Origin of the sequence: Paenibacillus sp. BSR1-1, from assembly GCF_030403775.1 — a bacterium.
Taxonomy (GTDB): domain Bacteria; phylum Bacillota; class Bacilli; order Bacillales; family Cytobacillaceae; genus Neobacillus.
Genome location: NZ_JAQMWQ010000012.1, coordinates 1 through 115,343 on the forward strand (window position 1 = coordinate 1; position 115,343 = coordinate 115,343).

112 protein-coding genes, 1 rRNA gene and 2 riboswitches are annotated in these 115,343 nt (G+C 41.6%); of the genes, 34 read left to right on the plus strand and 79 right to left on the minus strand.

The annotated features are described in order from the left end of the window. Positions 1–61: ribosomal RNA gene (locus PH210_RS16765) — 16S ribosomal RNA — on the minus strand; the annotation flags it as partial. A gap of 462 nt (positions 62–523) precedes the next feature. On the opposite strand from PH210_RS16765, the gene PH210_RS16770 reads away from it, so the two are divergent. Further along, positions 524–799: a hypothetical protein gene (locus PH210_RS16770; RefSeq protein ID WP_289987109.1), complete on the plus strand. Its 276-nt coding sequence runs from the start codon at positions 524–526 to the stop codon at positions 797–799. 62 nt (positions 800–861) lie between these two features. Continuing rightward, positions 862–993 (plus strand): hypothetical protein, encoded by a 132-nt coding sequence (locus PH210_RS16775; protein ID WP_289987111.1) that lies wholly within the window; start codon positions 862–864, stop codon positions 991–993. 33 nt (positions 994–1,026) lie between these two features. On the opposite strand, the gene PH210_RS16780 is transcribed toward PH210_RS16775, so the two are convergent. Then, positions 1,027–1,740, minus strand: a complete 714-nt coding sequence (locus PH210_RS16780) for a glycosyltransferase (protein WP_289987113.1) — start codon at positions 1,738–1,740, stop codon at positions 1,027–1,029. A 163-nt stretch (positions 1,741–1,903) separates the two neighbouring features. On the opposite strand from PH210_RS16780, the gene PH210_RS16785 reads away from it, so the two are divergent. Continuing rightward, positions 1,904–2,863 (plus strand): NAD-dependent epimerase/dehydratase family protein, encoded by a 960-nt coding sequence (locus PH210_RS16785; RefSeq protein WP_289987114.1) that lies wholly within the window; start codon positions 1,904–1,906, stop codon positions 2,861–2,863. Between the two features lie 96 nt (positions 2,864–2,959). On the opposite strand, the gene PH210_RS16790 is transcribed toward PH210_RS16785, so the two are convergent. Then, positions 2,960–3,955, minus strand: a complete 996-nt coding sequence (locus PH210_RS16790) for a glycosyltransferase family 2 protein (protein WP_289987116.1) — start codon at positions 3,953–3,955, stop codon at positions 2,960–2,962. Between the two features lie 65 nt (positions 3,956–4,020). Further along, the gene (locus PH210_RS16795; RefSeq protein ID WP_289987119.1) at positions 4,021–5,055 is read right to left on the minus strand and encodes a glycosyltransferase family 2 protein; all 1,035 of its coding nucleotides are present in this window, start codon (positions 5,053–5,055) and stop codon (positions 4,021–4,023) included. A 224-nt stretch (positions 5,056–5,279) separates the two neighbouring features. Between PH210_RS16795 and PH210_RS16800 the strand changes: the two genes are divergently transcribed. Next, entirely contained in the window at positions 5,280–6,347 is a 1,068-nt protein-coding gene (locus PH210_RS16800) for a glycosyltransferase family 61 protein (protein ID WP_289987121.1), read from the plus strand. A gap of 15 nt (positions 6,348–6,362) precedes the next feature. On the opposite strand, the gene galE (PH210_RS16805) is transcribed toward PH210_RS16800, so the two are convergent. The 8 genes from galE (PH210_RS16805) to PH210_RS16840 all read right to left on the minus strand — a co-directional run bounded on the left by galE (PH210_RS16805) (position 6,363) and on the right by PH210_RS16840 (position 13,669). Further along, entirely contained in the window at positions 6,363–7,373 is a 1,011-nt protein-coding gene (gene galE, locus PH210_RS16805; RefSeq protein WP_289987124.1) for a UDP-glucose 4-epimerase GalE, read from the minus strand. Between the two features lie 19 nt (positions 7,374–7,392). Next, entirely contained in the window at positions 7,393–8,667 is a 1,275-nt protein-coding gene (locus PH210_RS16810) for a UDP-glucose dehydrogenase family protein (RefSeq protein WP_289987126.1), read from the minus strand. After that, the gene (locus tag PH210_RS16815; RefSeq protein ID WP_289987127.1) at positions 8,664–9,485 is read right to left on the minus strand and encodes a UTP--glucose-1-phosphate uridylyltransferase; all 822 of its coding nucleotides are present in this window, start codon (positions 9,483–9,485) and stop codon (positions 8,664–8,666) included. Before PH210_RS16815 ends, PH210_RS16810 begins: the two co-directional genes overlap by 4 nt. Before the next feature lie 191 nt (positions 9,486–9,676). Continuing rightward, a complete protein-coding gene (locus PH210_RS16820; protein ID WP_289987320.1) occupies positions 9,677–10,279 on the minus strand; it encodes a response regulator transcription factor in 603 nt (200 codons plus the stop codon). Continuing rightward, positions 10,276–11,412, minus strand: a complete 1,137-nt coding sequence (locus tag PH210_RS16825; protein WP_289987128.1) for a sensor histidine kinase — start codon at positions 11,410–11,412, stop codon at positions 10,276–10,278. Before PH210_RS16825 ends, PH210_RS16820 begins: the two co-directional genes overlap by 4 nt. 6 nt (positions 11,413–11,418) lie before the next feature. Next, a complete protein-coding gene (locus PH210_RS16830; protein ID WP_289987129.1) occupies positions 11,419–12,156 on the minus strand; it encodes an ABC transporter permease in 738 nt (245 codons plus the stop codon). Position 12,157: 1 nt separating this feature from the next. Then, a complete protein-coding gene (locus PH210_RS16835) occupies positions 12,158–13,060 on the minus strand; it encodes an ABC transporter ATP-binding protein (protein ID WP_289987130.1) in 903 nt (300 codons plus the stop codon). 471 nt (positions 13,061–13,531) lie between these two features. Continuing rightward, positions 13,532–13,669 carry a hypothetical protein gene (locus PH210_RS16840; RefSeq protein WP_289987132.1) on the minus strand — a complete coding sequence of 46 codons (138 nt, stop codon included), beginning with the start codon at positions 13,667–13,669 and terminating at the stop codon, positions 13,532–13,534. Between the two features lie 157 nt (positions 13,670–13,826). Between PH210_RS16840 and PH210_RS16845 the strand changes: the two genes are divergently transcribed. After that, positions 13,827–13,994 (plus strand): acyltransferase, encoded by a 168-nt coding sequence (locus PH210_RS16845; protein ID WP_289987133.1) that lies wholly within the window; start codon positions 13,827–13,829, stop codon positions 13,992–13,994. 36 nt (positions 13,995–14,030) lie between these two features. Here PH210_RS16845 and PH210_RS16850 read toward each other — a convergent pair whose 3' ends face one another. Beyond that, positions 14,031–14,195 (minus strand): hypothetical protein, encoded by a 165-nt coding sequence (locus tag PH210_RS16850; RefSeq protein WP_223594270.1) that lies wholly within the window; start codon positions 14,193–14,195, stop codon positions 14,031–14,033. A gap of 49 nt (positions 14,196–14,244) precedes the next feature. Beyond that, positions 14,245–14,329, minus strand: a riboswitch (cyclic di-GMP riboswitch). A 188-nt stretch (positions 14,330–14,517) separates the two neighbouring features. Here PH210_RS16850 and PH210_RS16855 point away from each other — a divergent pair. Beyond that, positions 14,518–15,273, plus strand: a complete 756-nt coding sequence (locus PH210_RS16855) for a M15 family metallopeptidase (RefSeq protein WP_289987136.1) — start codon at positions 14,518–14,520, stop codon at positions 15,271–15,273. A gap of 31 nt (positions 15,274–15,304) precedes the next feature. Here the strand turns inward: PH210_RS16855 and PH210_RS16860 are convergent, their stop codons facing one another. Beyond that, entirely contained in the window at positions 15,305–16,483 is a 1,179-nt protein-coding gene (locus tag PH210_RS16860) for a toxic anion resistance protein (protein ID WP_289987137.1), read from the minus strand. Next, positions 16,480–17,136: a 5-bromo-4-chloroindolyl phosphate hydrolysis family protein gene (locus tag PH210_RS16865; protein WP_289987139.1), complete on the minus strand. Its 657-nt coding sequence runs from the start codon at positions 17,134–17,136 to the stop codon at positions 16,480–16,482. Before PH210_RS16865 ends, PH210_RS16860 begins: the two co-directional genes overlap by 4 nt. Positions 17,137–17,435: 299 nt before the next feature. On the opposite strand from PH210_RS16865, the gene PH210_RS16870 reads away from it, so the two are divergent. Continuing rightward, on the plus strand, positions 17,436–17,855 hold the full coding sequence (locus tag PH210_RS16870; protein WP_289987142.1) for a hypothetical protein: 420 nt from the start codon (positions 17,436–17,438) through the stop codon (positions 17,853–17,855). Positions 17,856–18,035: 180 nt separating this feature from the next. On the opposite strand, the gene gloA2 is transcribed toward PH210_RS16870, so the two are convergent. Both gloA2 and wecB read right to left on the minus strand, forming a co-directional pair. Then, positions 18,036–18,422, minus strand: coding sequence for an SMU1112c/YaeR family gloxylase I-like metalloprotein (gene gloA2, locus PH210_RS16875; RefSeq protein WP_289987143.1), 387 nt, complete (start codon positions 18,420–18,422; stop codon positions 18,036–18,038). Between the two features lie 112 nt (positions 18,423–18,534). Continuing rightward, complete coding sequence (wecB, locus tag PH210_RS16880; RefSeq protein WP_289987146.1) at positions 18,535–19,677, minus strand: non-hydrolyzing UDP-N-acetylglucosamine 2-epimerase; 1,143 nt, start codon at positions 19,675–19,677, stop codon at positions 18,535–18,537. 233 nt (positions 19,678–19,910) lie between these two features. Here wecB and PH210_RS16885 point away from each other — a divergent pair, with 233 nt between their 5' ends. Together PH210_RS16885 and tagU are read left to right on the plus strand one after the other, a co-directional pair. Continuing rightward, positions 19,911–21,074, plus strand: a complete 1,164-nt coding sequence (locus tag PH210_RS16885) for an N-acetylmuramoyl-L-alanine amidase (RefSeq protein WP_289987147.1) — start codon at positions 19,911–19,913, stop codon at positions 21,072–21,074. Between the two features lie 502 nt (positions 21,075–21,576). After that, positions 21,577–22,509 (plus strand): polyisoprenyl-teichoic acid--peptidoglycan teichoic acid transferase TagU, encoded by a 933-nt coding sequence (tagU, locus tag PH210_RS16890; protein WP_289987149.1) that lies wholly within the window; start codon positions 21,577–21,579, stop codon positions 22,507–22,509. A gap of 84 nt (positions 22,510–22,593) precedes the next feature. Here tagU and rbsK read toward each other — a convergent pair whose 3' ends face one another. Then, entirely contained in the window at positions 22,594–23,526 is a 933-nt protein-coding gene (gene rbsK, locus PH210_RS16895; RefSeq protein WP_289987150.1) for a ribokinase, read from the minus strand. Between the two features lie 185 nt (positions 23,527–23,711). On the opposite strand from rbsK, the gene PH210_RS16900 reads away from it, so the two are divergent. Continuing rightward, positions 23,712–24,272, plus strand: coding sequence for a glycerol-3-phosphate acyltransferase (locus PH210_RS16900; protein ID WP_289987151.1), 561 nt, complete (start codon positions 23,712–23,714; stop codon positions 24,270–24,272). A gap of 6 nt (positions 24,273–24,278) precedes the next feature. On the opposite strand, the gene PH210_RS16905 is transcribed toward PH210_RS16900, so the two are convergent. After that, positions 24,279–24,530 carry a magnesium chelatase subunit ChlI family protein gene (locus tag PH210_RS16905; RefSeq protein ID WP_289987152.1) on the minus strand — a complete coding sequence of 84 codons (252 nt, stop codon included), beginning with the start codon at positions 24,528–24,530 and terminating at the stop codon, positions 24,279–24,281. Between PH210_RS16905 and PH210_RS16910 the strand changes: the two genes are divergently transcribed. Further along, positions 24,493–24,741 carry a magnesium chelatase domain-containing protein gene (locus PH210_RS16910; RefSeq protein ID WP_289987153.1) on the plus strand — a complete coding sequence of 83 codons (249 nt, stop codon included), beginning with the start codon at positions 24,493–24,495 and terminating at the stop codon, positions 24,739–24,741. The genes PH210_RS16905 and PH210_RS16910 overlap by 38 nt on opposite strands. Before the next feature lie 39 nt (positions 24,742–24,780). Here the strand turns inward: PH210_RS16910 and PH210_RS16915 are convergent, their stop codons facing one another. Together PH210_RS16915 and PH210_RS16920 are read right to left on the minus strand one after the other, a co-directional pair. Beyond that, positions 24,781–24,906 carry a hypothetical protein gene (locus PH210_RS16915; RefSeq protein ID WP_289987154.1) on the minus strand — a complete coding sequence of 42 codons (126 nt, stop codon included), beginning with the start codon at positions 24,904–24,906 and terminating at the stop codon, positions 24,781–24,783. Beyond that, positions 24,906–25,499, minus strand: coding sequence for a transposase (locus tag PH210_RS16920; protein WP_289987156.1), 594 nt, complete (start codon positions 25,497–25,499; stop codon positions 24,906–24,908). The genes PH210_RS16915 and PH210_RS16920 overlap by 1 nt, the downstream gene beginning before the upstream one ends. Before the next feature lie 228 nt (positions 25,500–25,727). On the opposite strand from PH210_RS16920, the gene PH210_RS16925 reads away from it, so the two are divergent. Then, positions 25,728–25,931 carry a hypothetical protein gene (locus tag PH210_RS16925; protein ID WP_289987157.1) on the plus strand — a complete coding sequence of 68 codons (204 nt, stop codon included), beginning with the start codon at positions 25,728–25,730 and terminating at the stop codon, positions 25,929–25,931. 41 nt (positions 25,932–25,972) lie between these two features. On the opposite strand, the gene PH210_RS16930 is transcribed toward PH210_RS16925, so the two are convergent. Continuing rightward, positions 25,973–26,413 carry a ferritin-like domain-containing protein gene (locus PH210_RS16930; protein ID WP_289987159.1) on the minus strand — a complete coding sequence of 147 codons (441 nt, stop codon included), beginning with the start codon at positions 26,411–26,413 and terminating at the stop codon, positions 25,973–25,975. Between the two features lie 526 nt (positions 26,414–26,939). On the opposite strand from PH210_RS16930, the gene PH210_RS16935 reads away from it, so the two are divergent. Both PH210_RS16935 and PH210_RS16940 read left to right on the plus strand, forming a co-directional pair. After that, positions 26,940–28,682: an N-acetylmuramoyl-L-alanine amidase gene (locus tag PH210_RS16935; RefSeq protein ID WP_289987161.1), complete on the plus strand. Its 1,743-nt coding sequence runs from the start codon at positions 26,940–26,942 to the stop codon at positions 28,680–28,682. Positions 28,683–28,911: 229 nt separating this feature from the next. Further along, positions 28,912–29,358 (plus strand): DUF6376 family protein, encoded by a 447-nt coding sequence (locus tag PH210_RS16940; RefSeq protein WP_289987162.1) that lies wholly within the window; start codon positions 28,912–28,914, stop codon positions 29,356–29,358. Positions 29,359–29,440: 82 nt separating this feature from the next. Here PH210_RS16940 and PH210_RS16945 read toward each other — a convergent pair whose 3' ends face one another. The 5 genes from PH210_RS16945 to PH210_RS16965 all read right to left on the minus strand — a co-directional run bounded on the left by PH210_RS16945 (position 29,441) and on the right by PH210_RS16965 (position 34,191). Further along, positions 29,441–30,772 (minus strand): sensor histidine kinase, encoded by a 1,332-nt coding sequence (locus PH210_RS16945; protein ID WP_289987163.1) that lies wholly within the window; start codon positions 30,770–30,772, stop codon positions 29,441–29,443. Further along, entirely contained in the window at positions 30,765–31,442 is a 678-nt protein-coding gene (locus PH210_RS16950; protein ID WP_289987165.1) for a response regulator transcription factor, read from the minus strand. The genes PH210_RS16945 and PH210_RS16950 overlap by 8 nt, the downstream gene beginning before the upstream one ends. A 69-nt stretch (positions 31,443–31,511) precedes the next feature. Further along, positions 31,512–32,024 (minus strand): hypothetical protein, encoded by a 513-nt coding sequence (locus PH210_RS16955; RefSeq protein ID WP_289987167.1) that lies wholly within the window; start codon positions 32,022–32,024, stop codon positions 31,512–31,514. Positions 32,025–32,176: 152 nt separating this feature from the next. After that, the gene (locus PH210_RS16960; protein ID WP_289987169.1) at positions 32,177–33,685 is read right to left on the minus strand and encodes a S8 family serine peptidase; all 1,509 of its coding nucleotides are present in this window, start codon (positions 33,683–33,685) and stop codon (positions 32,177–32,179) included. 227 nt (positions 33,686–33,912) lie between these two features. After that, entirely contained in the window at positions 33,913–34,191 is a 279-nt protein-coding gene (locus PH210_RS16965) for a SemiSWEET transporter (protein WP_289987170.1), read from the minus strand. A gap of 139 nt (positions 34,192–34,330) precedes the next feature. Between PH210_RS16965 and PH210_RS16970 the strand changes: the two genes are divergently transcribed. Continuing rightward, positions 34,331–36,361, plus strand: a complete 2,031-nt coding sequence (locus PH210_RS16970) for a molybdopterin-containing oxidoreductase family protein (RefSeq protein ID WP_289987171.1) — start codon at positions 34,331–34,333, stop codon at positions 36,359–36,361. A gap of 48 nt (positions 36,362–36,409) precedes the next feature. Here the strand turns inward: PH210_RS16970 and PH210_RS16975 are convergent, their stop codons facing one another. Together PH210_RS16975 and galE (PH210_RS16980) are read right to left on the minus strand one after the other, a co-directional pair. Continuing rightward, on the minus strand, positions 36,410–37,243 hold the full coding sequence (locus PH210_RS16975; RefSeq protein WP_289987172.1) for a YitT family protein: 834 nt from the start codon (positions 37,241–37,243) through the stop codon (positions 36,410–36,412). Between the two features lie 262 nt (positions 37,244–37,505). Next, positions 37,506–38,477, minus strand: a complete 972-nt coding sequence (gene galE / locus PH210_RS16980) for a UDP-glucose 4-epimerase GalE (RefSeq protein WP_289987173.1) — start codon at positions 38,475–38,477, stop codon at positions 37,506–37,508. A 191-nt stretch (positions 38,478–38,668) separates the two neighbouring features. On the opposite strand from galE (PH210_RS16980), the gene PH210_RS16985 reads away from it, so the two are divergent. Next, positions 38,669–39,172 (plus strand): Lrp/AsnC family transcriptional regulator, encoded by a 504-nt coding sequence (locus tag PH210_RS16985; protein ID WP_289987174.1) that lies wholly within the window; start codon positions 38,669–38,671, stop codon positions 39,170–39,172. Beyond that, the gene (locus PH210_RS16990) at positions 39,169–40,374 is read left to right on the plus strand and encodes an aminotransferase (protein ID WP_289987176.1); all 1,206 of its coding nucleotides are present in this window, start codon (positions 39,169–39,171) and stop codon (positions 40,372–40,374) included. Before PH210_RS16985 ends, PH210_RS16990 begins: the two co-directional genes overlap by 4 nt. A gap of 102 nt (positions 40,375–40,476) precedes the next feature. Here PH210_RS16990 and PH210_RS16995 read toward each other — a convergent pair whose 3' ends face one another. Continuing rightward, the gene (locus tag PH210_RS16995; RefSeq protein ID WP_289987177.1) at positions 40,477–40,785 is read right to left on the minus strand and encodes a coiled-coil domain-containing protein; all 309 of its coding nucleotides are present in this window, start codon (positions 40,783–40,785) and stop codon (positions 40,477–40,479) included. 170 nt (positions 40,786–40,955) lie between these two features. Between PH210_RS16995 and PH210_RS17000 the strand changes: the two genes are divergently transcribed. Both PH210_RS17000 and PH210_RS17005 read left to right on the plus strand, forming a co-directional pair. After that, the gene (locus tag PH210_RS17000; protein WP_289987178.1) at positions 40,956–42,257 is read left to right on the plus strand and encodes an NCS2 family permease; all 1,302 of its coding nucleotides are present in this window, start codon (positions 40,956–40,958) and stop codon (positions 42,255–42,257) included. 245 nt (positions 42,258–42,502) lie between these two features. Further along, positions 42,503–43,855: an N-acetylmuramoyl-L-alanine amidase gene (locus PH210_RS17005; protein WP_289987179.1), complete on the plus strand. Its 1,353-nt coding sequence runs from the start codon at positions 42,503–42,505 to the stop codon at positions 43,853–43,855. A 162-nt stretch (positions 43,856–44,017) separates the two neighbouring features. On the opposite strand, the gene PH210_RS17010 is transcribed toward PH210_RS17005, so the two are convergent. From PH210_RS17010 to PH210_RS17050, 9 genes are all read right to left on the minus strand, one after another. Then, complete coding sequence (locus tag PH210_RS17010; RefSeq protein ID WP_289987181.1) at positions 44,018–46,297, minus strand: M30 family zinc metallopeptidase; 2,280 nt, start codon at positions 46,295–46,297, stop codon at positions 44,018–44,020. 205 nt (positions 46,298–46,502) lie between these two features. Next, positions 46,503–47,510, minus strand: coding sequence for an SIS domain-containing protein (locus PH210_RS17015; protein WP_289987183.1), 1,008 nt, complete (start codon positions 47,508–47,510; stop codon positions 46,503–46,505). 12 nt (positions 47,511–47,522) lie between these two features. Next, on the minus strand, positions 47,523–48,536 hold the full coding sequence (locus PH210_RS17020; protein ID WP_289987185.1) for an SIS domain-containing protein: 1,014 nt from the start codon (positions 48,534–48,536) through the stop codon (positions 47,523–47,525). 165 nt (positions 48,537–48,701) lie between these two features. Continuing rightward, positions 48,702–49,679 carry an SIS domain-containing protein gene (locus PH210_RS17025; protein ID WP_289987322.1) on the minus strand — a complete coding sequence of 326 codons (978 nt, stop codon included), beginning with the start codon at positions 49,677–49,679 and terminating at the stop codon, positions 48,702–48,704. Positions 49,680–49,764: 85 nt separating this feature from the next. Beyond that, the gene (locus tag PH210_RS17030) at positions 49,765–50,589 is read right to left on the minus strand and encodes a carbohydrate ABC transporter permease (RefSeq protein ID WP_289987186.1); all 825 of its coding nucleotides are present in this window, start codon (positions 50,587–50,589) and stop codon (positions 49,765–49,767) included. Between the two features lie 68 nt (positions 50,590–50,657). Continuing rightward, positions 50,658–51,545 carry a carbohydrate ABC transporter permease gene (locus PH210_RS17035; protein ID WP_289987188.1) on the minus strand — a complete coding sequence of 296 codons (888 nt, stop codon included), beginning with the start codon at positions 51,543–51,545 and terminating at the stop codon, positions 50,658–50,660. Between the two features lie 59 nt (positions 51,546–51,604). Beyond that, on the minus strand, positions 51,605–52,894 hold the full coding sequence (locus PH210_RS17040) for an ABC transporter substrate-binding protein (protein ID WP_289987190.1): 1,290 nt from the start codon (positions 52,892–52,894) through the stop codon (positions 51,605–51,607). A 30-nt stretch (positions 52,895–52,924) separates the two neighbouring features. Continuing rightward, entirely contained in the window at positions 52,925–53,737 is an 813-nt protein-coding gene (locus PH210_RS17045) for a fructoselysine 6-kinase (RefSeq protein ID WP_289987191.1), read from the minus strand. A 50-nt stretch (positions 53,738–53,787) separates the two neighbouring features. After that, positions 53,788–54,528 carry a GntR family transcriptional regulator gene (locus PH210_RS17050; RefSeq protein WP_289987192.1) on the minus strand — a complete coding sequence of 247 codons (741 nt, stop codon included), beginning with the start codon at positions 54,526–54,528 and terminating at the stop codon, positions 53,788–53,790. A gap of 449 nt (positions 54,529–54,977) precedes the next feature. Between PH210_RS17050 and PH210_RS17055 the strand changes: the two genes are divergently transcribed. Together PH210_RS17055 and PH210_RS17060 are read left to right on the plus strand one after the other, a co-directional pair. Further along, a complete protein-coding gene (locus tag PH210_RS17055) occupies positions 54,978–55,472 on the plus strand; it encodes a sigma-70 family RNA polymerase sigma factor (RefSeq protein WP_289987193.1) in 495 nt (164 codons plus the stop codon). A 422-nt stretch (positions 55,473–55,894) separates the two neighbouring features. Next, positions 55,895–57,316 carry a sensor domain-containing diguanylate cyclase gene (locus PH210_RS17060; RefSeq protein ID WP_289987194.1) on the plus strand — a complete coding sequence of 474 codons (1,422 nt, stop codon included), beginning with the start codon at positions 55,895–55,897 and terminating at the stop codon, positions 57,314–57,316. Positions 57,317–57,377: 61 nt separating this feature from the next. Here PH210_RS17060 and PH210_RS17065 read toward each other — a convergent pair whose 3' ends face one another. From PH210_RS17065 to PH210_RS17095, 7 genes are all read right to left on the minus strand, one after another. Beyond that, positions 57,378–58,688, minus strand: a complete 1,311-nt coding sequence (locus tag PH210_RS17065; RefSeq protein ID WP_289987196.1) for an ammonium transporter — start codon at positions 58,686–58,688, stop codon at positions 57,378–57,380. Further along, complete coding sequence (locus tag PH210_RS17070; protein ID WP_289987197.1) at positions 58,688–59,053, minus strand: P-II family nitrogen regulator; 366 nt, start codon at positions 59,051–59,053, stop codon at positions 58,688–58,690. Before PH210_RS17070 ends, PH210_RS17065 begins: the two co-directional genes overlap by 1 nt. A gap of 174 nt (positions 59,054–59,227) precedes the next feature. Continuing rightward, a complete protein-coding gene (locus tag PH210_RS17075) occupies positions 59,228–59,452 on the minus strand; it encodes a hypothetical protein (RefSeq protein WP_289987199.1) in 225 nt (74 codons plus the stop codon). Then, the gene (locus PH210_RS17080) at positions 59,449–60,663 is read right to left on the minus strand and encodes a Ger(x)C family spore germination protein (protein WP_289987200.1); all 1,215 of its coding nucleotides are present in this window, start codon (positions 60,661–60,663) and stop codon (positions 59,449–59,451) included. Before PH210_RS17080 ends, PH210_RS17075 begins: the two co-directional genes overlap by 4 nt. Beyond that, positions 60,660–61,769, minus strand: coding sequence for a GerAB/ArcD/ProY family transporter (locus PH210_RS17085; RefSeq protein WP_289987202.1), 1,110 nt, complete (start codon positions 61,767–61,769; stop codon positions 60,660–60,662). Before PH210_RS17085 ends, PH210_RS17080 begins: the two co-directional genes overlap by 4 nt. A 14-nt stretch (positions 61,770–61,783) precedes the next feature. Further along, entirely contained in the window at positions 61,784–63,271 is a 1,488-nt protein-coding gene (locus PH210_RS17090) for a spore germination protein (protein WP_289987203.1), read from the minus strand. 173 nt (positions 63,272–63,444) lie between these two features. Then, positions 63,445–65,088, minus strand: a complete 1,644-nt coding sequence (locus PH210_RS17095) for a polysaccharide deacetylase family protein (RefSeq protein ID WP_289987205.1) — start codon at positions 65,086–65,088, stop codon at positions 63,445–63,447. A gap of 183 nt (positions 65,089–65,271) precedes the next feature. Here PH210_RS17095 and PH210_RS17100 point away from each other — a divergent pair, with 183 nt between their 5' ends. Together PH210_RS17100 and PH210_RS17105 are read left to right on the plus strand one after the other, a co-directional pair. Further along, complete coding sequence (locus PH210_RS17100; RefSeq protein WP_289987207.1) at positions 65,272–66,063, plus strand: hypothetical protein; 792 nt, start codon at positions 65,272–65,274, stop codon at positions 66,061–66,063. Continuing rightward, complete coding sequence (locus PH210_RS17105; RefSeq protein ID WP_289987209.1) at positions 66,060–67,286, plus strand: glycosyltransferase family 2 protein; 1,227 nt, start codon at positions 66,060–66,062, stop codon at positions 67,284–67,286. Before PH210_RS17100 ends, PH210_RS17105 begins: the two co-directional genes overlap by 4 nt. A 166-nt stretch (positions 67,287–67,452) precedes the next feature. On the opposite strand, the gene PH210_RS17110 is transcribed toward PH210_RS17105, so the two are convergent. From PH210_RS17110 to PH210_RS17140, 7 genes are all read right to left on the minus strand, one after another. Continuing rightward, the gene (locus PH210_RS17110; RefSeq protein WP_289987211.1) at positions 67,453–68,175 is read right to left on the minus strand and encodes an amino acid ABC transporter ATP-binding protein; all 723 of its coding nucleotides are present in this window, start codon (positions 68,173–68,175) and stop codon (positions 67,453–67,455) included. After that, positions 68,172–68,828: an amino acid ABC transporter permease gene (locus tag PH210_RS17115; protein ID WP_289987213.1), complete on the minus strand. Its 657-nt coding sequence runs from the start codon at positions 68,826–68,828 to the stop codon at positions 68,172–68,174. The genes PH210_RS17110 and PH210_RS17115 overlap by 4 nt, the downstream gene beginning before the upstream one ends. Positions 68,829–68,910: 82 nt before the next feature. Beyond that, the gene (locus PH210_RS17120) at positions 68,911–69,717 is read right to left on the minus strand and encodes a basic amino acid ABC transporter substrate-binding protein (RefSeq protein ID WP_289987216.1); all 807 of its coding nucleotides are present in this window, start codon (positions 69,715–69,717) and stop codon (positions 68,911–68,913) included. A gap of 89 nt (positions 69,718–69,806) precedes the next feature. Next, positions 69,807–71,327, minus strand: a complete 1,521-nt coding sequence (gene hutH / locus PH210_RS17125; RefSeq protein WP_289987217.1) for a histidine ammonia-lyase — start codon at positions 71,325–71,327, stop codon at positions 69,807–69,809. Positions 71,328–71,474: 147 nt separating this feature from the next. Next, positions 71,475–72,644, minus strand: a complete 1,170-nt coding sequence (locus PH210_RS17130; RefSeq protein WP_289987218.1) for a M20/M25/M40 family metallo-hydrolase — start codon at positions 72,642–72,644, stop codon at positions 71,475–71,477. Positions 72,645–72,665: 21 nt separating this feature from the next. Next, positions 72,666–73,907 carry an imidazolonepropionase gene (gene hutI / locus PH210_RS17135; protein WP_289987219.1) on the minus strand — a complete coding sequence of 414 codons (1,242 nt, stop codon included), beginning with the start codon at positions 73,905–73,907 and terminating at the stop codon, positions 72,666–72,668. A gap of 212 nt (positions 73,908–74,119) precedes the next feature. Then, positions 74,120–75,841 carry an N-tau-methylurocanate hydratase gene (locus tag PH210_RS17140; RefSeq protein ID WP_289987222.1) on the minus strand — a complete coding sequence of 574 codons (1,722 nt, stop codon included), beginning with the start codon at positions 75,839–75,841 and terminating at the stop codon, positions 74,120–74,122. A gap of 308 nt (positions 75,842–76,149) precedes the next feature. Here PH210_RS17140 and PH210_RS17145 point away from each other — a divergent pair, with 308 nt between their 5' ends. Then, positions 76,150–77,871 carry a sigma-54 interaction domain-containing protein gene (locus PH210_RS17145; RefSeq protein WP_289987224.1) on the plus strand — a complete coding sequence of 574 codons (1,722 nt, stop codon included), beginning with the start codon at positions 76,150–76,152 and terminating at the stop codon, positions 77,869–77,871. 29 nt (positions 77,872–77,900) lie between these two features. Here the strand turns inward: PH210_RS17145 and PH210_RS17150 are convergent, their stop codons facing one another. The 5 genes from PH210_RS17150 to PH210_RS17170 all read right to left on the minus strand — a co-directional run bounded on the left by PH210_RS17150 (position 77,901) and on the right by PH210_RS17170 (position 83,759). Next, on the minus strand, positions 77,901–79,274 hold the full coding sequence (locus tag PH210_RS17150) for a UDP-glucose dehydrogenase family protein (protein ID WP_289987226.1): 1,374 nt from the start codon (positions 79,272–79,274) through the stop codon (positions 77,901–77,903). Between the two features lie 200 nt (positions 79,275–79,474). Beyond that, positions 79,475–79,993: a YfiT family bacillithiol transferase gene (locus tag PH210_RS17155; protein ID WP_483312123.1), complete on the minus strand. Its 519-nt coding sequence runs from the start codon at positions 79,991–79,993 to the stop codon at positions 79,475–79,477. Between the two features lie 170 nt (positions 79,994–80,163). Beyond that, positions 80,164–81,108: a peptide-methionine (S)-S-oxide reductase MsrA gene (gene msrA / locus PH210_RS17160; RefSeq protein WP_289987229.1), complete on the minus strand. Its 945-nt coding sequence runs from the start codon at positions 81,106–81,108 to the stop codon at positions 80,164–80,166. Positions 81,109–81,213: 105 nt separating this feature from the next. After that, positions 81,214–82,863, minus strand: a complete 1,650-nt coding sequence (locus PH210_RS17165; protein WP_289987231.1) for a hypothetical protein — start codon at positions 82,861–82,863, stop codon at positions 81,214–81,216. Between the two features lie 41 nt (positions 82,864–82,904). Beyond that, positions 82,905–83,759 carry a hypothetical protein gene (locus tag PH210_RS17170; RefSeq protein ID WP_289987233.1) on the minus strand — a complete coding sequence of 285 codons (855 nt, stop codon included), beginning with the start codon at positions 83,757–83,759 and terminating at the stop codon, positions 82,905–82,907. 336 nt (positions 83,760–84,095) lie between these two features. On the opposite strand from PH210_RS17170, the gene PH210_RS17175 reads away from it, so the two are divergent. Both PH210_RS17175 and PH210_RS17180 read left to right on the plus strand, forming a co-directional pair. After that, a complete protein-coding gene (locus PH210_RS17175; protein WP_289987235.1) occupies positions 84,096–84,518 on the plus strand; it encodes an organic hydroperoxide resistance protein in 423 nt (140 codons plus the stop codon). Between the two features lie 137 nt (positions 84,519–84,655). Further along, on the plus strand, positions 84,656–85,606 hold the full coding sequence (locus PH210_RS17180) for an isopenicillin N synthase family dioxygenase (protein WP_289987236.1): 951 nt from the start codon (positions 84,656–84,658) through the stop codon (positions 85,604–85,606). Between the two features lie 64 nt (positions 85,607–85,670). Here PH210_RS17180 and PH210_RS17185 read toward each other — a convergent pair whose 3' ends face one another. The 7 genes from PH210_RS17185 to PH210_RS17210 form a co-directional block, all read right to left on the minus strand. After that, the gene (locus PH210_RS17185; protein WP_289987238.1) at positions 85,671–86,150 is read right to left on the minus strand and encodes a DUF2231 domain-containing protein; all 480 of its coding nucleotides are present in this window, start codon (positions 86,148–86,150) and stop codon (positions 85,671–85,673) included. A gap of 14 nt (positions 86,151–86,164) precedes the next feature. Continuing rightward, complete coding sequence (locus PH210_RS17190) at positions 86,165–86,503, minus strand: hypothetical protein (RefSeq protein ID WP_289987239.1); 339 nt, start codon at positions 86,501–86,503, stop codon at positions 86,165–86,167. 358 nt (positions 86,504–86,861) lie between these two features. After that, a riboswitch (cyclic di-GMP riboswitch) is annotated at positions 86,862–86,946 on the plus strand. 108 nt (positions 86,947–87,054) lie between these two features. Next, positions 87,055–87,159, minus strand: a complete 105-nt coding sequence (locus tag PH210_RS29970) for a hypothetical protein (protein WP_502306728.1) — start codon at positions 87,157–87,159, stop codon at positions 87,055–87,057. 162 nt (positions 87,160–87,321) lie between these two features. Then, entirely contained in the window at positions 87,322–88,134 is an 813-nt protein-coding gene (gene larE, locus PH210_RS17195; RefSeq protein ID WP_289987240.1) for an ATP-dependent sacrificial sulfur transferase LarE, read from the minus strand. Positions 88,135–88,265: 131 nt separating this feature from the next. After that, on the minus strand, positions 88,266–89,528 hold the full coding sequence (larA, locus tag PH210_RS17200; protein ID WP_289987241.1) for a nickel-dependent lactate racemase: 1,263 nt from the start codon (positions 89,526–89,528) through the stop codon (positions 88,266–88,268). Positions 89,529–89,691: 163 nt separating this feature from the next. After that, positions 89,692–90,660: a 2-keto-3-deoxygluconate permease gene (locus PH210_RS17205; RefSeq protein ID WP_289987243.1), complete on the minus strand. Its 969-nt coding sequence runs from the start codon at positions 90,658–90,660 to the stop codon at positions 89,692–89,694. A gap of 84 nt (positions 90,661–90,744) precedes the next feature. Continuing rightward, complete coding sequence (locus PH210_RS17210; protein WP_289987244.1) at positions 90,745–91,902, minus strand: glycerate kinase; 1,158 nt, start codon at positions 91,900–91,902, stop codon at positions 90,745–90,747. A 144-nt stretch (positions 91,903–92,046) separates the two neighbouring features. Here PH210_RS17210 and PH210_RS17215 point away from each other — a divergent pair, with 144 nt between their 5' ends. The 3 genes from PH210_RS17215 to PH210_RS17225 all read left to right on the plus strand — a co-directional run bounded on the left by PH210_RS17215 (position 92,047) and on the right by PH210_RS17225 (position 95,140). Further along, positions 92,047–93,153 carry a CdaR family transcriptional regulator gene (locus tag PH210_RS17215; RefSeq protein ID WP_289987245.1) on the plus strand — a complete coding sequence of 369 codons (1,107 nt, stop codon included), beginning with the start codon at positions 92,047–92,049 and terminating at the stop codon, positions 93,151–93,153. Between the two features lie 444 nt (positions 93,154–93,597). Then, positions 93,598–94,497, plus strand: a complete 900-nt coding sequence (locus PH210_RS17220; protein WP_289987246.1) for an SDR family NAD(P)-dependent oxidoreductase — start codon at positions 93,598–93,600, stop codon at positions 94,495–94,497. Between the two features lie 49 nt (positions 94,498–94,546). Continuing rightward, positions 94,547–95,140 carry a TetR/AcrR family transcriptional regulator gene (locus PH210_RS17225; protein WP_289987248.1) on the plus strand — a complete coding sequence of 198 codons (594 nt, stop codon included), beginning with the start codon at positions 94,547–94,549 and terminating at the stop codon, positions 95,138–95,140. A 209-nt stretch (positions 95,141–95,349) separates the two neighbouring features. Here PH210_RS17225 and hxlB (PH210_RS17230) read toward each other — a convergent pair whose 3' ends face one another. From hxlB (PH210_RS17230) to guaD, 11 genes are all read right to left on the minus strand, one after another. Continuing rightward, the gene (hxlB, locus tag PH210_RS17230) at positions 95,350–95,904 is read right to left on the minus strand and encodes a 6-phospho-3-hexuloisomerase (RefSeq protein ID WP_289987249.1); all 555 of its coding nucleotides are present in this window, start codon (positions 95,902–95,904) and stop codon (positions 95,350–95,352) included. A gap of 15 nt (positions 95,905–95,919) precedes the next feature. Next, on the minus strand, positions 95,920–96,672 hold the full coding sequence (locus tag PH210_RS17235) for an SDR family NAD(P)-dependent oxidoreductase (protein WP_289987251.1): 753 nt from the start codon (positions 96,670–96,672) through the stop codon (positions 95,920–95,922). Positions 96,673–96,694: 22 nt separating this feature from the next. After that, complete coding sequence (gene rpe / locus PH210_RS17240) at positions 96,695–97,336, minus strand: ribulose-phosphate 3-epimerase (protein WP_289987253.1); 642 nt, start codon at positions 97,334–97,336, stop codon at positions 96,695–96,697. 22 nt (positions 97,337–97,358) lie between these two features. Continuing rightward, the gene (locus PH210_RS17245; protein WP_289987254.1) at positions 97,359–98,609 is read right to left on the minus strand and encodes a PTS transporter subunit IIC; all 1,251 of its coding nucleotides are present in this window, start codon (positions 98,607–98,609) and stop codon (positions 97,359–97,361) included. A gap of 17 nt (positions 98,610–98,626) precedes the next feature. Beyond that, positions 98,627–98,926, minus strand: coding sequence for a PTS sugar transporter subunit IIB (locus PH210_RS17250; RefSeq protein WP_289987255.1), 300 nt, complete (start codon positions 98,924–98,926; stop codon positions 98,627–98,629). A gap of 71 nt (positions 98,927–98,997) precedes the next feature. Then, positions 98,998–99,435, minus strand: coding sequence for a PTS sugar transporter subunit IIA (locus PH210_RS17255; RefSeq protein WP_289987256.1), 438 nt, complete (start codon positions 99,433–99,435; stop codon positions 98,998–99,000). Positions 99,436–99,479: 44 nt separating this feature from the next. After that, positions 99,480–101,585: a BglG family transcription antiterminator gene (locus tag PH210_RS17260; RefSeq protein ID WP_289987257.1), complete on the minus strand. Its 2,106-nt coding sequence runs from the start codon at positions 101,583–101,585 to the stop codon at positions 99,480–99,482. Positions 101,586–101,820: 235 nt separating this feature from the next. Then, the gene (locus PH210_RS17265; RefSeq protein WP_289987258.1) at positions 101,821–102,597 is read right to left on the minus strand and encodes a Cof-type HAD-IIB family hydrolase; all 777 of its coding nucleotides are present in this window, start codon (positions 102,595–102,597) and stop codon (positions 101,821–101,823) included. A gap of 207 nt (positions 102,598–102,804) precedes the next feature. Further along, positions 102,805–103,644: a hypothetical protein gene (locus tag PH210_RS29790; RefSeq protein ID WP_354669999.1), complete on the minus strand. Its 840-nt coding sequence runs from the start codon at positions 103,642–103,644 to the stop codon at positions 102,805–102,807. An 80-nt stretch (positions 103,645–103,724) separates the two neighbouring features. Further along, complete coding sequence (locus PH210_RS17280) at positions 103,725–103,865, minus strand: hypothetical protein (RefSeq protein ID WP_289987259.1); 141 nt, start codon at positions 103,863–103,865, stop codon at positions 103,725–103,727. A gap of 389 nt (positions 103,866–104,254) precedes the next feature. Next, positions 104,255–105,628, minus strand: a complete 1,374-nt coding sequence (gene guaD, locus PH210_RS17285; RefSeq protein ID WP_289987261.1) for a guanine deaminase — start codon at positions 105,626–105,628, stop codon at positions 104,255–104,257. 250 nt (positions 105,629–105,878) lie between these two features. On the opposite strand from guaD, the gene PH210_RS17290 reads away from it, so the two are divergent. The 5 genes from PH210_RS17290 to PH210_RS17310 all read left to right on the plus strand — a co-directional run bounded on the left by PH210_RS17290 (position 105,879) and on the right by PH210_RS17310 (position 112,543). Further along, a complete protein-coding gene (locus PH210_RS17290; protein WP_289987262.1) occupies positions 105,879–107,132 on the plus strand; it encodes a dicarboxylate/amino acid:cation symporter in 1,254 nt (417 codons plus the stop codon). A 110-nt stretch (positions 107,133–107,242) separates the two neighbouring features. Further along, a complete protein-coding gene (locus tag PH210_RS17295; protein WP_289987263.1) occupies positions 107,243–107,920 on the plus strand; it encodes a response regulator in 678 nt (225 codons plus the stop codon). Between the two features lie 14 nt (positions 107,921–107,934). Further along, a complete protein-coding gene (dcuS, locus tag PH210_RS17300) occupies positions 107,935–109,542 on the plus strand; it encodes a DcuS/MalK family sensor histidine kinase (RefSeq protein WP_289987264.1) in 1,608 nt (535 codons plus the stop codon). 25 nt (positions 109,543–109,567) lie between these two features. Further along, entirely contained in the window at positions 109,568–110,983 is a 1,416-nt protein-coding gene (locus PH210_RS17305; protein WP_289987265.1) for an NAD-dependent malic enzyme, read from the plus strand. A gap of 642 nt (positions 110,984–111,625) precedes the next feature. After that, on the plus strand, positions 111,626–112,543 hold the full coding sequence (locus tag PH210_RS17310) for an aldo/keto reductase (protein ID WP_289987267.1): 918 nt from the start codon (positions 111,626–111,628) through the stop codon (positions 112,541–112,543). A 475-nt stretch (positions 112,544–113,018) separates the two neighbouring features. Here the strand turns inward: PH210_RS17310 and hxlB (PH210_RS17315) are convergent, their stop codons facing one another. From hxlB (PH210_RS17315) to PH210_RS17325, 3 genes are all read right to left on the minus strand, one after another. Next, on the minus strand, positions 113,019–113,567 hold the full coding sequence (hxlB, locus tag PH210_RS17315) for a 6-phospho-3-hexuloisomerase (RefSeq protein WP_289987269.1): 549 nt from the start codon (positions 113,565–113,567) through the stop codon (positions 113,019–113,021). A 2-nt stretch (positions 113,568–113,569) separates the two neighbouring features. After that, positions 113,570–114,205, minus strand: coding sequence for a 3-hexulose-6-phosphate synthase (hxlA, locus tag PH210_RS17320; protein ID WP_289987271.1), 636 nt, complete (start codon positions 114,203–114,205; stop codon positions 113,570–113,572). Between the two features lie 64 nt (positions 114,206–114,269). Further along, complete coding sequence (locus tag PH210_RS17325) at positions 114,270–115,247, minus strand: LacI family DNA-binding transcriptional regulator (protein WP_289987273.1); 978 nt, start codon at positions 115,245–115,247, stop codon at positions 114,270–114,272. Positions 115,248–115,343: the final 96 nt, after the last annotated feature.

The window sequence follows — 115,343 nt, forward strand, 5'->3', positions numbered from 1 at the left end:
CTTGCATGTATTAGGCACGCCGCCAGCGTTCGTCCTGAGCCAGGATCAAACTCTCCAAGAAAGTTGATTAGCTCATAAAATAAAACGTTGGCTTCGTTTCAATAAGAAACGAATATTATTGTTTGTTGACGTTTTTGTTTGTTTAGTTTTCAAAGAGCAAGCTGTCGTTCAAAGACGACTTTATTAATATAACATTTCAAGTTGTCAAAGTCAACAACTTTTTTTATTTATCTTTCATCGCCTCGCTGACGACTTTTCCTATATTACAGGAGATTAATAGATTGGTCAATACCTTTTCAAAAAAAAATAAACTAATAATCTTTAAGAGGAAGACTTGAAGATGTGTTTAATGATATCCCTTGTGATATTCAAAATGAAATAGCCTATGCCGCTACCTAAGGATAAACAGCTGAATATGGGCGATAAAAATCATTCTCCGCCCTTAACTTTCCATTTTTTAATGAATATATTAATTTGAAATGACCAATTTGGAAGGGGCGTGAAGAAATGGGGAAAAAGGGACATGACAGTTCCGGACATAGCAGTTCCGGACATAGCAGTTCCAGGCATAGCAGTTCCGGACATGACAGTTCCGGACATAGCAGTTCCGGGCATAGCAGTTCCGGACATGACAGTTCCGGACATAGCAGTTCCGGGCATAGCAGTTCCGGACATAGCAGTTCCAGGCATAGCAGTTCCGGGCATAGCAGTTCCGGGCATAGCAGTTCCGGGCATAGCAGTTCCGGACATAGCCGCTGTAAAAACGACTGTAAGTGTGACTGTCTATGCCAGATTCTAAAGAATTTCATGCATAGTGAGGTAACCATTAGAACTACATCCGGAGACATTATAACTGGGGAATTGGAGAAAGTTACAAAGGACTGCTGCGTGAAAATTATTGAACCAGCAACTGTGTCACCTATTATTAGCGAGAGATTGACCGTCATCCGTTGTAAAGACATTGAAAGCTTCTCTGTTGATTTGCTTGCTTAATAAAATCAGCTTTTTCAGCAAGGCCGCGCTTTTTTATTCGCTGCCTTGCTTTTTATTTTGAAAAAACCTTTCAATTGATGAGGTGCTGCCAGCGAACAGGCTTCTTCTTCTTAAATGCGGCTCTTTTGCATCAGAATGATGGTGATTTTGTGCAGGGTATCGAACATATGCATAATGGTCCTTAGATAAAGAGTACATTTTCAGTCCATCTTCATAGCAAACCCGCTGAAAGCCGCTGTCTTCACCCAGATTTACCTTAGGAAAGCAGACTTTGTTAAAAATAGACTTCTTCCAAGCAAGTGTAGCCCCGTGTAAAAAATAGGAAGATTTATAAGGCCCTGCGTTTACAATCCATTTATTTTCATAATTAGGGTTATACAAGCGGACCTCATGGTTCTTTTTAAAATAGATATAAAAAGTACCTTTTCCAACGAGATCTGCCCCTGTAAGAACAAGCATCTCATACGCTTCCTTCAAATAATCGGCTCCATAATAATCATCATCATCCATCTTGGCAATATAATCATATTTCGCCACTTTAACACCTCTGTTTAAACACTCTCCTAAACTCATATCATCTGGAAAACATAGAATTTTCATCTGCTCATCAGGAACTGGATCTGCATGCAGGTCCAAGGAATTTAGGATCAAAATAAGCTCCTTATGGGCCAGAGTTTGTTTTTGGAAATTTTCAATTATAAGTTGTACAAATTCCTGCCGATTGGTGCAGGCTATAACGGATATCACAGTCTCTTTCCCCCCCTCAAAATTTTGCCGCTGGAAATTATCTATTTCCCAATATGTTCCCTTATGGTATACATCAAAACCGTGACCAATTCGCCCCCACCTACCCATACCAATCTTTATTTACCTCATAATATGTTAAAGACAGGAGAAATAGAGGTGAATCATGGAAAAGAAAGTGTTAATTACCGGCGTTGCAGGATTTTTAGGATCACACCTTGCGAAGGATTTACTCGCTGAAGGCTGTCTAGTTATAGGCATAGATAATCTTTATTCTGGAAAAATCACGAATATTATTGACCTGCCATATGACAGGTTCATATATAAAGAAATGGATGTGTGTTCGCAGAAGCTAATAACCGACCCTGACTTCAAGAACGTCCAAGAAATTTATCACCTGGCCTCCCCTGCTTCTCCCAAATATTATCAAGCTGCACCCTTCGAAACGATAAATGCAAACACAGTTGGTACGAAGAATATGCTGGAATTAGCGAAAAGACATCAAGCCAAATTGGTCTATACGAGCACAAGCGAGGCATATGGTGATCCTGAGGTCAATCCGCAGCCGGAAAGCTACCGAGGCAATGTGAATACATGGGGGCCAAGGGCTTGTTATGATGAAGCAAAACGTATGGGAGAGGTCCTGTGCTACTTGTATTTCAAGGAGTATCAGACAAAGGTAAAGGTGGCCCGCCTTTTCAATACGTATTCGGCGGGACTGGCCAATGATGATGGCCGGGTGATCTCGAACTTTGTTACCCAGGCATTAAAAGGGGAGGACATTACCGTTTATGGCAATGGGACACAAACCCGGTCGTTTTGCTATGTAACAGATACAATCCGCGGTTTGAAGCTTTTAATGGAAAAGGACGCTGCAAATGGGGAGATCATTAATATCGGTAACCCAGTTGAATATTCAATCCTGGAATTGGCCGAACGGGTCAAAAAGCTAACAGGTTCTGAAAGCACGATTACATTCCACCCGCTTCCCGAGGATGATCCCAATGTTAGAAGACCTGATATCCAAAAAGCGAAAAAAATATTAGGATGGGAACCAGTGACAGCATTAGAAGATGGGCTGAAGTTAACAGTTATGGAATATCAGAAAAAATTGAGTATATACTAGATGATTTGAAAAAATGAAGCATGGAGTCTCTGATCTCCATGCCTTTTTCATTTGATTTTTTCATTTCAATATGCAGTTTTTAAAGATAAACGTTTATTATAACGTATTCAGTAAAATATAATAATCTTTATTATATTTTAAATATCGGCTTCCAAAGCTCCTAATTATTTTGGTTGTATTATCATTATCTAGTATGATAATGGCATCTATCTTCCCATTTCTTATTTTTCGAATTGCAGAAGAAAGGTTACTGCTATTTTTATCAATGATACCAGTTACCTCTAATCCACTTAATGGGGCGACTTTTTGAATATAATTTTCACAGCTTCCCAGTTCCCCTATTACCATAACCTTGGGCGAATGTTGTTTTTGTTTACTTTTCATTCGATACACAGCCTTTGAAGCAGCTACTTGTATTTCATGAATCGTTTCAAAACCATTTTTGTGTGACAGTGAATTCTTCTGTATGCGATAATCCAGTAAAACCTTCGGAACTTTCTCCAAATCGCCTAGTTCTAATAGTTTTAGCCATAAATCATAATCATAAGCAATTTTATAGCCGGGATCGTATCCTCCCACTTCCGCAAAGGCACTTTTAGAGAACATAACAGAACTATGTGTTAAAGGGCAGCCCCAAAAAATAATTTTCCTGATTTCCTTTTTTGAAACATGATAATTTCTGCTTAATGTATATTCTTCATAGACATAATCTGGGACATCATCATCCCCGGAAATACATCTTACGAACGTTGCCACACCTACTAAATGCGGGTTTTCCTTAATGAATTTTACTTGTTCCTCTATTCTTGTTGGGTAACTATTGTCATCGGCATCCTGGATAGCAATCCATTGGCCGCTTGCTTCCTTAATCCCTAAGTTTAAGGCATTGGCCGCACCGCCATTTTGGTCTAAATGGATTACCTTAACTCTCTGGTCTTGGATCTCATCTAATATCTGTTTTGTTCTATCAGAAGAACCATCATTCACTATAATGAATTCCATTTCAGTATAAGTTTGAGCCAAAGCGTGATGGATTGCCTCTTGAAGAAATTTCTCTCCATTATGAACAGCCATTACCATAGAAACAAGCATATTTTCGGTCTCCATCCTTCCAATTAAATGCTCTTATTTAAAACACATGTATTGTTTAAAGCAGCCTATAATATTTTTTGACAGCCTTTTTTAAGAAGGTACTTCAGCTGCTCTACATTGTGATCACCGGTATTTTCTCTAAATAAACGAACCATGTTTTTATAAATCGGAATATCTTTCCATAAATCATCCGAGGAATTCCAAATGCTTAATAGAAAAATCTCAGGATCTTCCTTTCCAAACTTTTCAGCCAACAGACTGCTAAATGACACTAGGGTTTTGTAGGGCTTTCGATACTCATTAGGATGTTCTTGATGATAGCCGATTTCCTTTTCAATGATGACAAATTGGTAACCGCTTTGATATAACCGATATCCAAGCTCCCAATCTTCACCAGAACCTCTAATTAACCTTTCATCAAATTGTCCAATTTTTTCAAATGCTGATTTTTCCACGGAAACATTACGTGTAATAAATAATAACCATGGTGCAACGGTTAAATCATAAAATTCTTTTCTTAACGAATCATCCATTCCATCATATATGGACAAGATTTTATATACTTTGTCAAAATTATTTCTAATGTCCTCCTGTGTTAGGACGGAGGTGATCTCGTCTGCTTTATTATAGGAGTTCTTCCACAGCCCTGTTCTTTTAAGCGATTGTTTCATAATAGAAGATTCCCAATTGGAAAAACTCGGAAAACATTGACTATATATGCCTTTATAGCAATACGGAGTTCCTGATACAACTGCATTTTCGTGTTTTAAGTGTAATTGGTAATGCGTCTCAATAAAATTAGGAAGAACTAAATAATCTGCATCACAAAAAATGATATACTTCCCCGTTGCTTTTTGAATTCCGGCATTTCTAGCTGCCCCTGGTCCTTTTCTATTCTCTAATGACACGAAGGAAAATGGATAGGACGCTTCTGCTGAATAATGTTTCAAAACTTCAACAGTTTTATCGGTTGAAGCATCATTTATGACTATTACCTCGAAAGGGAGTGGATTGATTTGTTTTTCAAAAGAGGTCAAGGTAAGAAGTAATTGCTCAGCCCTGTTATACACAGGAATGACTACGCTAAACAATAATTCCATGAATCTCACATCCTTGGATTTACTTAAAATGTTCAACTGTCCAAGACAGTATATGATAGAAGGAATTAACCGGTGTAAGACCTAAAAGAAATGAAAATCGTAATAGGTTTATGTTATGGTCCACTTTAAAAAATCAGTATTGATTCAGTAACATGTTCTTTCAAATAGGAATAGTTAATATGTACGGAAACGTGAAAGCAAAAAAATAAAATGAGGGGAATTTTTTGAGCAATATACTGCCGCCTATTGGAATCTATAACTCAGTAAAGGAATGGATTCAAGCGAATCCCGGTTCTTTTTCTCAGGGAGTGATTTTTAAGGAAATTTATCAAGCATCCTCTTTTTCAAGGCGAATTAAATATCCTCCGATACGCTATCCAATCAAATTAGAAGGAGGATCAGTCGGAGTGATACCCGGAGGCCGTGTGTGCGGGCTGAATGGAGCGATTTTAACCCCTGATAATCATCTGATTTGGGATGTTTCATTAGAATTTGTACATCCACGCTCCAATCATTCGATTTTTAAAGAGAAAGAATTGCCGCCGATTTCTCAACATGTTGAAAAGGCTGTAGATCTAACCCATATAGTGGGAGGGAATTATTATCATTGGATGTATGAGACACTTCCCCGTATTCACTTGCTGAAACAGAGCGGAATCAATGCTGATTTGTTTATTGTGAAGCCGGAACCCCGTGTTTTTCCTTTTCAGATTGAGACACTAAATGAATTAGGTATAACTGCGGACCAGCTGATCAAAACACATAGCACGTTTCATATTGAAGCGGAAAATTTGATTGTTCCTTCCCAGCCATCATTTGCAACAAAGTGGGCATATGATTTTTTAAGGTGTACTTTTTTAAAAGATAGCAGTGCGACGCCATATGATCAAAAAAGAATCTATATTACCAGAAGATGGTCAAGAAAAATTTTAAACGAAGACCACTTGATGGAGGTACTGACGAAATACGGCTTTATTAAAATCGAACTGGAAACCCTCTCAGTCGCTGAACAGGCGAAGCTTTTTTCAACTGCTGAAGCGATTGTTGCACCACATGGAGCAGGATTGGTCAATTTGACCTTTTGCCAGCCAGATACAAAGGTGGTTGAAATTTTTCCGCCAACCTATATAACTCCCCTATATTGGGCAATCAGTTCATTTGGAAACCTGAACTATCGTTCTTTTATTGGTCTTAAAGATCCTGAAAAGTCACCTCATGGTTGGAATGGCCTTGATAATATAACAATAAACATTCCAAAATTCACAGCTCTCTTGAGAAACATAAAATTATAATAAAAACAATCCGCCTTATTGGTGCGGATTGTTTTTTTCTTTATATCCGTTGGGATGCTTTTGATACCAGTTCCAGGCTGTCTCGATGGTTGTCTTGATATCGTATTTCGCAGACCAGCCCAGCATGTCTTTTATTTTTCTTGAGGAGGCCACTAAGCGGGGAGGATCACCTATTCTCCGCGGTTGCATTTTCACATAGGCTTTGACTCCAGTTACTTGCTCACAGAGTTTTATCATTTCTAGAACGGAGACGCCTCTTTCATTTCCTAAATTGAAGGTTTCAGCAATCTTTTGACTGCTGCTTTGCAGTAAATATTCAAGTGCTAAAATATGCCCCTCCGATAAATCGGTAACGTGAATATAGTCGCGGATGCATGTGCCATCCGGCGTCGGGTAATCATCTCCAAAAATTTCAATATATGGCGTTTTCCCCTGTAAATGCCCTAATATATTCGGAATTAAATGAGACTCAGGATTATGGTCTTCACCGATTTCACCGGTGTGATGTGCTCCAGCGACATTAAAATACCTGAGCGTGATATATTGAAAATCATATATTTCTGAGATACTGTTTAATATGGTTTCTATCATTAACTTTGACTTTCCATAAGGATTAATGGGGTTGGGAGTCAAGAATTCAGTGATTGTTTCTTGATTAGGGATTCCGTATGTTGCACACGTCGAAGAAAAAATAAAACTCCTTATCTTGTGTTCAATCATTTTATGAAGTAATTGGACTGTGTTTGAAACATTATTATGATAGTATTTAAGTGGAAAATTAACGGATTCCCCCACGAGACAGCTGCCCGCAAAATGCATGACTGCCTTTATAGGATAAGCTGCAAAGATCTCTTCGAGCACCCCCCGATCTCCCATATCTCCCCGAATAAATATTGCCCTTTCGTCAACGCTCTCCACATGTCCAGTTGATAAATTATCAAGCACTAAAACAGAGTACCCTTTATCCGCCAGGTCGCGGACGACATGACTGCCGATATAACCGGCTCCCCCTGTGATGAGAATCATGTTCTCCCCGCCTCTTTTTTCAATAGTTGGCAATACCTATATAATAAAATCCTAAGTTCTCCATTTGAACTTTTTCAAGCATATTCCTGCCGTCAAATATATATGGCTGCTTCATTAAAGGCTTGAGGTTTCCCCAATTGATGCGCTTATATTCCTCCCAATCGGTGCAGATAACAATCGCATCGGCGCCACTGATTGTATTTTCTACTGTTCGGCATTGGTGAGGCCATAAATTTACGATAGGGTCATGTACCTTGATATTTGCCTGCTCCTCTAGCAATCTATCAATCAGGGTGATGCTTGGCGACTCCCTTGTATCATCGGTATTCGCTTTAAACGCTAAGCCAAGCACGGCAATCGTTTTATTTTTCAACTCGCCACCCAAGGCATCCTTTATTTTGTCGATAAAATACAGCGGCTGCTCTTCGTTCACTTTCACCACTCTCTCGAGTATTGTCATGGGCCGGCCCTTTTCGTTTGCAATCTGAATTAACGCATTCACGTCTTTTGGAAAACAAGAGCCCCCATAACCCATACCAGCACGGAGGAACTGTGGTCCAATCCGCGGGTCAAGTCCAATTCCCTGAGAGACATCATTCACATTAATACCTAATTCATCACACAATCGAGACAGCTCATTGATATAGGAAATTTTCAAGGCGAGGAAGGAATTTGAGGCATACTTGATCATTTCGGAGGCTTTCGGGTTGGTTTCGACGATAGGACAATGGAAGTTTTTATATAATTCTTTCATGATCGTTCTGGCTGCTTCGCTTTCTGTGCCGATGACAATTCGATCCGGGTTTAGTGCATCCTGAAGGGCGGAGCCTTCGCGGAGAAATTCAGGATTTGAGACAACATCGAATGGAATCTGAGCCGTTTGCTTGGATTGGATCCACCCCGTCACCAATTCCACCGTCCCGACGGGCACAGTGCTTTTCGTTACTATGACTTTATAGGTGTTAATATTTTGACCGATGGATTCAGCAGCTTTTCTGACAAAGGTTAAATCAGCGTTTCCGTCTGTTCCTTTTGGAGTTCCTACGCAAATGAAGATTACATCATTTTCCTTAATGGCCTTTTCTGTCTGATTGGTGAATGCAATATTTTGGGCTTGGATATGCTTTTTTAGAAGCTCCTCAAGACCAGGTTCATAGAAATATAGATTCCCTTCTTGCAAGGAGCGTATTTTGTGTTCATCAAGATCCAGTCCGGTTACCTTGTGGCCCATCTCGCAAAAAATCAGCCCTGTAGTCGTCCCCACATATCCTGTTCCGACTATTAAAATGTTCACAGATCCTTATCCTCCCTTAGTCCGCAAATATGATTAATCAGCGCAACGTACTCTGAACTTTTAGCGATATCAAAGCACATGCCGTCAATTTCAAGTCCATAGCTTGGATAATCATTCGCCATCGCTTTAATCGCATCTGTTAATTGGATCTCCCCGGCAACACCGGGCTTTACATTCTCAAGATAGCGAAAGATTTCAGAGTCAAAAATATACCTTCCGATAACCGCCAAATTCGAAGGCGGAGATTCCTGCGGCTTTTCGACAATGTCCTTGATGATATATTGGTTATCCTTTAATGTTTCCGGCTGAATCACTCCATAGTTTTTCAGCTCCGGAGCAGATATTTTTTTCACACCAATGACATTCCTCTTATATACGCTGAACAAATCGATTAACTGTTTTAACGGTTCACTTTTTTCTGAAAGAATAATCTCATCCGGCAGCAAGACCGCAAATGGTTCCTTACCAACGAAGTGCTTCCCTAACAAAACGGCATCACCCAGCCCGCGGGGATACTGCTGTCGAACATATTGAAAATGCACATCAGGAAGACTGATTTCCTTCAATAGATGCGTTTTATCTTTTTGTTCTAAGTAGGTTTCCAATTCTACCGATCGATCGTAGTAATCCAGAATCATGTTCTTAGACCTGGATACAACGACTAAAATCTGCTCAATCCCTGATTTGATGGCTTCTTCAACCAGGAAATCAATGGCGGGTCGTCCACAAATCGGCAACATCTCTTTTGGCAATACCTTTGTAATTGGCAAGGTTCTGGTTCCATACCCTGCTGCAGGAATAATGGCCTTTCTAATCATGACACCCCTTCCCTCCTTACGAACTAGTATTACTATATTCCTGAGTAGATTTGGAGGAAGGTTGTCCAACATAGAAAGGGCGATAAAATAGGTAGTGTACAAGGTACTGCAGACTGAATTTGCGAGTTGATAATTAGGTTGCCGCCTCAAAAAATAGGGGCCTATTAACAGGCCCCTTCTGATATTAGAATTTAGATCCACCCTTTATTCTGGGCGATGGCGGCTGCTTCAGTTCGGTTTTTGGCGTCGAGTTTGTGGATAATTTCGGAGATGTAGTTGCGGACGGTGCCAGATGATAAATAGAGTTCGGATGTGATTTCTTTTGTTGTTTTCCCTAAAGCTGCTAATCTAAGAATCTCTTGTTCTTTGGGAGTGAGCGGGTTTTCCTCACGGATGACGGTAAAGGTGAGCTCCGGGCTGAATACGCGTTTTCCCGCTGTCACCTGACGGATCGAATCCGCCAGCTCTTCTATCTCCCCGTCCTTAAGCAAATAACCGTGAACACCAATTTTTACGGCTCTTTCAAAATAGCCTGGGCGGGCGAAGGTGGTGAGAATGATGACTTTACTAGGGGCAGCCAGCCGTGCCAGTTCCTCCGCTACCTCGAGCCCATTCATTACAGGCATTTCAATATCCATTAAACAAACATCCGGCTTAAGCTCAAGGATAGAAGCAAGTGCTTTTTCCCCATTCATCGCCTGGCCGACTACCTTCATATCCTTCTCTAAATCTAGTAACGACCCGAGTGCTCCTAGGAGCATTCGTTGGTCCTCCGCGATAAATAAGCGAATCAGACCGCAGCACCTCCTGCCTTTTTAATAATTGGAACGATCATTTCTAAAACAGCGCCATTATGATTCGATAGGTTTAGTGAGCCCTCGATAAGGGCGAGCCGCTCTACCATCCCGTTCAAGCCATTACCGTACTGGTTGTTTTTCCCTGAGACCCCCATCCCATCGTCATGAATCACGACCTTCATTTTTTCAGATGATAGATTGATGGAAACGGAACAATGGGTTGCCCGGCTGTGTTTTACGACATTTGTCGCTGCTTCCCGTACACACATCCCGACGATATTTTGTGTAAATGGGGGGATTTTTGAAAAGTCATGATCTCCAGCGTATTGATAGGTAATTCCCACCGCCCGCAAAATTTGCTGGATTTGGATGAGTTCTTCCGCAATGGTCGCTGCCCGCATGTCCGTTACAAGCTCGCGCACCTGCTTAAGCGCTGCCCTTGATGTCGTTTCCATTTCCTTTGCTTCAAGTCGTGCCCTTTCTGGATCAACAGCGGTCAGCCGCTGCACAAGCTGGCTTTTCAGGGTCAGCAAGGACAACGTATGACCAAGCGTATCATGAAGGTCACGGGCAATCCGCACCCGCTCCTCCCGCTTCACCAATTCTTCGATTTGCTTATTGGCTTTATCGAGCTCCTTTTCCAGTTCCATCCTCCGGTTCATCGAGCGGATGCCAAATGGCGAAATCAGCATGATGATGAGAAATGGAACAAAATAAATGAGCTCAGCAAACGTGAAAAATGTATTTGTCTTTATTACCTGAAAAGCAAACGGGAATATTTCCACGTATGTGAGGCAGATAAGACCTCGGTAGAAAACTCGTTTATCTCGATACCAGCCGATAAAATTCGCCGGGAAAAATCCTAGAAACATATAGTTTAAATGATAAAATAACGTCAAAATAAAAACGATTCCCATTTGCAAAGCAAGCCAGTAGGTGAACCTTCTTTTTCCCATTGAAAAATAAAGCTGGCGGTACGTCACCAAAAATAGCAGCACCATCCCAAACCCAAGCAGCTGCTTCACCCCTGCCTCCTTCGTCAGATAGTAAATCGGAAATCCGATATAAATGAGGAAGATATAGGGGAAGAAGCCGAATTGCCGAGGGAATAGGCTAAACGACTTTTTCATCCTTCATCACACCGCTTCTTGTTTTCTTCTAATATACTTTGATAGTAGCATGAACAAGACTAAATAGGCGATCAAAACCAGAATATTTTTCCAATCCGGCATGTTGCCGCGAACAATCTCCCACGCGCCATTGCCAAAATTATAGGATGGCAGCCACTTCCCAATGGCCTGCATCATTTTCGGCATAATCTCAAGCGGCATCCATAGCCCGCCTGTAATCGCGAGCACCATATAAAGGACATTGCTGACACCTGCTGCTGTTTCTACTTTTTTCATCATTCCGACGAGAGTTCCAATTGCCAGAAATGGCAGCGAGCCGAGCAAAATCCAGGCACCGCTCATGACCCATTCAGCAGCGGTAAGGGAAACATCATTGATTAAAGCCCCGGCGATAAAAATAATCGTGATCGAAAAGGCATGAATGACGCTTTGCCCGACCATTTGCGCGGCAAAATAAACGCCGTCTGATAAGGGGGTAATTCGAATAAATGTTGACCAGCCTTGAGAACGCTCCTGCACCATCCGGATTCCGAGCGTCATCATCGATGAGCCCATCACACTGAACACCGTCATCGACATGAGGTAATGTGCCTGCCACTCTGCTAGATCCGGTGCATTCTTATTGACAACATTCGTGAAAATATAATAGAAAAGAATCGGCATCACTAGTGACCAAAACACGAAATAGCGATTCCTTAACACACGAATAATCTCTGTTTTACATTGCATTTGAAATACTTTCATCTTATATAGCCTCCTTGTCGTTACCCGTTAATTGTTCAAATGCTTCCTCCAGCTTGCCGCGTTCAATTTGGATATCCCGCGCACCGATTTTTTCTTGAAAAATTAATTCAAGAACTCGGTCCGTATTCGTCGACTGCACGTAAACCCGGTTATCTTTTCGATAAATATCATCGATTTCACTGTGAAGATACAACTTTTCTAAAGATAGTTCCGGATCGACAATAAAGGACACTGACTGCTTGGAAATTCTCGCTTTGATTTGCTGCGGTGTTCCGTCCGCCACGATGCTGCCGTCTTTAAAAAGGAAAATCCGATCGGCTGCGTCATCGGCTTCCTGGAGGTAATGGGTTGAAAAAATAATGGTTTTGCCTTGTTCAGTCAAAGCCCGAACCGTGTGCCAAAAGCGGTTTCTTGAAGTAATATCCATCCCGACGGTCGGTTCATCGAAAATAATCAATTCTGGATTTCCTGCCAGAGCAAGTGCAAAACTAAGACGGCGTTTTTGTCCGCCTGATAATTTTTCCGCCCGGGTTTTAAGGTCCTGTTCTGTAAGTCCCGTTAAATTGATGAGTTCCTCCAGGTCGAGCGGTTTTGGATAATAGCTTCTGATTAATTGAAGAATTTCCCGAACCTTTAGGCCCGTCATCACACTGACCTCCTGCAGCATCGTCCCTATTTTTTCGCGGACTTGCTTTTCATGAGGTTCGAGGTTAAACAGACGAATCTCCCCGGCAGTTGGTTTGAGGAGCCCTAAGATCATCGAAATCGTCGTCGTTTTCCCAGCACCATTCGGACCAAGTATCGCCACGACTTCTCCTTGGCCAATTGAAAAAGATACATTATTTACAGCTGTTTTATGTTGAAAGGACTTTGTCACATTTGTTAAGGTTAAAATTGCGTTCATGTTTCGAACACCTCCTGCTTTCTTGATTTCATTGTACGTTGGAGGGGTGGGGAATTTTAGTAAGCAGTGTCATTAAAATGAGGTGACATTTGTCATATTGTTTTATGGGGTTTACGCAAACATAATCCATACCAGTGGTTTGGCATTTGGATGATAGTGACTGAATAGGCAAAAAGTCTTGCTGGTTTATTCACAGGTTTTAAGGCAGTTACCAACAGTTATAGGCTTGCTATCCACACATCACCGCAAAATATCCACACTTTTCAGACTTTTATACACAAATAATGTGCATAACTATAATTATCCGATCAATATCCACTGATGTATCCACAATCTTGTTAGACTTATCCACTTTTTCCAGCGGTTTATCCACAAAATCCGTTGGACTATCCACATTCTCACGTTTATTTGTCCACAATACGCAAAAAAAAGACCCAGAACGTTGTCTAGGTCTTTGGGCTAATCTGATGATTATGTGGTGGAAGAGTTATTTTCGCTGGAATCGTTTTGGTCGACAATTTCCTCTAGCTCGCCCGTATCGCCTTTTGCATTGATGATTTCAAATATTTGATTTAAGCCATCGCTAATTTTATCCTCATCTTTTTTCATTTTAACAGCCCTCCTCTTTTATTTTTTAGGATGGCCAAAAGAATAGGAAACTATGACAAATAATGTCGATAACATTCAGAAACCACTTGACAATATTCGTCTTTTTTCACGGCTATCATTTGCTATCTTTAAAGAAATACTAGTAGGGGGCAAGAGGATGGAGTTTGAGATTTTGTTAGATGCCATTTTAGGAGAACGACGAATTTTTCACATAATTGAATGCCCTGTTTGCGGATTAGAAGAAATTTATTATGAACATCATGTAACGAAAAGACTGCTTGGACGAGCCTGTTCCTGCTGTAACTTTGTACAAAGATTTTCATAAAAAAAGCCTGGAGTCCCAGGCTTTTTTTGACAACGATTACATTTTTGCTCCTAGCTCCACGGCTTTGCTATTATGGTAGCTTGATTTCACCCGTAACTTCATTCTTAATTCCTCATCAAGGCAATCCTGCTGCAGGATTTCATTGTGGCGGTACTGGATTAAATGATAAAAATATTTGCCTCGAATAAACATTTTCAACACATGATAACCCCCCAATTGTGGTTTACATAAATCGCAGGAGTACGTCGTGTTCGGTAACTGGCTAGCATTGTCGTTAGACATTAGCCCCTGTAGTTTTGCGTCACCACTTTTCAATGGCTTTGCCGTTTCGTACGATTTATGTGTTTATCAAAAATATATCCAACAAATTTATAAATGAAAAGTGTCTTAGGACCCAACAGGTGGGTATTTTTCTATTTTCCGCCAGGATGATTGTTTCTAAATAAGACTTGTGAGGTTTTAAGTCTATTAATAGTGTCCATGATGATAACAGGATTTAATTTTTAAAAAAAGGAAGTTATTCATGTTAAAATTATGGTCCCTTACTTTTTGTCTTGTACTGACGGCTCTCCTGTTAGCAGGCTGCATGGAAAAATTGCATTTTGCGCAGGAAGAGGAAAAAATCGCTTTGAACAAACCATCATCATCTACGAACAAGACCCGCTCACAATCCTTGGATAGCATCTCTGTTGTCGCCAATCCAGAAAGTATCCCCGTTCTTGTCAATAAACAGAATAAATTGCCGGAAAATTATTTGCCGGAGGATTTAGTGGATGCGAATATCCCGTTTATTTTTAAAGAAAAATCCGAGAAGCGAAAAATGCGTGAGGCAGCAGCGTCCTCGATTGAAAAACTTTTCATTGGTGCTAAAAAACAAGGGGTAAATCTTTTAGGAGTTTCGGCTTATCGTTCACACCATGCTCAAACGGCTTTGTTCAATAGCTATGTAAAGCAAGATGGCTTTGAAAAAGCATCAACCTATAGTGCGGTTCCCGGTACAAGCGAACATGAAACTGGGCTTGCCATTGATGTGACCGGCGGGGATGGCAAGTGTGCGGCGGAGGAATGCTTTGGAGGAACAAAAGAGGCAATATGGCTTCAGAAGCATGCTGCTGATTACGGCTTTATTATCCGCTATCCGAAAGGAAAGAGTGCAATCACCGGCTATACCTACGAGCCTTGGCATCTTCGCTATGTCGGAAAAACGATGGCTAAAAAAATCATGTCGCGTGACATTACCCTGGAGGAGTACTATCACACTGTGCCGGTTAATAATTAAAAGAGGTCTCCATCTGGAGACCTCTTTTGTGTTATTTTCCTTTTATCTCTAATAATTTTATTTTTAGGTCGTTTTCCATTGTGGCAAGTTCTTGTTCAGCAGCTCGGCGTTTGTGGCGGCCTTCCTCTTGAATTCGCAAAGTTTCTTCGAGTGTGGAGATGAGGTTTTCCTGGGTCTTCTTAAGTGTTTCAATGTCAACAAGGCCGCGCTCGTTTTCTTTCGCTGTTTCAATCGTATTTGTTTTTAACATTTCAGCATTTTTTAACAGCAGTTCATTCGTTGTTTTGGAGACCTGCTTTTGTGCCTCTACCGCATGACGCTGGCGGATTAATGTTAAGGCAATGGCCACTTGGTTTTTCCAAAGAGGAATCGCGGTCATGATCGACGATTGAATTTTTTCCACTAATGCCTGGTTCGTGTTTTGAATCAGGCGGATTTGCGGTGCACTTTGAATTGTAATTTCCCGGCTCAGCTTCAAATCATGAAGCCGTTTATCCAAGCGGTCGGCAAATTGAATCATATCGTTGACCTCTTGAAACTTCATCTGATCATTGGATGCCTGTGCAGCCTGCCTTAACTGCGGGATAATTTTTTCATTCATTTCCTCAAGCTTGATTTCCCCAGCCGCAATATAGACATTCAAGGCATGAAAATATTCTTTATTCGTTTCATATAACTGCTCAAGCAGCTTGATATCAGACAATAGGACATTTTTGCTGCGGTCAAGCTTCACACTGATTCGATCAATTTGCGCCCCAGTTTTTTGATATTTGGAGAGAACCTCCTGTATGGAACCGGAAATTTTTCCAAACATACGTGCAAACAAGGATGGCTTCCCATCCTTTAGATCATCCGGATTCACTTCATTCAGGCGCTTCATTAAGTCGCTGATAATGTCTCCGATTTCGCCGACATCCTTTTTCTGAACGTGCTCGAGCATCGTGTGCGAAAAACTGAGGAGCTTGCCCTGGGCCTGTGTGCCGTATTGAATCATCGCCTGATGGTTGGCGGGATCAATTTGCTCGGCAATCTGATAGGCTTTTGCCCGGTGCTCCTCTGGAATGACGTCAATTAACTTGACCGGCTTTGGTTCCCCTGTCTGCGGAACCGGACTTTTTGACGGCGTGAGTCCGTCGCCAAAGGGATCAGCAAGGATATCATCTAATAAGCTGCCCGATGTATTGGGTTGAATTGAGTTGTTTTCGCTCATTTTAGCCACCTATTCTCTTCAGGAAATTTAGAGTCCTTTTGTTTTTTGATTGTATGCTTTGCGACATCTATTTCGAAATTTAAAGTATCGATATCATCCGATATGACGTGGTATAAATCCTCTTCCAAGACCCTTGTCATTTCATTTAAGGTTCGGCGTGTTTCAAGTAAGGACTGGTCCAGCTCCATGCTTTTTTTCGGCTGAGTGGAAAGGAAATTATATTTTTCAGTCAGTTCCACCACGGAATCCAAATGAGAAAAATAAAAAGGCTCCGCCTGGTAAAAACGCTTCGGCTCTTTTAGGGTCATCTTGTGTATTTTTTTGGTGATTCTTAGGATATCGATTCTCTGCTTTACAGATGAAATATCGCGGATCGTGAAAAGGTTTTTATTCAAGCGATGGATTTTTTGCTTGGCTTCCTTTAGATTTTTCTTAATGTAGCGATATTCCTTGCTTGAAAGCTGATGCTTTTTTAAAAAGTTCTTGTTCATGAACAGCCCAAGTATTAGGTGGCTTAAAACACCGCCAGCAATCGCATAGCCCAGGGATGGCAGGAAGTGCTGATCAAGCGCTAAATAGCTAATTAACCCGGTTAAAACGGTAACAGGGACAGCCACAAATGAACGAATGATTAATGAAAGGATAGGGTTCATAAAAATCGACTCCTGACTAGGTTTCCTTTATATTAATACGAATAAAATCAATAGAATGTTTCACATTCTTGTAATTTGTACCAAAAGAAATGATTTCCATCTACTACTTCCACAATACATGAAAAAACTCCTGCCCGCCATAGACCTCAAACGGAAAGAAAACTAGGACTTGAGACGTATTTTGGACATTCTTTCAAAGGGAGAAGAATTCACCATTTTCTAATAATATGGGCTCCAATCCAAGAATTATCTAAAAAGGTACATAGGCTAATTACGATTATGAGGAGAAAGGAGATCGTATGAATTATCCTTATAGAATGCCCGTAGAGAGTTATCATGGAAATCATCACTATGCACAACATCATCATGGAGACCATCAATATGGACACCATCATGGGGGCCATCAATATGGACCCCAAACCAATTCCCATTTCGGTCTTGGTCAAGTTGGTAAAGGGCTCCTGGGTCTTGGTTTAGGATATTTAGGCTCCGGACTGCTAGGAGGAATTGGGACTGGTGGATTTGGCGGTTATGGCGGCTTCCCAGGTTACGCCCCTGGGCCGGGTGGTGGAATTTATGGCTATGCCCCAGGTGCTGGCGGAGGTTTTCCCGGTCTAGGAAATATCGGTTACCCAGGATATGCACCGAATATTAACCCCTACACATTAAGCAGCTACGGCACCTGGTCCCCACAAGAATACGGCCTGCCGAGATACTAGGTTTTTAATAGTGACGTTCTTTTAATGGTGTCATTTAATGTCTTTCAATGGTGTCATCAATGGTGTCAGGCACCGCTCGTGGACAGTTAGGCTAAATTATCCATCCCACGCGGACAAATAAAAAAAGAAGGGCATGTTGACCGATTGGATATGGTGCCGGTCTGCTGCTCTTCTTTTTGTTTATTTCTCATAGAGTTCGATTGGCAGTCCGTCTGGGTCGGGGAAGAAGGTGAATTTCTTGTTGGTCACAGGGTCGATTCGGATCGCCTCAACATTTATTTGGTGTTTTTTAAAGTAGGCTGCTGCCTCTTCTATATCGTCCACTTCAAAGGCAATATGTCTTAAACCGGCGGCTTCGGGGTAGCCTGGCCGTGCTGGCGGGTTTGGAAATGAAAACAGTTCAATCTGATACTGTCCATTTATTTCTAAATCCAGCTTATAGGAATCTCTGTCCCCTCGATAAACCTCGTTTATTGGGTTCATCCCTAAAATCCGTACATAAAAATCCTTCGACTTTTCATAATTAGTACAAATGATTGCAATGTGATGAATTTTATTAAACTTCATGAATGGCCACCTCTTTTCTTCAGAATTCGATAAATAAACAGCCCACCTGTCTTGTCTTCTAAACAAGACAGGTGGGCTGATAAACCTTACATAATACTAGTACTTTCCCAGCTTACGCCATGTCGGCAGGTCGTTGTTCGCTTCTTCCGAAGTGATAAAGAATCGCTTCGACAATTCGTTTGGAGGCGAATCCGTCTCCGTATGGATTGGAGGCTTTCGCCATTTGGTCATGGGCAGACTTATTAGACAATAATTCATCTGCCAGCCCAAAGATGGTTTCTTCATCTGTACCTGCCAGCTTCAATGTCCCCGCTGCAATTCCTTCAGGCCGCTCGGTTGTATCGCGTAAAACAAGAACAGGAACCCCCAAAGATGGCGCCTCTTCCTGAACCCCGCCGGAATCAGTCAAAATTAAATAGGCCCGTGAAGCAAAGTTATGGAAATCAATTACATCCAACGGCTCAATCAGCTGAATTCGATCGTTTTCTCCCAATACCCGATTAGCAATTTCACGAACCACCGGGTTCATGTGCACTGGATAAACGACTTGTACATCAGCATGTTTATCCACTACTCTGCGAATCGCACGGAACATGTTTTCCATCGGTTCACCGGTGTTTTCTCTTCGGTGGGCCGTCATTAAAATTAATCGATCATCCCCAAGCTTATCCAAAACAGGATGGGAGTAATTCGTTTTAACCGTTGTTTTTAAGGCATCGATCGCGGTATTTCCTGTTATAAAAATAGCTTCTTCTTTTTTATTTTCTACTAAAAGATTTTGCTTTGATTGTACTGTTGGCGAAAAATGAAGATCAGCTAATACACCTGTCAGCTGGCGGTTCATTTCCTCTGGGTATGGTGAATATTTGTTATGTGTGCGTAGTCCTGCTTCCACATGACCTATCGGAATTTGATTATAAAAAGCCGCTAAACTCGCCACAAATGTTGTCGTTGTGTCACCATGAACGAGAACGATATCGGGTTTTACCTTCGCCATTACATCATTAAGCCCCTCTAAGCTTCGAGTGGTCACATCAATCAAGGATTGGCGTTCCTTCATTACATTTAAATCATAGTCAGGTGTAATTTCAAAAATATTTAAGACCTGATCCAGCATTTGGCGGTGCTGGGCTGTTACCGTTACAATCGATTGAATTTGATCAGGATGTTTTTCTAATTCTTTGACAAGCGGAGCCATTTTAATTGCCTCCGGTCTTGTTCCAAATACGGTCATTACCTTCAATTGATTTGTCATAAAAACCTCCAAAGAATATATGTACTATCATTATACAACTCACTATTAATATTTAAAAATTGACAGTCAAATATAGCCCAACTATCATGATATCAAATTTCACTAGCTGGCAAAAGCAATAACAAATCGAAAGCGGTTTCTAGGGTATTTTTAATAAAAAAATTCACCTCAGCCGAAGCCCTGTCCAAATACTCCTCTTTTGCATATATAAATAATAAAGGAGAGGACAAGCCATGAATATTATTCAACGACTCATTCCTGCCTCCAATACCGAAACCCGTCCTGGGTTAAAAATGGATCCAAAATACATTACTATTCATGAAACTGATAATACGAGTATAGGGGCGGATGCGGAGGCACATGCGAGATTACAAGAACGCGGGAATACCCGTACCGCGTCCTGGCATTTGCAGGTTGATGACCATGAAATCATTCAGTCCATTCCCTTCGATGAAGTGGCCTGGGCTGCCGGAGATGGACGGGATGGGCCTGGGAATCGAACATCCATCCATATCGAAATGTGTGTGAATGCGGACGGAAATTATGAACAAACCGTTACGAATACAGTCGAAGTTGTTAAATACTTAATGAACCTATTTAATATAGCAATCGATCACGTTGTCCCTCATAAGCATTGGACGGGTAAGAACTGCCCAAGAAATCTATTGCCTCGATGGGATGACTTTATTAAACGATGCCAAATAGCTGATGGCTGGGTAAAACCAGGTGCACAGTGGTTTTTTTATAAAAATGGCCAAAAACAAACTGGCTGGATAAAGGACAAGAGTAAATGGTATTTTCTCGATACCAATAGTGTTATGCAAATCGGCTGGGTGAACGTAGATAGTAAGTGGTATTTTCTAGATGAAAATGGGGTCATGCAGACAGGCTGGAAAAAGGTGAAGAATAAATGGTATTACATGGCCAATGATGGATCGATGCAAACCGGCTGGATTAAATTAGATTCTAAATGGTATTTCCTAAAACCAAACGGTGAAATGGCTATTGGCTGGATTCAGGATGATAATAAGTGGTATTACATGGCCAATGATGGATCGATGCAAACCGGCTGGATTAAATTAGATTCTAAATGGTATTTCCTAAAACCAAACGGTGAAATGGCTATTGGCTGGATTCAGGATGATAATAAGTGGTATTATCTTGATTATCCTAATGGGGTTATGATTACAGGTACCCATGTAATTAGTGGTGTCGAATATACTTTTGGGACAGATGGGGCTTTAATTGAAAAGGAAGAAACCCAGGAGCCTCCTCCAAACGGTGGAGTTGCAGAAACATCTGCTACAACAAATCAAACAGGCGATACCTCAAGCGAATTAGATATTCCATTCGGCAGTCAAAATACTAACACAACGAATGAAGAGCCTGCTCCTTAGGAGTTTGGCTTTTTTATTATGGCTATTTTCGCATAAATTGTTGTTTTTCGTATAAGTTTCTCAACCCGTATAACTAGTAGCTTCGGGGCATCTTTTCGTTAGAACATTTGCGAAAATTGCCCAGAAACTTAGTAAATGGACCACATTAGTTTCAAAAACAACAAAGTTTACGAAAAGAGCCTTATTTATTAAACTCATTGAATTTTAATAAAAGAACAATGGGAATTAATTACTATAGATGATAAAATAAATGAAAACTTCATAGTATAATTAGAATATATTTTATATAACTCCTATACTCGAATTCACTAGATTCCTTTTTTTAACGAGACTAAACAACAATACCTCTAAGACACAGCGTATTTCACCAAGAACCATACCTACGATCATCCGTACATATTACCTATCACGATTGTCCACTCAGGGCGGACAAATTCACCAAAGTGTCCACGAACGGTGCCTGACACCATTTGGCATCATATTATTATGGGGGTTTAATTATATGAGATCTCAGGAGAAGAGAAGTAGAAAGTGGTTAAAGGTGACGGGGATTATTTTATTACTAATCTTTGTTGCTGTGGGTGTTTATAGTTACACGGTTTATAAATCTTTAAAAACTGCGGTAGTAACGATGCACCAGCCGATTGAGCGAATCCAGCCGGAAAAGCGGGAATTGCCGGTAGCATTGGAAAAAAAGGTGCCCTTCTCCGTCTTAATGCTGGGTGTTGATGAACGAAAGGGTGACAAAGGGCGTTCTGATACAATTATTGTGCTCGCCGTGAATCCCAATAATAACTCAGTAAAAATGCTAAGTATCCCGCGAGATACTCGTACGGAGATAGTCGGAAAGGGGAAAGAGGATAAAATAAACCATGCTTATGCTTTCGGCGGGGTTCCCATGTCTATGGCTACCGTTGAAAATTTCCTCGATATCCCAATTGATTATTATATGAAGATTAATATGGAAGGTTTTAAGGACCTTGTCGATGCGGTTGGCGGGGTAAACGTCCAAAATGATTTTGAATTCGATCAGTATGGTTTTCATTTTGGAAAAGGAGATATTACCCTAGACGGTGAACAGGCTTTAATATTTTCTAGAATGCGATATGAGGATCCGCGCGGGGACTTTGGCCGTCAATCAAGGCAGCGGGAAATCATTAAAGCGGTCATTAATGAGGGGGTAAGCGTATCAAGCTTAACGAATTTTTCTGATATATTTACAGCCCTTGGAAAAAATATTAAGACAAATCTGACCTTTGATCAAATGGTTGATATCCAGAAAAACTATCGAGAAGCCGGAAAGAACATTCAACAGATGGAAATAAAGGAAACAGGCACAATGATCAACAAAATCTATTATGGCATAGTAACAGCTGCAGAAAAACAAAGAATCCAAACCGAACTAAAGATGCAATTAGAATTAGAAGCGAAATAAGATAATTGAAAGGGATAACAAAAAAAGTATTAAAACACTTTTAAAGTCATCCCTTTTTTATTTTGGATGGAAGATTTTGTTTTATTATTTTTCAACATCTTCCTGCTTTAATATTTCCTCAACTTCGTGTTTATATGGCATAGCAGGTGCTGTACCAATTTTTGTCACGGAGAGGGCGGCAACTGCATTGGCGAAGGTCATCGCTTCACGGACAGAGTACCCAGTGCAGAGCGCGTGAGCAAATCCCCCATTAAATGCATCGCCAGCCCCTGTTGTATCAACAGCCTTTACTTTGAGACCCGGAACCAAATCACCCTTCTCACCGCCAGTATAAAGGAATGCCCCCTTCGATCCAAGGGTGATAATCACCGTCTCAACACCCAATCCATGAATTTTCCTCGCAGCCACTAAAGCTGATTCTTCATCTTTTACTTCCACCCCGCTTAGCTCAAATGCTTCTGTTTCATTTGGAGTAATATAGGTCACAGCCGAAAGAATCTCTCTAGGAAACTCCTGGTATGGGGCGGGATTTAAAATGACCGGAACATTATATCTTTTTGCTAGTTTCATCGTAGTTACCACTGCTTCAATACTTGTTTCCAACTGAAGCAGGACGATGTCTGCAGTTTTGAACCTTTCCTCCGCTGCGACTACTTCCTCTTCTGTAATAGTTCCGCAGGCACCCAGGGCGACAACAATGCTGTTTTCACTTTTATCATCCACGGCGATCAATGCAGCCCCAGTTGACTGGCTTGGATCGACAATAATATATTGAGTATTGATATTTTCTGATTCAAAGTGTTTTAATGCCTCTTGACCAAAAAGATCGTCGCCCACTTTGGTAATAAACGTAACTTCTGAGCCGCACCTTGACGCTGCGGTCGCCTGATTTCCACCTTTTCCTCCCGGCCCCATCTGAAACGGTCCCCCTAGAACCGTCTCCCCCGGCTTTGGAAGATGTGGTGCCCGGCTCATTAAATCTACTACATAACTACCAATTACAAGCACATTAGACATAAATGCCCTCCAAATAATGACCTAAATTCTCTCTACACAATAAACAGCATATAGTATTTGAAGATATTAGCCTTCTCCTTCAAATTGAAAAGTGGTGGATGTATTTTCCATCTTACTTTTATTATATATAATTCATCTTGTTACAGCCTACCAAAATTGCACATAACCAGAAAGGTGTGATTCGAGTGATTTGGCTTTATTTTGCCTGTTCTTATTTCATTGGGTGCATTATGTTTGGATATCTAATTACAAAATTGCTCTTTCATCAGGATATCCGCAGACAGGGGAGCGGAAATGTCGGGGCGCGGAATGCCGGGCGCCTGTATGGCAAAAAAGCCTTTGTTATCACGTTTCTTGGGGACGCTTTAAAGGGCATTCTGATCATTCTAATTGGCCGGTACCTCGGTTTTTCTGAATCTATTCAATTACTTGGCCTCGCTTTTGCCATCATTGGCCATTTAAAGCCCGTTACGCTTAAATTTAAGGGCGGGAAGGGCATTTCAACGTTCATTGGCGGGATGGTTGCCTTCGAGCCCTTCCTTGCACCTGTATTTATCCTGGCATTCCTTGTCACATATCCCTTCACCAAAAGCTTTACCTTTTCAGGATTAGGAGCATTCCTTGTCATTCCAGTGTTTTTGTTTATCCAGCATGATAATTGGGAAACCGGTGTACTGGCAATCATAATCTTAGCTTTAATACTCCTTGCACACTCAGAAAATATTAAAGTCCGATTGAAAAAGTAATTCCTATCAAGCTCCCCCATTCCACTTGACTGCTGCCCAAATACTTTGGTCGGTGATGCGGGAGCACCCTTGCAAATCGGAAATCGTCCGGGCGAGGCGGATGATTTTAATTTGCGTTCGATTGCTCAGCCCTTTTTTAAAAGATAACTTTTGTAAATCCACCTGCTGCCCCGCAGGCAATGGGCTTGTCCTTAAAAGCACCTCATACGGAACCCGGGCATTGCAAATTTCCTGCCCATGTAAAAAAATTACAATCAATCTGTCGCCTGCCGATCAAAAGAAATTTGGCCCGATGTTTGATCTGCAGATGGCGATTAGTCAATTGTTGAGTTTGCATGAATTAGATTTGGTCATTCCAGAAGGGACCGGTTTTTTGGGAGCCCTGTCATTGGATGGTTCGATTCAGTTGGTTGAAGGAATGCTGCCGGCTGCACTTGCTGCGAAAAGGCTTGGTATTAAATGGATCTAAATGAGCGAAGGGCCGCAATAATACGCTCCTCGGCTTCCTTCACCGCAGCATCGGGAAGCCCGAAAATTTTAAACGAATCAGTGTCCCAATATAGGTGCTAACCTCGACATTGACCCGGTACCCTTCCATTCCTTTTAGGCCAATGCTCAACACACGCGCCCACATTATAGCATCACCTTTTCGCCCATATAGAGCTTACCATCTTCCCAGAAAAATTTATCATCCCAGCGGGATTTCATATATTGCTGATAATGCTGTGTCTGTGGGTGAGGAAAGTAGGAAAGAATCGGCTGGGGTTCAATTAAAGGAATACCCTTCAAGTCGATGTAAGCTCGATAGCTGCTCCATGGATACTCCTCAGGCAGGTTCACCATCCCGGCGCTGACAGGATTTAAGTGAATATATTTACTGACATCGATTTCATATTCAGGGGAATTGAGCAGTTCAGCGCCATAGCGCTTTTCAAATACATGCCCCGAATAATCGTACTTTTTATTAAAAAATTTCGCGTATTTCGTATTGAGGTTTTTCATTATGATGCTGAGCGGAGATTCAAGTGTTTCAATCTGGAGATGGGTATGATTGGTCATCAAACAAAACGAATGGAGGATGAAAGGGTATTGCTTCCTTGTTTCTTCTACTAAATTGAGGTATTTTTCATAATCTTCATCATCATAAAAAAGCGAATTTCTTCTGATTCCCCGACTGGTCACATGATATTTCGCACCGGCAAACCACAATCTTGCGCTGCGTACCAATGTAAATCACTCCCTTTGCATTATCTACTTTTTATTATACTGGAATCAGTCTTTTCGATTAGCAATATTCACAATATTTAACAAAATGTTCAAAGCTGAAAACGACCAAGCTGTCGAATGTATAAAAAGTCCTGCCTGCTAATATTTATTTACTATAACATTTTACATCTAGGGGGTAAGTCTCTGAAAACAATAAGATTCCTCCAATGGCTGATCGGTATTCTCCTATTGGTGTACGGCATTTATCTTATTTTCGGAACTCAGGAATTTTTCGGTACCATCTTAATTATTGGGGCCTTTTTAATTTTTCCGACTTTAAAAAGAAAAGCACAATCCAATGATTATTACGATAATAATGATGTTTCTAAAGATGACCATATTTATGCTGGCGGGGATAGTGATGGCGGCAGCGGGGACTCAGGAGGAGATTAATTAATTTATCTAAAAAATGTCCCCGACTTTGGGGACATTTTTTACTGTATCTTTGAAAAAAAGTACAAAAACCACACGGCATGATTTTGTTCATCAGCTGCCGCTCTTCGAAAAATACTTCTTATTGCTGGATCTGTCGCTTCATCAGCGATTTCTTGATAAAAATCAACGGTATGCTGTTCATCCTGCAGGGCAAATTCTAATCCTTTTTTATAAACATTTGGACAATCTTCCGTGATTTTTGGCTGGGGCTGTCTGCCTGTTAAACGGCTATAAAGCTGGACAAACTGCTGATAATGCTTAACTTCATCCTTACAAATTTCAAGAATTTGCTTCCGTTCCTTTTCATTCGCCGCTAGCTGGGCTAATTGGTCATAGCAATTTATCGCACTATATTCCCCATTAATTGCTTTTTCAAGATCAGTAATCATTTTATGAGGCTGCCTGTTTATCGCATCGTAGTAATTTGTATAAGGATACATAACGTGACCTCCGTTTTCATTACTATTTGTATATCTTACGGCCACAGAAGTGTAAAGTGCAGATTATAAAATTTTGTCGACCAATTCTTTTACACGAGATTACTCATTCCCCGGGAAACATTCATTATTCGACGTCATTCCCCTCCCTATATCCAAAAATGGTAGAAGAATGTCGAATTTCCCTTCACATAATAAAAAAATCAGTTTAATATAAAAAGGAAGCAAAAACGGAAACTTTTGGTAACATTATTCGATAAGGGAGCGTGAGAGTCTAGTAGAGAAGCCATACAACCTTTCAACTCGGGGTTGTACCGACTCTTTAGAGTTAAATAAAGGCTCTTTTCGTAAACTTTGTTGCTGTTGGAACTTATTAAGGGGCATTTACAAAGTTTCTAGGCAATTTTCGCAAATGTTCTTACGAAAAGATGCCACGAAGAATCTGGGATATACGTGTTGATGAACTTATACGAAAAACAACAACCTTTGCGAAAATAGCCTAAATAAAAGATTAAAGGGGTACTATGCTTTGAAACAAAAACTATTAATCTTCTCAATTTTCGTCCTGTTATTCGCGGGATTGGGGATCGGAACTAGCCATACGTATGCCGCCAGTTCGGGCTGGAAGCAGGAAAGTGGCAAATGGTATTACTACAATAATGATATGGCGGTAAAAGGCTGGTTATACATAGGGAATAAGTGGTATTACATGGATAAAACCGGCACAATGCAGACCGGTTGGATTAACGTGGATAACAAATGGTATTACCTTCAATCAAGCGGCGAGATGAAAACGGGATGGCTGCTGCTTGGTTCCAGCTGGTATTATCTTAAGTCTAGCGGCGAAAGAAGCACCGGACTACTAACCATCAATTCAAAATTGTACTATTTTAATAGTTCAGGTGTCATGGAGTCGAATCTATGGAAGGAAATAGAAGGCAAAAAATATTATTTTACTACCGATGGTGCCGCAGCCAAAGGCATCACTGGTATTCTGGGAATAAAATATCTTTTTAACACAGATGGTACACTTGTCTATGGTTGGGGCAAATTGGATGGGAAATGGTATTTTTCCAATAATGAAGGTGTAATTCAAACCGGATGGATTACCTACAAGGATAAAAAATATTTGTTAGACCAAAGCGGCATCATGCAGACGGGATGGTATCAAGAGCAAGGGAAAACCTACTTTTTCGATAATAGCGGGGCTTTCAAAACAGGCTTAACCATCTTGGATGGGAAGGGATATTATTTCGGTAACGATGGTTCCCTATATAGCGGCTGCTGGTTTACTGCCGAAGCGAAAAAATATTACGCAAATAAAGCAGGTCAGCTTCAAAAGGGATGGCTGCTTTTGAGTAACATTTGGTATTACCTTGGTGACGATTTTGCTATGAAATCAGGCTGGATACTTGACGGTGGAAAATGGTACTTTTTAAATGGCCAAGGCGAAATGCAATCAGGGTGGCTGGATAATAACGGCGGGCGATATTACTTAAATTCAGGCGGGGCCATGCAAACTGGCTGGATAAATCTAAGCGGCAAATGGTTTTACTTTAATCAGTCCGGGCTGCTGAAAACAGGGTGGTTCCAGGATAAAGGAAACTGGTATTACGCCGACAATAATGGCATCATGCAGACTGGCTGGATTACGGTTAATGGCACGGATTTCTTTTTAGAGTCCAGTGGTGTTTGGGTCCCTGTTTCCCGGGATTTAGAAGGGAAAGTAATTGTTCTCGATCCCGGTCATGGAGGTTATGACGGAGGGGCGAGTGCAGCAGGTGTTCTTGAAAAAACCATTAACCTGCAGGTCAGCTTGAAATTCGCCGACATGTTAAAACGGCACGGGGCTACGGTTTATTTGACCAGGAGCACGGATGAATTTATTTCATTAGATGGAAGGGTCGAATTTTCAAATTCCATTAATCCAGATGCGTTTATCAGTATTCACGTTAACTCGGCAGGAAGCAGTTCTAGCTCCGCCCAGGGAATTGAAACCTATTTTAATTCTGTCGACGGGGTGATGCCTGAGGAAAGCAAGCAGCTTGCTGCTTACCTTCAGAATGAAGTCATTAAAGCAACCGGCGCCGTCACAAGGGGCGTAAAGGATGAGAGCTTCCGTGTAATAAGAGGAAATAACGCACCTGCAGTCTTAATGGAAATCGGCTTCATCACCAATAACGGGGAACGGGCCAATCTTATCAGCGACAGCTACCAAAACAAACTATGTAATGGATTAATAAACGGATTACTGAAATTTTTCAATCAATAAAGAGAAAAAAAGCATTGACAATAGGGATGCAAAATCCGTATAGTCAATGCTTTTTTTGGTGAAAAAGAAACTAACATGATTAACAAACGTATAATAGTACAATTGGGTGTCAGGCACCCTCTGCGCACATTTGTACGCCCAGGGGTGGACCATCGGAGTTTTCAGCTGATCTATTGTAGTTTTCTATTGCATGCACCATCCACTGTAATATAAAAAGGAGGGTTTCATAATGAAAAAATCGTTAATGATTTTATTTACCGGCTTTTTGCTGATGCTTAGCGGCTGCTCTCTGCTGAATGATGCAAAGAATACAGTCACGTATATAAACGAGGCAACTAGTTATTTAGACAAGGCAACTGCTTTTGCTAATGACGCCCCTTCTCTTGCCCAACAAGCTGTAGGAAATCAGCAGGCGGCTAAAGAGCTTGAAACAATTCTACAGCAGATGAAACAAGAAATACAATCCTTTAATCAACTCCAAGCACCGGATATAGCTGTTGATTTGCACCAGCAAATAATAGACCAAAACAACAAACTATTGGATGGAATTAACCTCTATTTAAATAATTTTAATAACGACTTACTAGACCCAACCGTTTTACAAAACACCGAACTCTTTCAAACCGTTCAGGACATTACCAGCATAATTAATCAGATCAAACAGCTTGGGCGATAATGACCCTTCAAAATCACATACGGAAGTGTCCACCACACGCGGACAAAACTAAAAATTGTCCACGTGTGGTGCCTGACACTAATCATAACTTCCTTAACCAAATTTGAAATACCGCACCTCCCTGCACACCGTTCAGCGCTTTAATTGTTCCGCCATGTGCTTCAATGATGGCTTTGGTGATGGCAAGTCCGATTCCCGAACCACCCTCTTCACCGCTATAGAATCGCTGGAACACCTTGTCCACTTCTCCCGGCGCGAATCCTATTCCATTGTCCATTACTTCTATTAAAAACGTCTTCCCATCCCATATGCTGCTTTTCACGATGACCGCTGATTTTGCATAGCGAATAGCATTCCCAAGCAAATTGATAAAGGCCCGCTTCATTTTTTCACGGTCAACCATAAGCGGCTCGGAGATAGCCCGTTCGACAACAATTTCAATTTCACGCTGATCGGCTAACGCCGCCACACTTTCCACCGCCTCTTGAAGGATAGTTTCTAATGACTCCCGCTTAAACACAAAGCTTTCCTCGACACTTTCAAGCTTTGCTAAATAGGTGATACCTTCGACAATCCGCTTCAGCCGCTGACTTTCGGCAATAATGACGTTTAAGCTTTTATTCACATCTGCTCCGGTTACGATACCATCTAATATTCCTTCAGCGTTACCTTGAATTGCCATCAACGGCGTTTTCAATTCATGCGAAGCATTTTGAAAAAATACCTTTTGGTCCTCATCATACTGCTTCAGCCTCCGAGATAAAGCATTGAAGCTTTCAGCAAGTTCGCCAATTTCGTCCTTCGTCGTTAGACGGATTTCCCTGTTCGCCCCTTTCAACGAATAATTTTTCATATGTTCACTAAGGTTGCGAATGGGTCGCGTTATCCCTTTTTTGAAAAATAACCCTAAAACCACAGCAATCATTGCCGACAGCACCAAACTAATCAGCTGCGACCTCCGCATCAATCGATTCAGTTCCTGAACCTCATCCAGTCTGGCTACTAAGGTTACATATCCTCGCGTCTTCCCATTTTTTGCATGGATCGGCACCGTTTCCGATACAAAATTTCTTCTTGGCCTCTGCCTAAATTCTTCTAAGACAGCTTCTTTTAAATCCGTATAAACGATCTCCTGCCGCGCCGTCCAGATAATCATTTTGGAAGACAATAACCGCTCTGTAACAGCCAGCGCCTTTCGATTCATGAGCTTTTCCTCAATTACCGGTCTGGAGAGAGACGACTTGCCAAGTAATTGACTCATCACCGTGGCTTCCTTATGTAATTGCTGTTCCGTTTCGTGAATCAAATATCGCTGCGAAATAAAGCGAAAGGATACGCTTGTAATGATGAATATAATGATAATCAATAAAAAATAAGTGAATAAGAGCTTCGTTCCTAATTTCAACCTACTCATCCAATCTGTACCCATATCCCCAAATCGTCGACACCGCCACCGTTGACTGGTGCTGCTCCAATTTTTTCCGGACCCGCTTCACCAAATCATCAATCAGCCGCCCATCGCCAGCGAACTCATACCCCCAAATAAACTCAAGCAGTTCATCTCTTGTAAAAGGCTTCCCTTTGTTTTGCGCTAAAAAGCTAAACAAATCGTACTCCTTGGTCGTCATTTTGATTTCCTGGCCGTCTTTTTCTATGTACCGCCGCTCCGAATCAATATTTACATCCCTTATATTCAGGATTTGCGTCCCACTAGCGTTCGTTTTCCCAAGCCGCTTAAATATATTTTTAATTCGAACCATCAGTTCACGAGGGCTGAATGGCTTCGTCAAATAATCGTCCCCGCCAAGCTCCAAGCCCAAAATCCGATCAAATTCACCGTCTCGTGCGGAGACAAAAATAATCGGAATATCGCTCACCCGGCGAATCTCTTTGCAAAGCTCAAGTCCATCGAGATGAGGCATCATGATGTCGATGATCAATAAATCCGGTCTAAGCCGCAGCATTTCCTGAAAAACGTGTCTTCCGTCAGAAAAAAGTGTCACTTTGTAGCCTTCATTTTCGATATATTTTTGCAAAATATCCCTAATATTCTTCTCATCATCCACAACAAAAATATGCTTCATCAACGGTTCACCTCGGTTCCATTATATAATAAAGAAGAGATAGCACTGAACACTATCTCTTCCCCGACTCTATTTTAAAATCTCAATCATCTTATCCAGTTCTGCCAGCTTTTCTTTCATTTTTTCATTAATCTTTTGCTGTGTCGCAATCAGCTTGGAGAACTGTTCACTGCCTTCGCCTTTTTTCAGGTCTTCTTTCAGTGTCTTCCGCTTATCGCGTCCCTCTTGGATAAGCGTCTTCATATCGCTGTTTAACGTCTTCAATTGCTGCTTTACTTCTTTTGCCTGCTTTATGTCCTCTTTGTTGCCGCTTTGTTTGGCAGCCACTACTAAATCGAGGAGCTGGTCCCTTTTTTCAATCATTTGTTTCTTCAGGTCAAGGCGGTCTTCACGAAGCAGATTTACTTGATGAATTTGATCTTTAAATTGGCTAAGCACCTCAAGCCGTTTGCCGGTTTGTCCTGCTTTTGCTTCTACTTTTGCCGGCGGATTTTCCGCAGCGGAAACACTTTGGATTTTATAAACGCCCCCTAACAGCATCAAGGCGCCTACCCCTACAATCAGTCCTTTTTTTAGATCCATTTCCATCACTCCTTTCCTCTTCAGTATAGACAAAGAGTGTGGCAGAACTTCGGGATAAATGTGTGAAAAGTGTGTGAAAATGGGCTGAGAGTTGAAGCTGTAAAAATAAAAGCCCTGCCTGGAAAGGAATCATTCCAGCAAGGCTTTTAATATTATTTACCCGTTAAGGCAGTATAGGCATTTGCTTCGCCAGAACCGAATAATTCATCGTGACCCTTTTTGCCATAATCTAAGGCTGTCTTTTCGATTAAGGCCTTCACTTGTGCTGGAGTATAATTTGGGTGAGCCGCCTTAATGACACCGGCGATTCCAGCTACTTTTGGTGAGGCCATGGATGTTCCGTGTAGGTAGGCGTAGCCTTTATTATCGACCATAGTAGCATATCTGCCCAAGCCTCTTGGCCAAGTTGACAGTGCCCGATAAGTAAAATCACGCTTACTTAAATAGTCACCAGCAGGGTCTTGTCGGAAAAAGCCATCATAAACAGGACCGTTGTCACCACCAGGAGCTGCTACATCAATATAACCATTTCCATAATTGGAATAGAAGGCTAGGTTATCTGTAGACCACTCATTCGAAGAAGAGACAGTTATGACACCAGGAAGACCACCAGGTGTATTAATGGCAACACCTTTATAAACTAGGTTGTCGCCCCCATAATTAACATTCATATAATCCGTCAGTGATTTTTTATCTGCAAAATCCAGCGAACTATTTCCCGCTGATGCAACAACGGTAACATTTTTGTTCACAGCATATCTGATGGCCCGTTTCCAAAGAAGGACATCAGCAATATCACTAAAACGAGTACCATCAAGGTAATACTTCAAATTATCGAACCCGCCAATTGACATGTTTATTACATCGACGCTATCGTTAGCTGCTTGGACGATCGCCTCTACAATTGGAGAGGTTGGAGCACTTCCAGATGCATCGAAAATTCGGTAAGCACGGATTCCAAGGTCTGGTCCGACCCCTTTAATTTTTCCATTCCCGGCTATGGAACCGGCCACATGTGTTCCGTGTCCATTTGTATCTGTTACATCACTTGTTTTGCCTTTTTCTTCTGGAACTCCACCAAAATAGCCACCGGCTGGAACAAAGTTCATTCCACCGATAAAGTTTGCAATTAAATCAGGGTGTCCTGCATCAATCCCCGAGTCAATTACACCGACAACAGCCTTATGAGTAACTTTCCCGCTCGCTGTTTTAGCTCCACCAGACTCTATGGCAAATGATTTCCCTTTGTTAGTTAAATGACGGATATCCCATTGGGAGCTCCAATATGTACCGTCAGCATCTGGAGTAATATCAACTCTCTTACCATCTGCTCCTTCAGGGGTACCATCCTCTAATTTGTAAACCCTTTCAGAATTAGCCGCAACAATAGTTGCACTCGACTTCAACTGACTAAGGAAATTAGGATTTGAGGATCGAACCTCCAACCCGCCAACCTCTGGCATAGCCCTTAATACTTCCCCACCAGCGTTCTTAATTTCCGCTAGATAGTTCTTCGGTAAAGACTGACTATAAGCAATTAGATAGTTTTTGCTTACAGTCTGCACACTTGCAGATGTGTGAACACTAGTTGAAAAGCCTAATAGAGACATTGCTAAAACACTGCTGGCGACGATCGCCATTCCTCTTTGTTTCTTCTTCACAAGCAAGACCTCCTCTATATTTGTCCCAACGCTCTTAATTTTAAAACTATTAATTCCCCTTTGAAAACAAATACTTCTCGATAAAGAATGACACCAGACGCAGAACTTGCCTAAGCTTGTCTTTATTTAAAATTTTCTAGTAAACCGGCAAAACTCCATATCTCGTCAAAATTCTTTTTTTCATCAAAAAGACCTCTCTGCACAGGCGGAGAGGTCCTACAAATTATTTATTTTATTTTTGTTCCTCTACCACTATATTTCATCTTCAAAAATAATATCGTTAACGCTAAAATCAAGGTAATTAAATTGGCTACAATGATGGGGATATCTTTTATAAACAGTCCGTAAATCAGCCATAACAGTACTCCCGCGGTGAACATGCCGTACATGATAAATGAAATGCCTTCCGTGTTCTTTTCTCTGATCGTTTTAATTGCCTGCGGAAGAAATGAAAGCGTTGTTAAAATTGCAGCCAAATAACCAAAAATGGATACAATGTCCTCCATCGACCTGCCCCCTAGTAACTTATATAAACCAAAAACCTCGTCTCTGGCACCTAAGCACCTCTTCCATTATACTAATATACAACCCTGCATATCTATTAATGAAGAGATGGCAGCCATCCTTTTTGAGAGGAGATTTTTCATGGAGCGAAACGGTATTTTTCATTCAGTTTGCCCGCTTGACTGCCCGGATCAGTGCGGATTGCTTTTACATAAAAAAGACGGGAAAATCGTCAAGGTCGAGGGTGACCCCGAGCATCCGGTAACGAAGGGGCATATTTGCAACAAGGTACGGAATATGACGGAACGGATATATGATGAGAATCGATTGAAATACCCGTTGAAACGTATAGGACCCAAAGGCGAGGGAAAGTTCACGAGAATCAGCTGGGAAGAAGCCTTGAGAACGATTACGGCGCACTGGTCGGAACTTATTCATTCAGATGGTCCGGAAAGCATCCTCCCCTACAGTTTTTATGGGAACATGGGGAGGCTCAGCGCGGAAGGAATAGACCGCCGTTTCTTCCACCGCCTCGGTGCTTCCAGACTCGATCAAACAATTTGCTCTTCAGCCGGCTCCGTTGGCTATAAATATACGATGGGCGGAAGCCTAGGAATCGACCCGGAAGATACGATCCATTCGAAGCTGATTTTCTTTTGGGGCATCAATGCTGCCAGCACCAATATGCATCAAGTCGCCCTTGCTCAAAAAGCCCGAAAGCAGAACGGTGCTAAAATCATCGTCATCGATGTTCATAAGAACCAAACAGGCCGATTAGCGGATTGGTTTATTCCGATTTTACCCGGCACAGACAGCGCACTCGCCCTTGGGCTCATGCAAATTATGTTTGCCGAAAATATGGTGGACCAGGACTTTCTCCAAACCTATACCGTTGGTCACGAAGAGCTCCGGGAACATGTTATGCAGTACAATCCAGAGACGGTTTCCGCCATCACTGGAGTTCCAGTTGCGGACATTTACAAACTCGCACGAATGTATGGAGAAACGTCTCCATCGTTTATTCGAATTGGAAATGGGCCGCAGCATCACGACAATGGCGGGATGTTCGTCCGTACCGTTGCATGTCTGCCTGCCCTGACCGGCCAATGGCTTGTCAAAGGCGGCGGTGCGATTAAAGGAAATTCGGGGTACCTGGCACTGAATACGGAATACCTGCAGCGCCCTAACCTTTTGAAAAATAAAAATACTCGTATCGTGAACATGAACTTGCTCGGTGAAGCATTGCTGTCCCTTGACCCGCCTATTAAGTCCCTCTATGTTTACGGCTCAAACCCGGCAGTTGTTGCTCCGTCCAGTCATAAAGTAAGAAAAGGCCTTGCCCGAGAAGATTTATTTACCGTCGTTCACGATTTATTTTTAACCGAAACGGCTAAGTATGCCGATATTGTCTTGCCAGCAACGTCTTCCTTTGAAAATACGGATATTTATACGTCCTACTGGCACCACTATACCCAGCTTCAGCAGCCGGTTATTGAACCATTTGGTGAAGCTAAATCAAATGTCGAAGTGTTCCGCTTGCTGGCGCATACCATGGGATTCGGTGATGAAGCAGCCTTTAAAGAAACTGAGGCAGAGATGATTGAAGGTACGCTGAATAACCCAAGGAATCCATATTTGGCAGGAATTAATTTTGAAGGGTTAGCCGAGTCGAATTATCTGAAAGCCAAGGTGAAACCGTTGTTTCCTGGAAAACTTCCAACGCCTAGCGGAAAAATAGAATTATATTCTGAGAGGATGAAGCAAGACGGACACCCGCCGCTTCCAACCTATATTCCTCTTCTGAACGATGGGGATCATCCATATCAATTTGTGCCTGGGCCAAATCATAATTTCTTAAATTCTACTTTTTCTAACAACCAGAAGCATGTTGACCTGGAAAAAGAACCTCGATTGCATATGAATAAGAAGGATGCCCTGGCAGCTGGCATTCAAGATGGCGAAATGGTGCGGGTCTGGAATGACCGCGGGGAATGTACGCTGAAGGTTTCAATTGGTGAGAGCGTCCTCCCAGGAGTCGTCGTCAGCCAGGGACTTTGGGCCGACGAAAATGGAACGAAACAGTTGGTTAACGTCCTCACCCCGGATCGGATTGCCGACATGGGCGGCGGCGCCACCTTCTTTTCGGGCCGTGTCAGCATAGAAAAAAATTAATTTTTACAAACAAAAGCTCCCTGGGTTCTCTTACCAAGGAGCTTTTGTTCAGCTTGCTTTGTAACCTTTGCCCATCATTTCGTGGACGTTGTGGACGGTGACGTAGGCCATTTCGTCGATTGATTTTATAATATTTTTCAACTGGATGATTTCCTGTTTATTGATGACGATATAGAGGACTTCCTTGTTCTGACCGGTGTAGCCGCCGCGTCCGTCTAAAACAGTCAAGCCGCGTGACATTTTATTCGTAATCCCTTCGAGCACCTGCTCTGGCGTGTTCGAGATAATCAAGACGGCGACCCGCTCATCAAGCCCTTCAACGATGAAATCAATCGCCTTCGCCCCGACATACACAATCAAAAGTGTATACATCGCCTTTTCCAAACCAATAATCGGAATCGACCCTGCCACCACAATAATATCAATAATGAGCACAGATTTGCCAAGGCTCCAGCCGAAAAATTGTGTCGCCAGCCTAGCTATAATGGTTGTTCCGCCTGACGTTCCGCCCGCACGAAATATAAATCCAATCCCGCCATTCACTAATAATCCCGCAAAAAGGGAAGCAAGCAGGGTATCCTCCGTTATCCGTTTGCTGACATCCTCTGTTATAAATAAAAACCCTGAGCAGGCCGCAATCGAAATCAGCGTATAAATAAACGCTCTTTTTTCAAAAAATTTATAGCCGACCACGATCAGCACAGCATTTAAAACAAAGTTCACGACCCCAGGTGACCAATTCCACAAATAGTGCAAAATGATGGTAATACCTAAAAGTCCGCCTTCGGAAAGATGATTGGGAATCGTGAAAAAATTAACTCCGACCGCAAAAATAAACGCACCCAGTATAATGAAAAGCATATCTTTAAACAGTTTCCTCATTAAAATGCCATCCTTCTATTATGCCGCTCCATTTAGAGCTCACAAAATCATTTCTTCCAATAATGATACAACAAAATGACGGACACTAGTAACCTAAATTGAGGAGGCATAAAAAAAAGAACAGAGACATCCGTCTCTGCCCTTCCATAAAAATCGTGGTTTCAAACATCGCCAATCCGTCCACTACATAAGGACATTTGTCCACGAATGGTGCCTGACACCACAATGACACTGCAATGACACTACAATGACACCACACTCTTTAGTATTTCTGCTCCTTGTGCCATCTCCAGGCATCGCCGATGATTTGTTCAAGGTTTCGCTGGGCTTTCCAGCCTAGTTCATTAAGGATTTTAGCGGAAGAAGCGACGAGTCTGGCCGGGTCGCCAGCACGGCGGTCGGCCATTTCGACATTGGCTTTTACCCCAGTTACTTTTTCACAGGTCTCGATAACTTCCTTCACAGAATAGCCCAGTCCATTTCCTAAATTGTAAACCTCAGCAGACTTCTTCCCACTCAAAAGCGCCTCAAGTGCAAGAATATGAGCGGCAGCCAAATCAGTAACATGGATATAATCGCGGATACATGTGCCATCCGGAGTGTCATAATCATCCCCAAACACAGACACCTTTTCCCGAGAACCTAATAATTGCTGCAACACAATCGGGATTAAATGCGTCTCCGGATCATGACTTTCGCCAATCACCGCGGAGTCATGCGCTCCTGCTGCATTAAAGTAACGAAGCACCACATAATTTAAACCATAGGACTTGGAAAAATCAGCCAGAACCTGCTCGACCATCAGCTTAGAATGACCATATGGGTTAATTGGTGCAGTCATTGTTGATTCATCTATGATTTCCACATTCGGTATGCCATAGGTTGCCGCTGTAGAAGAGAAAATAAAGTTTTTTACTTGAAATTTCATCATGACCTTCAACAATGTTAAAGTAGAGGCCACATTATTTTGATAATATTTTAAAGGATCAACAACAGACTCTCCAACCAGGCTATTGGCCGCAAAGTGCATGACCGCCTTGATGGGATAGCTTCTAAAGATCATTTGCAAATCCTCTTCATTGCCAAGGTCTCCCTTAACAAAAATAGCCCGGCTATCAACGGCCTCGCGGTGACCCGTAGTCAGGTTATCCAATACAACGACCTCTTCTTTTTCGACTAAATCCTTCACAAGATGGCTGCCAATGTAACCAGCGCCGCCGACAACGAGAATCATAGTTCATTTCCCCTTAAATTAAATTCTATACCGTAAGTATTATAGCACTTTTAGCCAACTACCGCTTGTCAGGTGTATTTGCTAATAATTCCCTAATAAAATCTCATGGTGACAGGCATCTTTTTTCATTGTATTTTCCTACTTCGACTATTAAAATCAACAATAAGATTTAATTTTTAGGAGGCCCCACCATGAAACTGAGCAGTGAAGAAATTGAGATATTAAAAATCATCGAAGAAGACCATAAGCTTTCCGTTGAAACGATTGCATCCATGGTACTTAGCAGCGAAGAAAAAGTTAAAGCGGCGATTGAAAAATTAGAGCAGGAAAAAATCATTATCAGTTACCCGACCTTAATCGATTGGAGCAAAGTCGAAGGCCAGGAAAACATCATTGCAATGATTGATGTAAAAGTAACTCCGAAGCGCGGGGTCGGCTTTGATGAGGTAGCAGAGCGAATTTATCGTTTCCCGGAAGTGACTTCCCTCTATCTTATGAGCGGTGCTTACGATTTGTCGATAACTGTTGAAGGTAAAACGATGACACAAATTGCCACGTTCGTATCGGAAAAATTATCAACGATTGATAATGTCATTTCCACCACCACCCATTTCATGCTGAAAAAATATAAGCATGACGGGGTCATCTTTGGCGGCGGTGATGAGAAAGATAAACGAATGGTGGTTTCACCATGAAACAGGATTACGCCCATTATCTTTCCAAAACAGCAAAAGAGCTTCAGCCGTCCGGCATAAGGAAATTTTTCGATTTGGCCGCCAGTATGAAGGACGTGATTTCGCTGGGAGTCGGTGAACCTGACTTTATCACTCCCTGGAACATTCGCGAAGCAGCGATTTTATCCTTAGAACAGGGCGAAACCGCCTATACGGCGAATCCGGGGCTGCTGGAGCTTCGGCAAGAAATCACCAACTATCTGGGAACCAGGTTTGGGGTCGAGTACGATCCTAAAAATCAAATTATTGTGACAATCGGAGCCAGTCAGGCCATCGACCTCGCCTTCCGGGCGATTTTAAACCAAGGTGATGAGGTCTTGATTGTGGAACCAGCCTTTGTTTCCTATGCCCCATTAGTATCGATTGCCGGAGGCACACCTGTTGCTCTTTCAACTTCGCCTGAGAATGGGTTCAAATTGACACCTGAGCAGCTCGAAAATGCCATCACGGAAAAAACAAAAGCAATTTTGCTTTGTTTTCCGAACAATCCAACTGGCACCTCCTTAAACAAGGAGGAACTGACGGAAATCGCCAGAATCGTCGAGAAACATGATCTAATTGTGGTATCAGACGAAATATACGCGGAATTAACCTATGATGAAGTCTTTACGAGCTTCTCGGCCCTTGAGGGCATGTATGACCGAACCATATTAATCAACGGGTTCTCCAAAGGTTTTGCAATGACCGGCTGGCGCTTAGGTTTACTTGCGGCTCCAGCACCTTTTGTGGAAGTTATGCTGAAAATTTTCCAATATACAACGATGTGTGCACCGACGATGCTGCAGCATGGTGCAATTGAGGCCCTCCGGAACAGTTTTCATGATGTGGAAACGATGAAACGAAGCTATCGCAGAAGGCGGAACTTTGTCGTCCAGACGTTGAATAAGATCGGTTTGGATTGCCACATTCCCGGCGGCGCCTTTTATGTGTTTCCATCCATTAAAGCAACCGGCCTTACCTCGGAACAATTTGCGGAAGAGCTGCTGATGCAGGAACGAGTCGCAGTAGTCCCTGGCCATGTGTTTGGTGAAAGCGGAGAAGGGTATGTACGTTGTTCTTATGCTACCTCGATGGCCCAGCTTCAAGAAGCGCTCAAGAGAATGCAGCGTTTTTTGGAATCGAAGGGTGTCTATGGGGAAAATACGGTGGAAATATTGAAATAAACGTGGAAAGCCCAATTCTGTGTGAGGAATTGGGCTTTACTAAATTATAATGGGAATTTTTATTTTTTGAAGATCAATAGAAGCATTTATTTGGAAGTTAAATTATAACTGAAGGTGAAATTTAAGTTTAGCTAACTCTCTTTCATTTCGAGCTGATTTTTCCCAGATATGTTCTTGTTCTGCCCTAATGTCAGTCACGATATTAAGTATTTCAGTAATTTTCGCCTCATTTTTGCTATCCATGGCGGCTAGTTCCTTCCTCATTCCCTGCTGGTCATTCTTCATTTTATGCTGTTCTTTCTTCATTACCTGCTGCTCGATCTTCATTTCCTGCAGTTGCTGATTAATATTTCCTACTATCGAAATGATGCTAGATAACATCTCTTCCATCCTATCTAGTTTCTTTTCCAAGTATGTCACCTCCTATTTTAACCATTATTATACACCAATTTTTCATCCTACTATCGACATCATCCGATATATTTCCATTTTTACTCAAAAAATAATGATTGAAAATCTCGCAGAAAACGAATAATATATTAAAGTATTTCAAAAATGTTCGTGTTTTCGGAGGAACCTTAATGTTTAAACTAAATGAAAATCATACAAATGCCAAAACAGAGCTACTTGCGGGGATTACGACCTTCTTTACGATGGTCTATATCGTGGTGGTCAATCCCGTTATTCTTGCTGATGCTGGCGTGCCGTTCCAGCAGGTTTTCACGGCAACCATCATCGCTGCGGTGGTCGGGACTCTTTGGATGGGGCTTTTCGCCAACTATCCAATCGCCATCGCTCCGGGGATGGGGCTTAACGCGTATTTTGCCTATTCTGTCGTCGGCGGCCACCAGGGTATCACCTATCAAACAGCCTTTGCCGCTGTCTTTATTGCCGGTCTTATTTTTGTCATCTTATCGTTAACTCCTTTACGGGAAAAATTAATCGATGCCATTCCGGATAATCTTAAACATGGGATTACCGCTGGAATCGGCTTATTCATAGCTTTTATAGGACTTCGCCTGACAAAAATTATTACGGCACATCCGACAAATCTTGTTGGGCTGGGCGATCTCCATGCCCCATCGGCGATATTAACGCTTGTCGGACTCGCTGTGACCCTTGTATTAATGGTGCTGCGCGTAAATGGAGCATTATTTTTTGGAATGATTGTGACTGGTCTCATCGCTTTTTTCACAGGTCAGCTTTCCTTTAAAAATGGATTTATGGCCCTCCCTTCTCTGCCAGAAGGGCTTATGATTGGGAATCCTATCACCGCATTTGGTGATGTGGTTCAGCACAGTCTTTATGCCGTTGTATTTTCTTTCATTCTTGTAACGATTTTTGATACGACCGGAACGATGATCGGTGTCGCCAACCAAGCAGGCTTGATGAAAAACGGAAAATTTCCGCGGGCGCGTCAGGCATTGCTGTCTGATTCCATTGCGACGGCAATCGGCGCCATGTTTGGGACGAGCCCGACCACTGCTTATATTGAATCATCATCAGGCGTCGCAGCCGGAGGACGGACAGGCTTAACTTCACTTACTGTCGCTGCCCTGTTTATCCTGTCTGCATTCTTCGGCCCGCTCGTCAGCGCCGTTTCAGGAATTTCCGCCATTACAGCACCTGCACTTATTATTGTCGGAAGTCTAATGATGGGAAGTATTGCGAAAGTCCGCTGGGACGAGCTTGACGAAGCTTTCCCTGCCTTCCTGACGATTCTTTCCATGCCATTAACATCAAGTATTGCAACAGGAATCGCACTTGGATTCATCAGCTATCCGCTATTAAAATTAGTCAAAGGCAAATGGCATGATGTACATCCATTGTTATACGTGTTTGCTGTGTTGTTCTTTTATCAGCTTGCATTTTTACAGCATTAAATAAGAAAAGCGAAAGCGCCTCGGTCAGCCCCGACAAGAAACCTCGAGGGGCTAGGCGCTGAAGCTGGACAATTCTCAAAGTCGAATTTTGTTATCCTATAACAAAAGTCCAATTCGTATCAGAATTGGACTTTTGTTTTGCCTCTAAAAAAATTCCGAGTTAAAACAGGACAAGCACCCTCACGTATACTATCACTCCTCATACCATATAGATGTACCACTATATAAAAAAGTGAGGAGATTAAATGAAACTATATTTAGATCCAGGACACGGCGGCACTGACCCAGGAGCCCAGGGAAATGGTCTAAACGAGAAAGATATAACATTAGATATTGCGCTAAAAATCCGTACTATCTTACTAAATAATTATGAAAATATTGAAGTGATGATGAGCCGCACTGGCGATATTACAAAAAGCTTAAGCCAGCGGACGAATGAGGCAAATGCTTGGAAGGCTGATTATTATTTGTCTATTCACATCAATGCCGACAGCGGCACTGCCACAGGATACGAGGATTATATTCACAGCAATTTGTCGGACACATCAACAACAGCAAAATATCGGGATATTATCCATGCCGAAGTCATCAAGCTGAATCAACTTAGGGACCGCGGTAAGAAAAAGGCTAATTTCCATGTCCTTCGTGAATCGAAGATGCCAGCCATGCTATCCGAAAACGGCTTCATTGACAACTCCCAAGATGCCGCCCTCATGAAGCAGACTTCCTGGCGTCAAAATGTCGCTCAAGGTCATGCCAACGGAATTGCACTAGCATTTAACCTGCAGCCAAAATCCACTGCTCCCGCCGGAACCATCTACAAAGTCATTGCCGGTTCCTTCAAGCTGAGAGACAATGCAGACAAGCGCGTTGCCTTCCTGCACTCAGTGGGCATTGAATCCTTTGTTGTGACCACAACGATTTCTGGTGAAACCCGGTATCGTGTTCAGGCTGGCTCCTTTTCTAGCCGTACAAATGCCGAAACCCGCCTGCAGGAGGTCAAAAACGCCGGAATTACAGATGCCTTCATTGAGGCCGAAGCTCCAAGTACAAGCCCTACACCTGCAGCCCCAACAGGCTATTCGATCCTTGGCCCGACTTATCTCTCCCCAGAACACATGAATTTGTTCGTAAAATCAGTCAACCCGAACGCAATTGAGATTGGCAAATATTATTTAACCTTCGGTGAATATTATGGAATCAGAGGTGACATCGCCTTCGCTCAAGCCTTGCACGAAACCGACTTTTTCCGCTTTACCGGTGTGGTCCAGCCTGAACAAAACAACTATGCCGGAATTGGCGCTACAGGACCAAGTAATCCAGGTGCTGCCTTTAAAACCCAGGAAGAAGGAGTACTCGCCCACCTTCAGCACCTATTCGCTTACGCTTCTACTGAGCCATTGCCAAATCAATATCCATTAGTTGATCCCCGCTTCAATCTCGTAACAAGAGGTTCTGCTCCAACTTGGACATCCTTAAATGGGAAATGGGCTGTCCCAGGCACCACTTACGGACAATCCATATTGGACCTCTACAAACGAATGATTAACTTCGCGAAACTTAATCTAGATACTGTCCTCAATGACATCAACAAATAATAATGGCGGTTTGAGCAGAGCTTACCTTAACCAGTCCATAAAGTGTTAATAAATATTACAATAAAAACTGGTTTGCAAATGCACTATTGCGACGCCCCGCCCCTTTACCACAAAAGGCCGGATCCTTGCAGAATCCGGCCTTTTCCTCATTTTATAAAAATCCTACTTTACCCAAACACCGCTAGTATTAAAATAATACCATTTACCGCTGATCATTACCCAGCCGGTTTTCATCACACCGCTGCTGTCCAGGTAGTACCATTTGGTTCCTTCCTTCAGCCAGCCCGTCCGCATCGTACCGCTCGCATCCAGATAGTACCACTTAGCTCCATCCTTCAGCCAGCCCGTCCGCATTGTACCGCTCACATCCAGATAGTACCACTTAGCTCCATCCTTCAGCCAGCCCGTCTTCATCACGCCGCTTCCAGCCAGATAGTACCATTTACCCCCATCCCTTAACCAGCCCGTCTTCATCACGCCGCTCGCATCAAGGTAGTACCATTTGCCGCTGTCCAACAGCCAGCCGGTCCGCATCTCACTGGTTTTCAAATCATAATAATACCACTTGCCATTTGCTAAAACCCAGCCGAACCGCAGTGGAACCCCATTATTTTCTTGTCCTTTTTTAAAAAAGGTATAACTTACATTATTACCTTTAGCAGCGGGCTGGACAAATCCATCCTTCGAATTATAAGTTGTCACAACCGCGCCGCCGCCGTGCAAATTCACAGAGCTGCCGGTAAAAATTTTCTCGTTCAGCGTATTAAAGAAAGGATCACCCTTGAATCCGTACGGACCGGATCCTTCTTTTAATAAAAGCGCAATTCGGAAATTGGTCATTAATTTTCCAAACGTCATATCTGGACTGATATACTTTTTCGCAACATCCTCAATCGCCTTATAATTATTATTCGGATCTGCTAAAATTTCTTTAAAAATCCGATTTCCCTGCCCGGTTTGAATTTTTAGATACTGACCGAACAAATAAGACAGCGAATAATTGGCAAGCGTATCTCCGTAATAATCCCAATACAACAGAGAATGTCCATTTCTGATGGACGAAGAAAGGTTATAATACTCAACCCGGTCGGAAAGGCCGTGACCCAAATAGATTTGTTCGGCCGCCATCGACAAAGCTTCATCCAGCCATGTATCCATGCCCTCACTATTTCCTTCAATCAACGCATTTTGATTGAAGTTCACCATATGCTGAAACTCGTGGGCAAGTGTCTCATACGCGCCAGTGACATCCTTTTCCGAACCGATGCCCATTGTCGGGTACGTATCCATATAAAAAATCTCAGACTGATTGGAATGATCGACATTGTATAAATCCCCGGAATAAAAATATCCTGCGATATAGCCGCCGTCACTCGTATCCGAATATCCATCCTGAATGTCATAGCATAAAATATTTATTTTTCCATCATGGTCCACATCTGATTCCGGCCCAAAATTAGTGGTCACAGAGGAATAAATCTTATTGTCAAATTCCGTCCCCAATTTTTCAGCATCAGAATCAGTAATTTGGTTATCATAAACCCATACATTCGCTTTGGCTCCGCTGTAAGCTAAGCGGGCATTAATTTGCGAATCTGTATTCGTCGTTAGATCGGACACCCAAAATAGCTTTTGATCACCGATTTTATATGCCGGCATCAAAGACCGGGCACTTTTTCGAACCAGTTTGCCTTTATAAGCTGCATGGTCAAATGGTTTATTATAGTCAATCTTATACGCATCACGATTCAAACTAGCATTGGTCGTGACCTTCATTTTTTTCACATTAAAAGCCCCGGAGGCCTGAATGGCCTCTCCATCAACAGACTCATTACTAATTACCGCATATCGATCGTCCGGTCCAATGTCCCTTGGCGCAGCATAAAACGGATTTGCCACCTTAAAAGTAAGCACATCAGCATAGTAAGGATCATCACTAGATTTCGAAATTCCTATTCTCATATAAATATAAGGCTGATCGCTGAAATCACTTTTGGCCAGTTCCGTATTTAAATAAACGCCATTATACCCAGTCATATCATAATCCGCACTGCCTAAGAATTCCAAAGAACCCGCCGCTTCTTTATAAAGTTCGAGGGTCAAAAGACTATCCTTTTCCGTAGATGTATCTGACTCGTAGGTCAATTTCACATTCATCAGTTCTGAACTAACAGAAGTCACATCATCAAAATAAATATAATGATAACTGCCAACACTATCATATAAATCATCAACAAAATCGCCCTTCGCAATTAAAGGATAATCCTGCGGATCCATAAAATCCGCTTTCTTTACCGACTGCTTCGGTGCTTTTTCCGAAGATAATTTCTGGCTCATCGTCTTCTCAGGCGCGGCCGCCGCCGAATCCATCCCCTCGGCAAACCCCACCGAAGGCACCAGCACTAGCTGAAGCGCAAGTAATACCGCTGCAAATCTCCGCAATTCCTAAAACCCCATTTCCATTAAAAGTCTATTAGTATTCTACTATTAAACTCTCGTAATTTCATTCCCATTTTATTTCCAAAAGCAACCCTATGTAGTGATTGAACCAGTTTAGCGCTAATATCTAGTGATGCAGATTTCTGCCAAATTTTTGAACCGGATGCAAATTGAAAGAAGCCTCCACAAAATGTGAAGACTCCGATCATTAAAATGGAACTTTTTTGTAATACCGTCTCGTCGTCAGCGGATGGTTCCTTTGCGCTTCTAAATGGCAGCTGACCCTCTCGAGAAGACTCGCAAACACGATCGGTGAGATTAAACCCCTTAATTCCTCCGAAATCCCCTCTAACTGATAATCCTTCGTATCAAAAACGGTTACCTCTCTGGAGTAATGCTCAGCAAACCGCTCTACTCTCTCTATCAAAGGGCGGGTGCGATTCTCGCCTTTGAGCAGAATTAAACTCGTATCCTTCTCCACCAGCTCTAACGTGCCGTGAAAGAAATCGGAGGCATGGACAGGACGGGTTTTGATCCATTGCATTTCTTCTAAAATACACATCCCGTAGTAATAGGTTTGCCCCCAATCTACGCCTGCACCGGAAAGAATATGGTAAGACGTTCTCTTATGATTTTGGGCAAATGCGGAAGCCCGCTGCTCGGCTGCTTCCTTTACTTTTAAAAGTGCGTCTGGCAGCAGTTTCATTTCATCAATGTATTGATGGTACTGCGGGAATTCCTTTCGTTTATACATGAGGCGGAACGCTATCAAATAGGACTGGATGTAAAACGACTCACATGAGGTATCGTCCTTCGCAAAATTAACAAAGGTGTAATCCGTTAATTTCGCTAACGGTGTATCGGCATGGCCAACCAGGCTGATGGTCGTCGCCCCTTTTTCACGGGCAAATTGCGCCGCTGCCACCGTTTCTTTGGTGGTACCGGATAAGGAAGGCATAATCACTAAGGAATGTTTGTTTAAGTGTTGATGCTGCATCACCATTAATTCCGATGAGATTTCCGTAAAAACAGGCAGGGTAGAATACGTTTTTAAGATGTATTCAGCAGGATACATGAGAATCGCGGCGCCGCCTGTACCTACAAAAAATATATTTTTTATTTCTGACATGGAATCAATGGCCGCATCCAGCTCATCCTTAAGAGACAACGCTCCCTTTTGAATTCTTAAATACCGTTCCGAGTCGAAATTGAACATCACATTCCCCCCTTAATACTCCATTTTCCGGTAATAGCGTCTCAGCTCCAACGGATGATTTCGTTCCCGCTCCAGATACACACTGATTCGTCCGGTTAAGGCCCAGTTCACGTTAATGGCCAAATGTTTCCTGAACTCCTCACTGATTCCATCCAAGGCATAATCCTTTGTATCCAGAATGAATAGCTCTTTTGTAATTTTTTCAGCAAATCGCTCGACCCGCTCCACCAACGGACGGGTTTCATCTTCTCCTTTAAAGAGGATAACGCTTGTATCTTCCTCGACAAGCTCGAGCGTCCCGTGAAAAAACTCCGCGGCATGGATCGATTTAGACTTGATCCACTGCATTTCCTCTAATATGCACATCGCATAGGAATAAGTGTTGCCCCAAAGATTGCCCGCCCCGACCAGCATGTGGTACCCAGTATCCTTGTGCTTGATGGCGAATTTCTCCGCCCGTTCGTCAAAGGCTTCGAGCGCCTTGACCATGCCTTGCGGGAGAAGGTCCAATTCTTTTGCAAATTGATTATATTGCGGGAATTCGTCGTTGTTATGGATGAGACGGAAGGTCAAGAGCTGCAAATATAGAAAGAAGGTATCAAATGAATGCTTTTCATCAGGAGCCAAAATGCAATAATCGACTGCTTCAGCGAGCGGGGTGCCTGCCTTCGCTACCAGACCAATCGTCGTCGCCCCTTTATCCTTGCAGAACTGGGCGGCGGCTACCGTTTCTTTCGTAGTACCGGTGACAGAAGCAAATACACAAACAGAGTCTTTTGTCAGATGACGGTTGTTCATGACAAGCAGCTCCGCTGCAATCTCTGTATGAACTTCTAGAGAAGAATTTGATTTCAAAATATATTCAAATGGGTACATCATTGCAATTGTCCCGCCGGATCCGATAAGGAAAATATTCTTAAACCCCTTCGTGGCGATTTCATCCACCACCCGCTCAATCTCCGGCCTTTGTGCCAGCGCTTCCTGTCCTAAAATCTTTAAAAATAACTCAGCATCAAACTTTAACATGGTTATACCTCCAAAATTTATTTTAGTTGGTTGGCGCCAAGGCCATTAATGGACATTCGTACGCCTACAGTGTACATCCTTACCTAAAAGAGAAATGTCCTCCCACCACGGACAAAATGGTGAAAATGTCTTTCTTTGGTGCCTGACACCAATTTAACTTTCCTTTTAATACGGGACCTTCCACATGTATCGTCTGGTACTTAGCGGGTGGTTGCGGGCTTCGGCCAGCTCTTCAGCGTATTGGCGGAGCACGGTTTGTAATACAAGTGGGGCAATATAGCCTTTAACACTGTCGGCCACGGCCGTTAAGTCGAATTCCTTTGCATCAAGGACAACGACTCTTTCACCGTACCGTTGGGTGAATTCTAAGGAACGCTCTTCTAGCGGACGAGTTTCATCCAAACCTAACAACTGAATGACTGGAACGTCTTTATCTAGCACTTCAAATGGTCCATGGAAGTATTCGCCGGCATGGAGGGCATGGGAATGGATCCACTGCATTTCCATTAGCAGGCATATCGCAAACCAGTAGGCAATCCCGTAGTTAGCGCCGCTGCCCATTGTGTAAATAACCTTGTCATCCTTATAGGACTCCGCAAACGCCTTTGCCCGTGATAAAAATTTCGCCTTTTCTTTTTCTAAAATTGGCCCTAGGTTTTCTAATGAAGAAACAACATCATTGAATCTTTCATTACCTTCTTTAGCTGCAAGGAGTCCGAAAACAAGCTCAAGCATAATCGCAGGTGATTCGTTCACTTCTTTGCCATCTTCATAAACAATGACATATTCAGACTCTTGGGCCAGCGGTGCATCAGCATCAAAGGTTAATGAAACGGTTAATCCCCCTTTTTCGCGTGCAAAGCGGGCCGCTTCCACGGTTTCTGGTGTTTTTCCGTAGTGAGAGCACAATATCACCAATGATTTTTCATTGAGCTTTCGCGGGTTACGGTGAATGAATTCATTGGGGCTGTATAAATCAGAATCGATTGTTGCACTCTCACGATCTAATACATATTTACTGGCATACATCAGGGAGGAAGATCCCCCGCATGCGACGAAATAAACTCGGTCAATTTCACGTTTTTTGAAAACCTCTAAGGCATTTTTAACGTCTGCTAACAATTTTTTGTCCTCCTTTTTTATCTGTTTGGCATAAAAAGAACCCTACATTGATTTGGTATATACCATTTAAACCAATCAGGCTGAAATAGGGAAGCATTCCCCCTAATCACCCCTTCACACTGCCAGCCGACAGCCCGCGCACAAATTGTTTTTGAAAGAGAATATAGGCAATAATCATCGGAAGCGCAGAAATCGCTAAGCCGGCCAATTGGATTCCAAAATTAGTATTCAATTGACTGCGCAAATTCATTAGACCAACTGGAATCGTTCGAAGCGCAGAATCCTCCACGAATACCAGCGCGAACATAAATTCATTCCAGACATTCATCCCCGCCAGCAACGCGCAGGAAGCAATAATCGGCTTCCCCATCGGGATGATAATGTGCCAATACACCTTCCAGCTATTACACCCATCGATAATTGCAGACTCCTCAAGCTCTCGCGGGATGGATAAAAAATAAGATCTCATTAAGAAAATCGCAAACGGCAATTGAAACGCCACATACGGAAGAATTAACGCCCAATACGTATTGTAAAGCCCCAGCCCCTGCAGCAATTTAAACAAAGGAATCAAGCTGACCTGTGGTGCCAGCATTAGACCGCTTAAAATCAGAACAAGCACCAGATTCTGACCTTTAAAATGGAAACGGCTCAAGCCAAAAGCCGCCATCGACCCGAGCAGCAGCACCGCCATCACTGAAACAAGCGTCACGAGCACACTATTTAAAAAGAATTTGCCGATACCCGCGTCCCAGGCAGCTTTATAATTGCTCCACAGCCATTCCTTTGGCAGCGACCACGTATTCAGGAAAAAATCACTATTCGATTTCAGTCCGCTTAAGGCAAGCCAGATAATCGGGTAAATGATCAATAAAGCGAAGACACTAAACCAGATGAACACCACAAATTGAAACAATCTATTTTTGACCAAGGTCAAGTTAACCCGCGAACTGCGAAACTCCGCCACTTTTTCCGTATTCACCAAAGGTTCCATACCCGCTACACCTCCTGTCCCGATTTCCCTAATTTCAACTGAACCAAAGACAGGGTCAGCGTTATCACAAAAATCACCGTTCCGATTGTTGAGGCATAGCCCATTTCATCATTTCGGAAAGCCGCCCGGTACAGCATCGTCCCCAGCACTTCCGTCGAACGGCCCGGCCCCCCGTTAGTCATAATGTACACTTCATCAAACACCTTAAACGCGCCAATCACGGTGATCACCGTGCCAACTAGAATCATTTCCTTAATCTGCGGCAAGGTAATAAACAGGAACGTTTTAATTTTAGAAGCGCCATCAATCATCGACGCTTCATAGTATTCATACGGAATTTTTTGCATCGCTAAAATGAACAGCATCGCCATATATCCGGTATACTGCCATTGTGACACGGCGACGACCGCGTAAATGGCCACTTCACTATCACCAAGCCAGGAGCGTGCCCATTCCGACTGTCCAATCGCCTTCATGGCACCATTAACCAAGCCGACTTCCGGATTATAAAGGAGCTGCCAGAGCAATCCGACAACCGCAATCGATACAACAGACGGAATAAAAAACACCGTCCGGAAAAAGGGCTGGAACCTTCGAATCAATTTATCTTCTAAAATAGCAGCAATAACCAAACCACCGCCGACTTGAAACAGTAACGAAATGACCGCGTATAAGGAATTATTTTTCAAAGCCGTAAAAAAGATCGGGTCTTTAAAAAGCCTCCCGTAATACTCTAAGCCAACAAATGCTCTCCCCACCTCGAACGAATTCCACCTAAATAAGCTATTGTAGAGATTTAAGACAATCGGCAGAAACACAAACATGAGAATGAGAAGGAGTGCCGGCAAAATAAATAGTAAGGCCGTACGGCTATTGCGAAAGGTTCTTGTCATATCTTCTCCCTCCAGGAAGGGGCAGGCAAATCGCAAGCAACTGCCTGCCCTTCTCATTCTTATTCCACTTCACTTTGGACTTGCTTCGCTACCTTTTGAACTTCCTTAATAATTTGTTCCGGTGTTTTCGAGCCATCGAGCAAGAGCTGGATATTAGATAAATACACATCCGCCACTTTTGCGTGAACATCAGTATCAAGCCACTCCGCCATGCCTTCTGCTTTCTTCATCGCCTCAACACCTTCAGCCACTTCCTTCAAAGCTGTGTCTGGGTTTGTGGCTCCGTCAATCGGGCTTGGCCAACCGATTTCTTTGACCAGTTTCAAAGAATTTTCTTTGCTTGTTAAGAATTTCAGGAACTGGATTGCTTCTTTAGGATGCTTGGTTTTCGAAGAAACGATAAAGCCATCTGGTGCGCCGGTGATGAAATTCTGGTTTCCTTTTCCATCGGCAATCGACGGCATCGGGAAGAAGCCCCAATTGCCCTTCATGTTTTTATCCATATCGGCAAATTCCTCTAGTTCCACATACATAATCGCGCCCTTGCCGGCGAAGAATAATTGCTTCGCCATATCATGTGAGCTGGAGTTGACATTTTTCATAAAATAACCCTTTTTATTCAAATCTGCTAACAGTTCCATCGCTTTGACATAGCCTGGGTCAGTGAATTCGCCTGAACCTGGATTATAGTCTTTCATTCTTACATCCTGAGAAACTTCTTTTTGGTTTAATCCTGTTAAGTAATGAATCGCGGCCCATGGATCTTGATTTCCAAGAATGAGCGGAGTTTCACCGCCCTTTTTCAACGTATCGAGAGTCTGTAAAAATTCATCCCAGGTCGCGGGCTCCTGCAGGTTATATTTTTCAAAAATTTTCTTGTTGTAAACAAAGAATTTACCATTGAATCTAAGCGGGATACCGTAGTTTTTTCCGTCAGAGGTGAAAGGCTGCAGGGATGCTGGAATAAAGCTGTTCTTCCAAGCTGTATCTTCATTTAGATACGGGGTCAAATCTAGGGCTGCATTAGCGCGGACGAACTTGCGGGCAAATTCGCCGGACCAGGAGAACATGATGTCCGGAACTTCGTTGCCACCGAGGATGACACGAAGTTTGTCCTTGATTGGTTCATCGGCAATGGCTTCCATCTTAATCTTGATATTAGGATTCTGCTTTTCAAAATCTTTAACCACTTCTTCAAAATAGGGAGCGTATTCTGGCTGCGGCCACTTATGCAGAAACTTTAACACTACTTTTCCTGACTCATCTTCCTTTGTAGACGAAGAGCTCGAGCACCCCGCTAGCAACAGGGCGAACACCAACATGAATGTTAAGACCAGCTTTGTTTTCATAGCAATAGACCCTCCTTATTTTTATAAAAATTAAAACGGAATCCCATAGCCAAAAGCGCCATCGACCAGACAGGTTTTGGCTGCGAATTTTGCGCCTTCTTCCAAGCTTCTTTCTAATTGATTTCCAGCTAAATGATGCAGAATAAACGCTGTAAAAAAGGAGTCGCCGGCACCGAGTGTATCCACTGGCTGAACAAAATGCGGCTCTTGACGGTAAAAATTCTCGCCATCAAAAACCACCGCGCCCCGCGAGCCCATCGTGCCAACCGCCAGCCTGCTGCCAAAGTCATAAACTCGTTTTAATAGATTCTCAGCTTCCTCAACAGCCAGCTGCCCGCATGAAAGGAGACCAATATCAATATGGGGGCAATTTTGTTGTAGCAATGAATCAGTGTAGTCACTCGAAAAATCATAGGATACGAGAATGCCCGCTTCCTTCAATTTTGGCAGCTCTGTATCCATATCGCTGTAGATGCTGCTATGAGCTAGATTGAAAGATTTAACATAGTCGAGGTCTTCGTTGTTAAGAACAATTGGATGATCCTTCTGTACACCTCCACCATTCCCGCCAATAAATACCCGGTCGCCATCAACTAAATCGACCGCAGCAAAACCGTTTTCTCCTTTATGCTGGCGACATTTTGAAATATCCACATCCAAGCTTTTTAATGTTTCAATAATATGTACGGCCGCTAAATCATTCCCGAAAACGCCCAGATAGGCGGATTCAATCCCTAATTGCTTGGCATAGACGGCGAAATTCAGGGCGTTCCCGCCGGGAAACATCGTTTTTTTATACATATATTTATCGACCACATTGTCACCTACACCAATTACCTTCATCTCAGCCCCCCTTAATGGTATATACCATTTCATGTAAATCTGAAACAAAATCATTTCAGATTCAGTTCAGAATAAAACCTTACGATATCGCTTCTAGTTAAAGAAGTGGAAAATTCTATTTCTTGGTCGTGGGGGTCGTAGGCGACGGACTCCTGATATATACACGGACTTTCAGAGCGGATTTTTAATAGCTTACTATCACATTCCTCCGAAAAAGTAACCTGCATTTGCTCCTTTGCCTTAACTAGAACAATCCCGTATTGATCCTCCAAGATTTGATAGAGAGATACATTATCGAAGATAAACTGTTCGAGATTTGGACATAGTTTTTCAGAAATAAACGATTCTTCGATCGCTACCGGCATTTCATTGACTGAGCGCAATCGTTTTAAGGAGATAAGTGTTTCTCCGATTGGCACATTCAATTTCCTGGCGATATGGGGCTTGGCCACGGTCTTTCCGATGGAAAGTACCTTTGTGCTGGGAATAAACCCCTTGTTCATCATATTTTTCGTAAAACTATTAAAGGTAATAAAGTCCATTTCAATTTTGTTGTTGGTTATGAACGTTCCCGCGCCTACCCGCCGCTCGACCACACCTTCTCTTTCCAGGACTGAAAGTGTGTGCCTCGCCGTCATCCGGCTGATTTGAAATTGCTCGGCCAGTTCCCTTTCAGACGGAAGCTTATCTCCGTGCTTCAGCTTTCCACTCTCAATATCATCCAGAATCTTTTCCTTTAGCTGCTTATAAAAAGGAACCTGATCCTCTTCGTCTCGTATCATTCTGCTCATCTGATATATTCCCCTATTTTAGTTGATGGTCACTCCTAAAACTAATTGTTGAGGTTCCTAAAAAATTTGTCAATCTTAATAATGGTATATACCATTTGAAGTATTTTTTTTAAAAAAAGGGGCCATTAAAACGCTTTCAATTTTGCTGGTTAAGTAGATGATTAATTGCTTGCGGGTTGAGTTTAGAATAGTCCAAATTTTCTGTGCCGTCAATGAGGTTTCGATAAACAAATATCGGCAATTCTTGCAAAAGATTTTTTTATGTCAATAATCTAACGAATGAGCAAAAATGAGCTCCAAAAATCACTTTTGTGCATAAAAATCGACGGTTCAAGGCCAAAATGCCCTTCAAAAGTGATTTTGTCACATTCGATAAGCTGAACCATTCCGGCTATGGTAGAGGTACCCGGGAATACAAGTATAGCGCGCTTTCTGAAAGGAATTTACCATTGGAAAGCTTCGAACAATTAGTAGAACAGTACCAGCCGATGATCCAAAAGATTATCAACTCGCTCCATCTATACAAAAACAAGGACGAATTTTACCAGCAGGCGCTCATCGCTCTGTGGGAGGCAAGCAGGCGCTTCAATCCTGAAAAAGGGAGCTTTACCAACTATGCCTACTCCTATATTCGCGGCCATCTTCTCATGGAATTACGTAAATCGTATCGGGACAGCGAACGAAACCTTTATCTTAAGGAAGAATTCTGGGCGGGTATTGAAGACGATTGTTCAGTCTGTCCATTAGAAAAAGAAACTCTATTAACCTATTGCTCCACGCTGACGCCAAGCCAAAGAAAATGGGTCCTCGATTCGGTCTTCTACGGATATTCGATTAGAGAGATTGCCGAACGGGAGAAGGTTTCGGTCTCAGCTGTCAAACAATGGCGCACGGGTGCGAGGGAAAAGATAAAGGACTTAATTCATTCTGTCGAAAACATTTAATTCTACCTGACACGCTTCTCCATTTTTCCGCTGTTCTGTTTGCTATTTTAAGTAATAGCTATCCACGAACTTGACCATACTGATGAAGGAATTCTTTCAAGTAGGAGTGGTTTTAATGGAAGAGCGGGAAAGTTTTTTCACAGGATTGCTATGGGGTACAGCGCTAAGCATCCCATTATGGCTGGCCTTATTTGGATGGGTAAGAATAATCCTCCATCTCTTTTAAATTTCGATTCGCTGAAAAAGTGGCCGGATTCGCTGATAAACACGCGAAATGCGCTGATAAACATAGGAAATGCGCTGATAAAGGGAATGCGGTCCCCGTTTTCGGCTCTTTTATTTTAAAATAAACACAAATTCCCTTTTCTTTCCTCAAAAATATGCTAAAATACCGAGGATAAATAGAAAAAAGGAGGATCAACTTGAAATCCTTCACTAAGAATCTAGTAACAACACAAGAATTCAATCAAGTGAATGACGAGCAGTTATTTGAAAGAATAAAACTCGTTTCCTATATGCTAATTTTCACCTATCCATGTTTTTTCATTGTCGACTTCATATTTTTTAAAAATCTTGACAGGCCCATGTTTAAATTGGTGCTCGAAAGCGTACATCTTACTGGACTGGTGATATCACTCATTTTTCTTATGATTTATCGGAATAAGAAAGCTCCTAAAGGTTTGATTGTAAGTGGCTATGTTTCCCTCTATTTGTTGATTGGGGCCGTTTCCTCTATCAACAGTCAGCTATTCACCGGAAACATTTACGCCTATATCATAATATTACTGGGAGTGGCGGTCATCTTCCCGATTCGTCCTAGGAATCTATTATTCCAGTATGTCACCGTCCATATATTATTCTTAATCGGCTTATATCTAATTGAGTCCAATCATTATTCGTACCTCTCCCTATTAATTAACTCTACAGGGACCGCCGTCATTTCATTTACCATTGCACTAGCCTTCTATTCGTTTCGAAAAAATGATTTTTTAAACAAGCAGAAGCTTAGCCGGAATGAGGAAAGTTTTCAGAGACTATTTAATCTGAATCCAAACCCGTTAATTCTGACAAAGCTCGATAGTGATGAGATTGTCCTCATGAATAAACAAGCGGTCGAATATTACCCGGAACAAGTTAATGCAAGCTTTTTGTTCAGCAGTTCAAATGAAAAGCAGGAAATTTTAAATAGGCTATTAAAGGAAAAAAGCATTAAAAATTATGTAACAGAACAGCAAATTACAGCTAACGTATGGAAATGGTCGCTTCTTAATTTCGAGTTGGTTGATTACCTTGAGGACACCTGCATTTTAATCGATTCGACTGATATTACCGACATGAAAAAGAAAGAGGCCGAGCTCCTTCAGCATGCATCGATTGATATGCTGACTGGCATTCGCAATCGCCGCAGCGGCATTGAGCTGCTAAGAGAATTGCTTAAGGAGGATACGCAGGAATTTATTATTTGCTATATTGATATAAATAATTTAAAAATCGTCAATGATTGTTATGGTCATTCAATTGGTGACGATCTGATTAAAACGTGCTGTGAGACCATTAGCGAAAACCTTAATCACCAGGACGTGTTATTCCGCCTAGGCGGGGACGAATTTATCGTGATCTTTTTTAAAAAGAAAGTCGAAAACGTCGAGGAAGTGTGGGCTGACATTCAGTATGCCTTCCATGAGATTAACGTTTCCAATCAGAAGCCATACGAAATCTCGGCAAGCCACGGATATTACCACTATAAGCCAGGGACAAAGGTTACGCTCGAGGAAATACTAGAGTCAGCAGATCAGGAGATGTACAAGAAAAAGGCGATTTATAAGGCGTTGGAAAATGTCTAAATCTTATTATTGTAATGCTTTGGATAATAGGATACTTAATTGATCCAATAATGAAGGCGGCTTAATCAGCCGCCTTTGCTTTGCTCGTAACAGGAGCCGCAACCGTGACACCTGTGGTTTCTTCGAAATTAAATAAACTGGTTGGCAGATCCGTGAAACGCTCCAATTCGTTATATGCCGGAATACCGTGGTAGGACATATCAAGCCCCTCTTCTTCTTCCCGCTCAGATGCACGTAAGCCAACCGTTTTTTCGCAAACCTTCGCCATAAACGTTCCGCCAAGGAGCCCCCATATAATCACGACAGCTGCCCCTAGAAGCTGAACCTTTAAAAGCGAGAAATCACCTGTGGTGATCAATCCCGCTGACCGGTCAAACAACCCGACCGCGATTGTTCCGAACACACCGCTAAAACCATGGACAGCCACAGCGCCGACAGGATCATCCACCTTTAAATAATCCACAAATAACGTTGAATATATTACCAGAAAACCGCTAACCGCCCCAATTAAAACCGCACTCCATTCGGAAACAAACGCACAGCCAGCCGTAATCGCAACTAATCCCGCTAAAACGCCATTGATCGTCATACTTGGATCAGCTTTACCAAACTTCTTCATCGTTAAAAATAAAGCAGCCGAACCGCCGCTTGCTCCAGCTAACATCGTGTTGATTGCAATCGGGGCAAGGCTTGAGCTTGAGGCATCCAACGTACTGCCGGCATTAAATGCAAACCAGCCAAACCATAAAATAAACGCACCGGCGGATGCCAATGGAATATTACTAGGGGCAAAAACGTTAACACTGCCGTCAGAATTGAATCTGCCCTTCCTTGGTCCCAGCCATTTCGCCATCGCAAAAGCAGCAAAGCCGCCAACCGCATGAATTGCCGCCGAACCGGCGAAATCCTTCATTCCTAATTTCGCCAGCCAGCCATCGCTATTCCAAATCCAGTGACCGGACAAAGGATAAATAATAATACAAATTAGGGCCGCTGTGACTACATAGGCTTTAAAATTCATCCGCTCTGCCAGTGCACCCGAAATAATTGAAATACAAGCAACCGCAAATCCCATCTGAAAAAGCACAAACGCCACACTGGGCAGTTCAATCGAAAGGGTAATTTTTTCAGGACTGCCGATCAGGCTTGTGCCAACAATTCCAAAAGCATCCTTGCCAAACATAACCCCAAAACCAATCAGCCAAAATGCTAAGGCGCCGATCGTTAAGTCGACAAAAATCTTCATCGTGACATTGACAGCATTCTTCGTCCGGACAAACCCGGCCTCCAATAAACTGAAGCCTCCCTCCATAAATAACACCATGGCCGCAGCCAGAACCACCCAAATGGTATTGATATACATCAGTGCCATTATGATCCCCCCTCTCGATTTGCTAAATCATCGATATCATAATCAATCGTTCCCGTCCGAATATTGTACGCCTCCAAAATCGGATAGACGTATATTTTCCCGTCTCCGTCTTCTCCTGTCCGGGCTGCCTGGACAACGGTGCGGATGGTCGATTCTACCAAATAATCCGAAAGAACAATTTCCAGCTTTACTTTTGGATGCAAGGTTACCTGATAATTTTTCCCGCGGTACACACCCTGCGTATCTTTTTGCTTACCGCGGCCAACCACTTGGGATACGGTAAAACCGGTAATACCTATCTTTTTCAAGCCCTTTATGGTATCTGTAAGCCTTTCCGGCCGAATTATTGCCTCAATCTTTTTCATGGAAACACCCCAATGTTATATTTCCTAACATCAATATGTAAAAATATATAACATCGCCTAACCCCTCGTCAATGGAATTTTTTCGCCAATTAATCAATTCTGAATATTTCAATAATAATGTAAGCCCTTACACAAAAAAATATCCCTATATCAGGGATATTGAACCAAAGCTATCTATTCAAGTAGTTTTCCTAGAGGCTTATACAACACATCAATTAATTCTGAAGGACCGGGCACATCTGGGAAAAAGATTAACAGGATTGCGATCAGCCATCCAAAAACTGAAAAAACAATTAAAACCACTTTATCTTTTTTTTGATTTTTGTTTATTTTTTCCAACTGGGAAAGGACCATTAATAATACAAGCAGAGTCGTTCCCAATAAATAAACCATTTTCATTCTGCTTGCCCCTTCTCACTAGAAATGAGCGGGTGACCGGATTGCATTCCTTGTCTTTGAATTTTAATTTTCGATGCTATGGTTACTTTTACGTTTGGAAAAATTTCATTCCAACGATGTTTTTCTTTTTTCCAAACTTCAGGATACTCACGGTGAAAGGCGTCTGCAAACCCAAAAACGTCTGCTTTCATATCCTTTTGAACTTCCTTTAATGTTTCGTTCACTCTGTTAGCAAGCTGGCTGTTTAATTGTTGCTCTAAAGCCTTCACTACTTTAGGATTCGTCACGTCTATGTCGGTTGTATTTTGCATGATATCATCGTCCGCCTCAGCTTTCAGTACGACTTCCCATTTGCCATTTCTTATTTTCGGAACGATTTTCGAATTGGCCCGCAGCAATTTCATGGAAACAAAACCTTTTTTACCTTTAGGTGTAACGGAGATGGTAGAATACCTCACTTCATCCCTAAGCCACAAAAGCCCTCGTGTAAGGGAATCATCAATTTTACCCACCATTTTATCCCTTTTAAATATCGCTGTTCCTGTAATATAGGCAATGGTACGCTTCTCCTCCTGCCCTTCAATTGGAGGAAGAATCTTAATCCACGGAATGGCCGTATCACCAGCCTCACTTACCAGCATTTCCGCGAAATCTTTGGTGGTAACCGTCATCCCTATTTTTTCTTCCCCCAATTCTCGAACTACTTCTGCAAGATCACGTTCCAGCGGCGGAAGAAGACTTAATATTTTTCGAGCTCTCTCTTTGCTGATAAATAGTTGAGATCGTTCTCGAAGCTCTGGCATACGAATAAAAAAATCGACATCCTCGGCAATTCCCTCTTTAGCTATCGCCTCATTGAAAATAAACACTTCACAATGGCCCCAGAAAATTTTGCGCGGCAGCTTTTCTTGAAGAATCGACATCGCTTCAGCAATGGTATTTCCTTGAGCAGAGCGGATCAACGTCTGCATGGTCCCGCCTCCGCCTGGGCCCTCCATTCCCTGTTCACTGCTGCTGCCGCCCTTTGGAATATACAAAAGAACGGTAAGCTCCATTTTTCCATTCTGTTTTTTATCAATACCAGCACCTCGTATCAATGCCAGATCATTTACCTCTTTTCTATCCCAACAACCTGTTAACAAAGTAACAAAAACAATGAGGAAAAGAAAAAAGATTTTCCTAAGGTTGGCCTGCCCATAATCCGGATTCATCCTATTAATTTCCCTTTCATTTGCTGCCTTTTCTTCTTAATCCACGCAATGATAAGAAGAATAACGGGAATGCCAGCCTGGATTGATAATAAATAAAATGGAGCAGAAGTACTAAGAAAGTGTGATAGTACCTGCAAATTGGGCGCTGACCACACCCCAAATAGAACTAGCAAAAATCCAATCGGAAGCACAATTGACCTAAAATCAGAAAGCTTCAGCCACTGTGCAATTCCAAGGACCAGCACATAATAAAAAACCGTAATCTTTATAAATGTACCGGCAACCCAAAGGGCTATCACGATCGACTCCAAGTGGGCCAAAAATTCAGCAATACTAATATACCGAGCCGCTACCATAACAGGATAAGTCAATGAAGCGGTCAATTTTCCAAATAACAAAAGGGCCATTACATTGGTCAGCACCATATAAAACATCACACTAAAAACAGATATCATTCCCCATTTCATCCCTTTATCATGATCTCTTAAATAGGGGAAGAAAAAAGAAACGAGGATAAATTCACTAAACCAGCTTTGCAGGACAACCGAACCCTTTAGGGATGGCCCTAAGCCGTTCTCCAACATCGGAAAAAAATTTTTGGTATCTAAATCCTTTAACAGCATGACAAATATAACCAAATAAAGGACTAACAAAACGGGGACAATCATCTCCGAGCATCTTCCTATTACTTCAAGACCGCCATAGACAGCCATGGCGGAAACAATAATCATGGTCGAAAACACAACGACCATGGGTGTCTGATGGAGGAAGGTGCCTGATATAAACTCTCCATACTCACGGACGATAATGCCCGTTACATGAAAATAATAAAAAACGAAAATTGCGCCAACCATTTTCCCTGGAATTTTTCCGAGAATTTGCTCGCTGTATTCAAACATGGTTTCCTTTGGATAGAGCTTATGAAGCCGATAAGCAACAAATACAATCATAAAACCAATGAAAGATGCCCAAATCGGCGATAACCACAAATCTTGTTTGGCTGTTTTCGCAGTAATCGCAGGGACGAGCAGTAAACCAGTAGCTAAAATGGTCGGATTCATCATAAAGGCCATTTGTAATGCCGATATTTTGCCTCGTTCAAGCATGTCCACTTCAACTCCTATTCAGTTCCCTTAAGCGGGTTTGGTTTCTGCCCCTCCGGCTGCCGATTTGTATTAGAATATCCTGTTAAGCGGGGGCGTTTTTTAAGGGACCACCATGGTGCTCTAATCAATACATCTTTCATTTCCGCTCCCTTCATCGGTGCCATTGGTGATAGATAGGGAACGCCAAAGGAACGGATCGTGTTTAAATGAACAATGATGGCAAGAATCCCGAGCATAATTCCGAGTAATCCCAGTGTCCCTGCCGCTGCCATCATAGGGAAGCGGAGCATTCTAATAGCAGTGGAGGCGTTGTAACGGGGGATGGCAAAAGAAGTGACCCCTGTGATGGCTACTACCATGACCATTGGTGCCGAAACAAGCCCCGAAGAGACAGCCGCCTGACCAATGACCAAAGCCCCAACAATACTGACAGCGGAACCGACTTGTTTGGGCAAACGAATCCCAGCCTCCCTTATTGCCTCAAACGTAATCTCCATAATAACTGCCTCAATCAGTGCTGGAAACGGAATTTGCTCTCTTGATTTCGCTATACTTAATAAAAGGGTCGTTGGAAGCATCTCCTGATGATAGGTAAGAATCGCCACATAAGTAGACGGAAGCACTAAGGCGATGAGCAATAAAATATAACGAAGCCAGCGGATGAGTGTTCCAATCATAAACCGTTGATAATAATCCTCAGAAGCCTGAAACAAAGAATACAGGGAGATTGGTGCAATCAAAACAATTGGTGTGCCATCGACTAAAATAACTACGCGGCCTTCCAGCAAGCCTGATGCGGCAACATCCGGACGTTCTGTATTTAAAATTTGCGGGAAAGGTGAATAAGGATAATCCTCGATGAACTCTTCGATATAGCCGCTCTCCAATACACCGTCGATATCAATGCGGTTCAGCCTGTTATGGACTTCATCAAGCAGATGTTGATCAACAATCCCTTCGATATACATATAAACAATTTGCGTTTGGCTATAGCGCCCTACGACTAATGATTTCATTTTTAAATTTGGGCACTTAATTTTTCTTCGTAAAAGCGATATGTTAACACTGATGGTTTCCGTAAAGCCCTCCCTTGGACCCCGAACGACGGATTCAGCCATCGGTTCTTCAATGGCACGTTTTTCCCATTTCGCTAAACCTATTGTGATGCCAGGTAGTTGCTGATCAATTAACATAACCGGATTCCCTGAAGAAATTTCCTGAACGGTCTGTTTTGTATCAGTAACTGGTTTCACTTTTGAAACGGACAGCTTCTGTTCAAGTACCGCCTGAATGTCCGGGATTCCCTCTGTTTCTTGCTGCATAAGGGGTGAAAGTACATTTTTATCGATTTCTTCTATATTGGCCAAACCTTCCGTATAAATAAGAAGGGCTTTTGTTTCTTTCCCGATTAAAAAGCTGCGAAAAATAACATCAGGACAATCGATGAAAGTTGATTTCAGGAATGCTTCATTTTCAACTAAATGGCGTGAAAGTAATTCCATCGTGAATTCCTCATTTTATTGGTTCAGACTAATAGCCTATTTCCGAAAAATAATTCCATGTTTTAGTATGCTTTTAAATGGTTTTATTATCCAAGGCTATTTTCGCATAAATTGTTGTTTTTCCCTTATCCCAATAAAAAAAAGAACCCACTATGGGATTCAATCTAAACACCTCATTGGCGCTGCCTATTTCTGCGCGCCAAAATAGCATAAATTATAAAAATGATGATCAGACCTGAGGACACAGTCCATGGAATGAGTTTTTTCAAAAAGTTATTCCTTTCGTACTCGCTAGAAATGAAGTCTTTATTTACTGTCATTTTTCCATTTTCTGAAGTAATCGTTATTCCTGGGACCGAAACCCTATTATCGAACATTTTCAAATCCAGCCACTCAGTGTTGGGGACCGATTCAAAGGCAGTGACTAAGCTTTTCAACTTTTGTAAGCCGAGATAAGGATGATAAAAGCCTGAAATGTAGGCATCAGAGAAATTTTCATTAATAAGGTACTTTTTTTCTATTTCATTTATGGAATTCTTATCACCGTCAACTACATATCCAACTGTTTCGGGCAGAACTTTCATGCCATGGAGATAGCTTGGTTCTGTCTCAAACAAAGGGGCATAAACTCCCTGCCATGACTGATCCGTTAATTGGATATGGCCCACATAGGTAGAAAAATGCTTGGACAATACTTGGTAGCCCGTTTCTGACATCGCATAGTGCGGTGCCTCAAATGCAAGTGGGTACAGTTTATGTGTGACTAGCTCTTGAATCCCTTTTTCAATGATAGTTTCGATATATTTACGTTCAAAGTCTTCACTATTTTTTATGTATTCTTCTTCAGAATGAAAATCCTGCCGTTTTTTGACTGCTTCGTCTTTTTCTTGAAAAATAGGCCGATCATTTTCAACGTCCCAAAATTCAAAGCCTTCGCCTGTTTCACTATCCTTGTACTTATGACGATACCCATGCAGAATGATACTGCCTCCATGGTTCTGCATAAATCTTAAGGTTTTTACGAGTTTAGGAGAATCGGATAAGTGAACTTCTGTCTTTGATTTTGCATCGGAATAGACAGGTATTAGTGAAATGATATATGGAATATTCTTCTCCTTTAAGTATTTTGCTATTTCCATTAGTCTATCAGGGTCCGTTTTTGGGTTAATATCCTCTAATCTAAGATACTTATTATGAAGATTGTTTTTAGGATGGTTAAAAAAAGGGAACAGCACTTCCCCTAAAAAATTCCCAATGGGGTTAAACAAGGATTCACTTGCTAAATAATAGAACCGATCCTTCCTTATTAATAAGGGAATGTTTTTCCCCTCTTTATTCATCCCCTCCAGCAGAACCTGAGCTGTTGAATCTGCTTCCATTTTTAAGGCTAATCGCTCCTCAGGCAAGGGAATGGTTAACCCCTTTTCCTTAAGAGATACAGCCTTTATAAGGGTTTCACCTTTCGCGGTAACAAAGGATAAACCAAATTGTTCAATATTTTTTCCGATTATAAAAACAGGTCCATTAAACCTTTTAATAGAGTCCCTTAAATCTACCTTCACCTGCTCTAAACCGAAGTAAAAAAGATGGGTATACTGTTCTAGATTTACTGACCCGATTTGACTATCCTTTATGATAGAAATATTGTTAGAAAAATGGCCAATCAAACTGTCTAAGATCCTAATTTGAGTTAAATTCTCGAACCCAGTCTGGGTATAGATGATTAACACTTTGTTGTTAACAGGCTCCTTACCATGGGCAATCCCAGTTTGAGCCAGAATGATAATAAATATCGCAAGGCTTAAGAAGAACTTCATTGCTTCCCCCCTATAAAACTAAATATCTACCATTAATTTTACAATTAAAATGTCAAATTACCTAGAAAATTAGTAATAAAATACGAATTTTCAATTTTATTGTAAAAATTTGTGGTAAACTTCAATTATAGATACTTAGTTCTGCTACATTCATCCTATTTTTAAAATAGAGGAGGCCTTAATATGAAATATTACTCAAACCCCATGCTTTTGCTGCTTGGACTTCTCCTTACTTTCATCTGGGCTCAATTTGTTTTAGATCAATATTTCATCATCACCATGCTGTTCACCATGGCACTTATTGGACTGCTATCGATTATAGTCCGTCCCATCTTTAGTTTTTCAATCTTGGTCACCTTTATTTTAGCTCTCGGCTTCCTTAATGTTGGATTTTCTTGGAACAAGCATCTTGATATTATCGCCCAAGGGATGAATATTCAACTGCAGGTGGTGATCACTATTGGAGTGATATTAGCTTGGATTTGCGGGTATTGTCTGCAAAGTAACAGCAATGAAATCAAAACCCTAAAACGAGAGATTGAAAGACTTCAAAAAGTCGAAGAAAATACAGGCTTCCTCACTTTTAACGAGTTCCTTGCCCAGGCCCATCTTCTTTTTACAGGAATGAAACGAAGAAAAGAACAAGCATTTTTAGTAAAACTCCTTTTTAATAGTGAAGAAGTCGCATATAAAGCGAGAATCATCAATGAAACATTATCCAAACTTATTTTACAATCAATCCGAGCAGAGTACGATATTGCCTGCCATTTAAATGGCACGGAAATTTTGATATTTTTAAATAATACGAATGAAAATGGTGTGGAAATTGTCGTAGAACGGATCACTCAGGCTATAAAAAAAGCAAAAGGACTCGATTCCGTTTTACATCATATTGAAAGAGTAGAAGTATCAGACAATTGGAATGCAATTCACTCCTTAATTCAAGCTTGGAGAAAAGGAGAGAAAATTGCATGAATTTAGCGCTGACCACCATCTCAATCTTTTTCTGGCTTCTATTACTCTATTATTCCATTTTAACCGTTACCGGAATCATTTATCGCGGCCAAAAGCGGCCGCACACACCATTGGACCACTACCCAAGCGTTTCCATCCTCATCCCTGCCCATAATGAAGCAGTCGTTATCGCTGAAACGCTTTATGCCATGACAAAAATAAAATACCCAGGGCGTCTGGATATCTATTTGTTAAATGATAATTCTCAGGATGAGACTGGAAACATTGCAAGTTTTTACGCTCAAACTTTCAATAACATACACCATATCGAAGTTCCTTCTGGAACACCGAAGGGAAAATCCCGGGTGCTCAATTACGGGATCTCGATTAGTCAATCAGATTATGTTTGTGTTTATGACGCGGATAATCAACCCGAGCCGGAAGCACTCCAATTACTTGTCGAAGCAGCTGAAACCACTCCACAGGCAATCGGGGCTGTCGGCTATGTGAAGACAATCAACGAAAGAACCAATTTACTAACCCGGATGATTGCCTTAGAGTTTTCATCATTTCAATTAATCATGCAGGCTGGAAGATGGAAGCTTTTTAAATTGGGGTCCCTAACTGGAACGAACGTGCTTATAAGCAGGAAAGCTTTGTTGGAGGCAGGCGGCTTTGATCCGTATGCTTTGGCAGAGGATGCAGATTTGACGTTAACGCTCACACAAAATGGCGGCTTGCTGCCGATTGTCCCGGAAGCAAGAACGTGGGAGCAGGAGCCGGAAAACTTAAGAGTGTGGATCAAACAGCGTACTCGCTGGATGCAGGGCAATTTATATCTGATTGAAAAAACCTTGAAGGAACCTAAGTTTTTCAAAGGCAAAAATTTTATCCATTCCTCACAATTGCTAGTCATCTACATTGGTTTCGTTTCTTTTCTATTAGTGTCTGATACCTGGTTTGTGCTGGGCCTTTTCGGCAAATTGAAGAGTGATGCAGCTGTGCCGCTGATGACAATCTGGTTTGAGTCCTGGCTGATTTACTTTATTCAGCTCACTGCTTCACAAGTAATCGATAAACGTATGAAATTGAGTGATTTGGTTGTTTCTTTCTTGATGTATTTTACCTACGCCCAGCTTTGGGTCTTCCTGTTGGCACGCGGCGTTTATTTCCAAATCAAACTGAAGCGCTCAAAGAAAGAACCAATGTGGGATAAAACGGTACGCTTTAAGAAATCAGCTTAAGTAGTGGAGAGGGTGACCTGGATAGGTCACCTTTTTTTATGGGGGGTGGCATTTTTATCGCTAATATTTCATATTTACTCGCGGAAACACTACTATTACTGGCCGAAATACCTCGTTTACTCGCGGATAAAAGAGACCAAATCGCAGCGCGAACTGGTCTTCTTTTTTACAAAACCTTACTCAAAAAGGATATCGTCCGTTCTTCTTTTGGATTCTCGAATAATTCACTTGGAACATTTTCTTCTACAATGAAGCCGCCATCCATAAAAATGACACGGTCGCCAACTTCTCTAGCAAAACCCATTTCATGGGTCACAACGACCATTGTCATTCCTTCCTTGGCGAGCTGCTTCATCACCTCTAATACCTCGCCAACCATTTCCGGGTCCAGGGCAGAAGTGGGTTCATCGAAAAGCATAATTTTCGGCTCCATTGCCAAGGCCCTGGCAATGGCGACACGCTGCTTTTGGCCCCCGGAAAGCGAATCCGGATATGCATCCGCCTTGTCTTCGAGCCCAACCTTTCTTAAAAGGGCCAACCCTTTCTCCCTTGCTTGTTCCGCAGCAACCTTTCTCACCTTCATCGGCGAGAGCATAATATTTTCAATAACCGTTTTATGTGGAAACAGATTAAACTGCTGAAAGACCATGCCCACTTCCGTCCGCACTTTATTGATATCTGTTTTTTTGTCCGCAAGATCAATACCTTCTATATAAACATGTCCGTCTGAAATCGTCTCTAATAAATTGATACACCGTAAAAAGGTGGACTTCCCTGAGCCGGAAGGACCTATCACCACGACAACCTCCTGCGGCTGAACCGAAACATTAATGTTCTTTAATACTTCATGATGCCCAAATGATTTCTTTAAATTTCTCACTTTGATCATCCGGTCGCGAGCCTCCTCTCTAGTTTAGTTAGAAGAAAGCTTAAGCTAAGTGTTAACAGGAGGTAGATTACTGCTGCGGTAAGATACGGCTCCCAGACCCGAAAATACTGCCCCTGCATGGCTCGTCCCCAATACATGAGCTCTGGCGCTGCAATTAATGCGGCCAGTGACGAATCCTTGATTAACACAATAAACTCATTTCCTAACGGTGGGATCATCCGTTTAAAAGCCTGCGGCAAAATCACATAGCGCATCGCTTGGAGATGATTCATCCCCAACGATCGTGCCGCCTCCATCTGTCCCCGATCAATCGATTGGATCCCCGCGCGGAAAATCTCCGCAATATATGCAGCAGAACAAAACGAAAGAGCTAAAATAGCTGCCACAATGGCATTCGTTTTTCCAAGGAACAACGGCACAACGGCAAAATGAATCAACAATATTTGAACCAAAAAAGGTGTTCCGCGGAAAAAGACGATATACCAGGCAAACGGCTGCGCAAGAAAATTATTTTTCATCATTTTGCCGAGTCCAATTAAGAGCCCCAAAATCGTTCCGAACAAAATACTGGCAATGGAAAGACCGATAGTGAGCATCGTCCCTTTTAGAAAAAAAGAACTATATTCAGATATTAAATCAAAACGAAAATCCATAGGTTAATCCTCCTTTATTAAAATTTTTCTCACCCAAAAATTGCGTAACTGCCTTTTGTAGAAGAGTTACGCAATTCCACCATTATTCGCTTAACAAGCTCACATCCGGAGCAGCCTTAAACCACTGTTGGTAAATCTTTGCATATTCACCGTTTTCCAGCACTGTTTTGATGGCTTTGTCAAAGTCGGCTTTTAGCTTGCTGCCCTTTGGAAACATCAGTCCATAAAATTCTTTTTCAAAGGCTGCATCATCTTTAATCAAGACTACTTTTTCGTTTGGATTATTTTTTACGTATTCTTCGACGACTGTGTTATCAGCAACCACGGCATCTACACCGCCGCCTTTCAATTCCATTATCGCTAAGTTGGTGCTCTCAAATTTTTTCAGGTCGGGACTGTTTTTTCCAAGAATGGTTTCAACAGCCTCTTGCCCTGTCGTTCCATTTTGCACAGCTACTTTTTTCCCTTTCAAATCTGCTGCACCTTTAATCGTGCTTCCATCCGGCACGAGGATTTCATTGGTTGATAAAAAGTAAGGGGTTGAAAAATCATACGTCTGCTTCCGTTCATCGTTAATTGTGATTGCTGAAATACCAAAATCAGCTGTTTTCCCTTTTATTTCAACAAATAAAGGATCCCATCCGGTATTCACGACATTAATTTGATAACCGGCTTCTTTTGCCACAACTTTGATAAAATCAAGATCAAACCCTTTGATATTTCCCTTATCCATGTATTCAAACGGAGCATATTCCGCGTTGGTCACAACCTTCAGTGTTTTCTTGTCCTGACTGCCTTCTCCACCTCCGCTGGTGGTCTTGCTGGTACCGCATGCTGATACAATCAACACTAAGGCGAACACGATAAATAAAATTTTATACGACTTCATAATGATCCCCCTTTATATTTAGAAGTCTTAAAATTCAGACTTTTATGCAGAGATTAAGCCTTGAACAGCTCAATCTCTTTCTTTAAAACTTAAATCAAAGATGGATCCCTTAAAATAAATTGCGCCAGTTCTTCGATTTGATCTGATATCGCCCGGTCCGATTCAAGCGGCGGACAGATTTCCCGAATTTTCTCTAAATACGCTCTTGTTGCCGGTGCCAATTCCTTTTCTGCTTTTTCCAAATAAATCGCCTGGGAGGCGCAGATCATTTCAATCGCAATAACCCTTGCAGAATTATGAATGATCTCGCGGGCTTGTCTTGAGGCAATCGTCCCCATGCTGACGTGGTCCTCCTGATTGGCCGAAGTCGGAATCGAGTCCACACTTGCCGGGTGAGCGAGAACTTTATTTTCCGAAACAAGCGATGCTGCAGCATATTGCGCCACCATCAGTCCGCACTCCAATCCAGGGTCTACTGCCAGGAATGGCGATAGACCGCTCAATTGCGGATTGACGAGCCTTTCTGTTCTGCGCTCGGAAATATTCGCCCATTCTGCTGCCGCCACCTTTAAAAAGTCCATCGATAAGGCGATGGGCTGTCCATGGAAGTGCCCTCCTGAGAGAATTTCACCGCTTTCTAAAACAATGGGGTTATCGGTAGTTGAGTTCATCTCCACACTCAAGCGCTGATCGACATACTGAATCGCCTGCCATGAGGCACCATGAACCTGGGGAATACAGCGAATCGAGTAAGCATCCTGTATGCGAATTTCTCCCTGGCGGGTAATACGTTTACTGCCCTCCAGCCAATTCCTCATCCGTGAAGCCACCAATTCCAGCTCCGGATGCGGCCGGACCGCTAAAAGCTCGCTGTCAAAAGCAGAAACCACTCCGTTCAGTGCCTCCATCGTTAAACAGGCGGCCATATCAGCGGCAACACCGACACGTTCTGCTTCATTTAAAGCAAGTGTGCCTACTGCAGACATCGCCTGAGTTCCATTAATAAGGGCAAGACCTTCCTTTGCTTGAAGGGATACCGGTTTAAGCCCCGCACGTTTTAGAGCTTCTGCACCCAGCAGGATTTCGCCTTTGAATTCGGCTTTCCCCTCGCCGACTAATACAATCGCAATATGAGAAAGCGGAGCTAGATCGCCGCTTGCACCGACCGAACCCTTACAAGGAACAACCGGATGAACCCCATTGTTGATCATGTCGATGAGTAGCTGCAGCGTTTCTTCCCTGATTCCAGAGAAGCCTTTCGCAAGGGAGTTGGCTCTCAGTGTCATCATCGCTCTGACAACGGGGATGGGAAGCGGTTCGCCGACACCGACTGCATCGGCACGCAATAAATTCAACTGCAATTTCGCATTATCTTCCCGGTCAATTTCGATATCGCTGAGTTTTCCGAACCCGGTATTCACACCGTATACGACTTTTCCATCATTGATTTGTTTTTCCACGCGCTTGCGGCTTTCCCGCACCCGCAGCCAGTTATGCTCCGGTATGTCTACTTTCGCCTCGCCCTTTGCGACGCTTTCCACTTTATAACGGTCCAGGGTCAAGCCGTCTAATTCTACTAATTTCAACTCTACCAATTCTTTGCTGCCCATAATTTCTCACTCCTATGAAGGTTTTCGACTTTATAAAACATTATAAAGCTCTTAATTAACTCTATTAAACTTAGTAGTTGATTTGTGCTTCAGACACCTCAATCAACCATGATAGAATTACAACAGCCTAATAAAAATACATTCCAATTATTCCTCGGTTTTATGGTTTACATACCATTGTTCTATCAATGCAGCTGTTAATCGCCCTGTATTAATCAGGTTATCAATGCTGATACATTCCCTGAAGGAATGGATATTTTGGAATCCCAGTCCAAGCGTCAAACAGATTAGTCCATGTTCATTTAACACATTCGTATCGGCACCGCCTAATGTTTTCGTTAAATACGGCTTCACGTTTATATTTTGAGCCGCAGCTTCCACTGTTTTTACTAAAATATCATCCTCTGGAATATCAAAGCCGAGGTACTTTTTCTCAATCCTTACGTTCACTTTTCCGCCCTTTTTCGCGGCGGCCTGCTTCATGACTTCCTCCATATGCTTTAGCTGGGCATCTAATTTTTCCTTTGAAAAACTTCGCACCTCACCGGCAATCGTGACAATGCCCGGAATGATCGATGTCAGTTCACCGCCTTTGATAACCCCAATATTGGCAAGTGTTTCCTCATCAATCGCACCAAGCTTCATATTCGCTAATCCATCGGCCGCAAGAAGAATCGCGCTGTTGCCTTCTTCAGCATTGAGGGCGATATGGGCGGCATTTCCCTGAACCTCCATCCAAATCCGGCTGCTGTAGGGGCCTTTTAAAATAATCTGGCCGACATCACCGCTGCTATCAAATATATAGCCGGTTTTACTTTTTGCCTTGCTGTAATCCATATATGTGGCACCAACTAGGCCCGGCTGTTCATTGACCGTTAAAATGAATTCAATCGGTCCATGCGGGACGCCGCTCTCGATAATGGCGCGGATCGCTTCCAAATAAGCTGCCAAGGCCGCCCTGTCGTCGGCTCCAAGTATGGTCGTGCCATCTGAATAAATGACGCCTTCATTAATGACTGGCTTCAATCCTTCAGTTGGCAGTACCGTGTCCATATGCGTTGAGAAAAATAACGGCGGAATCGAAGGATCGGTTCCTTCCTTCCAGGCGATTAAGTTCCCTACTTCGCCATCGAAATTTTTGTGTGCCTCATCAAACTCTAAGGTAAAACCTAGCTCCGGCAGTACTTTTTTCAAAAACTCCGCCACAAGACTTTCTTTTGTGCTCGGAGCATTTATTTTTGCCAGCTCCAAAAACAATTCCTGCAGGCGGCCCGCATTAATATGGTCAGCGGCTTTTGCTGCTTGATTCGTTCTCATTCAGTGTCCCTCCTTATATAATTAGCGGCTGACGACAATCTTGCCGTTCTTAATCACAGTTTCCACAATGTTCGTCCCAAGCTCGTAAGCGATATGCTTATAGGTTGGGACATCCCAAATTTGCAAGTCTGCTAATTTTCCTTCTTCGATGACACCCCTGTCATCGAGGTCAAGCGCCTTTGCGCCGCCATAGGTGGCAGCTTTAATCGCTTCTTCCACAGAGAACTGATAAAGCCGGCAGGCAAGGTTAATCACAAATTGCATCGATTCGGTATAGCAGGCGGGGCATAAATCCGTCGCCAAGGCGATGTTCATACCAAGGTCGAGCATTCTTCGTGCTTCGAACGGACGTTTATGAGCGACCGCAAAATCGAGGGCCGGCATTAACACCCCGGTAACATTCGCTTCAGCTAGCTTTTCCATTACTTCAATTGGAGTGTAATTCAAATGGTCAATCGACACCATTTTCATTTCGGCTGCGAGATCCGACCCGCCAATATAGGAATAGGCATCGGCATGAATTTTTGGTTTCATTCCATACTGGAGCCCGGCTTTCAGGATGACTTCTGATTCCGCTGCAGTAAAATAACCTTCATCACACCAAACATCGCAAAATTCCGCCAGTCCCCGCTCTCCTACCTGCGGAATCATCTCGTTGACGATTTTAAAAAGATATTCGGCTTTCGTTAAATTTTCCGGAAATCCATGGGCACCTAAAAACGTATTAAGTACATCGATTGGTGTTTCTTTATTCAACCTTCTGCTGACCTCTAAAATTTTGATTTCACTCTCGGTCGTCAAGCCATAGCCGCTCTTGCTTTCGACTGTGGTGATCCCATAATCCAGCATGTTCATCAGCCGTAATTTCGATTGTTCGAACAGCTCTTCAGCCGGTCGATTTCTCGTTAATTCAACAGTCCGGTTCGGTCCTGCAGCAATTCCAATTTTTTGGGGGTCAAGTCCCGCCACCTTTGCTGCGTACTCTTCTACTCTAGTACCATAAAAAACTAAATGAGTGTGGGAATCTATGAAACCGGGGGCGACAACCTTTCCTTTAGCATCGATGATGGACGAATGCTCTAATATGAATTCCTGCTTTATCTCCTCTTCCGTACCGACAGCAGCAATTTTCCCATCCTTAATGGCAATCCAGGCATTTTGGAGGACGCCAATATCCCTCATGCCTTCGCCCAAGCAGGTGATGACTTCGGAGGCATTGGTGATCACTAAATCTATTTTTATCTTCAACTTTGTTTCAGACATACTATTTAAAAACCTCCAATCTTTATGTAAATCGAAAAAATTACCCTTATCAGCGGATTTTTAGAGTTTATCAGCGAATTTTTGGGTTTTATCAGCGGATCCGGAGCATTTATCAGCGAATATCACAGTTTTATCAGCGATTCAAATACCGAGCAATGAAGAATAGTAGAGATCAATTCGGGATCTCTACTATCGAGTTTTTCTTTCTAGCTTTATGCCTTTACGTTTTCCTTTTCTAAATCCTTAGGACCAAACGTTGCTTTTGGTGACCACCATAACGGTACCTTGATGCTTTCGTTCGTAAGTTTTCCTTTACCATTCGCTACATCACGGGCAGTTTCGTAACCAGCCTGGGCATGGCGGATAACGCCGATTCCTGAGTCAACGGTCATCGCCACTTCCAGCCTCATATCCGATTCTGCTGTACCATCGGCAACCATCGTTACACCGGTGTGAACCGCTTCCCCCATCGAATAGTTCGCTTGAAGGGCAATCAAATCACACATTCCGACTGCGTTTAATAGACCGTTCAATACCGGCCAGTCAGAAATTAAGTCGCCGCCGTCCTTCATATTTTCAGATTCAAAAGTAGGATTCACGATGGAACCGGAGTCTAAGTTATCTCGTGAAAAAGCAACTGGTCCGGCAAGCTCGCCCTTTCGAATCATGTCATTTACTTTTAAAGCGAATCTCTTCCGCTGACCAAAGCCCATGTAACAAATACGTGCCGGCAACGCTTCGATTGGAATATGTTCTTTGGCAAGCTTGATCCAGCGGGTTACAAGCAAATCATCACTGAACTCTTCTAAAATCATATCGTCAATCTTTCGTAAATCCTCTGCTTCACCGGATAGACAAACCCAGCGGAATGGGCCGCGGCCTTCACAAAAGAGAGGACGGATGTATTCAGCAACGAAGCCTGGCAAACGCTTCGCTTCCTTCGCATCCATGCCGGCATCGATACATTCCTTTCGGATACTTGTACCGTATTCAAATGATTTCACCCCTAAGTCTAAGAACTTAATGAGTGCTTTTAGCTCGCGTACCATCGTTTCACGTGCTTTTTCTAAATAAAACTCACGGTCATTGTCACGAAGCTCCTCTGCTTCTTGAACAGTATAACCAGCTGGCAGGTAAGAGATTGGGTCATGGGCTGGTGTCATCGATGTGGCGATGTCTGGCAGAAACCCTTTTTGAATAACTTCTTCAAAAATATCAGCTGCGTTACCAACTACAGCGATCCCTAATGGTTTTCCCGCTGCCGCATATTCCTTCGCCAAGGCAATCGCCTCATCCAAGGAATCTACTAAAACATCAATAAATTTCTTTTCGATACGGCGCTTAATGATTTCGACATTGGAATCACAAAGAATGGCGACACCGCCATGCATCGTCATCGCTCTTGTTTGGTTGCCTCCCATACCGCCTGCCCCAGCTGTTAACAGGATTTTCCCAACCAGGGAATCGTCATAATGTAAGCGGGCAATCGCTGATAGGGTTTCGAATGTACCTTGGATAACACCTTGGGTACCAATGTATTCCCATGGAGCCGCTGTATAATTTGCATACATCGTTAAGTTTTTATCTTGTAGATCATAGAATGTCGGCCAGTCTGCCTTCATGATGTTCGTCGTTGCCATGACAACGGTTGGCGCATATTTATGAGTTTTGAAGACGGCTACAGGCATCCCGGATTGGACAACCAGTGTTTCATCATCTTCCAGTTCCTTTAACGATTTTACGATGGCGTGGTAGGACTCCCAGTTACGGGCCGCTTTTCCGATCCCGCCATAAATGACGAGTTCTTCCGGCTTTTCAGCGTTCTCCATATTGTTTTCAAGCATCCGCAAGATGGCCTCTTGTCTCCAGCCCTTACAGCGAAGTTCCGGTCCTCTCTGTGCTTTAACGGAATATAAGATTTCTGGTTTTGACATATATAATTCCTCCTAGATTAGATGGTGTACTCGTATTTTTATATTGCAAGTACCGTGCCAAGATGGAGGATTCGTGCTTTTTCTTTAAAAATCGTGCTACTAACCTATTAAATTATGCTTAGCATATCAAAAAGGCCGCAGATAGTTTTTGCAGGGTTTACGGGGGTAAAGTCGATTAAAGCCTCAACATTGAAAACGTTTGCATTCTTTACTAGTGCAGATGAAATTTGCATGCAGATTATTTTAAACATTCATAATAAATGTTATATTTTGAAGTATAGTCAGATACTTTTAAAGGGGGCTTTGGTATGAGTAATGCCGCATCAATCGGTTCACTGATTAGAAGCTTTGTAGAAGGAGTCATTGTCTTAAATGGCAACTGCGAAATTTTATGGCATGATGTAAATGAGGACCTCCAATTAAATCTTCCCATTGGAAGCAATATCTTTGATTTACTTCCAAATAAGGGAGAACTTTTAGTAGAAAATGACATCTATCAAGTTATAGTAAAGGATAAGAAGCTGGCAGTAGAGGTAAAAAAATTCTCTATGGACCAAGATTATCTGATTCTCTGTATAGAAGATACAACCAATATAACAACCAATCAAAAAGCAAGGTTATACTGTCTTGAAAAAATTATCGAATCTCTGAACGAAGGCGTGGTGATGAGTGACCACGATGGCAAAATTGTGTTGTACAACGGGACTCAGGAAAAATTAGAAGGTTTGGACAGCCGAGAAATACTCGGGAAACACCTTTGGGAAGCCTATAATTATAACCCGCAATATTCTGAGCACAAGCATACATTTAAAACCGGCAAACCGATCTTCTCCAGATATCGGGCTCACTCTACAATCAATGGGGTACCAAAGTATGTGAATTACAGTACTTATCCGATTCAAAAGAATGGGGAAACGATTGCTGTTTTTTCGATTAGTACGAATGAATCCAAACTCAAGAATTTGCTTCATGAAACGATTGAGCTTCGGAGGCAGGTCGTTCAATCGGATTCAACTAATCGCCCATTAAAAAACGGGACAACCTTTTCCTTTGATGATATTAAAGGAAAAAGCATTGCCTTAAAAAATCTCATTCTTGAGGCGCAAAATATTGCCATACATAATACCGACGTGCTAATCGTTGGGGAAACGGGAACAGGAAAAGAATTATTTGCTCAGAGTATCCATAATCACAGCCCAAGAGCAGAAAATCCATTTGTCGCAATAAACTGTGCGGCGATACCGGAAACTCTTTTAGAAAGCACGTTATTTGGGACAGTGAAGGGGGCATTTACCGGGGCAGCCAATCAGGTAGGGCTGTTTGAATATGCCAAGAACGGGACACTTTTCCTCGATGAAATTAACTCTATGCCGCTGACGCTGCAATCGAAATTAATCCGTGTTCTTCAGGAACGATTAGTTCGAAGAGTGGGGTCAAATGAAGTGACCCCTGTGGAATGTACCGTAATCAGTGCATCAAACGAGGATCCGGAAAGGTTAATAGAGGAAGGAAAAATGCGCCTCGACTTATTTTACAGACTCGCACATACAAGCCTATATATTACTTCTTTAAGGGAGCGCACAGAGGATATTCATTTTTTCATTCATTTTTTCCTCGATAAGTACCGGCGGAAATTTAATAAAGAGGTTCCGAATCTCTCAACTGAGCTGCTCTCGATTCTTCTTCAATATCATTGGCCCGGGAACACAAGAGAGCTCGAGCATTTAATCGAAAATTTAATCATTCGGGCTTCTGAAAATGATGCAGCGATCCATGTTGACCATCTGCCGGCATTTATGAAGAAGAAATTACTGGTGACTAAATCAGGGAAGGCAGCAAAGGAAAAGGAGTTGAAGAAGAATCCGTTTAAATCGATCTTCTCCAATTCGCAAGAGCACTATATTCAAAAAACGTTAGATGAAGCGGATTGGAATATCTCGCAGGCAGCCAAAACCCTTGGAATCACCCGGCAAAGTTTGCAGTATCATATTAAAAAACATGGTCTGGTTAAGCCAAGCAGCAGCATCTAAAATTATAGGAGGTACGTACCTCCTATTTTTTATGAAGTTTCAACTAAAAAAGGCTGGAATTTTGTCCCCTGGCCCACGCCAACATACTTAAATCCTTTCTCCTCCATATAACTTTTTTGATAAAGGTTTCTTAAATCAAAGAAAATCGGTTTTTTGAGGAGAATTTTGACTTTTTCTAAATTAAGATTTCGAAATTGTTTCCACTCAGTGATAATGATTAAGGCATCACTATCCTTCATTGTTTCGTATTCATCGCTGCAATAAACAATTCTGTCCCTTAAATGCTCTAGTCTTCTATTTGCCTCTTTGCAGGCAATCGGATCATAAACTTTAAAATTTGCTCCTTTTTTGGCAAGTTCATTAAGAATGGTAATAGAAGGAGCCTCTCTCATATCGTCAGTATTAGGCTTAAAGGACAAACCCAATACGGCCAGCTGCTTACCCTGTAAATCTCCCATTTCATCACTGATTTTGCGGGCCATTAATAGTTTTTGATTTTCATTTGCTTGTATCGTTTGCTCAATTAAGGAAACGGGTGCTCCCATTTGCCTTCCCACTTCCGCTATCGCCCGAGTGTCCTTTGGAAAGCAGCTTCCGCCAAAACCTGGACCAGGAAGTAAAAACTCCGAACCTATTCTCCTGTCCATTCCCATTCCATTTGCTACATCCTGAACATTTGCCCCTACCTTTTCGCATAGATGAGCTATTTCATTCATAAAAGTTACCTTCATCGCAAGAAAAGCATTTGAAGCATACTTAATCATTTCAGCTGATTCCAAATCGGTGACGACATATTGGGAATCGTCTAAAAATAATACTCGATACACTTGTTTGATTATATCCACAGCTCTCGTTGTTTCAGATCCGATAACAACTCGATCTGGATGTAAGAAATCATTGATGGCGGAGCCTTCTCTTAAAAATTCCGGGTTTGCCAGAATATCAAAATCGTAGGAAACTCCTCTAAGTCTTAGTTCTTCAAAAATCCATCCTTTAATCTTTTGGGCAGTGCCAATCGGTACGGTACTTTTATTAACAATTACTTTGTAATTATTTAGATGACTAGCCATTTCCCTGACTGCCGCTTCGATAAATTGTAAATCCGCGCTGCCGTCTGCAGCTGGCGGAGTACCAACTGCAATCATGATGACATCGCATTCGGAAACAGCTTTTTTTATATCAGTGGTAAAAACTAAACGTTTTGCACATATATTTCGTTCTACAATCAAGTCAAGCCCCGGCTCGTAAATAGGAACGATCCCTTCTCTTAACCCGTTAATTTTTTCACTATTGTTATCTACACATGTAACATCTAATCCCAAATCGGCAAGAACAGAACCGGTAACTAAACCAACATAACCAGTACCAATCACCGCAATTTTATTTATCGCCAGACCTCTCACCCCTTGTTCATTTATTTATAGCATGCTAAAAAATATTGAATTCCTGCTAAAATATCGATTCGATTTATTGATTTCCAAAACTACCATACCAGATTATCTGTTCCTACTAAGCAGGTAATTTATAGAAAACGAAAAGGAATCAATGTGAATTAGACATTGACTCCCTTAATAGATGAAGGTTTTCTTCTTTGTATGTAGGGCTAGCTGCGATTACCTGCATTTGCAGCTAGGATATGTGCAAGATGATGCTTACCATGCCATGAATAAATACCAATATTTTTTCCTACAGTCACTTCTCCTGACTCTGGATGGATAAACTTCATTTCTAGATCATCAAGCCTTAGATTCCGCAGCAGATGGACCCAACGGCTGTGCAAAGCTTCCAGCAGCGAAAGTGAAATTTCAACCGGCAAGCTGGAATCTGGCAGTTCAGCCCATTTTCCTTCATCATATGGCTTGATGACAGGAGTTTTCTCTGTTAGAGCTAATTTAAAACGAATATAGGCATTCATATGGCTATCCGCAAGGTGATGGACTACCTGCCGGACTGTCCACCCTTCAGAACGATAAGGTGTATCTAGTTGTCTATCATTTAAGCCATTTACCGCATCCTGTAACAATCCAGGTAATGCTTCAATCTCATTGATCCAGCACTCCACAACATCGGGCGTAATCTCACCATCATACTGAAATTTCCCTATTGGGTATCTCTGATCCATTTCCATTCCTCCTCATGAAAAAAGGGACAACTCATTTATCAAAGCAGTCCCTAAGTGCGTAAAGGTGGGCATCACCCTTATAAGAACTTATTATTGCTTCTGGGTATTTAGTATTGCAAATGGCAAATAAATTTTTAATCTAATACTCTAAAAGCGAAAAGGAATGTCGATTATTCAAACAGCTTTATAAACTCTCCATACCCTTCTTCCAAGAGTTTATCTTTTGGCACAAACCGGAGGGCTGCTGAGTTAATGCAGTACCGTGCACGATCGGGGCCTGGTCCATCGTCGAATACGTGACCGAGATGGGAATCCGCTGTTTTGCCTCGGACCTCAATTCTCCTCATTCCATGCGAGGTATCAAAACGCTCTTCAATTTCCATCCGGCGAAGAGGCTTCGTAAAGCTCGGCCAACCGCAGCCTGCATCATATTTATCGGTTGAGCCGAACAGAGGTTCGCCCGAGATAATATCGACATAAATGCCCTCATCCGTATGATTCCAGTATTCATTTTGGAACGGCGGCTCTGTTTTGTTATTCATGGTAACCTCAAACTGAAGCGGCGTCAGTTCCATCCGCAATTCTTCATCACTTTTGCGCTTTTTCCAGTTTTCGCGAATAAAGCGCGCCCGCCCAGAACCTTCCCGATAGTGGTTATAGTGAAAAGGCATCTTTTTATAATAATATTGATGCTTTTCCTCGGCCTTATAAAAAGGGACTGCGGGGAGGATTTCGGTTACAATTGGCTGTACAAATCGCCCGCTTTCGGCAAGCTCCCTTTTCGAAGCCACCGCCATCTCACGCTGGGCTTCATTATGATAAAAAATCGCCGTCCGATACGAAAGACCCCGGTCATTAAACTGGCCGCCTGCATCTGTCGGGTCGATTTGCTGCCAAAACAGCTCCAGTAATTTTTTATAAGGAAAAATTTCGGGGTCAAAGGTAATCTGAACCGCTTCAAAATGACCAGTTGTATCAGAACATACTTCCTCATAAGTAGGGTTTTCAGTATGGCCGCCTGTGTAGCCGGAGGTTACTTCTTGAATCCCAGGCTGTTCGTCGAATGGTGATACCATGCACCAAAAGCAGCCGCCTGCAAATGTTGCTTTTTCCATCAAGTCTCAACTCCTTATTCATTCTGATTATTATCTTAAGAATAAACAAAATGCAATAAAAAAAGAAACCGAAGGAGAGATCCAACGGTTTCTTTTGGTAATAGATTATTCTTGTGTAGAAGCATCAACAGTAGTTTCTTCTGTTACTGCCTCTTCAGAAACTTTAGCTCCAGCTAATACAGCAGAATTTGCTGCTGCATGTTCTACTGCATTTTGGCTTGCATTTACGCTAGCTTGAGCTTTTGCTTTGTTTGCTGCAGATTTGTTTACTTCTGTAGCTTCTTCAGTTACTGCTTCTTCTTCTTCTGTTGCAGGTTCTTCAGTTACTGCTTCTGTTGCTTTTTCTCCAGCTTCTTCAGTTACTGCTTCTGTTGCTTCTTCTCCAGCTTCTTCAGTTACTGCTTCTGTTGCTTCTTCTCCAACTTCTTCAGTTACTGCTTCTGTCGCTTCTTTTCCAGCTTCTTCAGTTACTGCTTCTGTTGCTTCTTTTCCAGCTTCTTCTGTTACTGCTTCTGTTGCTTCTTTTCCAGCTTCTTCTGTTACTGCTTCTGTTGCTTCTTTTCCAGCATCTTCAGTTACTGCTTCTGTTGCTTCTTTTCCAGCTTCTTCTGTTACTGCTTCTGTTGCTTCTTTTCCAGCCTGTTCAGTTTCAGTTGCTGCTTTTGCAGCTTCATTTGCAATTACTACGGCTGAGTTCTTTGATGCATGTTCTAAAGCAGTTGCACTTGCATGAGTCGCTTGAGATTTTGCTTTGTTTGCAAAAGAAGGATTAACCTTAACTTCTTTCTCAGTGTCTTCTTTAGTTACTGCTTCTGTTGCTTCGGTTGCAGTTTCTTCTGTTACTGCTTCTGTTGTTTCTGCAGTTTCATCAGTTACTACTTGTGTTGCTTCTTCCCCAGCTTGTTCATTTTCAGTTGCTGCTTTTGCAGCTCCATTAGCAATTACTACAGCTGAGTTCTTTGATGCATGTTCTAAAGCAGTTGCACTAGCATGAGTTGCTTGAGACTTTGCTTTGTTAGCATAAGAAGGATTAACCTTAGCTTCTTTCTCATCATCTTCTTCAATTACTGCTTCTGCTTCGTCTTCATCTTTTGTTTTGACTACAGCATCTGTTTTAATAACAGTGTGCTTAGAATCAGAATCTTGATCCTTATCAGCATCTTCTTTGTCTTCTGTTTTCACAGCTGAATCCGAATCTACCTCTTCAGACTTTTCGTCTTCTTTAACTGTAGCATCGTCTTCTTTAACTGCAGCATCATCTTCTTTAACAGCTTCATCATCGGTTTTTACTGCTTCGTCTTTTTCAACTTCTGTTGTTGCAGAAGCTGCAGCTTGATTTTCAACTGTTTCGTCTGCAGGTGCATTTTTAACCTCTTCTGTTGCTGGTTCTTGAACCTGAGCTTCCTCTGTTTTTGCCTCTTCAGTTTTTCCAACCTTACCTTTTACGGCAGAGTTTAGATTAGCATGCGCTTTTGCATTCTCGCTTGCATGGTAGATAGCTTGGGATTTGCTCGCATTTCCAGAATTCGTCTTCTCTTTAACTGCCGGTGCTGCAGGCTTCACTTGAACGGCTGGCTTAGCATCTACATGAACCTTTACGCTTTGTTCACTTTTTACATGTACGTTGTGTTCAGCTTTTTCCTTGCCAAGACCAGCAGCTTCAGTAAAATGGCCTCCTGCAAATACTCCAAAAGTTAAGGCTCCAGTCAATACGAAAGATTTCACAACAGTATTAGGGTTTAAGTAATGTTTCATTTTTTTAATTCGCTCCTTTTATTATCATGTCCCGTGGCATTTTAGCGTCGGTTAACCATTTTTAATAAAGGAGCTTCTTGTGGCGGCGGTGCCGGCGGCGCATTCACCCATTGATTAGTTAATAATGCAGACCGTGAAAGGTACAGTTGAACAAATTTGATCTCATAGTATTTATTCCATTCAAACCACTTATCCAACGTACTTATCGTGTTCAATCCCTGGCTCACTCGATCATTTGAAGACCCGCCTGAACTATTGGAACGCTGAGTTGGGTTAGTCGCCTGATCGGCGTTGGGAATCTTATCCTTTTTGTCAGGAACCTGTCTTTCACTTACTGGTTTTGCTACAAGTGGTTCATTAGGTTCTAGCTTTTTCGGTTCCGATAAGTGGGAATCTTCCCTTTGAGTTTCTAGTCGTTTCTTTATCTGGCCTGGATTATTTACACCAAGATTAGAGGAAACAGACACATTCTCGGAAGTCTGCTTATCCTTTCCTAACCCTTGGTTACTTTCGTTTGTCATGGCTTTTTTCTGTTGGCCTGGTGCCTCAACGTTTTTCTCTGTCTTTTTTATAACAGCCTGAACGTTTCCTTTTGCCTGAGCCGGCAAACTTTTCGACGTTGCAGCCTGTTTTTGGGACATCGCCTGTTGAGAACTATGATTGGATGCCTGCTGTTTTATGGCAGCTTGATTTTTATTAGAAGTGCCAGGTACTGTCTTACCTATTGCCTTAGCGTTGACGTCAGCTTGCAGATTTTTGCTTTCAGCTTTTGCCGCATGTACTGCCGCAGCATTTTGCTGCCCGCTAAGCTCATTCTTTTCTGCGAAGGCATTGTGTGGTAAAAACAAAGCTGCTCCAACCATTAGGCCTGAAATAATAAAATGGCGGAAGTGCAATCTCTCACCCCCTTTCAACGAATCATTTCTTACCATGACACCATTCGACTCATTGAAACATTTTTTGACCGTTTTCTCCTTTTCACAAAATAAACCATTCTTTTTGCCTATCTCACATGATTCAATAGGCTCGTATTTTTCATACCTTTTAATAAAATCGGACTAAGCCAGTTAAAAAATGATCCCAAGGCTTATTAATCGGGTGCATTTTTTTTAGTTTCTAATTGCACACAATTTAATTGTTGACTATTAATATCGTTTGCTGTTATGATTTGATTGTAATAATCAATTGTGCAAAATTTAATTTTATAAAATCAAAAGGGAGAGATTTTTCAAATGGAAGCATTATACACAGCAAGCGCAACCGCTGAGGGCGGAAGATTAGGGAAAGTAACAAGCAGCGATGGCACTTTGGATTTGGCTCTATCCATGCCAAAGGCTTTAGGTGGACAAGGAAAGGAAAATGCCACGAATCCTGAACAATTATTCGCGGCTGGATATGCCGCTTGCTTCGATAGCGCCTTAAACTTAGTGGCACGACAATCAAGAAAGCGGATTGAATCTAAGGTAACGGCAGAAGTTTCGTTAGGAAAAGACACGGACGGTGGATACAAACTAGCAGCTGCCTTAAATGTGGCAATAGCTGGTGTCTCTTTCGAGGAAGCAGAGGAATTGGTAAAACTTGCACATGGTGTTTGTCCTTATTCTAAAGCTACTAGTGGTAATATCGAGGTTGAATTAATAACTACCCTCCTATAAAAGAATTACCTTACATTTTGCCCTACTTCCAGATGGAATTAGGGCTTTATTCATTTCTTTTTATTGTGTTTTCGATTTAGATATGGTAACGTTTAATAGTTTGATAACGCTTACACCAGAGAAGGAGACATCATCATATGGCAAATCCAATCATTCGCACTTTAAACCTAAAGCATTTTACATATGGAAACTCTGAACAACGTGCGGCTTTCGCAGAGGAATTTGCTGCTGGTTTAAAAGAAACAGGTTTTATTATTTTAGAAGGCCATGGAGTGGATCCAAAGCTCATCGACAAAAACTACGAGCTTTGGAAACAGTTATTTAGTCTAGATACAGAAACAAAAAAACAATATGAAGGAATTAACGGCGGGCAGCGCGGCTACACCGGTTTTGGTAAAGAACATGCGAAAAACCGTACTGTTGGCGATCTAAAAGAATTCTGGCATGTAGGCCAGGAACTGCCTGAAGGACATGCCCTGCTCAGTCAATACTCGGCTAATATTTGGCCAAACGAGGTTCCTGAACTGAAGCAAAATGCAGTAAACTTTTATCGCGAATTAGAGCGTGTCGCTCGCAATATGCTAGAGGCCCTTGCGATGCACTTTGATCTGCGTCCGAACTTTTTTTCCGATATGATTCATGAAGGAAACAGCATACTAAGGACTATTCATTACCCTCCATTAGAGGAATCGATGGATCCGAATGCCATTCGTGCCGCTGAGCATGAAGATATTAACCTGATTACTTTATTAGTGGAATCCACTGCATCTGGATTGGAATTGTTAACACGTGAAGGTGAATGGATGCCCGTTAAGGCTGAGCCTGGACAAATTATTGTGGATGCTGGAGATATGCTGTCTCGGATTACAAATGAAGTCATCCCGGCCACCACGCATCGCGTCGTGAATCCGGAAGGAGAAAATACTGCTCGTTATTCCATGCCGTTCTTCGTACATCCGTACAGCACTTGTTTATTAGAAACCATTCCATCCTGTATTTCTGAAAATAATCCGGAAAAATATCCAGCAATCACGGCTGGCGGCTTCCTGTATGAAAGATTGGTAGAGATTGGCTTAATTAAAAAATAGAAAGTCAGACAAGGAAAAGGGAAAGGCTTCAAGCCTTTCCCTTTTCATATCCAATGCTTATTTTTTAAGGTTTCTCCGATTCTGACTTATCATGGATTGGTTCGCTGCCTACAGAGTAACGGTAAACCAGTTGACCGCCAAGCCAGCCCCCAATCAGCAGAAAGATGAGCCCTAACAAGGAGAGCGAAACAGAACTCATTAACCGCCAGCCGGAAAGTACATCAACACCAAAACGTATAAAAAAGCTGCACGTAAACAAAATGATTGCCGTAATTATCATGATCATATGGCGCATTGCCACACGGTCAGCGCTCCCTTCCTGAGGAATGTCCATAAAGTCAATCATTCCGGTAATAAGCGCAGGCTGGGACAAAACCAGTCCTATGGCAAGATTATAAAACGAAAAACTCCACCAGAACGAAGCATCTGTCCAGATTCCAAGCAGATCACCAAGGAACGACACCGGTAATAGGGCCATTGGAAAATGCGTAACGGCAGGGTGTATTGGATGCCCGAAAAACCTTAACTTGCCCCGCTGTTTCATGTGACGCCCACTCCTTACAAAACTCCAATAAGTAAGAGAATATATGCGATAACGGCAGCTAATGCATGAATGACGATTAATCCTTTAGGATGAGGCTTCTGGCGTAAATGGTAGGAAAAGAGTACGAATCCGCCAAGCGCGGCAATGAGGAATAGAATTAAGGAGGTAATAACAAGTGAGCCGGCATTTTCCTGCACGACCCCGAGAATTAAGGTGATAAGACCAATTGCAGCAACGGCTCCATGGATGAGTGATAGACTCATGGGTATCTCTTTCTGACGAAGCCCTAAAACCCCAACCACCAGACCGCCAAGCGCCGCAATGGCAAAAAGAATAACAGATGAGAACAGCATCTTTCCAATCCCCTCCATTTTTCAATTTTCAAACAGCCAACATTGGACAAAAGGAAACTATAAATCTAATTAATCAAGATAAAAATTGATTAATTCGGTTTATAAATTATACTTCTGAATTAATCAAAGAATAACTTGTTTAATTAAATTTTTTGCTTTATTTCTTTTACAATGAGCAGTGACAGCCATTTTTAAAATCAGCATTTTACTATCTTTAGCTTTACACTCGCAAGGAAGAAAAAAGTAACTCTAATAACACAAGAGAGACATTGGTAAATTAATTTCTTAACAAAAAGTTAATGAAAATGGAATTATCTAAAATTGTCGGAAGTGTATATTATGAAGTAGTTAAATATGACACTGCTAATAGCAATCACATCGAAAGGTGAGGAAGCAAAGCCACGGGTCTAAAGAGGAATCTCCATGAAAGCCGGGTTACCACTGTTATGCCTAAGTCTTTTTTTATTATTTTGTGGAGTCATTGAAAAAAGGAAGCAAAAAAATATTGCTTCCATACCAATCAGGATCAATATCATGGGATCCGTGGAAAATCAACGGTAACCATGCTTACTACCATAAATCACTTCTGGATAACCCGTACGCCTTTCTCGATCAATATCTACTTTACTGAATCCTAAATCTTCAAACTTACTCATGATATCACCTGCTGTCTTAAAAGTAAGTTGTTAAAAATGGGAATGAGAAAGTGGATCTTATTATGCCTGCGTAGAACAGCAATGAAATCGGCAGGTTCTAGAGTATGGAGTCCTAACAAAAATCCTATTCCTAGAACCACTAAAAGATTTCCCATCTCTTTGCTACTTCTCTGCCTCTTGCAAAACCTTATTCATACTGCCACTCTTGTAACCAATGAGATCCATTGTGACATAGGTGTATCCAAATTCTTGAAGTTTTGCTGTAATGTTTTGAGAGTGTTCCAATAAACGCTGCATCTCTTGTGGTTCTACTTCAATTCTAGCAATCTCTCCATGAGTACGTACCCGTACCTGCCGAATTCCAACGGCTCGAATAGCTTGTTCTGATTTATCGATTTTTTTCAGTTTTTCTATCGTAATCTGCTCTCCATAAGCTATCCTTGATGAAAGGCAGGCGAAGGAAGGCTTATCCCATGTTGGCAGACCCATTTGTAGTGACAGCTCACGAATTTCACTTTTATAAAGATCAGCTTCCTGGAGTGGCCCCCTTACGTTATATTCTCTTGCTGCCTTTGTTCCTGGCCTATGTTCCCCAAGATCATCTGCGATTAGCCCGAAAGCTACATTATTGTAGTTATGCTCTTCCATTATTGGTACGAGATTCTCGAACAAGCTTTTTTTACAAAAATAGCATCGGTTTGATGTGTTCTCTGAATAACCTGGAATATTTAATTCCGATGTCTGAATAATCTCATGTCTCGCTCCTAGCTGTTCAGCGAGTTTAATTGCTTCTTGCAATTCCTCAAAAGGGTATGTTTCACTATCGGCTGTTATAGCCAATACATTTTCCCGCCCAAGAGTGTCGAGTGCCGCCTTCAATAAAAATGTACTGTCCACCCCCCCTGAAAAAGCGATAACTACTGTTTCCATTTCCCTTAAAATTTCTTGAAGCTTGTTATATTTTATTTCTAGCATGATAATTCCCCTTTACAAATGTTTTGGGCTAGTTCAATTGCGTGTCTGATCGCCTCAACTGACTCCGGAATCACATACACCTGTAAGGTCATCTGCAATTAAAATAATCTTCCATCTTAAACCTGCCCTTATTACTCTTCCACGTAAGGAATCGTTAATGGACCTAATGGTAAAACAGCAATCGACATATTCTCTCCGTAAGTTTGTTTCAATTCCTCTAAAGTTTGTTCAATATTATGAGTAGGTTTTAGCATGGAACCGATAACTTGTTCATCTGTGAGCATGGAATATACATAAACATCTGCCCAAACTTGTGTCACCGCTTGTTTCTGAACCTGCCATTGATCGAACATTTTAAAATTCGGATCATTGATTAGATCCAATAAAGCTTGCGGGCTATCAGCAAATTCAAAAATCTTCGAATAATTCCCATGACTTGGAAGTCCATCCGAGCATTCAGAAGCGACAATAATCGTTCCGCCTTTTTTAACAATTTTATGTGCTGCACTCATCCCTTTAACGGCTTGATAAAGATTTTGGTCAAGGGGGTAACCAGAATTGGATGTAATAACGACATCAAATCGATCGTCACACTTGATCATGGCATGTTCTTTTACAAATTCGCATCCTTTGTCATGGGCTTCATACAATTCACCAGCAAATACAGCTGTGATTTCTTTTTCTCTATTTAATGTAACATTTAACATGAAGTTAGGTTTACACATACGATTGATCTCACGAGTCATCTCTTGAACAGGGTTATCTTCCATGTTCCCCCACGTAGAACGAGCATCCCCAATCATTCTTGCATTATGGAAGGTCATAATCGTTTCAATACCAGCAATGCCTGGCATAATCCCTTTTGGACCTCCAGAAAATCCTGCAAAAAAGTGAGGTTCGATAAAGCCGGTTACAATGCGAAAATCGGCTTCCACATATTCTTTATTTAAATATACATCACAACCAAACTTACTTTTCCCAACATTCACCAATGTTTCTTGATCATGACATTGATTGTTAATAATTCTTACATTATCGACAACCCAATCTCCAAGCATTTGAACAAATTCTTCCCTTGTTTGGTCACGATGGGTACCTGTTCCATTTATAATAACAAAATTTTCGATTGGAACATGATTAAGTTCTTCAATCAGTACAGGTACCATCTTGTGATTGGGTGTTGGTCTCGTAATATCACTGATAACAATTGCCACTTTATCCGTGGCTTTCACCATTTCTTTTAAAGGTCCAGTGCCAATTGGATTTTTTAATGCTTCTTTTAGGGCTCCAATATCATTTTCTAAACCTGGTAAATGATTAGGCTCAACAATAAATGCATCTTCAGACACTTCAACTTCAAGTTCATTTTGGCCATATAATAGGTTTGTTTTCATTTTAATCGCTCACTTTCAATTTTTAAAATGTTCAATAAGTATTTTTGGAAAAAACAATGCCATTTATTTTCCTAAATAATATTATTTTAACTGCAGTCAATTTAATATTAGCCCCTGAGAATGCTCTCAGGGGCATATTTTTCAATTTATTTACCCAGAGAAATTAACTTGCCTGCCGCTCTTGCAGGTTTAATTTTCCTTTCTTCTGAAGCCTGTTTGCGTACCAGGCAACCACTATTGGACATAGAATTGCACTTACAATAACACTTGCAGCAACCATTATTGTTGCTGATCCCGCCACTTCAGCATAGGCAGGGTTTGCTGCAGCCACAGCAGCTGGAACTCCAGCGGCATTGCCAGCAGTGGTAGCAGCAGATAATCCTGCAATCCCGTTCCCGCCTGTTAAACGGTCTGCAAAGAATAGGGCAGTCCCAGTAACAACTACGACAGCAACCCCTAGTAAGATACCAGTCAAACCGGAAGCAGCCACTTTTTTGAAATCTAGACCGCACCCAAGACCAAATGCAAAGAAAGGAATTAGAACAGGACCCGCTTTCCCAAAAAATTCACGAAGATCTTTATCCAAATTACCTACAATCATTCCCAGAACTAATGGAAGTACTGCACCAACCATCGCTTGCCAAGGGAAACCAGCAAGACCAGCAGCACCTAAAGTAAGCATTGTAAGAAATGGACCAGATTCAAGAGACATTATAGAGTAAGCACCTGCATCCTCAGGCCTACCAAATTGACCCATCAGAGCCATGTACATACCGCCATTCGTGTCATTCATAGCAGCAACAATGGCCAGTACTGACAACCCGCCAAGCACCATTCCATTACCCATGAACTGTGCAGCAATAATACCAGCAATTGCAGCCACGCCAATCTTTGTGAATAATAACACGCCGCCTTTTTTCATGATATAAGGTGTGGCCTTGAAGCTTAATGTTGATCCCATACAGAAAAAGAATACAGCTAAAATTGGGAGAGCGCCCGTCCAAAGGGCACCAGTAAAGGAACCAAAAAAAGTAGGTGTTCCAGGAAATAGCGTATTTAGTGTTGCACCAATGAGAAGTGGAAATAGCATCATTGAACCGGGAATTCTATCGAGTGTTGCTTTAATTTTCATAACGGTGTAGCTCCTCTCTAGTAAAAATTAATTTTTATATATTTTAAAAATGGTAGATTATTGTAAAAATATTTGCCGAATTCTTTAAACTGTGGGAAATTTTATTTTATTTCGTTGATAAAAAAGTGAACGGACTACCTGCTCGGCCACATTTTCTAACAACTCGCCAGCATTTTCCATGGCTTCTTTTAATTCCATAGGCTTGTTTATAATACTGTGAACGCTTAAAACTCCATACTGATAAAGTGCTTCTATTCCTTTTCCTACTGAACCAGCCAAAATGACTGTCGGAATATTTTTCAATAATGCCGCCTGCGCGACTCCCATCGGTGTCTTACCTGAAGCGGTTTGGAAATCTACTTGTCCCTCACCTGTTATGACAAGGTCTGCACCTTCAAGAGCTGTCTGAAGGCCTGTATATTCTATCACCACATCGATGCCCCTTCTCATTCTTGAAGGAAAAAATGCCTGGAATGCCCCACCAATTCCACCAGCAGCTCCTGCTCCTGGGGAATCATGGAGATGAACACCTGTTACTTTTTCAACTTCATCTGCCCAATGAGCTAGACAAGCATCTAAAATTGAAACCATCTCAGGAGTTGCTCCCTTTTGTGGACCGAACACATGTGATGCTCCGTGTGGGCCAATTAAAGGGTTTTCTACATCCGATGCAATAAGAAACTTACAATCAGCTATTCTTTCGTCAAACTCGCTTAAATCAATAGAATGAATCTTAGCAAGCTCTGCACCACCAGTGGAGATTTTGTTTCCCTTCTCATCTAAAAGTGATAAACCAAGAGCCTGGAGCATCCCCGCCCCACCATCATTGGTAGCTGAACCGCCCAGTGCTAAAATAAATGACGTAAAACCATCATCTAAAGCCTGTTTAATAAGTTCCCCAGTTCCAAAGGTAGTTGTATTTAAAGGATTAAGTTCTTCTCGAGGAATTAGTGGGATCCCAGAGGCCTTTGCCATTTCGATGACACAGGTCTTTCCATCACCCAATATGCCATATTCAGCTTCAACCTTTTTACCTAAGGGTCCAGTAACAAGTACTGAAATTTTTTGTCCATTAGTGACAGCAACTAAAGTATCTAACGTTCCTTCCCCACCATCAGCAACAGGAAGGCATAGAGTGTCGGCATCCGAAAATGCCTTTTGAATGCCTCTTTCTATTGCTCTGGCTGCCTCAAATGCACTTAAACTCCCCTTAAATGAGTCAGGGGCTATTACAATCTTCATTTTTATTCCCCTTTCGAAAGCGTTTTCATTTCTATCCTCATTATACTAATCTTGATTATAAGAAGCATCGTGTGTACCATATAAAAAAAGGGACTAATTTTTTGAAATTTTCGTATGTTTTAACTAATTTCTTGGAGGAATAGGATGTTAACGAGAGAAATTGCCCAAACCATTGTATTAGAAACCTCTCTACGCCTTAATAGAAATATAAACATTATGGATGAAAAAGGGATTATTATAGCCTCCTGTGATCCTTCTAGGATAGACGATATTCACGAGGGGGCACTTGAAGTTCTAAAAAGCGGTGAAACACTTATTATACCTTTTAATGAAAAAGGTGTTTGGAAAGGAGCCCATCCCGGCATCAACCTACCGATTGTTTTTCAGGATAGAATTGTTGGAGTAATTGGCATTACGGGAAATCCCGAAGATATACAGGAATTTAGCGGCATCGTAAAAATGATTACGGAGCTTATGATAAAAGAAAAATTTATCGCTTCTCAATTGGAATGGAAACTACGAACCAAAGAAATGATTATCGAAGAACTTTTGAAAAGTTCTCCTTCCTACAGTACTATCGAACGTGGGCTTAACCTAATTGGCTTAAATCTTGAGGCACCATTTATCACACATGTGATTCAAATGATGGATCGCGCAATCTCAAATCAAACATTAACTTATAAAATAGAAGGAATGATTGGTGAAAAACAATGCCTTGTAGGCTTTATCAATACTAATCGGATGTTTATCGCCTTTTCCGGATTCACTCAGCAAGAAGCAGACAAAAAGCTGCAAAACATATACGACGAATTGAAAAAGCTGAAGTTAAAATTCCGACTTGCATACAGCACTTCTTTTAAATCGATGAGTAAGTTTAACCAATCCTATATTGATTGTGACCTTGCCCTTCAAATCAGTGACGAAGCAGAGGATTTTATTTCATTTGCCGACGTGGAACCAAAGGCATTAATTTATAAAATAGATCGGGCATGGGGAGAAAGGTTTAACACCAGAATCATGAACAAAACCTTGCTTAAATATGCTGATACTTTAGAAGCCTTTTTTAAAAATAATTTAAATATCCAGCAAACGGCTGAAGACTTATATCTTCACCGAAACACACTCATTTATCGACTAAGCAAAATAGAACAAGAAACGGGCTATGATCCAAAAACGTTTAAAGATGCGTTAACACTACAGCTTGCTCTTTGGACAGATAAAAAGTTAAAAAGCGAGGAGCTTACTAACTAGATAAACACAAACAGGTCAGGTACCGAACTATCGTTTTAAATTCAGTCACTGTAATCGTATTACTTGCAGGTGTTATTAAACTCTTACTCATTTTAGTCCATTCAGTGCAAAAGAAAAAGGTCTGGAGATATCCTAAAATCAGTTCCAACAAAAGCAAAATCCCAATCATTTTGATTTTGGGATTTTGCTTTGACTATCTATATATACTATTTACCTAATTTTCTATACTTCTAAGGAAAAAGCTGAAGTAATTTCATTCCATGTATGACTGTTCAACATATAAAGTTCATTCTCTCTCCTTTCATAAGTCCTTGGAAAATTTCAAACTAATCTTTAAATTATTTAAACCATAAATGGTAAATTTTTATTACATTTTTCAAAATACTAACATACACTTTTTATAAATGAATGAATTATTCATTTATAAAGGAGGTCTCTAACGTTATGAGTGAACGAGAATGGAATCTTCAGGATAAATATGTATTGATTACAGGCGCAACAAATGGAATCGGGCTTGCAGCAGCAAAGGCTATTGCTGCACGTGGAGCAAATATCGGAATTATTGCCAGGAATCAGAGAAGGGCAGAAGAAATTTCTATACAATTAAAAAAGCAAACGAGTAAACCGATAAAAGTGGATATCTTCATTGCTGATCTTTCCTCTCAAAGTTCCATTCGCCAAGCAGCTGAACAAATACTGGAAAGGTGCCCACAGATTGATTTATTAGTGAATAATGCCGGAGCTTTATTCGATACCCTTCTGAAGACGGAGGATGGTGTGGAAATGACCTGGGCATTGAACCACTTGGCACCTTTTCTTCTCACTTCACTTCTATTAAACCGTCTAAAGGAAAGTGATTCAGCTCGGGTGATCAATACCTCATCACATGGGCATAAGATGGTAAAAAACGGTTTTGATTTTGATAATATCAACGGTGAGGATCTCTATACAGGAGTTAAAAAGTTAATGGGCGGTCCAACACTTCGGTATGCTCAGACCAAGCTTGCTAATATTTTATTTACTTCTGAATTGGCACAGCGGCTAGAAGGAACAAATATTACCGTTCATTGTTTCGACCCTGGACTCGTTGCCACGAATTTCAATCAAAACAATGGAAGGATGGCCAAAGCGACAATGGCTGTTATGAAGCTCTTTTCCCGTACACCGGAGGAGGGAGCGGATACATTGGTATGGCTTGCGGAAATGAAGGATGTCTCCTGGCTAAACGGCAAATACTGCGCTGACAGACAATTAAAGGAACCGACGGAAGTCGCCGCTGACAGAGAATTGGCCAAAAGGCTTTGGGAAATAAGCGAGGAACAAGTTGGGGCATCATTGAAATAATTGTTATAGTTTTCATAAAAAAAAACCCTATGGAAGAGGATGAATAAGGGTGACACCATTAAATGATCACCAACTGGACCAGCTCCGTGATGAACGGAAAGAACAAATAAAGAAAGCTGCGCTAAAAGTATTTGCTTGCCGGGGACTGATTGGAACGAAAATGAGCATGATTGCTCAGGAAGCGGGCATTAGCCAAGGTCTATCCTATCGATATTACAGTTCCAAAGATGAGCTTTTTATTGCACTTGTTCAGGATGCGATGGAAGAAACGGCTAAGGCATTTGCAGCATTCGGGCTCATGAAAGGTTCGCCTTTAGAAAAAATCAAAGAATTTACCATAAATATGCTGGATGAAAGCAATCGACATTCCTTTATGCTCATACAGCAGGTGCAAACATCCGATGAAGTGCCTGACAAGGCAAAAAATATTGTCCAGCAATATCCAACCAGTTCTCTTATTGAACAAATGACCCCCATCTTTAAAGAGGGGCAAGAGAAAGGGGAATTTAGTAAAGGCGATCCTGCTGAACTTTTGATGCTCTATTTCTCCGTCATTTCCGGTTTGATGCTGCTGCCTCACGGATTAGATGGGGTTAACTTAATTCATCATGTTGATAATTTAATGAAAATATTAAAGGAATGAAACAAATTTAAGTCACCTATCGTCATGGACCCTAACAGGCACTTATGATAGTAGGTGACTTATTTTTTGAATACACTCCCCGAATAATGTCGATGAATTCGACAAAATGCGTGTGCTGATGTTCCTCCTTTGGGAACAAAAATAGACCAATCACCTGTTAGGATGACTGGTCTTCGTAGTTATAATATATATTCAATTTTTATTAGATTCTATTCAAAATCTGCATGCCGTTGAAACATTGATTCTGATGTTTCACCTATTTCATCCATTAAATTCATTATCATTCCATCAAAAGTTAAGAAAGCTAATTGTTCAAACGCTGACCCCATTGGCTGAGCAAAGATTGAATCTTCGCGATTATTATCAGTTTTGGTCGTTCCTGGAAGTGCTAAGACAGCATCAGCTAATTTTCCAATGGTTGAATCTGGTTTCATTGTAACTAGCGCAATACGAACACCGCTTTGCTTTGCCTTTTCAGCTAAACTTTTTAAGCTTCCAGTTTCGCCTGATCCTGAACAGATAATCAATAGGTCGCCTGGTTTAGAATGTGGTGAACTAATTTCACCAACAACACTGACAGAAAATCCAAGATGCATCAGACGATTGGCAAAAGCTCTAATAGCGATCCCTGAACGTCCAGCTCCATTTAAGAAAATATGTTTTGCCGCTTTGATTTCTTCAATGAAGCTTGCAAGATCCTCTGGATTAACTTTTTCAGCATTAGTAGTTAATTCATTTAAAATTTCCAACGTATAATTTTTCATCGTATGGCTCCTATACTAAGCGATTGTTCTGCCACCATCCATTAAGATTGTTTGTCCTTGAATGTATGAATTAGCTTTATCAGCCAAGAATAGAGTCAAATTTGCAACGTCTTCTATTGTTCCAAAGCGGCGAACAGGAATTTTTTCCAAGACAGCATTTAAACTTTCTTCTGTTGGATAATTAACTCTCATCATTTCTCCTGAATCAATTAATCGAGGTGCGATTGCATTAACATTGACGCCTTTCGGTCCAAGTTCTTTCGCCAGTCCACGAATCAAGCCTTCTCCCCCTGCTTTAGAAGCTGGATAAGAAACACCACCACCTGTACCGCTCAAAGCAGAACCAGAACTAATATAGACAATTGACCCTTTATTCGTTAGGAAATCATTGTAGAAAGCTTTCACTGTGTTGAAAAGCCCAGTTAAGTTTATGCTTATGGTTTTACTCCATTCTTCAAACGAAATGTCATTAACTTTATTAGCAAAAGCTACACCTGCATTTAGAACAAGGATATCAATACGGCCGAATTCTTCAAAGACTTTATCACGAACTCGTACTAAAGCTTCTGGATCTGATACATCAGCTTGAACAAAAATTGATTTTACAAATTCCTCTGTAATCTCTTTAGCTGTTTCTTCACCTGTTTCAGCATTATAATCGACAATTACTGTATTTGCGCCTGCTTCCGCAAATTGTCTAGCAATTCCTTTCCCGATTCCATGTCCTGCTCCTGTAATTAATGCAACTTTTCCTTCAAAATTCCCCATTTTTATTCCGATCCCTTCTATATTATTTTTCTAGCATTTTAAGATTCTTTAGATGTGCCTTGTTATCAGTAAATAAATAAGATCCAATCACAATCATGGAAGCCCCTGCTTCGATACATTTCCTAGCTATATCTTCATCAACGCCGCCATCGACTTCAATTTGAATATCACGATTCCCAATCATTTCTTTTACCTCTCTGATTCGATCAATCGTTTCTTCAATAAAAGTTTGATTAGGTCTTCCTGGATTAATAGACATTATTAAAATATAATCAACCGTATTAAGGAGGGGTTTTAATAGCGAGGTGTCCGTTCCCGGATTGATGACGACCCCTGCTTTCCTTCCATGCTGTTTAATTTGATCAATCACAAAGCGAACATGTGGAGTTGATTCATAGTGAACTGAGATCATTTCAGCGCCCGTCTCTAATACACTAGCTATTTGACGCTCTGGGTATGAAACCATCATATGAACATCTAATTTCATTTTCACTTGCTTTTTAATGCTTTTAATCTGTTCTGGACCAAATGCGATATGAGGGACGAAGTTTCCGTCCATCATATCAACATGAAGGGTGTCAAAACCTTCTTCATACAAACAATCGCATTCTTCTTTTAAATTCATAATATCTGCTGCAAATAACGAAGGTAAGATCTGATTCATTACTGTACCTCTTCCCTGTCTATTATTTTACTAATGTATTAATCCAATAGATTAATACGTTCCATGGCTCAGAAAAGACAAAGTCTGACCCTAGACCTTTTACCTTAACGCCTGCGCCGGTAAGCATTTCTGTCGCGCCTGGTGCGACGTATCCTTCAAGATAAAATGTGATAATACAAAGTACTACCGTCGAAAGAATGGAACGGAAAAGGTTCCCTTTACTTGCTAAGGTACACAATACAGAAATATAGGTAACTGACATTAACAGACCGATAGGAAAGAAGTGAACTCCAGGTAAAATAAGTGCAAACAGAATGACAATCGGAATGGAAACGACTGTAGTTGTAATCGTAGTTGGATCACCTAAGCCTAAAGCAATATCCATTCCGACATTTAGTTCGGAAGTTCCCATACGTTTAAGCATAAATTGTTTTGCCGCTTTTCCGATTGGAGATAATCCCTCCATCATAACTCCAACCACTTTTGGCATTAGGACCATAACTCCGGCAATCCCAACCGCCATTGGCAATAATTCAGTAACAGGTCTTCTCGTTACTAAACCTAAAATGATACCAACAAGTACACCAATAATGACCGGATCTCCTATAATACCTAATCTTTTATTAAGTTTCTGTAGGGAAATATCCAATTTATTTAAACCAGGAATGAAATCAATAATTTTATTTGTCAGCCAAGCTATCGGATAGACCCAAGCTGAAAAAATAATCGTTGTATTGGTTGTACCTTCTAAACCAAAGTATTCCTGCCACTTAGGAGCAATTTTATCACCAATGAATAAGGCAGCAACAGACATCGCCAATGTGATAATCAATCCCAGCCAGAAGCTGTGAAAAAGAAAGTAAGCCAATGCCCCTGGAATTAAGAAATGCATGTAATTCCATATATCAACATTTAATGTTTTTGTCCATTTAAGTCGAACTAATGCTAAATTAATAATTAATCCTAAAGGAATTGCCAGTGCTGCAAATGGAGCCATCCAAGCAGCTGCTCCAACAGCAGGCCAACCGATATCTGTAATGGTATAGCCAGAACCACTTTTAGCATAATAATCCACTGCTGGCTGCAATGAGTCATTTAATAAGTTTACGACTAAACCCAAGCCTAAGAATCCTACCCCAACTAATAGTCCGGACTTAATAGCGCTTCCAAATTTTAACCTGAACAGCAATCCCAAAAGTGTAATGATAATTGGTAAAATAACCGTTGCTCCCAAACCCGTAATGGTTTTAACAATATGAAGCAAAGTATCCATGGATCCACGCTCCTTAATTATTTTGTAAGTTCTAGCAGTTTTTCAGCCAGTTGCTTCTTTAATTTTTCCTCATTAATCCCTGTTACAAATCCCATGATATTTAAATGTGGTTTTTCATCCGTTTTATAATTATTAGTTGTCAAAACAATATCAACGCTATCAATAATATTAGGTAGTTCTGTCATACTTGTTTTAACAAGATTGTAATTTGCAATTCCTACTTCTTTTAAAACCTCTTTCACCGCATCTGCTGCGATTGTTGAAGTTGCTACTCCACTTCCACAAGCTACTACAATTTGAATTTTTGAATTTAACATATTAATTCCTCCAATGATAGTAAAATAATTTGATTTTCAATATAGGATTTTGAGTAATGTAAAGAGTTCCCTTATAGGATTGATATTAGAGAAGTCCCTTTTTTCAAGTCTTCTATTAACTTTGGATCTTGAATAAGCCCCATAAGTTGTTTTAAACATTGCAAATGAGTTTCTGATTTACCGAATCCGATAACAAATAGTATATCTACTTCCAATGATTCTTCAGGGTTATCCATCCGATTCATTCTGATCGGATTCTTTAAAGTAACTAGGGAAATAAAATCTTTTAAAACATATTGGGAACCTCCATGCGGTATAGCTACAGCATATCCGTCTAATTGCAGCCCTGTTGGAAATTCCTTTTCACGTTCGAGCAGTGCGTCTTTGAATTCGTTTTCCACATAGTTTTTACTAACCAAAGTTTTCATTATATCTGATAATAAATCTTCATAATCTTTGTATTCTTTTTCGAAAAATACAAGGTCCTCATATAGGTATTCCTTTAACACGATTTCTCTCATCTCCCAATTACATTATTTCTCTAAAATTTAAACTATCTGTTTGAATATGATTCAAGTAGTTTTAAAATTTGTTCCTTACTTTTGGCACTCAGCATTTCTTTTCGGCTTTCCTTTAATAACTTTGTTAATTGTCCTAGTGCTTTTAAATGTTGTTCATTATCCCATGAGGCCAATACAACAAAGATTCTAACTGATTCACCCATTAAATCAACCGGTTTTTCTAGAAACAACATACTCATTCCGGTCTTCTTAACTCCATCTGCTGGTGCAGCATGTGGAAGCGCAAACTGTTCCGATATAACGATATAGGGACCAAGCTTTAAAACATTATCTATCATTTTTTCAACATAGTTCATGTTGATATATTCCAGATCCAATAATGGTAAAGCAGCCAGTTTAATAGCTTCCATCCAATCTGATACTTGCCCAACTGTATTAATTTTTTCAGAATCCAATAAATCTGCTAAAGATGGTTTTCTTTTTTCGTTTTCTATCGCAATTGGAGAATGTAAATATCTTCTAAGTTCCTGTTTTAATGCTTCTTCGTCTTCTACCATCGCAAAACGTTTTACCATGTCCATTAGCGTATCTACTGAATAGAGTTGTTCCGTTTGTGCTTCATTATTTAAGCTATTAATTTTTCTTAACAACCGTTCTTTATCTTTATTGTCCAATATTGGCTTAGCTACGAAAATCGGGATGCCTTTATCAGGTAGAGGAACAGTTGATACAATAAAATCTACTGCTAGATCTTGTTTTTCGTACTCTCTTAATGAAACTGCTCCAACAATATCAACATTTGAAAATAACCCAGCTAACTGCGATTCCAATATTCGGGATGTGCCTAATCCACTTGTACAGACAATCAGCAGCTTTTTTCGAATCGAACTTAAAGTAATTCCTTCTCTTCGCAGCCATCCTCCAAAATGCATGGCTATATAGGCAATTTCACTATCGGTTACTGGTTGTTTAACCAGGCTTTCAAAATGATGAATAACTTTCCTTGTCAGGCGAAATACTTCCGGATAATTTTCCTCAACAGAATTCTGTAAAATATTTTCTATCTTAATTCCATACCTTAATCGATAATAAGCAGGCTTTAAGTGAACAAATAGGTTCTTAATCATTTGTTCCTTTTCAGAAAAATTTACAGCTGCATACAGTTGAAAATCGGAGACCATTTTTTCAACAACGTGACACAACGATCTCATTTCATCGTTTTCATAGATTGGATTTAAATCATAATTCACCTTAGCACTTAATAAATATTTGGCCATGTAATAAACTTCAACTTCCGGGATCGTCATATTCATTTCTCTTGTGAGATTTGAACATAAAGTTTTAGCACCTTTAAATGCTTCAGTTGAATTAATAACTTCTTTTTCAACTGGATCAATTCCAACATATTGTTCCTGTCGTATCCTTCTAGAAAACAAGTAAAACCAAACAACAAGCTGATTCAATATTTCATCTGTGAATTCAATCTGAAATTTTCTCTCATATTCAATTAACAGATTCTTCAATAAATGCAGCTCATAATTATTGAATACTATATAAGGTCGAAGCAATTTTTGATCTAACTTATCTGCAAAGGCTGAATCGACGATGATTTGGTACCATCCACTTTCAGGTGTTACAAATGTTAGAAAGTGAATCAACACTCGTCTTAACTCATTTTCATCACCTTTAATTTGATAACCATGGTGACGTCCAGATTCGATGTTTAGCTGAAAATCGCTTGCTTCCTCTTTTAATTTTTTTATATCTTCAAGTATCGTATTTCTACTTACTTGGAACAGCTCTATAAAATCATTCAAATAAAGAGGGTGTTCTTGAACGGCAATAAAAATAAAAATCCAAGCTCTTCTCTCATTAGGCGAATATTCATAGAATGGATAATCGCTTACAGGTAATTGAGTTCTCAATTTTTCTTTTACATGTTCATCAAGATAGAGTCCTTGTCCTCGTACTTGACTAACTTTGGGATAACCACTCTCCTTCAGCCAATCGTTAATTTTGGCTATATCATTGTAAATTTTTCGATTTGAAACATTAAATGTTTGTGCAAGTTCCTGGACTGATACATAAGCATCAGCCACAACAAGCTGGTTTAAAACCGCCAAACTTTTTTGATCCATTTTATCAGCCCACCTCAAACATAAGTCTTAGAACTAAGTTCTTAGTATTATGTCCTGATTACATTATAAGAAAGCGATTTTATAAAAATAAGACCAAATGAGTCACTAAGCAATTTGCAAAATTGGACTTTAGTAAACAGGTGCCTGCATCAAAAAAGGACCCGATCATGCCTAGTGGCAGATTCGGATCCTTATAACTACTAATCTCTTCTTAATCCCATACCATATTCTACTATTAAATAAGACCAATTTTTTTTAGTCCAAATTGAATTCCCCTATTATTCACATTCTTAGTCACGAAGTTTGCAATTGGCTTCAGTTCCGCGTGGGCATTTCCCATTGCGATTCCCATGCCAACATAGGAGAGCATTTCTCTATCATTTAAACCATCCCCAAAAGCAACAGCCTCTGAAGGGGAAATTCCCATAAATCTTAGAATGGATTCTATGCCACTTGCTTTTGAATATTCAGAAGGTATGACATCTATCGACTGTTTATATGAACGAATAAATTTGATATCGGAAAAGTTTTGATGATATTTATTTTCTTCATGGCTATCACAGCATAATACAACTTGATAAATAGAGTTTCCTTTCCAAAAATTCGAGTCAAAATTTGGAGGAGCTACTTTAAGCCATTGAAATGTTTCTATGATATCCGGATGTTCATGATAACTGGCATAATAGTCTTCATTTCCAAGGTAAACTAAAGGGTGGTTGTTTTTCTGTGCAAATTCAACCAACAATTGAACAGAATTAGTTGGAAAAGGTTCATCAACAATGGGTTTCCCCTCAAAAACCACGTACGATCCATTAAAACTAACATATGAATCAATTCCCAGCTCTTCAGCAATAGGTTTTAAATGATACGGGGCTCTGCCTGTAGCAATAACAATCTTTACATTAGATTCTTTTAGCTGATCTATGGATTCTTTTGTTTCATAGGGGATTTGCCCTTCCACAGTAATTAATGTCCCATCAATATCGAAAAAGACAATTTTATATGGAGTCATTCCTATACCATCCTCTCCTTATAATTTGCAGCAACTAGCACTATGTTTAAGAATTATTTTCCAATTTATATTATAAGAAAACTGGTAAAAAAATAAGACCAAATGGGTCACGGGGCAATTTGCAAAATTGTACTTTAAATAGTAAATAATAAAAATTGAAAAAAGGCTTCCTCACAAACAATCTGTGAGAAAGCCTCTTTTGATTAATTAAAACGTAGTTCCCGCATTGACAATATACCAAACATTCCCGACACCCTGGCCTGTTACATCGCCTTTTGCCTTGTCTTTTATCCAATAATAGAGCGGATATCCTTTGTAGGTCACTTGCTCGGCTCCATTATCTTCCCGCTTGATCGTGCCAAAATCACTTGGGCTAAAGCCTGCAGGCACTTTGAATTCTTTGGCTGAAAACGCCGGCCAGTTTTCCAAACATTGTCCGCTGCAATTGCTTTTTCCAGGTTGATCCTTCGTAAAATAATACAAGGTCATTCCTTTTGCATCCGCTAAGTATTTGCCAATTTTGGCATCCTCTAATAATTGTAATTGATTAGCGTTTGCCTCTTCAAACGTGGTTTGGCTATTAACAATAAACCAGACATTCCCGACTCCCTGACCAGTTACATCACCTTTTGCTTTGTCTTTAATCCAATAATAAAGCGGATACCCTTTGTAAGTTACCTGCTCTGTCCCATTATCTTCCCTCTTGATCGTGCCAAAATCGCTTAGGTTAAAGCCCTCCGGCACTTTGAAGTCTTTTGCGGAAAACGCCGGCCAGTTTTCTAAACATTGCCCGCTGCAATTGCTCTTTCCGACTTGATCCTTTGTAAACCAATACAACGCCATTCCCTTGGAATCAGCTAAGTACTTTCCAATATTCGCATTATCTAATAGTTGTAAACCATTCTCTTCGGACTTACTCCCTTTGTCAGCTGTTACTGTTTCGCTTTTTGGTTCCTTCTTTTTCGCAGTCTGATCGGTCTGGCTGTTACAAGCCGCTAATAATAGGATGACTGAAAATACGGCTAAGAAAAACATCCACTTCTTCATTTAAGTCCCTCCCCAAAAATTGTTTACATTTGAGGAAACGGACAATGTTTTAAAACGGTTTGATTTTTTTAATAATTTTTTCAAAAATAAAATTCTGTCTGGTGAAGCCGAGCTGTTCCATTTGCTTGAGGAATTCTTGCTCCTCTATTTTTCCGGCCCAAAATGCTTCTCCATTCACGATTTTTCCCTATGAGCGGGTATCCTAGATTGCTAGTTTTCATGTGTTAACCTCCTAGTTTTTGAAAAATAAAGCTGTTTTCGAGGTCAAACTTCACTCGGTTTGCGAGCCGTCGAATTTATCGGCGAATTTTAAAGGTTTAACAGCGGATTTTCCGAGTTTATCAGCGAATTTTGAAGGTTTATCAGCGAATCATATATAGGAACCCTCTTTAAAGCAAAAATAAAAAAGGCAGCTCCAACGTTCTAATAGAAAGTTAGAAATGCCTAATAAATAGAGGTACACACGTCCCCTATCCTTACTTTTAGCAAATACTATAACACTCCCTATCTCCGGTAGGTTTTCAGTGTTGTCGAAACAGGCAGTAAAATTCTATTAATTTATAACTATTTAAAAAGAAAATTAAAAAACTAAGACCGTTGACTAATTACGTCAACGGTCTTTTCGTGAATGAACCTTTTCTCCTTGGACCCAGACTTCACGAATGTTTTCCGGCTGGACCAGGTACATGATTTTTTGAAAAATATCGTTTAAATCTTCATTTTTATCATAAATAGGCAGCTTGGCGGTTTCTAATGAGGTATCGATGAGTTGAACATCCCACACATGGTTTTCTGCAATGCGGCCGATTGGCAGACTTAAACTTTCCCCTCCGCCAGCGGTGGCCAAATAGAACGCTTCATTAATCGTAATCCGTGAATTCGGAACTCCGCGTGCTTCAGCAGAAAGAGTCGGATCAACACCATCCTCCAACATTCTCGATGACATCACCGCTTGTCGCACATTATCGAACAGACTTGGGGAAAATCCTCCTGAGATATCCGAGCCTAATCCAATTTCTACCCCTTTTGAATGCAACCGGGCAATCGGAATAACGCTATTGGCAAAGTAGGCATTGGAAATAGGACAATGACAGACAGCCGTACCCGTTTCTGCAAAGAGACCTGCATCGTCGTCATTTAGAAAATTACAATGCGCCATAACAGACTTTTCACGTAATAGACCAAAATCATTTAAAGCAAACGCATCATTTTTATGAAAACGCTCTTGGACATACCCATGCTCCCAGTCACTTTCACTGCAGTGCGATTGGACGTAAGTATCGTACTTTGCGGCTAATTCTCCTAAGCCTTTTAATGTATCGTCTGTACAGCTGGGAATAAACCGAGGAGTAACGACTGGATAAACCCCCTGTTTCGTTCGCTTCGTCAATTCGCGAACAGCTAAAATAAACTCCTCCGTATCCGCCAATGCCGAAACAGTATCAGCGTCACGATAATATTCAGGGGTTTGGTCGGGGTTATCCATGACGACCTTCCCCACTAATCCCCTCTGCCCTTTTTCGGCGCATATTTTTGCCAGCAATAAACTCGTTTCTTTATGGACAGTTGCAAAATAAAGGGCTGTCGTTGTCCCGTTAGCTAGTAAGGCACTGACGACATCCTCGTACACATTTTTCGCAAAGTCTAAATCGGAAAATTTAGACTCAATCGGAAAGGTATACGTGTTCAACCATTCATAAAGCGGGATATCCAATGCCGTACCGGCCTGGGCCCACTGCGGAGCGTGCACATGTAAATCGATAAAGCCAGGTAACAAATACTGACCTTCATCCAAACGTTGAAAATTCTCTGTGCCTTGGTAAGCATCTAATAAAGCTTGATAGCCCTTATCCTCTGGCGCTATCATTTTTTCAATCATTCCATCCTCGTTAATACAAAAAAGATGGTCTTTTAAAATTTGAATTTCTTTTGGAGATTGACTTGTAAAAGCAGTCCCTTGAAAAACTCGCGTATATGGTTTCATAAATGACACCCTCGTATTCTTGATTTCCTATTTGTTATTGTAGGGGAATGAACATGGTAAGTCCAACAAACGAAAGAAGAGATGACGCTGAGACCAAAATAACCAAAAAGAACGATATAACCAAAATATTGTCAGATAATTCACTAAAATTTATACTTCATTTATTGATAGCGAGTTTCTATCATTTTCATCTTGTTTAACTTGTAAGTGTTTACATTATTTTAAACCTAATAGATTAGGGGGATTGTCAATGAAAATCAATTTTAAGAGCCTTACCACGCAAGTTGTGATTGCCATTGTCCTTGGGATTGTCTTTGGTGCCTTATTTCCGAAAATGGGTTCCGAATTAAAAGTATTATCCGATATTTTTGTCAAAATGATCAAAATGGTCATTGCACCGATTATCTTCTTAACCATTGTCGTCGGTATTGCCGGTATGGGAGATATGAAGAAAGTCGGCCGAATTGGCGGAAAAGCTTTACTTTATTTTGAAATCGTTTCCACCATCTCTTTGGCGATCGGTATTCTGTTTGCTACGATTTTTAAGCCAGGTGCAGGGGTCAATGCCCACAGCGCAAAAGCAGACATTAGCCAATTCACCAAGCAGGCAGCCGAAGGAAGCCACAGTTTCATGGACTTTATTATGGGAATCATCCCTGAAAACTTTATAGGTGCTTTAGCCAACGGTCAGCTTCTTCCGATTCTTTTCTTGGCCGTCCTATTCGGCATCGCCTTAGCAGGCCTTGGCGAAAGAAGCAAGTCTGTCATTGATTTATTTGAAAAATTATCCGAAACCTTCTTCCGAATTGTAAACATCATTATGTATTATTCACCGATTGCAGCTTTTGGAGCAATCTCCTATACGATTGGCCAGTTCGGGATTGGTTCGCTTTTATCCCTCGGAAAATTGTTCGGGTTAACGGTATTGGCGATGGCCGTATTTATCGTTGTCATTCTCGGCGGAATTGCAAAATTTTATCGTTTTAATATCTTCAAATTTATCAGCTATATTAAAGACGAAATCTTTTTAGTATTAGGTACATCCTCTTCTGAATCGGCTCTTCCAAAAATGGTGGAAAAGCTAGAAAACTACGGATGTTCAAAATCTGTTGTCGGTCTTGTTGTACCAACGGGGTATTCGTTTAACTTGGATGGAACCTCCATCTACCTATCGATGGCAGCCCTATTCATCGCTCAGGCTTTTGGAGTTGACTTAAGCCTTGGACAAGAAGTCACCCTGCTTGGCGTATTAATGCTTACCTCTAAAGGTGCTGCAGGTGTAACAGGCTCGGGTTTTGTTACCTTGGCAGCAACTCTCGCAGCATTCCCAAGCGTTCCGGTTGAAGGAATTGCCCTTCTTCTAGGGGTCGACCGCTTTATGTCTACTGCCCGTGCCCTGACAAATCTTATTGGTAACGGGGTTGCTACGGTGGTTGTTTCCAAAATGGAAAATGAGTTTGATGAGAACGCAGCAGTAAAGTCCTCTTTAAACAAAACGGCGTAACCATGCTTACACATGTATAACTTTCAGCCACGGTATACGTGGCTGTTTCTTTGGTTTTTCGCCAAAAAGTAAGCTATAATGGGCAAAAATGCAAGGAAAGGAGAGAATTCATGGAACCGATCCGAGTTTTGATTGTCGAGGATGATCCGATGGTCATGGAGATTAACGCGGAATTTGTATCGAAGCTGCCAGGTTTTACGTTAGTCGGAAAAGCCTTTTCTGGCAAAGATGCCATGTCCTTAATCAAGGAAGTCCATCCTAATCTCGTCCTGCTCGATTACTTTTTGCCAGACATGAACGGATTTTCCCTCCTTCAGCTAATTAGAAACGAAAACTATCCTTTAGATGTCATTCTCTTAACAGCCAACCGCGATCCCCAGCATGTCCAGGAAATTTTCCGCGCTGGGGTTGTCGATTATATTGTTAAGCCGTTCCGGTTTGATAGATTCCAATCGGCGCTGGAGCAATACCGAAATACCTTTAAAAAATTCAAGGAAAACCGGCCATTGGAACAGGCTGATTTGGATGCGATGACAAGAGTCCATACAATGCAGCCGGAGCCTGAAGAGTCCTTGCCAAAAGGATTAAATGACAGGACCATGAAGCAGGTTTTGCAATTTTTAGATGGGCAGACAGAGCCTCTGTCATCTGATGAAGTGGCCGCTGGAACTGGTTTAGCGAGGGTTACCGTACGCCGTTATTTAGACTATCTGGAGAAAAAGGGCGACATCCTCATGGAAATTCAATATGGTTCTGTCGGCCGCCCTATGAACAAGTACCGATTATAGAAAGAGGGGGTCTTGTGCGACATAAAAAACCACTGTTTCGTCTGCAAACGACCATTACCCTTCTCGTCTGCGGAGTAGTAGCATTAGCATTATTTGTAACCGACCTGCTCATTAGTAGGGAAATCGGGAACACTACCAAAAACAATCAAGCAGAAAAAGCAATGAATATTGCCAGGATGACCGCTCATTCTCCGCTTATTCTAGAAGCACTCGAGCATATGCGGAGCGAAAGCGACATCCAGGACTATACCACTGAAATGGCGAAGGTAACAAACGTCGAATTTATTGTCGTTCTTGATATGAAGGGGATCCGGAAATCACATCCTAATCCTAGTAAAATCGGTGAACGATTTGTCGGCGGGGATGAAGGGCCTGTCCTTCATGGCCATGAACATATCTCAACGGCCAAAGGAACCTTAGGCTACTCTTTGAGAGCGTTTACACCTATTTACTCAAGTTCAGGGAAACAAATTGGCGCTATAGCGGTTGGAATTTCCCTTGATAAAGTCAAACAAGATGTAAGAAACAGCAAAAAGGTTATTATTCTTGCAGTAATTTTTGGAGTCATAATCGGCGTCATCGGCGCTGTTATTTTAGCTAGAAAAATTAAGAAAAGCATGTTTGGACTAGAACCGTTTGAAATCGGAAAATTACTGGAAGAGCGAAGTGCCATGCTTCAATCGACAAAGGAAGGCATTCTGGCAGTTGACCAAGACGCCCGGATCACGCTTATTAATAATGAAGCACTGCGTTTATTCGAAGAGGCTGGGATTAAGGAAAATCCAGCAGGACGCTCGGTCGACGAATATATCCCACAGCTTCATCTAAAAAATGTCCTGGAATCAGGAAAACCCCGGCTGAATGAAGAAATTGATTTATCCGGTATTACCCTGTTAACGAATCAAGTGCCCATCCAAGTTGGAAATAAAATGGTTGGAGCGATCACAACCTTCCGCAACAAAACGGAAATCAATAAACTGGCAAAAGAGCTTACGGGAGTCACACTCTATGCGGAAGCACTAAGGGCCCAGTCCCACGAATTTATGAACAAGCTTCATGTTATTCTTGGGTTGGTTCATCTCGAGCGCTATGAAAAGCTGGCTGACTATATTAACCAGATTTCCGATCACCTTCAAAGCGAGGTCGGTTATATCGTTAGTAAAATAAAGGACCCGGCCTTAGCGGGGTTCATTCTCGGGAAAATGAGCTACGCAAGAGAGCTGGGTTCGGAGCTTTCCTTTACAGCAGAAACGGTTTTGCCTGAGCCTGCTTCACCTGAAATCACACATGAATTAATCACCATAATCGGCAATTTAATTGATAATGCATTAGAGGCTTTCACAGACCAAGAAAACAAAGAAGTATCGGTTCATTTTGACTACTACGATCAAGAGGTTTTCATCGAAGTAGCAGATAACGGTCCTGGAATGGACGAAGAACTGGCTGAAAAAATCTTTTTCAAAGGCGTTTCGACAAAAGGCATGGATCGGGGCATTGGATTATCTCTCGTGAAACGAAGTGTAGACAGACTTAAGGGGCAAGTAGAACTTTTTACAAGTGTGGGAGAAGGAACTAGATTTACCCTTACATTCCCCTATCAAATCAGAGGGGAAAACAAATAAAAATGACCATCAAGGAGTGTTCAGAATGGCAATTGGAAAAGGTACAAGTACACATATTATCATGCGTTTACAATTAGATGTAGAGGTTTTTTCATTCGGTGAAATTGCCAGCTGCATCAGTAATGCAGGCGGCGATATTATCGGGGTCGATGTCATTTCCTCGAGCAAAACTCATACCATCCGGGACATCACCGTCAATGTCCCTGGTTTGAAGCATAGCCGGCATTTAGGCGAGTTAATCTCCAAGCTGAAGGGCGTAAAGGTCCTGCAAATTTCGGACCGAACCTTCCTGATGCATCTAGGAGGAAAAATTGAGACCGCACTCAAAACGAGAATTAAGAACAGGGAAGATTTGGCGAGGGTTTATACACCAGGGGTAGCAAATGTCTGCACTGCGATTGCCGAAGAACCTGAAAAAGCTTATTCGTTAACGATTAAGCGTAACACGATTGCGGTTATCTCAGACGGAACTGCCGTGCTTGGCCTTGGGAATATTGGACCGTATGCCGCCATGCCGGTTATGGAAGGTAAGGCGATGCTCTTTAAACAACTGGCGAATGTCGATTCTTTCCCACTCTGTCTCGATACGGAAGATACGGAAGAAATTATTCGGACGATTAAAGCCGTTGCCCCGGCTTTTGGTGGAATCAATTTAGAGGATATTTCTGCACCAAGATGCTTTGAAATCGAAAAAAGATTAAAGGAAGAGCTTGATATCCCTGTTTTTCACGACGATCAGCATGGAACCGCCGTTGTGCTTCTTGCCGGACTTTTAAATGCATTAAGAATTACCAATAAAAAACTTGAAGATATCAAAGTCGTCTTCACTGGCATTGGCGCCGCAGGAATGGCCTGTACAAAGATACTCCTTTCAGCTGGGGTTCGCAACGTTATTGGAGTGGACAGGCACGGGGCGATCCACCGTGATGTTCAGTATGACAATCCTTATTGGAATGCCTATGCGAAAATGACCAATCCCGATAATCTAAAAGGTTCCTTATCAGAGGTAATTGTCGGGGCCGACGTCTTTATCGGCGTTTCCGCTCCTGGAATCTTGAAGGTTGAGGACGTAAAAACGATGGCGAAGGATCCGATCGTATTCGCCATGGCTAACCCGGAACCGGAAATTAACCCGGATATTGCCGAGCCTTATGTACGGGTAATGGCAACCGGCCGCTCCGATTATCCAAATCAAATCAATAATGTTCTTTGTTTTCCAGGAATCTTCCGCGGCGCACTCGACTGCCGTGCGAGTGAAATTAATGAAGAAATGAAGGTGGCGGCAGCGAAAGCGATTGCATCCGTTGTGTCGGACGAGGAACTAAGCGAATCGTATATCATTCCGAGCGTATTCAATGATAAGGTCGTAGAACGGGTCCGCGCAGCCGTGGTCCAAGCAGCCCATCAGACAGGCGTCGCACGGAAAGAGCCGCGCCCGTGAAGTTAGCTTTTTTAGATTAAAGGCGAATTTTTGAGGTTTATGCGCGATTTTTTTAATTCTATATTATACAGATAAAAGAACACACGCATCACCGGTGCGTGTGTTCTTTTATCCTTCTAGCGGTTTAACGTTTTTCATTTTTGCTACGTGACCTCAGTGGGGATTGTAAGGCATTTACGGGCACGTAGACTCGTGCTACGTGACCCAAGTGAGGATTGTAACCCCCTTTACGGGCACGTAGACTCGTGCTACGTGACCCAAGTGGGAATTGTAACGCCTTTACGGGCACGTAGACTCGTGCTACATAACCTAAATGGAGATTGTAACGCCTTTACGGGCACGTAGACTCATTCTACGTGACCCAAATGGGGATTGTAACGCCTTTACGGTCACGTAGACTCATTCTACGTGACCCAAATGGGGATTGTAACGCCTTTACGGTCACGTAGACTCATTCTACGTGACCCAAGTGGGGTTCCAAAAGCCGTTTCGGTCACATAGAGAGGTTCTACGTGACCCAAATGCAGCCAAATGTCAAATTACGGGCACATAAACCCAATATCAAACACCTCGCTGTACATTTGACTTATATTTCAATAAAGTTAGAATGTGCTATTTTAGATAAAAAGGAGGATTTCAAAAATGAGAACAATAAAGTTAGGAAGCAGCTCATTAGAGGTACCAGTACTAGCCGCCGGCTGTATGCGAATTAACTCGCTGGACAAGCCTGATGCTGAGCGCTTTGTCCAAACGGCTTTAGAAGAAGGGGCGAACTTCTTTGACCATGCCGATATTTATGGCGGCGGGACATGTGAGGAAATCTTCGCTGATGCCATTCAAATGAATGCAGCGGTTCGCGAAAAAATCATTTTGCAATCCAAATGCGGCATTCGCAAGGGCATGTTCGACTTTTCCAAAGAGTATATTTTAGAATCCGTTGACGGTATTTTAAATCGCCTGAAAACGGAGTATCTTGACGTTTTACTTCTGCATCGCCCGGATGCACTTGTGGAGCCTGAAGAAGTTGCTGAAGCCTTTGATATTCTTGAAAGCTCCGGAAAAGTGCGGCATTTTGGTGTATCAAACCAGAATCCGATGCAGATTCAACTGTTACAAAAATTTGTCAAACAGCCTCTTGTGGCAAACCAATTGCAATTAAGCATTACGAATGCCACGATGATCTCAAATGGAATCAATGTGAATATGGAAAATGATTCAGCCATCAACCGGGATGGAAGCGTGCTTGATTTTTGCAGATTGAATGATATTACCATTCAGCCATGGTCTCCATTCCAATATGGATTCTTTGAGGGCGTATTCCTTGGCAGCGACAAGTTCCCTGAGCTAAATCAAAAGATTGATGAAATTGCCGCTAAATATGAAGTGAGCAACACGACCATTGCGGTTGCTTGGCTTTTGCGTCATCCCGCCAAAATGCAGCCAGTCATTGGGACCATGAATCTGGACAGGTTAAAAGATTGCTGTGAGGCAAGCGAAATTCAACTGACACGGGAAGAATGGTACTCGATCTATCGTGCTGCGGGCAACATACTTCCTTAAATAATAACTGCCTGGTCATGAAAGACAAAACTCTTCCAAATAACTTGACTAATGTCCTTCATCCAAGCGATGAAGGACAAAACTCTTCTTAAAAACTGAAAAAATGTCTTTCATCCGGCTATGAAAGACAAAACTCTTCCTAAAAACCGAATAAATGTCCTTCATCCAGTCCCGGAAAGACAAAACTCTTCAAAATGACCTAAAAAGTGTCCTTCATCTATGTTTTTTCGTTAGGCTATTTTCGCATAAATTGTTTTTTTTCGTATAAGTTTATCAACCCGTATAACTAGAAGCGTCGTGGCATCTTTTCGTAAGTACTTTTGCGAAAATTGCCTAGAAACTTAGTAAATGAACCTTATTAGGTTCCAAAAGCAACAAAGTTTACGAAAAGAGCCTTTCGTTAATTCAATTACATAAAAAAATAAGTCGGCACTCCAGCTGCAAGAGACCGACCATCATCAAGATTCTATTGTTTTTACTCCAAGTTACTATGGCGGCCAAACGCCTCAGAATGGTCCACTTCGTTCAGCTTGCCAAACAGCAGGCAGATTGTATCAAACAAAATATGCACACTTTGGTCAAAAAGAGATCCAAGTGGCTGGATGGTTTGCAATTCATTCTCGCGCCGGTACTTGGTTGCTGCCGGGACATGAAGGATATGTGTAGCGGCAGCAGCCAGTGGTGACTCAGGATTGGTGGTAACCGCCATCACCGAGCAGCCGATTGATTTTGTTTTTTCAGAGGTCCAAACCACACTCTTCGTTGTCCCCGAGCCAGAAACCGCCACCAGGAGATCTCCCTGTTCAATCGACGGGGTAATCGTTTCACCCACTACATACACCGTTGCCCCTAAATGCATCAATCTCATCGCAAAAGATTTCGCCATTAAGCCGGAACGGCCTTCACCAATAATAAATATCCGCTTAGCTTGGTGCAATTCGGACGCTAAAGCTTCGAGCTTGCCCTCTTCTACCTGTCTAATAACCATTTCCACTTCTTTTAAAATCGTTTGAATGACTGACATCTTTATTCCCCCTGCCCAATCGCTTGTTTAAATTTTGCTGCGGCCTCTGACGGATTGTTTGCTTTTGTAATCGCCGAGCCCACAATGACCACTGATGGATTGAATGTCTTTCTTAGACTTTCCAACGAATCCAACGTAATTCCGCCCGCTGCGGCCAGTTTAAGAGTCGGATCCGTAAGAAGTCCCCCGTGCTTTGTTCCCAAGCTCTTTGCTCCGGTTTCCTCTTGCTCATCCTTACTTACATGAGCGCAAAAAATGGCTTCGTTATACTTCAATAAATCAGATACTTGCTCTTTTGAGATATTCAATAAATCAAACATCACCAATTTGTTATAACGTTTAGCCACTTCGATACAAGCATCAATCGTTACGAGCGGGGATACCCCCATAACCGTTGCGATATCTGCCCCGGCTTCGAAGGCCATCTCGAATTCGTAACGGGCATTGTCAATCGTTTTCATATCGGCCACAATCACCTTATTGGGAAAAGCTTGCTTTAGCTCTTTTACACTGCTCATCCCAAATTCTTTAATTAAAGAGGTGCCAACCTCCACCCAATCAATGGAATCCTCCACTTGTTTGGTAAGTTTAATGGCTTCAGTGATCGTCATTCGGTCCAAAGCAAGTTGTAATTTCATCGGTTTAATCTCCTTACTAAATCGATTTAGTAAATCAGCAAATGAGATGGTGTCAGGCACCCGCCTACACCATCTGACTTGGGAACACATACTCTTCCGGTTCCCGCTCGACTTTGTTGATTTGATCAAACAGCAATTCCGCTGCCTTCCGCCCCATTTCCGTGGCCGGCTGAACAATAAAAGAAATCGGTGTTTCGACTAAATGAGCAAACGGAATATTATCAAAGACGATTAGTTCAACATCCTTGCCAAGTGTAAGACCTTTTTCTTTTAAAAATTCCACAACCGCTAGAAAAACACGGTCATTTCCAGCAAACAAAGCGGTCGGCCGCTCCTTCAAGGAAAAGAGTTTTTCTAATTTGCCCTTCATTTCATCAATGCTGGATTCAATAATGAACTCATCGGTTACTTTTAAACCGGCATCGTTCATCGCTTTTTTATAGCCTTCCAATCGATCCCGCCGCGTACTAACCGTTAAGGGCTGCACCGCAAAGGCAATGTTTTGATGGCCCTTTGCAATCAAAGATTGAATGGCCTTATAGGTGGACATCACGTTATCGGTTAGCACCGAAAATGCATCGAGATTTTCTACCCTTCGATCGACAAACACGACTGGATAGCCTTGTTTAATCATGCTTTCATATAAATCATTATTTTGCCCAGTTGGAAAAATAATCAGGCCGTCGACCTGCTTAGCCCGCAGCATCTCAATATACCGCTTTTCTTTTTCCGGATTATCATCAGCGTTGCACACGATGGCGTGTAAATCGTGATCTTGGCAAAAGTCTTCAATCGCACGGCTTATCTCGGTTGATAAATAATGCATAATATTGGCCACGATGATGCCGACCATCGAGGTCCGCTTTTGCTTTAAGCTTCTGGCAATATAATTGGGCTGATAGCCCAGCTTTTCTATCGCTTCTTCAATTTTTTGTTTTGTTTTTTCACCCATGTATTCAAACCGTTTGTTGAGAAATTGCGAAACGGTACTTTTAGAGACACCGGCTTCTTTCGCTACATCTGCCATTGTTACTTTTTCCATACAATCCACTCTTTCAATCTGCTTCAATGACTTCATTTTAGCGATAAATCATCGGTTTTTCCAGTTTTGGTAAACAAGAGCCGGGCGCTCATTACC

Coding starts and splice junctions, on each gene's coding strand:
- PH210_RS16770 (WP_289987109.1), top strand. CDS start 524: ATGACAGTTCCGGACATAGCAGTTCCGGACATAGCAGTTCCAGGCATA.
- PH210_RS16785 (WP_289987114.1), top strand. CDS start 1,904: ATGGAAAAGAAAGTGTTAATTACCGGCGTTGCAGGATTTTTAGGATCA.
- PH210_RS16790 (WP_289987116.1), bottom strand. CDS start 3,955: ATGCTTGTTTCTATGGTAATGGCTGTTCATAATGGAGAGAAATTTCTT.
- PH210_RS16795 (WP_289987119.1), bottom strand. CDS start 5,055: ATGGAATTATTGTTTAGCGTAGTCATTCCTGTGTATAACAGGGCTGAG.
- galE (WP_289987124.1), bottom strand. CDS start 7,373: ATGATTCTCATCACAGGGGGAGCCGGTTATATCGGCAGTCATGTCGTC.
- PH210_RS16815 (WP_289987127.1), bottom strand. CDS start 9,485: ATGATTAGAAAGGCCATTATTCCTGCAGCAGGGTATGGAACCAGAACC.
- PH210_RS16825 (WP_289987128.1), bottom strand. CDS start 11,412: ATGAAAAAGTCGTTTAGCCTATTCCCTCGGCAATTCGGCTTCTTCCCC.
- PH210_RS16830 (WP_289987129.1), bottom strand. CDS start 12,156: ATGAAAGTATTTCAAATGCAATGTAAAACAGAGATTATTCGTGTGTTA.
- PH210_RS16835 (WP_289987130.1), bottom strand. CDS start 13,060: ATGAACGCAATTTTAACCTTAACAAATGTGACAAAGTCCTTTCAACAT.
- PH210_RS16840 (WP_289987132.1), bottom strand. CDS start 13,669: ATGAAAAAAGATGAGGATAAAATTAGCGATGGCTTAAATCAAATATTT.
- PH210_RS16845 (WP_289987133.1), top strand. CDS start 13,827: ATGGAGTTTGAGATTTTGTTAGATGCCATTTTAGGAGAACGACGAATT.
- PH210_RS16855 (WP_289987136.1), top strand. CDS start 14,518: ATGTTAAAATTATGGTCCCTTACTTTTTGTCTTGTACTGACGGCTCTC.
- PH210_RS16860 (WP_289987137.1), bottom strand. CDS start 16,483: ATGAGCGAAAACAACTCAATTCAACCCAATACATCGGGCAGCTTATTA.
- PH210_RS16865 (WP_289987139.1), bottom strand. CDS start 17,136: ATGAACCCTATCCTTTCATTAATCATTCGTTCATTTGTGGCTGTCCCT.
- PH210_RS16870 (WP_289987142.1), top strand. CDS start 17,436: ATGAATTATCCTTATAGAATGCCCGTAGAGAGTTATCATGGAAATCAT.
- gloA2 (WP_289987143.1), bottom strand. CDS start 18,422: ATGAAGTTTAATAAAATTCATCACATTGCAATCATTTGTACTAATTAT.
- wecB (WP_289987146.1), bottom strand. CDS start 19,677: ATGACAAATCAATTGAAGGTAATGACCGTATTTGGAACAAGACCGGAG.
- PH210_RS16885 (WP_289987147.1), top strand. CDS start 19,911: ATGAATATTATTCAACGACTCATTCCTGCCTCCAATACCGAAACCCGT.
- tagU (WP_289987149.1), top strand. CDS start 21,577: ATGAGATCTCAGGAGAAGAGAAGTAGAAAGTGGTTAAAGGTGACGGGG.
- rbsK (WP_289987150.1), bottom strand. CDS start 23,526: ATGTCTAATGTGCTTGTAATTGGTAGTTATGTAGTAGATTTAATGAGC.
- PH210_RS16915 (WP_289987154.1), bottom strand. CDS start 24,906: ATGTGGGCGCGTGTGTTGAGCATTGGCCTAAAAGGAATGGAAGGGTAC.
- PH210_RS16930 (WP_289987159.1), bottom strand. CDS start 26,413: ATGTATCCTTATACAAATTACTACGATGCGATAAACAGGCAGCCTCAT.
- PH210_RS16940 (WP_289987162.1), top strand. CDS start 28,912: ATGAAAAAATCGTTAATGATTTTATTTACCGGCTTTTTGCTGATGCTT.
- PH210_RS16945 (WP_289987163.1), bottom strand. CDS start 30,772: ATGAGTAGGTTGAAATTAGGAACGAAGCTCTTATTCACTTATTTTTTA.
- PH210_RS16950 (WP_289987165.1), bottom strand. CDS start 31,442: ATGAAGCATATTTTTGTTGTGGATGATGAGAAGAATATTAGGGATATT.
- PH210_RS16955 (WP_289987167.1), bottom strand. CDS start 32,024: ATGGATCTAAAAAAAGGACTGATTGTAGGGGTAGGCGCCTTGATGCTG.
- PH210_RS16965 (WP_289987170.1), bottom strand. CDS start 34,191: ATGGAGGACATTGTATCCATTTTTGGTTATTTGGCTGCAATTTTAACA.
- PH210_RS16970 (WP_289987171.1), top strand. CDS start 34,331: ATGGAGCGAAACGGTATTTTTCATTCAGTTTGCCCGCTTGACTGCCCG.
- PH210_RS16975 (WP_289987172.1), bottom strand. CDS start 37,243: ATGAGGAAACTGTTTAAAGATATGCTTTTCATTATACTGGGTGCGTTT.
- galE (WP_289987173.1), bottom strand. CDS start 38,477: ATGATTCTCGTTGTCGGCGGCGCTGGTTACATTGGCAGCCATCTTGTG.
- PH210_RS16985 (WP_289987174.1), top strand. CDS start 38,669: ATGAAACTGAGCAGTGAAGAAATTGAGATATTAAAAATCATCGAAGAA.
- PH210_RS16990 (WP_289987176.1), top strand. CDS start 39,169: ATGAAACAGGATTACGCCCATTATCTTTCCAAAACAGCAAAAGAGCTT.
- PH210_RS17000 (WP_289987178.1), top strand. CDS start 40,956: ATGTTTAAACTAAATGAAAATCATACAAATGCCAAAACAGAGCTACTT.
- PH210_RS17005 (WP_289987179.1), top strand. CDS start 42,503: ATGAAACTATATTTAGATCCAGGACACGGCGGCACTGACCCAGGAGCC.
- PH210_RS17015 (WP_289987183.1), bottom strand. CDS start 47,510: ATGTTCAATTTCGACTCGGAACGGTATTTAAGAATTCAAAAGGGAGCG.
- PH210_RS17020 (WP_289987185.1), bottom strand. CDS start 48,536: ATGTTAAAGTTTGATGCTGAGTTATTTTTAAAGATTTTAGGACAGGAA.
- PH210_RS17035 (WP_289987188.1), bottom strand. CDS start 51,545: ATGACAAGAACCTTTCGCAATAGCCGTACGGCCTTACTATTTATTTTG.
- PH210_RS17040 (WP_289987190.1), bottom strand. CDS start 52,894: ATGAAAACAAAGCTGGTCTTAACATTCATGTTGGTGTTCGCCCTGTTG.
- PH210_RS17045 (WP_289987191.1), bottom strand. CDS start 53,737: ATGAAGGTAATTGGTGTAGGTGACAATGTGGTCGATAAATATATGTAT.
- PH210_RS17050 (WP_289987192.1), bottom strand. CDS start 54,528: ATGAGCAGAATGATACGAGACGAAGAGGATCAGGTTCCTTTTTATAAG.
- PH210_RS17065 (WP_289987196.1), bottom strand. CDS start 58,688: ATGGCACTGATGTATATCAATACCATTTGGGTGGTTCTGGCTGCGGCC.
- PH210_RS17070 (WP_289987197.1), bottom strand. CDS start 59,053: ATGAAAAAGATTGAGGCAATAATTCGGCCGGAAAGGCTTACAGATACC.
- PH210_RS17075 (WP_289987199.1), bottom strand. CDS start 59,452: ATGAAAATGGTTTATTTATTGGGAACGACTCTGCTTGTATTATTAATG.
- PH210_RS17080 (WP_289987200.1), bottom strand. CDS start 60,663: ATGAATCCGGATTATGGGCAGGCCAACCTTAGGAAAATCTTTTTTCTT.
- PH210_RS17085 (WP_289987202.1), bottom strand. CDS start 61,769: ATGCTTGAACGAGGCAAAATATCGGCATTACAAATGGCCTTTATGATG.
- PH210_RS17090 (WP_289987203.1), bottom strand. CDS start 63,271: ATGGAATTACTTTCACGCCATTTAGTTGAAAATGAAGCATTCCTGAAA.
- PH210_RS17095 (WP_289987205.1), bottom strand. CDS start 65,088: ATGAAGTTCTTCTTAAGCCTTGCGATATTTATTATCATTCTGGCTCAA.
- PH210_RS17100 (WP_289987207.1), top strand. CDS start 65,272: ATGAAATATTACTCAAACCCCATGCTTTTGCTGCTTGGACTTCTCCTT.
- PH210_RS17105 (WP_289987209.1), top strand. CDS start 66,060: ATGAATTTAGCGCTGACCACCATCTCAATCTTTTTCTGGCTTCTATTA.
- PH210_RS17110 (WP_289987211.1), bottom strand. CDS start 68,175: ATGATCAAAGTGAGAAATTTAAAGAAATCATTTGGGCATCATGAAGTA.
- PH210_RS17115 (WP_289987213.1), bottom strand. CDS start 68,828: ATGGATTTTCGTTTTGATTTAATATCTGAATATAGTTCTTTTTTTCTA.
- PH210_RS17120 (WP_289987216.1), bottom strand. CDS start 69,717: ATGAAGTCGTATAAAATTTTATTTATCGTGTTCGCCTTAGTGTTGATT.
- hutH (WP_289987217.1), bottom strand. CDS start 71,327: ATGGGCAGCAAAGAATTGGTAGAGTTGAAATTAGTAGAATTAGACGGC.
- PH210_RS17130 (WP_289987218.1), bottom strand. CDS start 72,644: ATGAGAACGAATCAAGCAGCAAAAGCCGCTGACCATATTAATGCGGGC.
- hutI (WP_289987219.1), bottom strand. CDS start 73,907: ATGTCTGAAACAAAGTTGAAGATAAAAATAGATTTAGTGATCACCAAT.
- PH210_RS17140 (WP_289987222.1), bottom strand. CDS start 75,841: ATGTCAAAACCAGAAATCTTATATTCCGTTAAAGCACAGAGAGGACCG.
- PH210_RS17145 (WP_289987224.1), top strand. CDS start 76,150: ATGAGTAATGCCGCATCAATCGGTTCACTGATTAGAAGCTTTGTAGAA.
- PH210_RS17155 (WP_483312123.1), bottom strand. CDS start 79,993: ATGGATCAGAGATACCCAATAGGGAAATTTCAGTATGATGGTGAGATT.
- msrA (WP_289987229.1), bottom strand. CDS start 81,108: ATGGAAAAAGCAACATTTGCAGGCGGCTGCTTTTGGTGCATGGTATCA.
- PH210_RS17165 (WP_289987231.1), bottom strand. CDS start 82,863: ATGAAACATTACTTAAACCCTAATACTGTTGTGAAATCTTTCGTATTG.
- PH210_RS17175 (WP_289987235.1), top strand. CDS start 84,096: ATGGAAGCATTATACACAGCAAGCGCAACCGCTGAGGGCGGAAGATTA.
- PH210_RS17180 (WP_289987236.1), top strand. CDS start 84,656: ATGGCAAATCCAATCATTCGCACTTTAAACCTAAAGCATTTTACATAT.
- PH210_RS17185 (WP_289987238.1), bottom strand. CDS start 86,150: ATGAAACAGCGGGGCAAGTTAAGGTTTTTCGGGCATCCAATACACCCT.
- PH210_RS17190 (WP_289987239.1), bottom strand. CDS start 86,503: ATGCTGTTCTCATCTGTTATTCTTTTTGCCATTGCGGCGCTTGGCGGT.
- PH210_RS29970 (WP_502306728.1), bottom strand. CDS start 87,159: ATGAGTAAGTTTGAAGATTTAGGATTCAGTAAAGTAGATATTGATCGA.
- larE (WP_289987240.1), bottom strand. CDS start 88,134: ATGCTAGAAATAAAATATAACAAGCTTCAAGAAATTTTAAGGGAAATG.
- larA (WP_289987241.1), bottom strand. CDS start 89,528: ATGAAAACAAACCTATTATATGGCCAAAATGAACTTGAAGTTGAAGTG.
- PH210_RS17205 (WP_289987243.1), bottom strand. CDS start 90,660: ATGAAAATTAAAGCAACACTCGATAGAATTCCCGGTTCAATGATGCTA.
- PH210_RS17210 (WP_289987244.1), bottom strand. CDS start 91,902: ATGAAGATTGTAATAGCCCCTGACTCATTTAAGGGGAGTTTAAGTGCA.
- PH210_RS17215 (WP_289987245.1), top strand. CDS start 92,047: ATGTTAACGAGAGAAATTGCCCAAACCATTGTATTAGAAACCTCTCTA.
- PH210_RS17220 (WP_289987246.1), top strand. CDS start 93,598: ATGAGTGAACGAGAATGGAATCTTCAGGATAAATATGTATTGATTACA.
- hxlB (WP_289987249.1), bottom strand. CDS start 95,904: ATGAAAAATTATACGTTGGAAATTTTAAATGAATTAACTACTAATGCT.
- PH210_RS17235 (WP_289987251.1), bottom strand. CDS start 96,672: ATGGGGAATTTTGAAGGAAAAGTTGCATTAATTACAGGAGCAGGACAT.
- rpe (WP_289987253.1), bottom strand. CDS start 97,336: ATGAATCAGATCTTACCTTCGTTATTTGCAGCAGATATTATGAATTTA.
- PH210_RS17245 (WP_289987254.1), bottom strand. CDS start 98,609: ATGGATACTTTGCTTCATATTGTTAAAACCATTACGGGTTTGGGAGCA.
- PH210_RS17250 (WP_289987255.1), bottom strand. CDS start 98,926: ATGTTAAATTCAAAAATTCAAATTGTAGTAGCTTGTGGAAGTGGAGTA.
- PH210_RS17260 (WP_289987257.1), bottom strand. CDS start 101,585: ATGGATCAAAAAAGTTTGGCGGTTTTAAACCAGCTTGTTGTGGCTGAT.
- PH210_RS17265 (WP_289987258.1), bottom strand. CDS start 102,597: ATGACTCCATATAAAATTGTCTTTTTCGATATTGATGGGACATTAATT.
- PH210_RS29790 (WP_354669999.1), bottom strand. CDS start 103,644: ATGAAGAAGTGGATGTTTTTCTTAGCCGTATTTTCAGTCATCCTATTA.
- PH210_RS17280 (WP_289987259.1), bottom strand. CDS start 103,865: ATGAAAACTAGCAATCTAGGATACCCGCTCATAGGGAAAAATCGTGAA.
- guaD (WP_289987261.1), bottom strand. CDS start 105,628: ATGAAACCATATACGCGAGTTTTTCAAGGGACTGCTTTTACAAGTCAA.
- PH210_RS17290 (WP_289987262.1), top strand. CDS start 105,879: ATGAAAATCAATTTTAAGAGCCTTACCACGCAAGTTGTGATTGCCATT.
- PH210_RS17295 (WP_289987263.1), top strand. CDS start 107,243: ATGGAACCGATCCGAGTTTTGATTGTCGAGGATGATCCGATGGTCATG.
- PH210_RS17305 (WP_289987265.1), top strand. CDS start 109,568: ATGGCAATTGGAAAAGGTACAAGTACACATATTATCATGCGTTTACAA.
- PH210_RS17310 (WP_289987267.1), top strand. CDS start 111,626: ATGAGAACAATAAAGTTAGGAAGCAGCTCATTAGAGGTACCAGTACTA.
- hxlB (WP_289987269.1), bottom strand. CDS start 113,567: ATGTCAGTCATTCAAACGATTTTAAAAGAAGTGGAAATGGTTATTAGA.
- hxlA (WP_289987271.1), bottom strand. CDS start 114,205: ATGAAATTACAACTTGCTTTGGACCGAATGACGATCACTGAAGCCATT.
- PH210_RS17325 (WP_289987273.1), bottom strand. CDS start 115,247: ATGGAAAAAGTAACAATGGCAGATGTAGCGAAAGAAGCCGGTGTCTCT.